A 115,343-nucleotide genomic window follows, 5' to 3' on the forward strand; every position below is an offset into this window, starting at 1 on the left:
GGGGGAGGGGGAGGGGCGAGCGGCTGCGGATGCCGGAGCGCAACACCCCGTAAGAAAAGGACAGTTGAAGGACTCACCCCTGCGGTGCAGGGCGTGCCCAGACCTCCCGCACCGGCCGCAAGGGATCACGCTCCACGCGCGGCCTGTCATCCCAGACCATCGTTTCCCGCCCCTCTTCGGTGTACGGGGGCCAGTGCGGCCCCGGGTTCAGATCACGTACGAACGCGACCCATGCGGCATGGACGGCATCGGCCAGGTGCTGCGGAGGGTTCTCGCCCAGGGCGGCGGTGACGCCCTGGGCGTCGAGCAGGTCGAAGGCGAACGGCAGGTCCGTGCAGTGGTACGCGAGACCGTCGACACCCGGAGCGGTGGCTGCTCGCCTGAACTCGTAGAGCCAGGTGGGCCGTTGGCGGTGCGCCCGCGCGTCGGCGATGGCCAGCGTGGGCGCGCGGAACACGGTGTCGGTGACCGCTTGGCCCCACAGGAGCGCGGGCCGGTCCGCTTGGACGGCATGGGTGTCGAGGAAGATCCGGGTGCGTCGCTCGTCCAGGCCGAACGGGGCGAGCAGCGCGGCCGGGTCGTCGTCTGCGCCGCCGGGAGACGGCGCGGCATTGAACTCGTGGGCCGTGAAGCCGGCCATCAACGGAATGTCCGCGCCCGTATCGCCCGAGGCGAGTGTCTCGGCCACGGGCTGCGGAACGAGGGCGCCGTCGGCGAAGGGCGCGAGGGCGAGCATCGGCAGCGGCCCGCGGTCGGGGCCCGGGGCGCCGAGTGCGTCCTGGAGGGCGAGGAGTTCGGCGTCCGTGGTGTCCCGCAGCGCGGCGGCGGTCGCGGGCACGCCGGTGCGGGCCGTGAACAGACGGCTCACGGCTTCGGCTGTGGAGCGGTCCTGAGGCTCCATCACCGCGCCGGACACCGATATGGCCGCCCGGAACAGGCCCTGCGCGCGGGGCGTGGCGAGCAGTGTCTGCACGGCTCCACCGCCCGCCGACTGTCCGGCGATCGTGACCTTGGCCGGGTCCCCGCCGAAGCAGGCGATGGTGTCACGCACCCACTCCAGGGCGGCGATCCAGTCGAGGACGCCCCGGTTGTCGGGCGCGTCGGCCAGGTGCAGGAAGCCCTCGATCCCGAGCCGGTAGCCGACGGAGACCAGGACCACGCCGTCGCGGTTGAAGGACCTGCCGTCGTACCAGGGACTCGCGGACGATCCTGCGACGAAGCCCCCGCCGTGGATCCATACCAGGACCGGCAGTTCGGCGGCCGGATACGGAGCGGGCGTGAAGACGTTGAGGTTGAGCGTGGACGCACCGGGGACGGTCGGCTCGGGAATGGTGGTGACGTCGGCGAACGGCCTGCGCTGGGCGGTCGGCCCGTACGAGGTCGCGTCAAGCGTGTCGGTCCAGGCCACGGGCGGCACGGGAGCGGCGAACCGGAGGTCGCCGACCGGCGGCTGCGCGTAGGGAATGCCGAGGAAGCGCACGCCGCTGGCCTGCCGTTCACCGCGTACGGGACCGCGCGGTGTGCGGACCGTCACGGCGGAGGTGGCGGGGGCTGCTGCGGGGGGTGTCATGGTGCGGTCGGGCATGCGGTTCTCCACGGTGGGTGGGCGGTTCAGGAGCGCGGGGCCTGGCGGGTGACGTACTGCTCGATACGGCTGAGTTCTCGCCCGCCGTCGGCGCGCACCCCGTAGGTGCGGTCGGCGGTGATCGGGGCGACCGTGATGTGGCCCCGATCGAGGAGCGTGGTGGAGTCGGCGTCCCGGACGGTCTCGGTGCACGGGTCACCAGGTCGGCCGGGGCACATGCCGAGGGTGATGTCGTAACTGTCGCTGCCGGCAGGCGACTTGGCCTCGTACGCGTGCCAGACGACCTGTCCGTGCCCCACGCTCGTCCACGCGGGCGCCTTGGCGCGCTGTCCGGCGCTCACGTCCGGGTAGTCGACCTTGAGGGCGAAGCGGTCGGTGAACAGGTTCCTTTCGCGCAGCCCCGAGACGAAGGCGGCGGCGAAGCGGGCGTGCGCCCGGTAGTTGGCGACGGGAAAGCGGGTCTGCGAGGCGTCGCCGGACGAGGACAGGGCGATGGCCGGCACACCCTGGTCGATGGCGGCGATCGCGGCGCCCACCGTGCCCGAGTCATTGACCTGCGCGCTGACGTTGGGACCGGAGTTGATGCCGGTGACCACCAGATCCGGGCCGTTCTTCCAGCCGGCCTTCGCGGCGAGTCCGGTGCGCAGGGCGAACTTGACGGTGTCGGACGGCGTGGCGCTGGGGGAGTCCGGGGCGCAGGGCCCGCTGGACAGACAGATGCCGTAGACGGGCGAGCCGGAACGGGTGCCGGCGCAGTCGTTCTCGTAGCCGGCGGGCAGCTGGGTGCGCCGTGCCAGGGTCAGGGTGCCGCCGTTGGTTACGGCGGTTCCCTTGCCCGACTGCACCTGCCAAGGGGCCATCACCACGACATCGGCGCCGGCGTCGCACAGCGCCTTGCGGATCTCGTACAGACCGAGCCCGTCGGCGTGGGAGGCCTTCGCGGCCTGCATGGAGTCGTCGTTGGACAGCAGCACCCGCAGACCGGTCAGGGGCTTGGTGGATTGGGGGGAGGGGCTGTGCTGTTCGGCGGCCACGGCGAGGGACGAGAAGGCGGCGCCCGTGGTACAGGCGACGACGAGGAGCGTGCGCAGGGTGCGCTGCATGAGGAGTCTCCTTGGTGCGCGGAGGGTGGGAGGAGGACACACCGGATACGGCCCCGGTGGCCGGAGGGGTGCCGGGCCAAGGGCCCGGCACTGGTCAGCGGTCCGGGCGGGTCACAGGTCCAGGCCGGCGCCGTACGAGAACAGCGGGTCCGCGGTGTCGTGCGGTACATCGGGGCGCGAGTTCTCGACCGCGGCCATTGAGCGCGGCAGTTCGAACGGAAGCCGTCCCTCGGCGCGGGCGCGGGCGAAGGCCACATCCAGCAACGCCGTGTCACTCGCTCCGTAGTCGGCGACGAGCGCCGCGCACCGCTCGGCGATCTCCGGGACGACGGCGGGGCGTTCGAGATGGAGGAACACGATGGTCGCCACCGTGTCGAGCAGGGTGAGGACCGGCTTGAGTTCCTCCTCGGTGAAGTCGAGCCGTCCGGAATGGAACAGCGCCTCGAAGCGGTTCTCGCGTAGCTCGTACGGGGTGTGCAGCCGCAGTACGGCCAGATCGGCCTCGGCCGGGTCGCCGACGACCTCCCCGTACTGTGCGGCGATGCCGGCGTCGATGCCGTCCACGTAGAGCTTCGGCCGCGGCGTCTTCACCGGCAGGGTCCGGTCGCGGTTGACCAGGACGGTCAGCGAACGGCGCTGGGCGGTGTCCCCGGCGCCGCGGAACTCGCTGCTGCCGACGATCTCTTCGGCCAACTCCGGGTCCACATAAGGATTGTCGAAGAGCCCGAGCACGAACTTCTCTCGCAGCAGGCGGCGTACCGACATATCGATGCGCTCCTCACCGATCCGGCCCGAGCGGACCAGCTCGACGACGACCTCGGGGCATTCCTCGCCGCCGAACTGGTCGGCGCCCGCGTCGAGGGCCTTCGCCGCACGCTCGGCGACCGTGAGGTGTTCGACGCCCCAGGCGCGCGCCTGATGCAGTTCACCGAAGATCTCGTGGTCGGTGAGCAGACCCCAGTCGGTGCAGACGATGCCCTCGAACCCGAGCCGTTCGCGCAACAGGCCCGTGACGACACCGCGGTTGAAGCCGAACCCGACCTCCTCCCAGTCGGTCCCGATGGGCTGTCCGTAATACGGCATCATCTGCGAGGCCCCGGCGGCGATGGCGGCCTTGAACGGCGCCAGGTGGTACTCGCGCATCCCGCCGGGATAGATCTGCTCCTTCCCGTGGGCGAAGTGCGGGTCCTCGCCGTCCTTTTGAGGTCCGCCGCCGGGGAAGTGCTTGACCATGGTGGCCACGCTGTCCGCGCCGAGTCGTTCCCCTTGGAAGCCGAGGATGTACGCCTGGACCAGTTCGCCCGTCAGCACGGCGTCGGCGCCGAACGTGGCGGACTGGCGCGACCAGCGCGGCTCGGTCGCCAGGTCGATCTGCGGGTGCAGGGCGACGCGCAGACCGACCGCGAGGTACTCCCGGCGGGCGATATCGGCGAAACGGCGCACCAGTTCGGGGTCGCGGACCGCTGCGAGGCCGGTCGGCTCCGGCCATGCGGAGAACGCGCCGGCGCTCATGGAGGCGCCGAGGTTCGTAGTGAAGGAGTGCCGCGGATCGGTCGACACCGTCACCGGGATGCCGAGCCGGGTACCGGCGGCGAACTCCTGGACGGTGTTGTGCCACTGCGCCATCTGCCGGGGCGCGGCCGTACCGAAGAGGTTGAAGTGGCTCATCAGCTTCGAGCGGATCGCGCCCGTGGTGTCCGCCGGAACGAATGCCTCGTCACCGAGCTGAACGGGGCGGCCGTCGGGATGCATCGGGAGCACGGTGTGGAAGAGCAGTCCGGCCTTCTCCTCCAGGGTCATCCGGGCGACGAGGTCGTCGACGCGCTCGTCGACGGAGCGGGCCGGATCCTGGTAGGGGTGACCGTCATTGCGTACAGCGGGGGGCATGTGTTTCTCCGGTGGCGAAGGTGGTGCGAGGGCACGAGGTGCTGTGGTGCGAGGGCACGGCAACGGCGGGCAGGGGTCAGCGCACGCCCCGGATCGGGAGGACCGAGAGGGCGCCCAGGACGGTGATCACGGCGCCGGTGATGAACAGCGCGGGATAGCCGCCGAGCGATCCGACGACGACCGAGGCCATGAACGGGGCGATGATCTGCGGGCCCGCGTTGGCGACGTTCAGGACGCCCATGTCGCGGGCGGCGTCGTCCGCGCTGGGCAGGACGAGCGTGACCAGGGCGGTGTCCACCGCCATGAAGCAGCCGAAGGACAGACCGGTCACCACACCGAAGACGAGCATGCCCGTCCAGGTCGGGCTGAGGACCGGGATCATCATGCCGATCGCGGTGAAGACGCAGGAGACGGCGATGAACGGCTTGCGGCGCCCCACGCGGTCCGACAGGACTCCTCCGACGACGGTCGACGCCAGGGTGCAGACCGCGCTGACGGGGGAGAGGATCGCCAGGGCGCCGGCCGGGGAGAGGCCGTCGGGCAGGTCGACGTGGTCCTGCAGGATGTACAGCTGGTAGAGCACGATGGACAAGTAGCCGAGCACCAGCAGGAATCGGCCGATGAAGGCCCAACGGAAGTCGTGCGTGCGCAGGGCCGAAACGAGCGCGGTGAGCTGACGCCCCACGGACTCCGGCTGGACGACCGGCTGCTTCGTCTCCCGTACGAGCGTGGTGAACAGGACGGCCGTCAGGGCGATGAGCGCGCCCAGCACGAGGTACCCCGTCCTGACGTCTTCGGACACGAAGGCCGAGGCGATCGTGACGCCGATGATCGTGCCGACGGGTGTCCCGATGCCGACCATGGCGGAGGCCAGGCCGCGGCGCTTCATCGGCACACGGTCGGGGACGACGGCGGTGATGGCCGCCTGGTAGACGTTCATCGTCGCCTGCACCAGACACCAGCCGATGGTGACGAACAGGACGCTGCGCACGGCGCCCAGCAGGGCGAGCGCTCCGAGCGCGGCGATTCCGCCGCCGAGTATCCAGGGGTTGCGCCGTCCCGAACGGTCGGAGAGCAGCCCGGCCAGCGGGTTGAACAGAGTCGCGAACACGGCCGAAACACCGGAGACGAGGCCGAGGTTGGCGACCTTGTTCGCGGGGTCGAGCGCCTCGATCTGCACGGGAAGCAGTACCTGGCCGACACCCATGTAGATCATGAACATCGCGGTGTTGCCGACGGCGAGCAGGCACAGCAGCGGGCCGAGTCGCCCGGCCTGCTGCGGAGTCATCTCCTCGCCGGCCGGGGCGGGTTGTGGCGCATCGGGCGTGGGGCGGGTTTCGGGACTGGCAGTGCTCATGTCCGACTCCTCAGGTGCGGCTGTACGGGGACGGGGCACAGAAGCGGCCTGTGTTGACACGTGTCAACACAGCTGACGCAGAGGGGGGATCGCCCATCGGGGCGAGCACAGAAAAGCACGAAACCCGAGTGGCCAGTAGGTTTTCGGAAAGTGATACAGGTCACTGCCGGCTCCGTACGAGGGCCGGGCTACGGTGATCCACATGGACCGGACGAACAGCCGCCACTCCCGCAACACGGCCAAGGCGCGCGGCCCGTACGCCGTGGGCGACGAGCGCCGCCGGCGCATCCTCGACGTGGCGGTCGAGCACTTCGCCCAATGGGGCTTCCACGCCTCCTCGTTGGCCCGCATTGCGAAGGAAGTCGGGGTCACCCAGGGCGGCTTGTTGCACCATTTCCGCAGCAAGGAGGACCTGCTCGTGTCCGTCCTCGAGCACAGCGAGGAACACGACATCGAGCAGTTCTTCACGGTGGACTTCGACTCGGCCGCGGACTGCTTCCTGCGCCTGACCGACCTCGTGGAGTACAACAGCCGCCGCCCCGGTCGCACGAGGATGTTCAACGTCCTGATCGGCGAATCCTGCGAGCCCGGACACCCCGCGCACGCCTTCTTCAAGCGGCGCTACGCCATGGTCCTCAGCCGGCTCACCGACACCCTGCGGGCCGCGGCCGACACGGGCGAACTCGCCGCGGACACCGACTGCACGGCCGTGGCCCAGGAGATCGTCGCCGTCATGGACGGGCACCAACTCCAGTGGGCCCTCACCCCGGACGAGGTCGACATGGCGGAACGACTGCGCGGCTACTTCGACAGGCTGTACGCGTCGATTTCCACCACGGGTGAGCCGCTGCCGCCGAAGGCGTAGCCGGCGCTGGCCCTCGGGTCGGCTGGCGAGGAGGCTGAGGTCCCGTGATCGAGCAGCAGATGTTCAACGACTACGCGAGATCATCGGTGGCCTGAAGCAGACCGTTGTCGGCCGGCGCGCGCGGAGATCGAAGAGCTCCGTGCGCTCGTCACTCGGCTCCCTCTGGGGAGCACTGTCCTCGTAGGTCAGCAACTAGCGGCTCTTGTGCAGAACGTGACCCAACTGCCCCAGGGCCGGGAGGACATCGGCTTGCCGCCCGGCCGAGGATTCAATGGGAGCGTTTCTTGCCGTTACGTCCCGGGGCGTTGCCCGTGGTCTGAGGCCCGACGAGTATGCGCACTGGCGCTTCCGTACCCCCGTGCACGGCGCCCTTCTTCTTGCGGCGGTGCACGGGACGTCTTTGCGGGGCGCTCTTCGCCTCGCTCCTGCCGGCCCCCTGAGGGCCGGCCTCAGGTACGTGGATCCAACGCTGCTCTGCCGACCGACACCCCTTGGGCTCCTGTGCCTTGGGCTCGGGGCAGGCCAGCAGGATGGAGTCCCACCCGTGAACACTCTTCACGCTGCCCGATTACGGCAGCACAGATCGCCCCGCCGCCTGACCGTTCTTGTTTCCGCAACGCTGCTCGCGTTGTCGGGGATGTTCGCACTGGCCGGCCCCGCCCAGGCCGCGGCACCCGCCAACGACAACTTCGCGAACGCCCAGAGCGAGCCCGTCACCTTCAGCGATGTCACCAGCAACGTCGAGGCCACCGTCGAGGCGGGCGAACCGGGCGCCTCTTGTGGCACGCCCGCGTACAAGACAGTTTGGTACTCGGTGACCACCACCGCCGCCGCCACTCTCACTGTTGATACCGCCGGGTCGAACTTCGACACCGTGCTGACCGCCTACACCGGCGCCACCCTCGGCACGCTGACCGAAGTCGCCTGCAACGATGACGGGCTCGGAGCCGGCGGGGCCTCGACCTTGACGTTCTCCGCCGGCGCCTCCACCACGTACTGGATTCGTGTCGACGGCTGGTGGGCCGGTTACGGTAACCCCCAGGGCACCGTAGTAATCAACTCGCAGGCCGTGCCGCCCTGCACCATCACCGGAACCGCCGGCAATGACACGCTCAACGGCACCACCGGGGCTGACGTGATCTGCGGTCTGGGCGGCAACGACACCATCAACGGCGGCAACGGAGCCGACACCATCTCCGGAGGGTCCGGCGACGACACCGTCGACGGCGGCAACAGCGACGACACCGTCTACGGCGACTACGGCAACGACGTCATGGGCGGCGGCAACGGAGCCGACACCCTGCTGGGCGGGCCCGGCAACGACACCAACTACGGCGAGACCCTCCTGGGCAGCCTGCTCTACCTGTTCGACAACGGCAACGACACAATCGACGGCGGCCCGGGCAACGACGACCTCGACGGCCAAAACGGCAACGACACCATCTACGACCACACCGGCACCGACACCATGAGCGGCGCCCTGGGCAACGACACCATCGACGTCCAGGACGGAACCGGCGGCGACACCGCCAACGGCGGCTTCGGCTCCGACACCTGCGCCACCGACGCAGGCGACACCACCAGCAGCTGCTGACACCCACCACGCGCAACTGCCCCCGTCCCCAACAGGGGCGGGGGCAGTACTGCGTGGCGTTGCCGCGCTGCGGAAACGCCAAAGTCTGCACGCTGCGACGAAAGCAGCGACCAGCACGTGCTTCTCTTCCTGCTCGGCCACCGCGCCTGACTGGTCAGAGAGCCGCCGTGACGATGTTCGATTCTGAGAGCAGCGCGGGCGCCTCCCGAACCGGTAAACGCTCGCTGCTCGTTCCCGTGAACAAAGCCCACTTGCAGCATGCGACGAGGCGACGTCACGGCTGTTGGTGGCTGGTAGCGCAGTTCGGCAATCATCGAGCCGTAGCCGGTGCAGACGGCTCCCGGGAAGAGCGTGGACGTCAGCAGTTCGACCAACTGCCCGGAGTCGATTCCGGCGCCTTCCGCGACACTGACGGCCTCGCCCATCGACTGGATTGCGCAGGCGATCGGGTAGTTCCCGAGGATCTTCACGATGTTGGCCTGCTCCGGCCGGTCGCCGATGCGCCAGGTCCGCGAGCCGATCGCGTCGAAGAACGGCTGCACCCGCTCGAGCAGCGGCTGCTCACCGGCCGCAAGGACGTTGAGTGCTCCGGCTTCTGCGACTGGAACACGGCCGAAGACCGGTGCCGCGACATAGCCGACACCGTGCTCGGCGTGTGCTGCGCCAGCCCGGGCGAGCCAGGTCGGCACTCACCGTGGCGAGGTTGACGTGAACAGTTCCGCTCGGCGTCTGAGCGAGGACGCCGGAGTCGATGAACGGGTGGCGCGGAGCGGTGCGTGGAGACACGCGGGTGGCGTAGGTCTGGGGCGTAGCCGCGGACCGACCGCAATAGGCTAGGGAGTTGAGTGCGGGATCGATCGGGAAGCGGGGCGTCGGGTAGGTGCCGGAGAGAACCCAGGAGTTCGGGAAATACGGTGCCCGTGGGGCCAAGGGCAGTGAGCTGGTGGGCCGCAAACTCGATGACCTCGCCGGCTATTTCGCCACCCCCGTCACCGCCCCCCGCGGTCTGATGGCACGCCTGCACTATCTGACCCGAACTGCCAACGCCCGCAATGCCGCCCGCGCCGCGGGCCTGACCGTCACCGACCGCACCCTTAAGGCTTGGCTGGACGGGAAACGCAGCCCCAGCGCTCGTAACCTGCAGAAGATCGAGGCCGTTTATCGCACGGTGCGCCGCCACAACGTCGCCGCGCATCTCCTCAAGCGCCTCAACCGTGCGGGGCGCGGCACGCGAGTGGAGATCCACCCGCTCAACCAGTCCGGCGTCAGTCGCCCCCAGCAGCGCGTTGTTCCGTTCCGCGACATGAACGTGCGGCGCTGGGACGCGATCGTCGCGGCGTGGGCGGCCGGCGACGCGGCAGGCCTGGATACGGCGTGGACGGACCACGTCCTGCCCGATCTGGGCAGCGAATACGGCGCGTACGAGTACTGCACCGCGATCGGCTTCGCCGCATAACGAGTCGCGAAATCACGCATGCCCGTGCCGGTCGCGGGCGATTGCCGCTCGCATCGACAAGCGTGGTTACGTCTTCCTCGCACTGCCACCGCCTCGGCCGGGGTCAGGCGCGCCACACCTCGGCCGCGGCGAGGAACGCCGATGACGACGGGCGGTCCGGAGTTCCTCCCCGACTGATCTCGCCAGGCTGGATACGGCCGTCGACGACTGCTCGGGCTCGTCCGCACGGGCCGAGCACCAGGCTCAGGCTGTGCTCCACGCCGCCCAGTGGGAACTGGTCGGTGGCGAAGGCGCGCCGGTCGAGCACCTCGGCCATGCGTACGTCGATGCCTCCGCCCCGAGCCTGCAACCCGGACGCGAGGTCGAGCCGAACCTGGACCGTGGACCGGTGGAATCGGGGGGACGGCCAGGGCAGGCCTTCGAGTTCGGGGAAGTGGCGGACGAAGTGATCGGCCAGCCAGAGCGCGAGGTGCGGGTCCTCCCCGACGACCCTCACTCCGTCCGGCCGCCAGAGCACTAGAGCGTTCCCCGCGCCATGGGTGGACCACTCCACCTGCCAGGTGGAGACGTAGGCCGTGCATGAGCCCGACGTGTCGAAGAGCTGGAGGCCGGGGTTGGCGCCGACCAGAATCGGCTTGCGCAGTGCGGGATTGCTGTCCGGAGCGTCGTCGGCTGCCGACGCCGGGGCAGCTGTGGCCAGGAGCCCCATCGCGCCGAGGGCCGTGCCAACGCGCATGATGCCGCGTCGGCTGACGGCGGCGGAAGGCCGGCTGAGGTCGGAGTTCATCGGGGTTCGGCGGGAGCTCAAGGCGCCTCCTCGGTCGTGGGGACACGGTCGCGGATCACCATGCGGTGGGGGCGGCAGTGGCTTCCATGCATTCGAGGCTCTTCGAATCCATCAGCCCGTCCCGGCGGCGATGGGACACTCCCGGGATGGCGATGAGGGTGCTGCTGGACGCACGGGCTTGGAGCAGATCGCGGTTTGCCACGTCCGCGGCCATGGAGGTTCTCGGCGTGCTGCGGCACCGCGGCCGGCACCCGGCCGCTCACGCTCGGGAGTGGCATGCGCGTGCCCGGCGGGCACTACCGCCGGGGCAGTGGGCGCTGTTGGAGGCTCTGGTGCCCGCCGATCACAGCTACGCCCCGGACTTCCTGACACCTGTGCCGCGCCACGGCGAGTCGATGCCGGACGTGGCTGCCCGTATCGCGGCGACCCCGGGCGAGGAGGTCGACTACCAGCTCGACATCGCGATACGTGGCCGGCATGTGTGGCCCCACGTCCTCGCGCTGCATGGGAGCGAGGCAACCTACGAGCGGTGGCGGCGACCGATGCCCCCGGCGCTTGCGCGGGTGGCACGCGACGGTGGTGCCGCTGTGGCGACTGCTGCCGCCGAAGCGATGGCGACCCTGTTCGAGTCCGTACTGGCACCGGACTGGCCACGGGTCCGAGCGGTACTGGATGCCGACATCAGCCACCGTGCCGACCGGATGGCCGCGCACGGCGCGGCGGCGGTACTCGACGATCTCGGCGAGCGGATGCGGTGGACAGGCACCGAACTCGTACTGGAGCGCACCTACTCCGGGATCATCGACTGGGCTGACGAAGGAGTGCTCTTCGTGCCGACCACGACGCACGTCGGCCCGGTGCTGTTCGCTGCCGAACGTCCGCACACGCCGGTGCTGTTCTATCGGGCGCGCGGCATCGGCGCTCTCGGGGAGCGCCCGGCGGGTGCGGAGGAGTCGGCACTGACGGGACTCGTGGGCGTGACCAGGGCCGCGTTGCTGACCACGCTCGACGTGCCCGCGTCCACGCTTGAGTTGAGCCGCAGGACCGGCTGGAGCAGCGCGACCGTGTCGTACCACCTCGGCATTCTGCTGCGGGCGGGACTGGTCGACCGCCACCGCCGAGGTCGCGTGGTCCGTTACGGAAGGACCGACCTCGGGACAGCGCTCGCAACAACATCGGCGCAAGAACAGACGTCCCGTGCCGCGCAGGCGCCTACTGCGATCCGGTGACCGCTGCGTTGCCAATGATCGAGGTCGACTATCTTCTGGCCTCGCTCACAGAAATCTATGTTGGCCAGAGTAGACATTGGGCGCCGATCCACGTATGGTTTCTCTCGTAGATGAGATCGAGCAAGCCCGGCAGGGACGAACTGCGGGGCAGTTGTACCCGCAGTTGCAGTACGCAGGACGGTTCGGTGGTGGAGTTTCGAAGCCAGGGTGGTTGTCGGACGGCGACGGGACTGACGACCGGACCGGGTGGCCCGCAGGGATCAGGGGCCGCCATAGGCAAGACCGCAGGTGGCAGTACCCGTAAGTGCAGTGCGCAGTACCCAGCAGTGAGTCAGTGAGCAGCACCTCGTGTGAAGGCGTCGGCTGCGGACGCGCGCACCGGGAAGTTCGGCAGTGGGGTTCCAAGCCAGAGCAGACGCAGGACGGGCAACGGGGCTGGCTGCCGAAGAGTGGCGCTACCGCAGGCCACTGAGCAGTACGTATCACCAGCAGTTCGCATCACCAGCAGTACGCAGGAAAGCAGTACCAGCAGTAGGCAAGTGATCGACCCCCAGAGGGAAGAAACGGAGGAGCCGAGCGCCATCAGGATCGCCCGGGTGGAAGCCTGAGCCCGGGTACCGCAGGACATCGATAGTGAGGTGGTCTCCGGTCAAGCAACCGCGATCCCAGCGCCCCCGAAGCCTTACAGGTCGGGTTGGCGGACGTAGATGGTCGGCGCAGTATCAGGGCCGACAGATGGTGTAGTAGTTCCTCCGGGGCCCGGGTGCCGTATGGCACCCGGGCCCCTCCGCGCGTTTGCATAGAGAGGTGCAAGTGACAGCTGACGACTCGTTCGAGCGGCTCGATGATGACGACTACCCCGCCTACACGATGGGCCGGGCCGCCGAGATGCTCGGCACCACGCAAGGTTTCCTGCGCGCCATCGGAGAGGCGCGCCTGATCACACCGCTGCGTTCCGCCGGCGGCCACCGGCGCTACTCCCGCTACCAGTTGCGCATCGCCGCCCGGGCCCGCGAACTCGTCGACCAGGGCACCCCCATCGAGGCCGCCTGCCGCATCATCATCCTCGAGGACCAGCTCGAAGAAGCGCAGCGCCTCAACGCCGAATACCGCCACGCCGCAGAATCGGGGCACCCGGCGGCCGCCGGCTGAATATCTATGACGGCGAGACGAGAGTTTGACGCGCCGCGCGGACAGCGTGTGTGCCGCAGCGAACTGAGTGGAATCAAAAGGCCGTACACGGGCTGCTACCGCATGCTACTGTCGATCTCAGGTTGCAGTCGTGGTTCCCAAAAAATTTAAACGCTGACATTGGCATTTTCTGCTGCGTAAAGCGTTTTGCATTTCCGGTCATCTTCCGGGCGGGGCATCATCGCGGCGACCCGGTATCCGCGGATCGCGGATACCGGCGTACTGCCCCAAGGGAGAGTTCGACATGGCGTCTGGCACCGTGAAGTGGTTCAACCCGGCCAAGGGCTTCGGCTTCATCGAGCAGGACGGCGGCGGACCCGACGTGTTCGCCCACTTCTCGAACATCGCCGCCCAGGGCTTCCGTGAGCTGCTCGAAGGCCAGAAGGTCACCTTCGACATCGTGCAGAACCAGAAGGGCTCGACGGCCGAGAACATCGTTCCGGTCTGACGCTCACACGCACTTCGTAGCTGGGGCCCGCATCCCTCGGGGTGCGGGCCCCAGCTGCGGACATTTCCTGCGGGTTTCTTTCACGTCGATACGACGTCGTATTTCATCGCCCCGCGATCACCCGCGCATTGAATTCACTGCAAGCCTATTTTGCTTCCGCATGCTATTCGGCCCGTTCTCGGATTCTCTGCGCTGTTGTTTCGCTGCGTGAATTCCTTGATACGTGAGGTCGAGTCCAGGCGCCGTATCAAGGAAAGGTTCTGAATGAACCCCGCACGTACGAACAGTCGCTCTTCCCGCAGCCGTTTCGGCTCGTCCACCCCGAGGCGCTCCGGGGGAGGGCAAGGCCGCCCCGGTGGGCAGGGCCGCAGGCCCGCGGCGGTGTCGGGTGAGTTCGCGCTGCCGAAGACGATCACTCCGGCGCTGCCCGCCGTCGAGGCGTTCGCCGACCTCGACATGCCCAAGCCGCTGCTGGCCGCGCTCACCGCGGAAGGGATGTCCGTCCCGTTCCCGATCCAGGGCGCGACCCTGCCGAACACCCTCGCGGGCCGTGACGTCCTCGGCCGGGGACGTACCGGGTCGGGCAAGACCCTCGCGTTCGGCCTGGCGCTGCTGGCCCGTACCGCCGGACAGCGCGCCGAGCCCGGCCAGCCGCTCGCCCTCGTCCTGGTGCCGACGCGCGAGCTGGCGCAGCAGGTGACCGACGCCCTTGCTCCCTACGCCCGTTCGGTCCGGCTGCGGCTGACCACCGTCGTCGGTGGAATGCCGATCCGCAGGCAGGTCAGCGCAATGCGCCGTGGCGTGGACGTCGTCGTCGCGACGCCGGGCCGCCTCAAGGACCTCATCGACCGGGGCGACTGCCGGCTGAACCAGGTCGCGATCACCGTCCTGGACGAGGCCGACCAGATGGCCGACATGGGCTTCATGCCCCAGGTCACCGCGCTCCTGAACCAGGTCCGTCCCGAAGGCCAGCGGATGCTGTTCTCGGCCACCCTCGACCGCAACGTCGACCTCCTGGTCCGCCGCTACCTCACCGACCCGGTCGTGCACTCCGTCGACCCGTCCGCCGGCGCGGTCACCACGATGGAGCACCACGTCCTGCACGTCCACGGCGCCGACAAGCACCGTACGACGACCGAGATCGCGGCCCGCGAAGGCCGGGTGATCATGTTCCTGGACACCAAGCACGCCGTCGACCGGCTGACACAGGACCTGCTGAACAGCGGGGTGCGGGCCGCCGCCCTGCACGGCGGGAAGTCGCAGCCGCAGCGCACCCGGACCCTGACCCAGTTCAAGTCCGGGCATGTCACCGTGCTCGTCGCGACGAACGTCGCCGCGCGCGGCATCCACGTCGACAATCTCGACCTCGTCGTCAACGTGGACCCGCCCACCGACCACAAGGACTACCTCCACCGTGGCGGCCGCACCGCACGGGCCGGCGAGTCCGGCAGCGTCGTCACCCTCGTCACGCCCGGCCAGCGTCGCGACATGACCCGCCTCATGGCCACCGCCGGCATCGTCCCGCAGACCACACAGGTCCGCTCCGGCGAAGCGGCCCTCAGCGAGATCACCGGCGCCCAGGCCCCGTCCGGCATCCCCGTCACGATCACCGCGCCGGTGGCCGAGCGGCGCCGGAGCAGCACGGCCTCCCGCGGCCGGCGCAGCCCCGCCTCGGCGGCCCGCCGCACGAGCACCCGGCGATCCTCCTTCGACGCGGCCGCCTGAGCACCGTTGCATCAGGAAGCCGGCCCATCTTCGCAGGAGGCACCATTGACGCTGGATCAGATGCAACCCCGCCCGGCGAGAGCCATCCCCGTACCCCGGACGGTGACCGACACGATGGAACCGGCCGGACCCCAGGTCTGTGACGACATGACCGTCGAGGTGGCCCTGTCCCTCATGGTCGGCGCCCGCACCGAACACCTGCTCATCTGCGACAACGACGGCCTGTGCACCGGACTGGTGACCCAGGCTCAACTCACCGCGGTCCGTGACAGTTCCGCGTACACGGACCGCATCCAGCTCCGCGACATCCTCGACGACCGCGGGCCGTTCGCTTCGCCCGTGACCACGATGGCCGAAGCCGAGCACTCCATGCGCGACCGCAGCCTCGCCGCCCTGCCCGTCGTCGATGAGTACGGCAGCGCCCTGGGCATCCTCGCCTTTGCCCGCTGATCCCCTCAGCGCGGCGCCACCATCCCCTTCTTCTCCCTGTGAGGCATCATGCGTTGCGTCATCGCCCGCTTCCCGTTCGAGCTCACCAGAAGCGGAGTCCTGGAATCCATGAAGGGCATCAAGCCCGAGGAGGTCATCGGCGAGTCCGTGATCATCGGCCGCCGTACCTACCCGCTCAAGCAGGTCGGGCAGGTCATCACGCGCCAGGACCGCCGCGATTTCAGCGCCGGTGAAGTCCTGCGGGCCATGACCCGACTCGGGTTCACCTGCCGCGGCCTTTCCCAAACCGTCGCGCCCACCCGTGCCCTGAGCCCGTTGCAGAACGCTTCCGCGCTGCTCGGCTCTCCGGCAGCCGTCTGACCGAACGGGCGGGCCCGAGCAGCTGGTTGTACGACGGTGAGGGTCCGACCGGTGGCGTGGGAGCCGACATGTGCCCCAAGCCCCGTGGCCCCGCGCGAGGTTCACGCGGGGTCCACGTGGTCACCTGCTTTGGAGCTCCACCGCGGTGACCGGCGTTCCCGCCAGGCCGCGGCGCCCTCTGCGGCGTCGTCGGTGCCGAGGAGTGCGAGATGGGCCTGAGTCTCTGCCCGTTCGACGGCGTCGGCGTCCAGGTCCGACCACAGCAGCCGTTTGCTGAGCGCGACCGAAGCGGGGTTGGCCTCGGCCGCCGTATCGCGGGCGAGCGCCAGTGCGGCGGGCAGCACGTCGGGGGCCGGCAGGGCGCGGCCGGCGATTCCGCGGTCGGCGGCCTCCCGGCCGGTCAGCGTCCGTCCGGTAAGGAGCAGCTCGGCGGCGACGGCGAGGCCGACCGCACGCCGCAGCGTGTAGTGGGACTGGCAGTCGCCGATCATGCCGCGCCGTACCTGCGGCACGGCCAGTTTGGCGTCCTCCGCGACGAACCTGACGTCGCACTGCAGCGCGACGGTGAGCCCGATGCCGATCGCGTGACCGTTCATCGCCGCGATCATCAGCTTGCGCACGCGCCAGGCCGGCGGCTGCACGGGAGACGCGGTGAAGTCGCCCTTGGGCGCATCGAAGGCGCCCGCCTGTGCGGAGAGGTCGGCACCGGCGCAGAAGGCACGGCCGGCACCGGTGAGGACGACGGCCCGTACGGCGTCGTCGGTGTCGCAGCGGCGATAGGCGGCGCCCAGGGCACGCAGGGTGGAGCCGGACAACGCGTTCAGGCGCGTTGGTCCGTCGAGCGTGATCACGGCGACGCCGGTCGAGTCGACGTCGACGCGGACTTCGGTCACGTCACCCACGTCACCCACGTCACCCACCTCCCGCACGGATCGCCGCCAAGAGCTCGCCCGTGGTGTCGGGCTGAGCGCTGTACGGCTGGTAGAACGCCAGCCGGGTGGCCACGCCCTGCCAACGCGCGTGGATCTCGGCGGCCACGTCCTTGGGTGAGCCGACCGCGGCCAGCGTGTGGAGCATGGTGTCGTCGATCGCTTCGGGCAGCTGATCCCAACGTCCGGCGCGGGTCAACTTCTGCAGTTCCGGCTGGAGTTCACCCCAGCCGTGGACATTGAGCACGGGCCGATACGCAGGCGTCGACGCGTAGAACGCGAGCAGTCGCCGTACCCCCGCCGTCGCCTGAGCCAGCTCCCGTTCGTCCCGTGCGCACCCCACGATGACCTCGCCCACCACCTCGAACGTGTCTCCCGCGGCACCGAGTCGAGGCCGTCCCGCTGCCGCGAGGCCCTCGGCGAGAGCGGGCAGGGTGCGCTCTCGTACGTGCTGTGCGCTGTTGAACGGCATCACCAGGAGTCCGTCGGCCACCTCCCCGGCGGCCGCGGTCATCCGCGGGCCGAGCGCCGCGAGCAGCACCGGCGGGACGGGGTGCGGCGAGGGCTCCGGCCGGAAGGTCGGTGGCATCAGGGTGTGGCTGGTGTACGTGCCCTCGTAGGCCAGGGGTTCGCCGCCTGCCCAGGAGTCCAGCACGGCCCTGGTCGCGCGGACCCACTCCCGCATGCGTCCGACCGGCGGGTCGAACCGGGAGCCGTACCTGCGGGTGACATGTGCCTTGACCTGGCTTCCGAGTCCCAGGCGGAAGCGGCCGCCGGACAGTTGCTGCAGATCCCAGGCCGCATGCGCGAGGTGGACCGGCGAACGGGGCAGCGCCACCGCGATGTTGGTCATCAGGTCGAGCCCGACGCCTTCCCGGGCGGCGGTCACGAGCGGGAAGAACACATCGTGGCCGCCCTCGAAGGTGAAGGCGCCGTCGAACCCCTGCTCCTTGAGCCGCCGTGCGGCGACGCCCTCCTCGCCGAGCGCGGCCACCAGCTGGGTGTCGACCGGCAGGTGACGCGTCACGACCTTCCTCCTTCCAGCCACTCGAGACCGCTCTCCACCATGGCGGGCAGATCTCCCGTCCCGCCTTCGGCGACCCATTGCTCGACCGCGATACGGAGGACGGCCAGCGCATGCGCGGCCAGGTAGCGCGGCCGCAGGTCGGTCGGCGCCAGCGGGCCGAAGCGGGGCGCGAGGAGCTGGGCGAGCGCGGTGGTGTAGGTCTCCTGGAACTCCAGGCCGCGGGAGCGAAGGGATGGCGAGGCGGCGACCATCCGGCCCTGGAGAAGATCGAACTCCCGTAGATCAGGGCTCTGTTGGAAGCCGCGTATCTGCGTACGTATGGCTTCCGCCATGGCCCGGCGCGGGTCGATGTCCTCGGGCTGCTCGGCGAGCGCGGCCAGGAGCGCGGCGAGACGGTTCTCGTAGAAGCCGATGACCACCGCCGACTCCTTGGAGTCGAAGTGCCGGAAGAACGTGGCCCGTCCGACCTGGGCGACTTCGGCGATGTCGGTCACGGTGACCTCGTCGATGCCGCGCTCGCGCACCAGGTCGGTGGCCGCCGCCACGATGCGCTCGCGCCGTCTCTGCTTCTTCAGCTCGCGCAGGCCGGAGGGTTCAACGCCCCTTGCCTCGTTGACTTTCTGATGCATAGTCAGGACTATACGGTGTCCCAACTGAGTCAGAGTCTCAGTTTGTTGAGCCGGCCGGAGAACAGTCAGATGTCGGCGCGGTCACCCGGAGGTCGCGATGCTCACCAAGTACGACGAACTGCTGTGCCACCAGAACACCACCACCTTCGACCATGTCGGGCAGAGCGATCTGCGCTGGACGGAGCGCGTCGTCCTGTACGGCTTCGACACCTCGAAGGGGGCCGGTTCGGGGGTCAACTTCATGACAGGCATGGCCCGTTACCCCAACCGGAACATCCTGGACGCGTACGGGATGGTCACCGTCGGCGACAAGAACGCGCACGTCGTCCGCGTGTCGGGCGAGCTGCGGCCCGAGACCGGCGTGCTGGCGTCGAACACCGTCGGCCCCTACACGTACGAAATCATCGAGCCCCTCCACAAGATCCGCGCCTCACTCGCGGAGAACGAGCACGACCTCAGCTTCCAGCTGGACTTCGACGCCACGTTCCCCGCCTACGAGCAGGCCCCGGCCTTCTTCCGCTCGCGCGGCCGAGTCCTCGAGGACGCCCGGCGCTTCTACCAGAACGGCCGGCTCAGCGGCTGGATCAAGGCTGGGGGCCAGGAGTACGAGATCGATCCCGCGACCTGGCGGGTGGGCCGCGACCACTCGTGGGGTGTACGGCGCGGGGGCGGGGGCGGCAGCGTGCCCGAAGGCGCGTTCCTCCAGCCCGCCGAAGTCCGCGACGGCGGCATCTACTTCATGGGCATCCTCGACTTCGGCGACCACCTCGTCCACTTCGCCCAGCGCGAGACCTCGGCGGGCGAGCGGTACCACTTCGAGGGCGGTGTGCACCCCGCGCTCGGCGGACCGGGGGACCAGCAGCCGGTGGTCTCCGTGGAGCACGACTTCCGTTTCCGGGACGGGACTCGGCTGATCGACTCCGGCGCCGTGAGCGTCGCCACCGCGGACGGCGCGACCCGCGAGATATCCCTCCGCGCCATGACCGACTTCTGGCCGGGACTCGCGGGTTACGACCACTACCGCGACTACATGTCCGGCATGTGGAAGGGCCCCTCCTTCATCGACGGCTTCACCGCCGACATCACCGACCCGGCCGTACGCGAACGCGTCAGCATGCTCACCGAGACCCTGTGTCAGGTCGAGTGCGACGGCCAAGTCGGCTACGGCCTGCTCGAGATGGTGTGCGTAGGAAACTACCCGCGCTACGGCTTCCGGGCCGCCACCGGACGCGCGTGAGGGGCCGGCGACGATGACGACATACACACCCGAGCTCCCGCCGCTCCCGGAGCTGACGAAGCGCCTGGCCGACTGGCTGCGCGAGCAGCTGCCCGAGCGGCACATCCTCACGGTGTCCGAACCGCAGCCGGCCGAGCGCGGCATGTCCACCGACACCCGCCACTTCACCCTGACCTGGCAGGAGAACGGCGAGCGCAGCTCCGAACGGCTCGTGCTGCGCTGCCCGCCCGCTTCGCCTCTGTTCCCCGACTACGACCTGGCCCGGCAGTTCGATGTCATGCGGGCCCTCGCCGGCACCCCGCTGCCCGTCCCCGGAACCCGCTGGCTGGAACCGGACCCGAGCGTCATCGGCCGCCCCTTCTACGTGATGGACGAGATCCCGGGCTGCGTCACCGCATCGGACTTCCCGACCTACCACGTCCACGGCACCTACTTCGAGGCGACGCCCGAGGGCCGAAAGACGATGTGGCGGCGCTGTGTGGAGACCCTCGCCGAGGTGCACGCGCTCGACTGGCAACAGCTCGGCCTGTCCTTCCTGGCCCGGCCCGACTACGGCGAAGGGGAGCTGAACCAGCAGATCAACTACCTCGAGCACTGCCTGCATTGGGCACTCTCGCAGGAGGGAGAACAGCCGCAACCGGTACTCGAGCAGGCCGTGGCCTGGCTCAGGGCCCACCGCTACACATCCGAGCGCATCACGCTTTGCTGGGGCGACGCCCGTATGAGCAACATCCTCTACGCACCGACCGCGGACTTCGAGGTCCGCGCCGTCCTCGACTGGGAGGTCGCCTTTCTCGGCGACCCCGAGAGCGATCTCGCCTGGATGCTGTTCCTCGACTGGATGAACACCACCGCGGGCGGGATAACTCCGGCCGCAGGAACCCCCACACGGGAGGAGACCGTCCGCCACTACGAGGACCTGACCGGCCTGCAGGTCCGCCACCTCCCCTACAACGAGGTCCTAGCCGCCCTCCTCCTGGCCGTCCCCCTCCTCGGCATCACCCGCCGGATGCGCGCGCAGGGCCAGATCCCACCCGAGGCAGATCCGGTACGCCACTGCTGTCAGCGCATCACCGAAGTGATCGGGACAGCAGGTCTGACCTGAGGCGTGGACGTCCGTGGCCGCAGATGGAGAAGGTCACAGAAGCAGGCGCGGTGGCGGGAGTTGAACTCCAGAGGCGAAGCTGGAGCTGTCGAAATCCGATCGCCACGGCGGGGCGGAGTCTTCTACCGTTCCGTCATGCAGATCGTCGTGACGCTGGACTGTGGTGACACCGAATCGCAGGCGGGATTCTGGCTTGCGGCGCTCGCCCCGCTGGACTACCGGCGCGGATTCGCTGGACCGCCCTATCTGAGCTTGGTCGGCCCAGCTTCCGCACCCACCCTTCTCCTGCAGCAGGTCCCGGAGACGAAGGAGGGCAAGAACCGGATGCACCTCGACCTCGACTTCGGTACCGAGGACCTGGACGCCGAGGTCGAGCGCCTCCAACTACTTGGTGCCCGGAGAATCTCTCGAGAGCAGAGCGAACATGGCTTTCGCTGGATCGTGGTTGCCGATCCGGAAGGCAACGAGTTCTGCGTATTCGTTCCCCCGGCCAAGGTGGCGGGTTCTCAACAGAGTCGACCCCATACGCGGTCTTGAGAACCGTGGTGGCGCAAGTGATGAGGTTGGCGGCTCGGGCTTGCCGTCTGAGGAAAGGGCAGTCCAAGGTCGTCCTGGTGTTGTCCGGGGATTACCGGCATCCGTTCGAGGGGGAGCGGATCCGGCGAACGGTGCGTCGATCAGTACGCATCGCAGAGGCCTTGGATTCGAGCCTGCCGGACGTCTGGATCTACGGGGCCGACTGCCACCGTCTCCCTGCGATCCAGAGCGGCGCTCTTGAGACGTGGATCGCGGACTGGGCAGTCCTGGCGAGGAGCCCCGTATTCGGCGAGATCACGGAGAGCGGCAATCCGCTGGCCCGTTCAGTGCGGAAGTACGGGTTGTTCAAAGGCGGCAGTGTCGCCGGAGCGATGGAGGTGCTGCGGAAGGAATATGAGACCTCCCGGGTGCCGGTCCTTGTGCTCTTCCACGTGGAGTCGATGGAGGGTGAGGACAGGAGTGTTGCCAGGCAGTTGGAGAAGGCGTCGGGCAAACCGCTGTTCTGGCAGTTCCTCGCCCAGTTGGACGGGACGTCCTATTCGGTGCTGAACCGGTTGGACGACGTGCGCCGGGAACGCCCGATGATCACGAACGCGCATTACAGCGACTCTTGGAACATGGACATATCGGCCGGGTTCGACACGTTCCAACAGTTTGCGATGATCAAGCCCTATGCGCGCTGGGCGAGGGAGTCCCGTCGATAAGTGGGCCTGGCAGGCTCGAAGCCATGTCCGAGCAGCTTGCCGGCGACGCAGCGCCGGACGATCCCCTGCGCGAGTACGTGCCGCTGTATCCCGAGGTGGTTCAGGCGGGTTCCTTGCAGAACGCGCTGCAGGCGGTGGCTGATCGCGTGGGTCACCAGCTCCCGATCGAGCTGACGTCCTCGCCAGGCCGTCGCGGCAATCCTCGCGGGCCTGCCCAACGACGCGGTACCACGACCTTGATCGTCATCAAGGTAACCAGGTGAGGCGTCTACCGGATCCGGTAGACGCCTCACCCTGCTTGAGGTGAAGGTCGTTCCAGCAGGGCGGGCCGTTCGGTCACGGGCGGCTCGTGCCCGCAGCGGTGGTGGGTGCGGACGGTGTGGTGAACGGCCGTCCGCACAGGCGGATCTTCGGTTGATTTAGTACTGCTCGGTTTCGATGAAACCGGTGTCTGCGTCGTCGGTGTGGGTGCCGTAGGTGTCGGGGCCGGGGTTGTAGGTGTCGGCTGCGGTGGTGGGGTCGAATCCGGGCGGGCTGTCCTTGAGGCCCATGCCCATGCCGGCCAGCTTGGCCTTGACCTCGTCGATGGACTTCGCACCGAAGTTGCGTACGTCGAGGAGGTCGGCTTCGGAGCGGGCGACGAGTTCGCCGACGGTGTGGATGCCTTCGCGCTTGAGGCAGTTGTAGGAGCGGACGCTGAGGTCCAGTTCCTCGATGGCCAGGGCGAGGTCGGCGGCGAGGGCGGTGTCGACGGGGGAGGGGCCCATGTCGATGCCCTCGGCGTCGATGTTCAACTCCCGCGCCAGACCGAACAGTTCCACGAGCGTCTTGCCGGCGGATGCCATGGCGTCGCGGGGGCGCATGGCCTGCTTGGTCTCGATGTCGACGATGAGCTTGTCGAAGTCGGTGCGCTGCTCGACTCGGGTCGCCTCGACCTTGTAGGTGACCTTGAGGACCGGGCTGTAGATGGAGTCGACCGGGATGCGGCCGATCTCCTGGCCGACCTGCTTGTTCTGCACGGCGGAGACATAGCCGCGACCGCGCTCGACGGTCAGCTCCATCTCCAGCTTGCCCTTGCCGTTCAGCGTCGCGAGCACCAGGTCGAGGTTGTGGACCTCGACGCCGGCGGGCGGGGCGATGTCCGCGGCGGTGACGACGCCGGGGCCTTGCTTGCGCAGGTAGAGCACGACCGGTTCGTCGTGCTCGGAGGACAGGTCGAGCTGCTTGATGTTCAAGATGAGGTCGGTGACGTCGTCCTTGACGCCCGGCACGGTGGTGAACTCGTGCAGCACGCCCTCGATACGCACGCTGGTGACCGCGGCGCCCGGGATCGAGGACAGCAGCGTACGGCGCAGAGAATTGCCGAGCGTGTAGCCGAAGCCCGGCTCGAGGGGCTCGATCACGAACCGGGAACGGAACTCGTCGACGACCTCTTCGGTCAGCGAAGGGCGCTGAGCGATCAGCATGCGGTGGTGCCTCCAGACTCCGGCGCCCCCTGATGCGACGCCATGGACACTGCACGCTACCGGCAATCCGACCCCACCCGACGCCGCACCGCCCACACACCCGGACACAGAACCGTCCCGAGCGACCAACCGTCGCGAGCGCTGTCCCGGCAGTTTGTACGGAGCCACTCACCGCGGCACGTGCGGGAGATGTGGACGCCTTCGCGGACGAGTAGGCGTTCATCTGTGGACCCTCCGCTGTACGCCGCCCTGCCCGCGGGGCCGCGCGAACTTGCGGGAAATGACCGGGACTTGGTGCCTTTTCACTGCTGTGTGGCAGCTCTTCATGGCCTTGTCGAGACGACTTGCAAGCACTGTCCGGCTCCGCCGGACGGCTATCGTCCACGTGCGCGCGTGGATTAAGGTCGTGGCGGGATCGGGGTGTTCATGCTCCCGATGGGGCGGACCACGCGGTTCAGTGGCGCCTACGGCCCAGGTTGAGCGAGAAGCGTGCGGGCCTCGCCCGGATCGGGGGACCGTGCCCAAGGACAACTCCGTCGCGCGCCACCGTCAGGCTCGCCTCTTCGCCGACTGCGTCGGCATCGGTTTCGCCGAGGCCCTGCGCCGCCTGGACGACGCCCGCACTGCGGCCCGCGACCACCGGCACGGGTCGCCGAACATGGCCTTCCTCACCCGTGAGCCCTACAGCGGCGGCCACACCGTGGACACCGACCTCGCCGCCCGCGTGGTCGGAGCCGCGGGGGACAGGTGCCGCCACTGCCAGATCATGTGGTCGGTCGAGGCCCTGGACCACCGGCCTACCGTGGCCGCCCTCGCCGGGAGCGTGTTCGGGTTCCTGCCCAAGGCCGGGAGGGTGCGGGACTCCACCGTGCGATGGGCCGTCCTGGCCCGGCGCGCACGCGCCGACCGGGGCGACTCCGCGGCCGCCTCGGCGGTGTGGGAGGCCGTCGAGGCGATGGAGGTCCCACAGGTGTACGGGCTGCTCGAGGACGGGCTCCGCGTGCGGACCATCAAGTGGCCTGTCGTCGTTCATCACAGCGACTTCGGCGATGCCTGGGACGGCGAACCCCGCTATCAAGTGACCGTGGCGTCCGCGGAGGATGGCAGTCCCCAGGTGCCCGCGCTCGGGCTCGGACACGAGGCCGGCCGGGCAGGGCTGGCCCACCTGCGCGAGGTAGGCCTGCCCAACTCGGACGGGGACCGTGAGCCCGTCATGGACCCCAGGTGGGAGGTGCGGGTCAGCCTCGGAGCCCGGGCGTTGAAGGCGATCGTCCGCGTCGACGACGAGGGGCGCGACGACCTCGTGCTGTGGGAGGCCGCCAAGCCCGTCCCGTTGACCGCCCGCTGGTGGGACCTGCTCGACCGTACACAGCACGTCGTGGTCTTCGGTCCTTACGCAGTGGGCGCCCCCGAGGCCCCCGAGCGTGTCGCCGTCGTCGCTCGGGTCAAGTTTTGGTGAGTCGTCGGAGTACGGCAAAAACCACTGCGGGACCGGGTGATTGGCCAATGGCGCGCTCCCCGTAGCCACCCGCGCTGATGTCCTGAGTGAGACTCTCCTCCCGCCCTTGTTGTGGCCTGGCCAATCCGGCCTCCGGACGACCAAGTAGCCTGTAGGGCCCGATCTGTGACGGATCATTCGGCGCGAGGGCCTGCACGTGGTTCGTGTGGCCTCTGTCCTCCACGTGAGGAAGTGCCTCGACGAACAGCGAAGTGTCAGCCGGTGCGGCATGGCCGCGTGGAGCGTGAGGAGGGCAGGGGGCGGGCCGATGAGGGTGCCGTGCCTCTGGGGGCGTATGACGCAATGGCGGACGTTGAGTGATGCCGAAGTGGTCGAATTCGCGGCGCGGTTGCGCTCGTTGGACTGCACATGGGAGTTGGGCGGCACGCCCATGGCGAGGCGGTCGGCGCAGTTCCCTCGTCAGGCGCTGATGATCCGGCCGCGCTGGGAGTTGCTCGACACCGGGTTCAAGAGGACCACACGCGCCGCCACCCGTAGGGGGAGTGCGCAGGACGGGCAGCTGGTGGAGCGCGTGCAGCTGCGCCTGACCGACTACACGGTCGAATGGGACCTGCCGCTGGACGCGTTCGTGAGGATGGCCGCCGCGCTGGGCACGTCGCTGGGCGCGCCGACGGACCGCAGGCCGGGTGCGGATGCCGAGATCCACTGGGCCGGTGCGGACACCACCGTGGTACTGCGTAAAGCGGGAAGCGCGGTGTACCTGGAGCTGGCGACCAACAACCGGCTGGCCCTCGACGAGGAACTTCGGCAGATGGACGCGTACGAAGAGGGGCTGCTGTGACGGGTTGGGACGGGTTCGGCGAGGCTCTCGCCGAGGAGCTGGCGTCGCTGTCCTCCGGTTCGGTGCTGATCATCAGAGAGGCCGGGCAGACAGGCAGGTACGCGCAGTTCCTGCAGAGTGACACCACGGTCGAGGCCGAACTGGTCGGCGACCATCACCTCGACCCCGCACTGCGCGCCGGGGAATCGGGCAGCAGGCTGATCGCCGATGCGGGCTGGAAGCCGCCTGAGGACACCGTCTACGGGCACAACTGGTGGGCGGAGCTGCCCTGGCCGTCGCCTTCGGCCGCGTACCGCGAACTCGCGGCGATGACCGTGACCGGGTTGGGCGACGGCCTGCGGATCACGGGACCGCAGGCGCTCGTCTACGAGGCATGGGACGGGCGCAGGGGCAATCGTTCTCTGAACTTGCCCCGCCTGGGCCTGACCCCGCAGACCTGACGAAGGGCGGCGAGCGGGGCCATGTCCGCACAGGACGCGAAGGTGCGACGGCTGGCGCGGCTCGCCGCACAGGTCGACTGGGCGAAGGTGGTCGATCCCTACAGCACCGAGCGGTACGGCCCACAGGTGCTGGATGAGCTCTGGTCGGCCGACCGCAACACGGCCGACGAGATGTGCACGAGTCTGTACTACGTGGCCGTCGGCGACGGCAGTTCGGTGCGGGCTGCGGCCGCCGAGATACTGCCGTTCCTCGTCGAGGCCGCCCGGGATCCGGCCGTGACGGTGCGCGCCGACATCCTGCAGACGATCGCCGAGATCGCCGAGACCGGCAACACCACCCCCACCGCGGAGGTCGCCCCGCTCCTCAAGGGCAAGTGGCGTCCGACCGTCGACCCGGCGTGGCCGCCCGCCTGGGAGCGCGCCGCCGACGGGCTGCTGCCGCTGCTCGACGAAGAGGACGGCCTCATCCGCGCAGGAGCGGTCCGCGCACTCGCACAGTCGGGCGCCCACGCGGACACCCTCATCCCCGTCCTGCAGGCGCGCTTCGAGAACGAACCGGACCTGTGGCCGGCCGAACGCTTCGTGCTGGCCGTCGGCGAGCTCGCCCGCTACGCCGTCCGGCAACGCGAAGAGGCCCTGGCATGGCTGCGGTCGCGTACGACCGACGAAGGCAAGGGCGAGGAGCCCGACTTCGACGAGGACATCGACGCCTGGATCGCGTGGGACGACGAAGTCCGCCACGACGTCCGGCTTCACGCCGTTCAGGCGCTGCGCCGCGCGCTGCCCGGCCATACCGACCCTTGCTACGCCCGCGTCACCACCGACGCACTGCTTGCCTCCGCCGGAGCCTCTGTCGATCTTCCCGCGCAGTACGTCGCGACGCGGATCGACGTCATCACCGAAGCCGACCGACGGCTCGGTGCGGACCTCCCCGGACGACTCGCCCTCGCCCACGTGCTGTTGGGACACGACCACGCGGCAACGCGCGCGGGCGGCCTGAGGGTCGCTGCCGCACTGATGTCCCGCTGGCGCTCCGCGGAACCCGATCTCGTGCCGGCCGTGGCGGGGCTCGTGGACGACACAGATGTGGACAACCGCCTGTTCGCATTGCGGGTGCTCGCCATGTGCGGCGCGGCTGCGCACCCGTGGGCCGACCGCATCGCCGCCCACCTCGCCGCGGCGGACGAGGCCCACGCATCGGTGCGGGAGCACGCCAGTTGGGCGCTGAGCCGTATCGGCGACGACCGCTGCGTGCCCTCCCTCGCTGAATTGCTCGCCGCCCGCGGAGAATTCACCAGCGGCCACGGCGGTTCGACCGAGCGAGGTTGGAAAGCCGGCGACCTGAGCCTCGCCGAGGCGCTCGCCCCCTTCGCCGCGCACACCGACGTACTCCTCGACCCGCTCCTGGCCCGCCTTGCGGCCTCGGCGCAGCACCCGCACTCGTACTACTCGATCCTGCGCCGATGGCACCGGGACGCAGGTCGGGTCGTCCCGCGGCTGATCGAACTCCTCGATGACGACGAGACGTTGATGGCCGCCGCGCACGCCCTGCTCCGGATGGACCGCGGTGCCGTCGCCGTCGCCCATCGTGACCGGTTGCGCCGGCGACTTAGGGACCCCGCGGCCTCGGAGTACCCGGACCTCGCCTCCATCAGTCCTTTCGAGTACCACGCCCTCACCGGGGACGACGAGCCCGTACGCGCCCTGCTGCGCTCGACCGACCCCAGCGGCTTCCCGAAACCCGGCCCCGAACTGCCTGAGCCCACCCTGCTCCGAGCCTGCGTCACTCTCGGCGGTTCGCTCGGGGTCTCGGCGGCAGACGGACTGCGCGAGTTGTTCCGCGAGGCGCTGAGCAGGAAGCCCGACCGCTGGTCCGATGCGCCGGAGGGCGCCGTGGAACGGGCCCGGGCGCTGTGGCGGGTCACCGGTGATCCGGAGGAAGTGCTGCCCGGACTGCAGGAGTTGACTGCGCGCAGCGCGTCCGATGTCTACCCGACCCCCGGCGGTGTAGAGGCCCTGCTGCTCTTCGCCGAGGTCGCCGCCATGCGTCCTCCCGTCGCGGCACCTGTCGCGCGGCAGCTGTCCGCCACCGCCAGGGCGCGGATCAGGCACGGCAACCGCTTCGACGCGATGAAGGCCGTCCGGAGCCTGTGGCAGCTCACCTCCGACCCCCAGCAGGTCGTCCAGGCTCTGATCGACCTCGTCGGCATCTGCCCGCCACCCGGCAGCGCCCGCCCCACCATCCTCGACCCCCTGCACCTCCTCGCCGAGGTCGCCGCCGTCGACCCGGCGTCCGTCACCCCGGCCCTACCTGTCCTGCACACCCTCCTCGAGACGGACGAACGTCCCGTACGCCATGACCAATGGGGCGCGGTCCGCGATGACGACGCCTTGTGCGCGGCGGTTCGGGCCGTACTGGATGCCGCTGCCGTGCGGGACGCCACCAACGCCGAGGACACCGCAGGACAGGAGAGCGTGCCGGGCGCCTGAGGGGACGCCGGGTTCCGCGGAGTGGATGCCTTGCGAGCGGTGCAGGTGGCAGGGTTGATCACCAGTGGAGTACGCGATGGCACGGGGGAGTTGTGGTGCAGGGGCGTTGGCTGGAGCCGTATGTCGTGGACGGGCAGTACGAGGTGTGGATGGTCCATGAGCAGGGAGGCATGGGCCTGGTCCACCGCGTGAAGCACCTCGAGTGGGGCGTCATGCTGGCCATGAAGTCGCCCCGCCCGGAGCTGCTCGCCGGTGCGGGTTTCCTCGACCGGTTCGTGGCCGAGGCCGAGACCTGGGTGTCCCTCGGGCTGCATCCGCATGTGTGCGGCTGCCATTACGTGCGCACGATCGACGGCGTACCGCGTGTCTTCTCCGAGTACGTCAGCGGCGGCAGCGTTGCCGACTGGATCGGTGACGGGCGGCTGCACGAGGGCCGGCCCGCCGAAGTCCTGGCCCGTATCGCCGACTTCGCCATCCAGGTCGCCTGGGGTCTCGACTACGCGCACAGCCGCGGTCTCGTGCACCAGGACGTCAAGCCCGGCAACGTACTCGTCGACCTCGACGACACGGTCAAGGTCACCGACTTCGGTCTCGCCCGGGCCCTTGCGAGCACCGCCGCGAGCACCCAGCCCGGAGGTGAGCAGGACGAGGGCTCCCTCCTCGTCACCCACGCCGGCCTCACCCTCGCCTACGCCTCGCCCGAACAGGCCGCCGGCGAACGCGTCAGCCGCCGCACCGATGTGTACAGCTTCGGCGTCCTGGTCCTCGAGATGTTCACCGGCGAGGTGACCTGGCTGGCCGGTCCCGCCGCGGGAGAGGCCCTGGCCGCGTACCGGGCCGACAACGAGGACGGGCCGCCGATGCCGTACGGCATCGGGGCTCTCCTCGCCCGCTGTCTGCGCCAGGACCCCGCCCGCCGGCCGGCCTCGCTGGCGGACGTGGCGGACGTACTGACCGGCCTGTACGAGGACATGACCGGTGCCCCCTACCCCCGTGCACGACCGGCCGGGGCCGATCTGCGCGCCGACGAGCTGAACAACCGTGCCCTGTCGCTCCTCGACCTCGGACGTTCCGCCGACGCGGAGGAGGCCTTCGCGGCCGCGCTCGCCGCGGACCCGCGTCATCTTGTCGCGACGTACAACCAGGGCCTGCATCAGTGGCGGCAGGGCAAGCTGCTCGACGACGAATTCGTCGCCGCACTGGAAAGCCTGCGTGCGGATACCGCTACCGACGCCTGGCAGGCCCGCCATCTCCTGGCCCAGGTCCACCTGGAGCGCGGCGATCACGGCAGCGTCGAGCCGCTCCTGGACGAAATGGACCGTGCCCGCCCCCGTACCGAGGAGGCCGCGGCGCTCCGTTCCGCGCTCGGCGCCGGCCAGGGCACCACGGACCGCTCCCAACCGCTGCCCTGGAAGGAAATCTGGACGGGCAGGCCCCGGCGCGTGCGGCTGTACCCGGACGGGAGTTGGGCGCTGGCCGGCGGACCCGGCGGCCAGGTTCAGCTCTGGCACCTGCCGACCGGCGAAGCCCACCGCACCCTCACCGGCCACGACACGGACATCGTCGCCGTCGACGCCACGTCCCGCCGAGCCGTCACCGCCGATGCCGGCGGCGTCGTACGGCAGTGGGATCTGCCCGAGGACCGCCGGCTCGGCGTCAAGCGGCTGCCGCAGGTCGGCGAGGTGCGCCTGACCCCCGACGCCCGCACCGTCGTGGCGCTGGCCGGCGAACGCCTCACCGCCTGGGACTTCCCCGACGGACAGCCTTACGTCATCACCTCGCAGGACGGCTTCACCGCATTCGACGTGAGCAACGACCGCGCCCTCACCCTCACCGGCGACGGCGTCGTTCAGGCCTGGGACCTCGCCTCACGCAGCCTCCTGTGGACCATGCCGCAGCACCGTCATCAGGTCGACACCGTCGCCCTCAGCCGCGACGGCCGACGTGCCGTCGTCGCCGCGATCAACAGCCCACGGCGACACGAGCTCAAGGTGTGGGACATCGACCAGGGCCGTGAGATTGCCACGATGACCGCCCCCGGCTGGACGGTCACGACGCTCGCCCTCAGCCCGGACGGCCGTTACGCGCTTTCCGGGGTCGAGGACGAGAGCCGCGTACGCCTGTGGGATCTGGACCGAGGCCGCTGTCTGCGCACCTTCGAAGGCCACAACACCCGCTTCGGGGAACTGCGGCTGCGACTCGGCGACCGCGAGGCGACGATCATGGACCTGGACGACGCGCGGTGGCTGCAGTGGGACCCCCCGGGCACGTTCACCGCCACCCCGGTGCTCGGCAGGCCCCGGCGCCAGGCCGACCTCGACCGCCACGGACGCTGGAGTGCCGCCCTCCTGGCCGGCGCCGAGAAGGCCCTTGCCGCAGGCCGGACTTCGGTGGCGGTGGATTTGGTGCAGCGCGCCAGGGCCGTGCCCGGGCACGCCAGTGATCCGCGGGCGATGGAACTGTGGCGGGTCCTCGGCACCAAGACGGTGCGCTCCGGGGTGCGGTCGGTGCGTGCGGCATGGGAGCTGACGGACATCCAGTCGGTGGGGTCGGTGGCGATCTCCCCGGACGGTGTGAAGGTGTGTGCGTCGGGCGGCGGGCAGGTCCGGCTGTGGGACACGACGACCGGGGTGCAGCTCGCGGCCTGGAAGGACGACGGCACGGGCACGGTCGCGCTCCTGTCGGACGGGCGTCGGGTGGTGGCCAGCGGGAATCGGCGGATCGTCATGCGGTCGGCTCCGCACGGCCACTGGCCCGTAGTGCTGAACACGGATCCGAGCGACGGCCTGCGGGGCCGTCGCGGTACGGGGGCGACGGGGGATCGCGGAACGGCGTCGGTGAGTGCGGACGGGTTGGTCCTGACGGCTTGCCTGGACGGCGAGTTGCGGCTGTGGGACCTGGCGGCCGGCGATTTGATACGGACGCTGCCGGGCGGTCAGTCCAACAGCGTGTGGCTCAGCGCCGATGCGCGGCGTGCGGTGTCCGCCGGCTTCGACGGCACGCTGCACATCTGGGACATGGAGTCCGGGACGGAAGTGACCGCCCCGCACCCAGGTGTCTGGGTGACGTCGGTGTGCCTGAGCGCCGACGGCCGGATCGTGCTGAGCTCCGGGCATCACGGGGACTGGACGCTGTGGGTGACCGACGCGACGACCGGAGCGTTCGTGCGGGGCCTGAGCAAGGAGCGGGACGACGAGGACGTGGTATGGACGGTGCGGCTCAGCTCGGACGGGCTGTTCGCGTTCTCGGGGGACGAGGAAGGCGATGTGCGGATCTGGGAGATCGCCACGGGACGGCACATCCGGACCCTGGAAGGTCATACGGGGCAGGTCAACGGCCTGGCGCTGACACCGGACGACCGCTACCTGCTGTCGGGCAGCGAGGACGGCAGCGTGCGGTTGTGGGAGCTGGACTGGGAGCTGACGGCCGCAAAGTGATGTTCAGCGGGCGGCGTTGGCGTGTGTGAATGGTGCGGGACGGGGGCGGGGCCCGATGGTCGCGTTCGGGATGGGGGATGAGGATCCGTTGGTCGCGGCAGATGGAGGTGCGCCATGAGCGGCGGCATGGGCGGGGACTCCGCCTACGCCGACAGTGTGCTGTTCGTGCTGGGCCGGGCGCTCGTCGAGGCGCGTTCCGGCCGGGCGCGCGAGGTCGAGCCGGACCACCTGCTGGTGGGGATAGGCACGTTGTGCCGTCCTGATCTGGCGGCGATCCTCGCGCGCGGTCAGCAGGAGCCGGCGGTACGGGAGTCGATCGAGGCCGATGCGCAGCGCGTCATGGAGTCCTTCGCCCGCGCCGGGATCAGTCCCCGCAGGCTGCGCCGGAGTCTGCGCGAGGCACTGGTCGTCGAGGGCGGACCCGGCGCGGGCGAGCGCCCGCTGAGCCGCGCCACCCGCCGGGCCTTGCGCCGAGCCACGGAACTGGCGGGCCCGGAGAAGGCCGGCGCCGTGCATCTGCTGCAAGCCGTGCTCGACGAACTCACGCCCGTGGGCCGTCACGTCCTCAAGACGTACGGGATCAGCAACGCCAGCGCGGCGTTCTTCCCCGAGGTGCCCGACACCCCGCATCTCGACCTCTACGGACGCGACTTGAGCGCCCTGGCCCGGGCCGGCAAGCTGCCCAGGCTCATCGGCCGCGGCACCGAGCTGCGTACCCTCGCCCGCATCCTCATCCGACAGCGCAAGGCGAACGCAGTTCTCGTCGGCCACGCAGGCACCGGCAAGACCGGCATCGTCGAAGGCCTCGCCCAGCGGCTCGTGTCGCCCGGCGCCCCCGCCGAGCTGGCCGGGGCGCGGATCGTGGAGCTGTCCATGTCGGCGCTGCTGGCGGGCGCGCAATACCGCGGCGAGTTCGAGGCGCGGATGCAAGCAGTCCTGGCCGAGGCGCGGGACGCGCCGGACGTGATCCTCTTCATCGACGAGCTGCACACCGTCCTGCGGGCCGGAGGACGCGGGGCGAGCGACGCCGCCAACGTCCTCAAACCCGCGCTGGCCCGGGGCGAGTTGCGGTGCATCGGGGCCACGACGCCCGGCGAATACCGCCGCGACATCGAGGACGATCCGGCGCTGCAGCGTCGCTTCGAGGTCGTCTGGGTCGACGAGCCCGACCGGGACGAGGCGGTGGCGATACTCAACGGCGTTGCCGCATCGTTCGCCGCGCACCACGGCGTACGGATCGAGCCGGAGGCGGTGGAGGCGGCCGTGGATCTGGCCATCCGTCATCTGCCCGATCAGCGACTGCCGGACAAGGCCATCGACGCCCTTGACCAGGCGTGCGCGGCGGCCCGTATCCGCACGCTGAGTCCGGACGCCGAGCCGGAGCCGGCGCAGCCGATCGGCCGGGACGAGGTGGCGGCGGTCGTCGCCGAACGGGCCAGGCTGCCGCTGCACCAGGTGGCGCGTGCGGAGGCGGACCGGCTGCTCGCGATGGAGGAGCATCTGCGCCGCCGCGTGGTCGGGCAGGACGAGGCCGTACGGGCCGTGGCCGAGGCGGTGCGCACCGGCCGGTCGGGTCTCGGCGATGCGCGGCGACCTGTGGGGGTGCTGCTCTTCGCGGGGCCGACCGGCACGGGGAAGACGGAACTGGCCAAGGCACTCGCTGAGTTCCTCTTCGCCGACGAGCGGCGGCTGGTGCGTATCGACCTGTCCGAGTACAAGGAACGGCACGCCGTTTCACGGCTGCTCGGTGCGCCACCGGGATACGTCGGGCATGACCGCGAGGGACAGCTGAGCGGTCCGCTCCGGGACCATCCGCACAGCGTGGTGCTCTTCGACGAGGTGGAGAAGGCGCATCCGGAAGTCCTGGACGTACTGCTGCAGATCTGCGACGAGGGTCGGTTGACGGATGCGCGCGGGCGGCGGGTGCCGTTCTCCGAGGCGGTCGTGATCCTTACGTCGAATCTGGGCACAGGGGTGGCCGCGCGGCCGACGGGCGGCTTCGGATTCGCGGGGCCGCCGCCGGTCGCCGTCGCGTCCCCGGCCGGAACGGGCGCGCCCGCAGACGGGGGCGGCCCGCGCGCCGACGGACCCGGTCACGAGGACCCCGCGCACCGGCCGGTTCTCGACGCCCTGCGCCGGCACCTGCGTCCCGAACTCCTGGGCCGGATCGCCCGGATCGTCGTGTTCTCCCCGCTGTCCGGCGCCGATCTGGAACCCGTGCTCGACAAGATCCTCGAGCGCGTCCACACGCGCCTGGCCGCCCGCGCCGTCACCCTGACCCTCACCCCCGCGGCCCGTGCCCTGCTTTTGCGCCACGGCAGCGACCGCCGGGCCGGCGCACGCTTCCTGGAACAGTCCGTCGACCGCCTTCTCGTCCAGCCCCTGGCCCGCGCCCTCCTGAGCGGCGACATCCCCGACGGAGCGCTGGTCCGTGCGGACGCCGCGGGCCAGGCACTGACCTTCGTAACGGAGCAGCCCTGATGACGCCGCCACCCGCCACCGTCAAGCTCACGGTCGTCAAGGGACGGCTCGATCCGGCCGAGTACGTCTACGACGGCCGCGCCACCTGCGTCATCGGCCGCGCCGCCGACTGCTCGCCGCAGCTGCCGAACGACGAGCACCATCGCACCGTCTCCCGCCACCATTGCCTCATCGACATCAACCCGCCCGACATCCGCATACGTGACTTCGGCAGCCTCAACGGGACCTACGTGAACGGCGAGAAGATCGGCCAACGCCGTGAAGGGCTCACCCCCGCCGAGGCCGCGGGCGACTCCTACCCCGAACACGATCTGGCCGACGGCGACGAGATCCGTATCGGCGAGACCGTGCTGCGTGTCGGTGTCACGCAAGCGCAGTCCACCCGGGTCCTGGGGGCCTGTGCCCGATGCGGCCGCGAGGTGGGCGGCGCCGGCCGGGACGGCGAAGTGCTGTGCGCCGTCTGCCAGTCGGAACCCGCCGCCGTGCTGAGGCAGCTGCTCGAGCAGGCGAAGGGCGGGCGCGCCGACCTGAAGGCCATCCACGGATACACGGTGCTGCGCGAGCTCGGCCGAGGCGGAATGGGCGCGGTGTATCTGGCGCGGCACGAGTCGACCGGCGAGCAGGTGGCGCTCAAGGTGATGCTGCCCAAGGTCGCGGCGAACGCCACGGCCCGGGCCCGCTTCCTGCGCGAGGTGGGGCTGACCCGGGCGCTGCGCCATCCGCATGTGGTGGCGCTGCACGACGCGGGCTTCGCAGGCGGCACCTTCTATCTGACCACCGAGTACTGCACCGGCGGCAGCCTCGACCACCTCCTGGCCAAACGCGGCGGCCGCCTCCCCGCAGACGCGGCCGTCCCACTGGCCCTCCAGGCCCTGCGCGGACTGGAGCACGCTCATGAACAGGGCGTCATCCACCGCGATCTCACGCCGTCCAACATTCTGCTGGACGGCTCCATGACGGCGAAGATCGCGGACTTCGGCATCGGCAAGGCCTTCGACCAGGCCGGCCTCAGCGGCCTCACCCGGACCGGTGCCACGGCGGGCAAGCCGATGTTCATGCCACGCCGGCAGGTCGTCAACTTCCGCAAGGCGCCGCCCGCGGTGGACGTCTGGGCTCTCGCCGCCTGCCTCTACCACGCGCTCACCGGGAAGACACCCCGCGAGTTCCCTCCGGGGAAGGACCCCTGGCAGGTCGTCCTGCAGGAGCCGGCCGTACCCATTCGCCGACGCGATCCCGGTGTTCCGGTGCCGCTCGCGGATGTCATCGATCAGGCACTGCGGGAACGCCCGGAGATCGGCTTCCGGAGTGCGGCGGACTTCCGGATCGCGCTGGAGCAGGCCACGTAATCCCCGGAGATCCCCACCCGGAAGCGGCAGCTGCGCGCACGCTCCTCAGAAATACGCATCCACGGCTGCGCTCAACTCATCCGTCCACTCAACGGATGCCGGAGGCTCATACCCCGCAGCCCGCACATGCGCGACGAACTCGACCGGGATCACCAGCGGCTGCTGCGTCAGATACTCGATGGAGTCCACGCGCCACAGCCACACTCCGTCCGAATGCAGCGAGGGACCGCCGGGGATGTGCCGGTCCTCCTCGAAGAAGTGCGGCTCGGCGGTCATCACGTCGAAGACACCGGGCCCGCGGCGCAGGTAACTCAACACGGCGTCCCGGTCGGGCAGTTCCTCCGTGGCCACCGAGTCGTAGAACGACGGCAGATGGTCGTGCCGGCCCCCGTACATCTCCCGGTACATCCCCACGGTCTTCAACTCCACGGCGCCGTCCCCCTCTTCCTGATCCACGCTACGCAGGCTACGGGTGCGGGTCCGGCCAGGTGTCGGCCAGGGCGCGGTCGTCCGGGAACCGGGGGCCGGGGACCGTGTCATGGACGGGTCGGCCGTTCAGCCAGCAGATGGTGAAGTGGTCGGATTCGGTGTCCAGCAGGCAGCACACCCCACCGCCGGCGGCGGTCAGGTCGGTGAACACGGCGCGCATGTTGGGGGAGCGCTCGAACATCCGGCTCATGGAGGAGGTGGCCGCGCAGAAGTTCAGTGAGGCGTATCCCGGGTGGAATTGCGACGCGAACGTGACCGTCAGGTAGACGTAGCCGACCTGAATGCGGCCGAGCTCGTCGGGTTCGGTGGGGCGGCCGCCACGATCCTCAAGGACGGCGTCGTCGGGGGCGACCATGATGCTGGTGTCGAGTTGGAGCGTGGCGGCAGTGGAGCAGTCGACCGGATCGCTCTTGAACTGCGAGGTGTAAGGGACCTCGAGTCCGATGCCGCCGGGCAACGTGAGGGAGAGCGGCGGTACGTGGCGCTCGGGCGGTGCCAGCTCGGTGAGCGTGGTCAGCGCGGTGGCGACGTTCCGCGCGGGCACGAAGATCTCGTAGCTGTAGTCAAGTCCCATGCCGCGCCCCCGAAGCCCCTGCCCTGCCCTTTGGCCGAGCAGCAGCATCGTGGCATGGGCCCTGCCGTATGCGCGCGGGCATTTTCCCCGTGAGACCTTTCCTCTTGAGGCCTTCATCAGGCTGTGAGGTGTGGGTCAGCGTGGGCGCAAGGGGTGCGGTCACGGGCTTGTCAGCGCCCGGTGTTAGCGTCGCCGCCATGGCTAATCGTTCGTATCTTTACGCCGCCGACTCGATGCCGAACGAGGCAGAGCTCCCTCAGCGGATTCGCTGCATATCCGAGCACAACTGGGACATCCCGCTCGCGCACAAGCTCATGGCGGGGCGCGGAACGACGATCGTCCCGTCCATGATCTGGAACCCACCGATCGGCATCGCCGCGGACTACGCCGGCGGGGCTTCCTTGCTCCGCGATCTCCTGCACACTGTCGGCGAGGGCCTGGGGGACGACGCCGAGTTCGCGGACTGCGTCGCCCGGACCACAGCCCACCTCGACAAGCAGGAGGCGAAGTACTTCGTCCTGGAGACCGGGGAGATCGTCTCGATGACGGGAGACGATCCGGCAGCGAGCGTGCGGCGTCTGGTGGCCGAGGACATTCCCGACGCCGTCGCCCAGGCCGAGGCAGCGATCGCCGGGGAGAACGACGACTGGCTGGTCTCGATTCGCACCGACTGGCAGCAGCATTTCGCGTCCTTCTACAGCGACGCGCTCTACTTTTCCTTCCCCACCTGAGGGGGCGGGGGGAGCGGTGGCGTCGAGCTGCTACGCCCTGCGGGGGCGCTCGAGGCCGAAGTCGTCCTGAAGCCTGTTCAGCTCCTCCTCGGCGGCCGACCGTACGTCGCCGGGGACGTCTCCGAGCTCCTTGACGAGCTCCTCGTAGATCGGCGCATCGGTGCTGGCGTTCACTGCGGTTTCCATTCCTTGGTTCACATGCTGGTGGCCGGCGCGCTGGGCGACGGACCCCGGGGAGTCTACGGCGGCGTCCGACCTGGGCCGCACCCGGTGTCCGCATCCATGACCGATACCGTCCGCTGGCCGGCAAATGGCGCTGTCGATCATCGGAGCGCAAACGCTGCACTCATGAAACTCGGAGCGCGATGGATGCTGCCGGATCACGATCCGCGCGCTGCCGGCCGTATCAGCTACCCGCAGAGCGGGATCCGGCCATGGAGTGCCGGACCGAGCACCGGGTCCGACGGCCCGCGGCTGCGCGGGTCTCGTCAGGATCACGCGAACGGTCACACGATTGAGCCCTCGTAAATAACATGACCCTGCCCGCCGCTGTGTGGTTCGGCGGTCGGGGTCAACGGTACCGAAGGGGTGGGTGTGCATCGTGAGTGTGCATCGGTACAAGGCAGTGGCTGTGCGGCAGTTGGCCGAGGTGGTGGAGAGGGTGGCGCCGAAGGACCCTGTGGCCTGGGAGGACCGCAAGCCGATCGCAGGCACGTTGGGGCTGCCGACGAAGGTCTCCCGAGCTCGGGCCCGGCAGTTGTGGATGGTGGTCGCCATGTGGGACCGCGCCTTGGAGCACAGTGAGTTTCCGGCCCGGGCGCGCCGGTCGGCAGCGGAGCTTTTCACGGCGCGTGCGCTGCGAAGGTTCTGGGAGCTTGCACAGACGGGGGAGCTGAGAACGCTCGCACCGGAGGCAGGGCGTGATCCGGTACTGCCCCTGGCGACGCTGCGTATCGTGCGGGATTGTCTGAAGATTCTTGCCCCTCTGGCCGCGCCCGCTCGCCGGGAGGTCTGGCTGCCGTCGGTGCAGCAGCCCGAACTCAAGACACCGGTACGTACGGAACCCTTGGCCACGCTGTACAGACGGCTGGCAGATCTGGCGGCGAAAGGGCCACTCGAACGAGACGGCATCAGGCTCTCGTACGAGGACCGGGCACGTCTGCTTGCGATGGTGGCGATCCTCCTCCATGCCGCACCCCGCTCCGGCGAACTCGCGGCGCTTCGGCTCTCCGATCTGGCACCCGAGGAGCGGGCCGTGGCGGTGCGCCGCCGGCAGCAGAAGGCATCGCCGAACCGAGCGGAGGAGATCGCCGAGGTGGCCGGTGTTTCACCGTCGACCGTGCGATCCGTGCTGTGGGGGCAGCACCGTCGGGTCTCCGAGGCCACGTATCGCCGCATCGTCTCGGCCCGGGACGCGCTCGCACCTCTGCCCGAAGTCGAGTGGTACGCAATGGGGGAGGGGGCGTGGGTGGCCGTGCGGCAGTGGCTCACGGTCCGAAAGGCGTTGATCGAATCCAGTTCTCTGGAGGGGGGCGAGCCCGGGCTGTGGGTGACCTTGGTGCCCACCAAGGCGGGGCCGCCGGGCATCACCTTGCGGGCTCAGGGCCTGACGCAGGCGTTCGCGCGCGGCATGAGAGCCCTGAACTGGGTGATGGCCGGACAGCGGGGGTGGGAGCCGATGCCCGTCCGCATGGAGCAGGTCCGCCGCGCGATATCCGTCGAGCCCATGGCCGGCTCCGTAGGCTCTGGTAAATAACATGACCCGGCGCGCGGTCCGCTCCGCAGACTCGCAGCGCCGTCGCTACGCGACGGATCAGCCATCACAGCACCGCTCCGCGGTGCCCTTTGAGGAGCGCTCCGCGCTCCGGAGCAGGGGAAGGCTCCGCCTTCCGAAAACGAGAACTGGAGCGCTCCGCGCTCCCGCCCGCTCCTTCGTGCTCGGGCGCTGCTCGCGCCTCCGCGTGTCTCAGCGTGTTCCAGGGGGCGGGGATCGGATCCGTACCGTGGGGAACGACCGGACCGTGGTGTGCGAGACGCCAGTGGATCAGTGGATCAGTGGACCACGCCCCCGGCCGCACGCTAGTGATGCTCGAGGGACATCGCTCAGGCTGTACGGGCGCGGCGCTACGGCCGGCATGACGCCCCGGGGGCCATGACTGATGGGTGAAGTCAGAACATCCGAGTCCGGACTGCCCATCGAGCCGCTCTACGGGCCGCAGGACCTTGAAAGCTGGGAGCCGGCCGAGAAGCTGGGGGAGCCGGGGGCGTATCCGTACACGCGTGGTGTGTATCGGTCGATGTACACCGGCCGTCCCTGGACGATGCGGCAGTACGCGGGGTTCGGTACGGCCGCGGAGTCCAATGCCCGGTACCGGCAGCTGATCGCCCACGGCACGACCGGTCTGTCGGTGGCCTTCGATCTGCCCACCCAGATGGGCCACGACTCGGACGCGGCGATCGCGCACGGTGAGGTCGGCAAGGTGGGGGTCGCCATCGACTCCATCGAGGACATGCGGGTGCTGTTCGACTCCATTCCGCTGGACCGGGTGTCGACGTCGATGACGATCAACGCGCCCGCCGCCTTGCTGCTGCTCCTGTACCAACTGGTCGCCGAGGAGCAGGGGGTGGGCGCGGATCAGCTGACGGGCACGATCCAGAACGACGTGCTGAAGGAGTACATCGCCCGGGGCACCTACATCTTCCCGCCCAAGCCGTCGCTGCGTCTGGTCGCGGACATCTTCCAGTACTGCCGGGCGGAGATTCCCAAGTGGAACACCATCTCCATCTCCGGCTACCACATGGCGGAGGCCGGGGCCTCGCCCGCGCAGGAGATCGCCTTCACGCTCGCCGACGGCATCGAATACGTGCGTACCGCCGTGGCCGCCGGTATGGATGTGGACGACTTCGCGCCTCGGCTTTCGTTCTTCTTCGTGGCGCGCACCACCCTCCTGGAGGAGGTGGCGAAGTTCCGTGCCGCGCGCCGGATCTGGGCGCGGGTGATGCGTGAAGAGTTCGGGGCGGTCAACCCGAAGTCGATGATGCTGCGGTTCCACACGCAGACGGCCGGCGTGCAACTGACCGCCCAGCAGCCCGAGGTGAACCTGGTCCGGGTCGCGGTGCAGGGACTGGCCGCGGTCCTCGGCGGCACGCAGTCGCTGCACACCAACTCCTTCGACGAGGCCATCGCCCTGCCCACGGACAAGTCGGCCCGTCTGGCCCTGCGCACGCAGCAGGTCCTCGCCTACGAGACGGACGTCACCGCGACCGTGGATCCCTTCGCCGGCTCCTACGTGGTGGAGAAGATGACCGATGACGTCGAGACGGCAGCCGTCGAACTGATGGCAAAGATCCAGGACTTGGGCGGTGCCGTCGCCGCCATCGAACGAGGTTTTCAGAAGGACGAGATCGAACGCAACGCCTACCGCATCGCTCTGGAGACCGACTCCGGCGAACGCGTCGTCGTCGGGGTCAACCGCTACCAGCTCGATGAAGAAGAGCCCTATGAGCCGCTGCGCGTCGACCCCGCCATCGAAGCCCAGCAGGCCGAACGCCTCGCCCGACTGCGCGCGCGACGCGACCAGTCCGCCGTCGACGAGGCCCTGACCGCGCTGCAGAAGGCCGCACAGGGGGCGGACAATCTCCTTTACCCGATGAAGGACGCCCTGCGCGCCCGGGCCACCGTCGGCGAGGTCTGCAATGCGCTGCGCGAGATCTGGGGCACCTACGTCCCCGGCGACACGTACTGAGCTCGTACTGAGCTCGTCCCGTATCCCGTCAATGCTTCGAGGATTCAGATGCCGACCGAGACCTCTGCCGTTCCGATCCGCGTGGTGGTCGCCAAGCCGGGCCTGGACGGGCACGACCGTGGCGCCAAAGTCATCGCCCGGGCGCTGCGGGACGCGGGCGTGGAGGTCATCTACACCGGCCTGCACCAGACACCACGGCAGATCGTGGACACGGCCATACAGGAGGACGTCGACGCCATCGGTCTTTCCGTGCTGTCGGGCGCGCATATGACACTGTTCGCCGATGTGCTGAGGCTGCTGGGGGAGGAAGGTGCCGAGGACATCACGGTGTTCGGCGGCGGCATCATTCCCGAGGCCGACATCGACGCACTGCACCGGATGGGGGTGGCCGCTCTGTTCACCCCCGGCACGCCCACTCATGTGGTGACGGAGTGGGTCCGGGACAGCATGCGGGTCTCGGGCCGTGCGTGAGCCGCGCGGCGGCCGTACCAGGTGGTGACTTCCTCCCCGGTACGGCCTGGACCGCCGTCGGCTAGGGGGCGGTTCGGGTCCAGGTGACCGGCAGGGCATGGACGCCGTAGATGTTCATGTTGGTCCGCAGGGGCACATCGTCCGCGGGGACGGCGAGGCGCAGGTCGGGGAATCGGCGCAGCAGGCCGGCGAAACCGGCGCGCATCTCGATCCGGGCCAGTTGCTGACCGAGGCACTGGTGGACGCCGTGGCCGAAGGAGAGATGGCCGCGGGCTGTGCGCCGGATGTCCAGGGCGTCCGGGTTCTCGAACCGCTCGGGGTCGCGGTTGGCCGCCAGCAGGGAGACCACGACCGTGCAGCCTTCCGGGATGGTGGTGCCTTCGAGCTCGATGTCCTGCGTGGCGTAGCGGTAGAAGATGTCGGCGACGGAGCAGTAGCGCAGGAGCTCCTCGACCGCGTCGGGGGCCAGCTCCGGGTGCTCGCGCAACTTGGCCAGCTGCGCGGGGTGTTCGAGGAGAGCGAAGGTGCCGAGCCCCAGCATGTTGGTGGTGGTCTCGTAGCCCGCCAGCAGCAACAAGAAGGCGACGCCGGTCACTTCGTCGAGGCCGAGGTCGTCGCGGCCGGCCAGGTCGGACAGGAGGTCGTCGGCGGGTTCGGCACGCTTGCGTGCGACCAGTTCGCCCAGAAACGTTGTCAGGCTCACGTATGCGGCGATCTTCTCCTCGATCACCACGTCCTTCTCCATGAACTTGGTGGTGTCGGCCTGGAACTTGTCCCGGTGCTCGAAGGGGACCCCGAGCATTTCGCAGATCACGAGCACGGGCACCGGCAGGGCGAACTCCTTGACCAGGTCCACCTCTCCCGTCATCTGTGCCATGTCCTCGAGGCGCCGCTCGACGATGTCGCCGATGTGCTCTTCGAGTTGCTTCATGCGCCGGGCGGTGAAAGCTCCCGTGAGCATCCGTCGCAGCCGGGTGTGGTCCGGCGGGTCCATGCTGATGAACAGGCCCGGCTCCTGCGGGGAGGGCTCGGTGACAGGCGGCATGCCCGGGATCTCGTACGGGATGTGGAGGGGGCCGAGGTCCTGGCGGGAGCTGAACCGGGTGTCGGCCAGGAGGGTGCGGGCCGCGCTGTATCCGGTGACCAGCCAGCCCTGGTGGCCGTCGGGGAAGGTCATCGGGCTGACGGGGCTGGTTCCGCGTAACCGTGTGATGGCTCGGGGCGGGTCGAAGGGTCCTGCGTCGCGGTCCATGGGCAGGCCGTGCGGGGGAGGGGGTGCCTGGTTCATGGTTCTTCCTTTCCGTACGCGTGGCGCCACTATGGCGCCGTTCGGTGTCAGTGTGGCACATCTCTGCTTCCGGTGTTGAGGTCAGCTTTTGGCGAGCGTCTCGTGTGGTGCGGCTGCCTGGCCTGTCGAATGCATGGCGGCTGCCGTGGAAATGGCGCCACCTGACGACTGTGTGGCGCCATGGCGGGGAGGGCTGCCCCCTGGCTGAACGGGAGGTGGAGTCCAACCAGCGTCGACGGAGGCTCGAGCCGGGACGAGCAAGGTGGGCACGTCCGCCTTGTCTGTCGGAAGGGATGCGTACCCATGGCTCAAGCCCCGTGGAACGTGCAGTTCGAGAAGATCCTGCGCCAGGTCCTGCCCGGCCTTGGTGGCGACGACCCGCTCGATGCGGCTGTCCCGATGCAGGCGTACGGGCTGGATTCCATGGCCCTCATCCAGATCGTCAGCGCCCTGGAGTCCGCCTGGGGGGTCAGCCTCGCCGGTCAGCTCGCCGTTCCCGTGCGCTCGCTGACCGCAGGACACTTGTGGGGGATCGTGGTCGCCGCGCAGCAGCCTGCGTGGGGATCGCAGCGACCGTCGACGGGTGGCGCCCCGCGGGTCCAGCCCCCGTGGATCATGGCCTGACGGCGTCCTTGCCGGCGGACAGCGCGAAGCCGCCTCGGTTCGTCGTGCGCATCCATGCCCCATCGGGCGGCCGCGGCGTCCCGGGGCAGGCTCGACGGTGCGGCCGAGGGTTACCCGACACAGAAGGAGCGCGCGCGGTGACACCAGAGAAGTCGAAGAGCGAGCAACGGTCCTCAACCGACCGGCGCCGGGGCCAGCTTGGGAGCCTTGAGGTGTGGGCGCGGTCCGCGCCGATCCGCCTCGCGGGATACGAGGACGACCTCGCGGAGCCGCACATTCTGCCGAGCGTCGACTGACGCCTCCCAACGGATCCGGAGACTCCAGCCACCGTTGACCGATGCCGGTCCCACTCATGTGGCCGGTGCATCCCTGGCGTCGAGGGAATCCGTACTGCTCGGCGGCACGCGCGAGCAAGGTCAGGTGGTGCGGACGCGCGGAGGCGGCCCGCCTGGAAGGGGGAGCCGGGCGGGCCGCACAAGGGGGCATCCGACCTGGTCGTGGAGCGGATGCTGCAGTGCCCAGCGTGACGGACGGCGCCCGAGCGACGCCACAGCCCGACTTGAGGAAAGCCGGGTCGACTTGTGCTCCAGCGCCGGTAGAGCCGCGCTTCCCATGCTGACAGGACAGCGCGGGACGACAGCGAGCAGGGCGAAGGAGGCGCGGGATGGCGCAGGGGGACAAGACACAGGCGGCTGCCGTACAGGAGGCGGTGCTCGCCGCGTGTGCTCCGGGTCGGTCCGTGGCCGTGCTGATCGAGGGAGCGCCGGGGCTCGGCAAGACCGCGTTGTTGGAGAAGGTCGCGCACCAGGCTGCCGTGACAGGCACCGTCTTGACCGCGGCCGCCGGCGAGCGGCAACGTCCCTTCGGCATGCTGGCCCGGCTCCTCGCCGGCAGCTCCGAGCCGGACTTGTCCGGTCTGCTGACCACCGACGACCGCTCCGCCACGGACATCGGCGCCGCCCTGTGCTCCCAGCTGCGCGACCTCGGCCGCCGAGGGAGCGTGACGGTGTGCGTGGACGATGTGCATCACTGCGATGTGCAGTCCCTGCAGGCCCTGCAGTATGTGCTGCGGACCGCGCAGCCGGCCCCGGTCACGGTGGTGGCAGCCACGGCAACCTTTGGCGACCGGTGGCGCGCCCTGCTTCCCGCGGACACCCTGCGCAGCCCGCAGGTGCACCGGATGCGACTCGCCCTGCTCGCCCCGGCGGAGACCGAGCGATTCGTGACCGCGCACGCCACCGCGACCGGCCGTATCCCCCCGCGCGCGGCGGCACGGCTGCACCGGCTCAGCGGCGGCAATCCGCTGCTGCTGCAGGCCCTGTTGGCCGAAGACGCCCTCACCTGCCATCCCGTACCCGAAGGGCCGTTCGTACAGGGCGTCGCCCGCCTGCTGCGCCACAGCGGTCCCGCCGCCCGTGCGACCGCCCACACCCTCGCCGTCCTCGGCGGACACCCCCTCGACCCGCCCTTGTTGGCCGAACTGATCGACGGCGGCGCGCCCGTGGTCGTCGGCGCCCTGGACGCGCTGCGTTCCTGCGGACTCCTCGACGGACTCGGCCGCCGGGAGCCGGCGGTCCTGGCCGGGGTGCTTGCGGACTGTGAGGCACCGGAGCTGACCCGGCTGCGGCTGCGGGTGGCGCACGCTCTGCATACGGCCAAGGCCCCGGCCACCGCGGTGGCCGCTCCGTTGCTCGCACTGATCGCCGATGGTGCGCGACCGGCCGCGGACGCCGCGGATCAGGCGCTGCTCGTGCAGACGGCCCGCGACCTCGCCGCGGCCGCGGCCACCCTGCGCACGCAAGGCCGCACGGACCAGGCCGACTCGCTGGAGCGGGCCGCACGCCAACTTCACGTGCAAGTAGATGACTTGGAGTCGAGCGAGGCCCTCTAGGCCTCATCTCCACTGACTGGACGCCCAGTCGGACCGCCGCCTCGCGAAGCGCACCAGACACGCTCAAGGAGCACTTGAGCCACGCTCGCGGCGCGGCAGACGGTGTGCGCGGCGGCGACCGACGCGCAGCTACCTGGGGCGCGGCGGGTCGCTCCTCAGTAGCTCGACAAAGCACCAGGTCACAGACTTCACAGAGCCCGCTGAGCGACTGAAGCGACCCACATCCCAGATATGTGCAGCCAATTCACTGGTGCGTAGCAGTTCCTGGCGTCACAGATGACAACGTTCAGTCGCTTCAGTCGCTGCTGCGCAGAAGTACCACCTGTGAGCTGCGCTTTCCCTGTGAACAGACGGGCTGGCGACCGACGAGCCCGGGTCGCTGCCCCGGCGTCGCGGGTCGCTGCGCCCGGATTGCCGTCACTCGAGGACTCGGGAAGGCTCTGGCACCACACCTCGTGCTCTGCGCTAGCTTCATCGCCGGGTCGCTTCGGTCGCTGATGGGGGGTACCAATGGCCGCTGAGCTGCGTGACTTTGCCGGCTACTCCATACCCGGGGCAGCCAACCTGCCGTCGCTCGCCATCGCGCGGTGGTCTGCCGCGCAGGGCTGGCCGGTGCATCCGCTGGCCCCGGGACGCAAGACGCCGTCGGGCAACTGCGCGGCCTGCCGCCGACCCGGACACTCGCACCGGGGATGCGGCTGCGCATCGGCCGGACGGTGGTGTCACGGCTTCTACGCGGCCACGCTCGACTCGGCGAGGATCGACCGCTGGTGGGGGGAGTACCCGGACCTGGGCGTGGGGGTCGCCTGTGGCGCGGCAGGTCTGCTCGTTGTCGACGTCGACGCTCACGTACGCGAAATCCCCGCACGGGAGCGGCTGTTGCCCGGTATCGGCATTGCCGACAGCGTGGATCTCACCGGACTGAGCAACGGATTCCACACCCTCGCGGTGCTGGCCGCGCTGCGCGGTGCGCCGAGTCCCGCCGAGGACACCACCACGTTGCGCGTACGCACCCCCTCCGGAGGCTTGCACGTCTGGTACCAAGTGCCTCGCGCCCGCCGCTGGCAATGCTCCACCGGCTCGGGTTCGGGGCGTTCACTGGCCTGGCAGGTCGACATCCGGGCCTGCGGGGGATACATCGTCGCCCCGGGAACTGTCACTCGCGCAGGCGCTTACGAGGTGGTCGGCCCCGGCACCCGGCCGGCGCCGCTGCCGGGCTGGCTGGCCCGGGAACTCGAGCGCACGGGGCATCTGCCGCAGGACACTCCCGCAGCGACCCGTCCGGTGCCACCGCGCGCCCGCGCCGCCGTGGCCGCGGCCGGCGGCGGCCACGCGGCGGCGCGGGCAGCTCTGGCCGCGGTACTGGCCGAGGTGGACGGCTGTGCCGCCGTACCCGAAGGTGCGAGCTTCTCCGAGAAACTCAACCGGGCCGCCTACACCGCAGGTGGTCTGGTGGCCGCGGGCCATCTGGACATGGGCGAGGTCCTGGACCTGCTCAACCAGGCTGCCGAGGCGGCTCGTCCCGGCCGGCTGCGACGCCACGCCGCGATCATCCGCGGCGGCCTGCAGGCCGGCACGCGCAGACCCTTAGTCCTTCGAGGCACCGGATGACGTCCGAGGAGAGCGCGCTCTTCGACTTCGACGCGGAGGCGGTCGCCGCCCAGATCCTTGCCCAGCGCGTACAAACCGCGCCGGTTCTCGGCCCGTTGGACGGTGGCAGTGCCGTGCCAGGCGGCGGGGCGGATACCACCGCCCGCGGACTGCTGCCCGACTCCCTGTCCGACCGCGGCAACGCCAAACTGTTCGTCAGCCTCTACGCCAGGGACTACCGGCACGTCCCCGGGCTCGGCTGGTGCCGTTGGGACGGCACGTGTTGGCAGATCGACGAGGACGACACCGTGCTGTGGGCCGCCGGTGACCTGGCCGAGGCCATTGCTCCGAGCGACCCGCGCGGAGTCCACAGCGCGTCCGCTCTGCAGCAGCACCGGCGCCGCGCCCTGAGCACCGCCGGGATCAACGCGATGCTGGCCCAGGCAAGGACCGCCCCGGGCATGGTGCTCAACGCGGCGCTCCTGGACGCCGATCCGTACGCGCTGTGCACTCCCGGAGGCATCGTCGACCTCCACAGCGGACTGGTCCGCCCTCCGGACCCCGACCGGGACTTCCACTCCCGCCGCACCGCCGCGGCTCCCGAGGCGATCCCTGTGCCCCGCTGGGACCGGTTTCTCACCGACACGTTCGGCGACGGCCCCGCAGGAGTGGAGATGATCGGCTTCCTGCAGCTGCTGCTCGGGTACTCCATCACCGGCGACGTCGGCGCGCAGGTCCTGCCGTTCCTCTTCGGCTCCGGCAAGAACGGCAAGTCCGTGCTCCTGGACGTGGTGATGCGACTCGTGGGGGACTACGCGGACGCCGCGCCGCCGGGTTTCCTGATGGCCCGTTCCTACGAAGGGCACCCCACCGACCTCGCCGAACTGCACGGCCGCCGGCTCATCGTGTGCAGCGAGGTCAGGCCCGGGGACCGTTTTGACGAGGCACGCATCAAGCATCTGACCGGTGGCGACCGCATCAAGGCACGTCGCATGCGGCAGGACTTCTTCAGCTTCCGGCCCACCCACAAGCTCTGGCTGCTCGGCAACCACCAGCCCGAAGTCGGGACCGGGGGCTTCGCGTTCTGGCGCCGGATGCGGCTCATCCCGTTCGAGCGCGTCGTCGCCGACCAGTACAAGGTCGACAATCTGGCGGACATTCTTGTCAGCGAGGAAGGACCCGGCATCCTCAACTGGTTGATCATGGGAGCACGCCGGTACCTGAGCGGTGACAAGGACCTGCACGGTCCCGAGCGCGTGCGCATCGCCACCACCGCGTACGCCGAGACCGAGGACCACATAGGTCGCTTCTTCGCGGAGTCGTGCCGCCTGGACCACGGCCTGCGGGCCGAACAGGCAGGTCTCTACGCGGCCTACGGCTCTTGGTGCCACAAGGAAGGCGCTCCGGCCGTCTCATCCCGGTCCTTCGCCGCCCGGGTCCGCGAGACACTCGGTCTGGAGTCACCGAAACAGATGATCCTTTCCAACCAGCGAAAGTACTACCCGGGTATCGGGCTGACTGCCGACGAGGAGACCGGGTGAGCGCCCTCATCGCGGACGACGAACTGGTGCACGAGGTCGAGCTGGTCTGGCTCGAGGACATCCATGGGCTCGATTACGTTCGCCAGAGCCTGGACCGGCTCCCGACACGCAAGGGCCGCCCCACCTACCATCGCGACGGCCGCATGGTCGGCTACGCGGTGCTCGGCACCGGAGCCAAGCCCTCACGGACCTCGGGTACGTTCCGGCGCCGCGTGTTCTGGCTGCTGCCGCACGACCGTGACGCGGTGCCCGACGGCCTGTACACCACCGGGGCGCCTGCGGAAGCGGTCGACCCGGGCACGCTGTCGCCCGGCAGCAAGGGACGCAAGACCGCGCGGTCGGAAGGCGGAGCGCACGCCGCGCGCCGGCGGGAGGCCGCACCTTCTCCCGATCTGTGACGTCCGCTGCCCCGGCCGGTCGCAGCCCGTTGCCGCACCAAGTACCCCAGGGCATATGCGCTTTGGGTATTCGACCCAAACTCCAGCGCCAGTCAAGGCCCGCGGGGGACCATGATGGCGCGGAGAGAAGCATCCGTGTCGCATGCCCGTGCGGTGTTGCTTTCCCTCTCACTCGTTGCAACGGGTGAGAGGGAAAGCACTGCGTTTGAATCCACTGATATCCCATTAAATCTCCCCAACTTCTTTGCGTATAGCGTTAGTTGAGGAGGAAAGTGTGGTTGTCAGTGGAGTGAATGCAACGTAGCGTTTTAGGGGCAGCAAATAGAGGGGTGCTGATCCTCTGACCCAGGTCACGGCAGCTCGACCCCGACCGTGTTCGAGCAGAGGGTTGGTCATGGTGAACTTGACCGTAGAAACGCTGGAGAGCGTCCACGGCCGCGGCGCCGTCGGCCTGCACGCGAGACTTGAGGCGCTCGTCGACCAGGAATGGGTCGTGCTCGATGCGCGCAAGACGGACGAGAGCGGCCGGATCGACGACTGGGACGACCACGGCAAGAGCCAAGGGCTCTACCAGATCGTGTTCGACGTCGACCGGTACTTCTCCGGGCTCGGCATGACACCCACCTGTCCCGAGGTCACCACCACGTTCCGCATCTCCGGCGAACCGGCGCGCTGCCGGGTGACTTTAAACTTCTCGCTCCACCATCACTTCGCCGCCTTCACCATCACCTGACGGGACCCACCCCGCCATCTCCCGCAGGCGGTCGAGGACATGTCCTGCGACCTCCGGGGGTATCGAGGCGATCAGCGCCTGCGCCTCCGCACGGCACTGCTCGGCGGCATCGGTGTCCGCGGCGGCCAGATGGGCCGCGTGCAACCGGCAGAGCGTTTTCGCCTCTTCGTCCGGCATGTTCACGAGCCGGAACAGCGCCAGCGCCCGCCGCAATCTGACGACTGCCTCCTTGGCGTCGCCGGCGGCGAGTGAGAGTTCCCCGAGGCTGACCAGGGTGTGACCCATGATCAGCCGCTCATGGTTCTCCTCCGCGCGCGCGAGGGCCTCCTGCAACACGTTCGCGGCTTCCTTGACGTCCCCGCGCAGCAGCAGTACCGAGCCGAGGCCGTGGAGGGCATACGCCTCACCGGTGTGATCGCCGATCAGACGGACGATGCGCAGGACTTGCTCGAACGCGTCCAGCGCGGCCTCGAGGTCGCCGCGCGCCAAATGTGTCTTGCCCAACCGGTGCAGCACCTGGGCCTCGACGCGCCGGCCGTTGCCCTGCCGGCTCAGGCGCAGCGCCTCGTCGAGCAGCCGGCCGGCCGCGGCGTCATCACCCTTGGTCAGCTGGATCTGCGCCAAGTGGTGCAGGCAGTAGGCCATGTCGACGGTCTCGCCGCGCTCGCGCAGGATCTTCAACGCGGCCTCGTAGTGTGCGGTGGCCTGATCGAGGCGGCCGTCGATCCGGGCCAAGAAGCCGAGTCCTCGCGCGGTCTGGGCGATACCGAGGTGGTTGCCCATTTCCTCCAACAGCGCTGTGGCCTTGCGGAAAAGTTCATCGGCCTGGGCGAAGTGCTGCCGGGTCACGGCAAGCCAGCCGAGCGACTGGAGCATGGCCGCCTCGCCGGTCCGGTCACCCGCCTTGCGGCTCGCGGCGAGCGCTGTCTCGTGCGTGCTGCGCCAGTCGTCCAGGCGCACTTGCGTCTCCAGGAACAGCACCGAGGTCATGGCAAGTCCCCAGCAGTGCTCGGTGAGTCCCATCATGCCGGCCCGCCGGACGTAGGCGGGCAGTGAAGAGCGTTCCCTGGCGAACCACTGCAGCGGCTCCGTGAGGATCCGGTCCACCAAAGGGGCGGGCAGCGGATACAGGAACACGTCATCGCTCTTGATCAGCGCGTCCCGGCCGTACTCGCGATCGCGCGCCTGCGCCAGCAGGAAGAGGAAGCAGCCCAGCACCCGCAGGACAGCGGCCTCCCGGTCGTGCGTGTTCTCTTCGGCGACCAGTTGCTCGCGGGCGAGGAGCACGATGAGGCTGTGCAGCCGGTACTGCCGGTTACGCCCGGTCGTCGCGCCGGCGGCGTCCAGGAGTTGGGAGTCCGTCAGCTCGTTGATCAAGTCGCGCACCGCTGCCTCGGGCTGGTCGAGCAGCGCCATCGCCGCCCACAGGGAGAACGGCCCTTCCTCCAGGAGCGCCAGCCGCCGAAACAGCCGCCGTCCGCCCTCGCTCAGGCCCTCGCACGCGAGACTGAGGACGGCCCGGATGCCGACATCGGCATATTTGATCTCGTCGAGTCTTCGGGTCTCGTCCTCGAAGCGTTCCACCAGTTCGGCGATCTCCCAGTGGGGCCGGGCGGCCAGCCGGGCACCGGCGATGCGCAGGGCGAGCGGAAGATGCCCGCACAGTTCGGCGAGGGCGGTCGTGGCCTGCCGCTCCGCCGCGGCGCGCTCCGCCCCTGCCATGCGGCCGAGGAGATCCGCGGACTCCCGCGGTGCGAAGGTCGTGACGTCGACCCGTACAGCGCCGGCAAGGCTGCCGATATGGCGACGGCTGGTCATGATCACTGCGGAGGTGGGTCTGCCGGGCAGCAGCGGTCTGATCTGGCTCTCCTCGGCGACGTTGTCGAGGATGATGAGCACCCGCCGCTGCGCGAGCAGCGCGCGGTACATCTCCGCCCGTTCGTCCAGGCCTTCGGGGATCGCCGTGCCCTGGACGCCGAGGGCGCGCAGGAACCGTTCGAGCACCTGGGCGGGCGACACGGGAGCGGACGTCGTGCCGTGCAGTTCGGCGTAGAGCCGGCCGTCGGGGAAGTCCGCGGCGACCTGGTGGCCCACGTGGATGGCCGTGGTGGTCTTGCCGATACCCGGCTTGCCGACGAGGGTGACCAGCGGCACTGCCAGCGGGGAGCTGTCGCGGGGCGCCACCACAAGTTCGCGGATGCGGGTGATGAGGCTGTCCCGCCCGGTGAAGTCGGCGAGGGCGGCGGGCAGCATCTCCGGAACGTCCGCCGCAACCGTCGACCCGCCGTCGTCGGCGGGAGGAAGCCGGCTGTCCGGGTGGTCGAGACGGGGGTCCGTGGTGAGAATCGAATGCTCGAGTTCACGGAGCCGGATGTCGGGTTCCACGCCCAGCTCGTCGAGCAGGAGTCGTCGGGTGTCGCGGTAGACGCTGAGCGCCTCCGCCTGGCGCCCGGAACGGTAGAGCGCCAGCATGAGCTGGCCTCGCAGCCGCTCGCGCAGGGGGAACTCCTCGATGAGGTCGAAGAGTTCGCTCACCAGGACGCTGTGCTGACCCAGAGCAAGTCTGAGGCGGAGGTGCTCCTCGGCGGCGGTGACGCGTTGCTCGGTGAGCCGGCGCGCCCCGGACTCGACCACCTCGCCCGGCAGCCCTTCCAACGGGGCGCCGCGCCACAGTGCGAGCGCTTCACGGTAGGCGGCCGCCGCCTGCTGATCCTGCCGCGCGTCCCGCAGTTCGCGCGCTGTGTCGACGAGCGAGTGGAAGCGCAGGGCGTCGAGGCCCGCCTCATCGGTCTGCAGCAGGTATCCGCTGGGATGGGTCCGGATGACGTCGTCGGCGCCGTGGGCCACGAACTGGCGCCGCAGACCCGACACGCTGATCTGGAGCTGGGCGCGTGCCGTCGGTGGCGGATTCTCCTCGTACACGGCGCGGATGAGCCGGTCGGTGCTCACCACTTGGTTGGGGTCGAGCAGAAGCGCGGCCAGTACAGTCCGCTGGCGCGTACCGCCGAGGTACAGGGGTGTGGAACCGACGCTCGCCTCGAGAGGCCCGAGAATGCGGAACGCGAGGCCCGATGAGCAGAACTCGCTGCCGTCCCCGGACATGGTCTGCTGCCCCACGTAGTTTCCCCCCCAAGGAACGTGCGCCGCTCGATGAACTCTAAAGATCCGCTGATGAGCCAGTCAACGCGTGAAACACGTGTATGTAACAGGGGTCGGGCGTCCATTCCCGTGCTCCGCCGACAAGAACTCCTGGTTCGAGAGGCTCGCACGCGGATCGGGCACCTCGGCCCCGAGGTTCGGGAGTTCCGGGATCGGCGAACGGTCTTGACGAGTCCTTAACGCCCTATCGCGCCGAGGTGCCATTCTGCGGGGAAGCGCTCCGTAAAGCGGCATACGGCTGGAATGGCCAAGTGAGGGCCCTCTGTATCAGCATTCTCGCGCTTATGGATCGGCGATTTTCGGCTATCACGGATCAATTTCGGCCACCTGTCTGGGGTGTTCACTGATCGGTGGCCTGTTACATGCTGCGCCGCTCCCGCCCGTGAACCCGCGCCGACCTGGAGTTTTCCCGGGCAGCAGGGCGTCGGCGAACCTCTGGACGGTCCCGGAGCATGGCCCGATGCGGCCTCTATCGTTCCTCTATCGTCACGGGCGGTTGGTCGATCGTGACGCGATGGCGCGACTTGCCAGCCTTTAGGCATCCTCAAGCGCCGCCACCAGGGCGGACTTCGTGAAACGGGAGCCAGCGCACATGATGAAGAACTGGTTGCTTCGTGCCTCTTGCGCCTTTTTCCTCGCTGCGGTCGTGGCAGGCACGACCTCGCAGTTGACCACCGCCGCCGACTCGGCGGCGCCGGCGGCGCCCGCGGTGACGTCCGCCGGACCGGCCGATGGCGAGCAGCCCGTCGAAGTCGAGCCCGACCCGAACAACCCCTGGGGCTGACGGGTCGAACGAGGCCCATCGGGCCCAGCCGCGCGCCGTCTGGTCGCGCGCTCGACGAACATTCCACAGACGACGGGAAGACAGCGTGGACATCGACGTACTCGGTGCACTGGCCGTACGGGAACAGGGTGTTTCGGTCACCCCCACGGCCCCCAAACCGCGACAAGTACTTGCTCTGCTCGCGCTCAACGCCGACCAAGTCCTCCCGGTTGCCACCGTGATCGAAGAACTCTGGGGCACCGAGCCCCCGCGCAGTGCGCGCCCCACTCTGCAGACGTACATCCTGCAATTGCGTGAACTGATCGAAGCGGCACTGCGCCAGGGCGATGAAACGTCGCGCGGTGCCAAGGACGTGCTGATGACCGTGCCCGGCGGTTATCTGCTCAATACCGGCGAAGGACGCAGCGACGTGCGGGACTTCGAGCGGATCGCAGGGGCCGGTTACCGGGCGATGGATGCAGAGGATTACCCGCAGGCAGCGAAGCGGCTGAACGAGGCACTGGCCCTGTGGACCGGACAAGCCCTGGCCGACATCCAGGCCGGACCCCATCTCAAGCCGCAGATCAAACGGTTGGAGGAGAGCCGGCTATGCGCACTCGACCAGCGCATCGACGCCGACCTCCGGCTGGGTCGGCACCGGGAACTCCTCGCGGAACTGACCGTGCTCATCAGCCGTTACCCCACCCACGAGAGCTTGTACGGACAGTTCATGGTGGCCCTGCATCGTTCCGGCCGCCGTGGCGAGGCGCTCAACGCCTACCAGCAGCTCCGTACGACACTGGTGCGCGACCTGGGCCTCGAACCCTCGGCCGCGCTCGTCAAGTTGCAGCGCTCCATCCTCGTCTCCGGCCCGCTCAGCGCCCCTGCCTCGGGCGGCACCGGCCTCAACGGGACGGCCGCCGACCGCGGCCTGACCCCGACCGGCTGAGCACCACTCACCCGGGAAACCGAAGAACGTGAACCGGGTCCTCCGTCCGGGCTCAAGTACCGCTCCAGGTGTGCCGTTCAGGCTCGGCGTATCTGCGCGGACTGGGAGGAGGCCCCGCTCATGTCGTCGCGGTCGGCACACTTCGTCGAGCACACGGTCTCTGTAGCCGCCCCCGCCTCGGCGGTCTTCGGCCTGTTGACCGACGCTCCACGATGGCCCTTGTTCCTCCCTTCATACATGCACGTGGAACGCATGGAGTTCGACGGCGTCGAGGAGCACCTGTGGGTGTGGGAACTCGTCGCCGGCCGGGTCCGTTCCACCCGGGTCAGGCGCGTGCTGCGGCCTGAGGACCGGTCGGTCGACTACGAGGAGTTCGCGGCGGGCGAGACCTCCTGGCCAGGCGCGGTGGCGTCCGGGACCTGGAGCGTCGCACCCGAGGACACAGCGCGCTCGAGCCTGACGCTGCGCTGCGAGTCCTCGACCCGGACACCCGGCGAACTCGACACGGATGTGTTGCTGCGCCTCGACGGGCTCCGGCGCATCGCCGAACAGTGGGACGCCTTCGACGAACTCTTGCTGTCCTTCCAGGACACCACCCGCATCGACGGCCCTCCCGAACTCGTCTACGACTTTCTCTACCGAGTCCAGGACTGGGCCGATCTCCTGCCGCACATCGATGCCGCGGAGGTCTGCGAGGAACGGCCCGGAGTTCAGATCGCCGTACTGGAAACCTGTGCCGCGCACACCGGTCTTTCGGTCACCGCACAGACCGTACGGCTGTGCTTTCCCGCCGCCGGGCGCATCGTCTACAAGGAGACGCTGCCCGTGGACCTCGTCGCTGCCCACACCGGTGAGTGGTCCATCGAACCCGGGGTGTCCGGAGTGACTCTGATCTCCACGCACCAGGTACTGCTGAGGCCGCAGGCCGTGGCGGATGTCCTGGGCCCCGACGCCCGCCTGGTCGATGCCCGCCACTACGTGCGGGAGTGGTTCGGCCGCGACGGCAGGGCGGCGCTCAGCCTTGCGAAGTGGCGTGCGGAGAGTCAGTTGAGCCGCCTGCGATGACGGCGAAGACAGCCAGGACAACGAACGCGACCGAGGGGCCTGGACACTCGGCCGGGGCGCGCGGCTACGCAGCCGTTCCCGTTCCTGTGGACGTGGCGCAGCGTGCGCTACGACTGGAGGCCTTGCTCGGAAACCCCGAAGACCCCGCAAACCCCTACGGCGCAGCCGCGCTCGCGGCCGCCGCAGGCATGAGCGGCACAGCGCCTCGTACAGCAGCCCCTGACGGCATCGGCGACGAGCCGGCCGCCTGGCCGGACGCGGCGCAATTCGTGCGCGGGCTCCGGCCGTTGCTCCGGCGCGACCTGGGCCTTGCCGAAGCCTGGGTGCTGCACCCGCTGCGTCACGAACCGGCTCAGGCACTCGCCTGTCTGCTGGGACCTGCGGCGCTGCTCGCAGCGACAGGTGGAGTGCTGCACACCACCGCCGCGATCGTGGACGGCCGGGCCCGGCATGACCCGGCGGCGCGGCAGTGGCTGCCCGTTCTCGCAGCCGTTTTCGCGGACCTGCTCGCCTGTGAGGCGCTGACCACGGTCGCGCTGCGCGGGCTCGCCCCTGCGGATGACGCCGGGGCGCTGCCGGTCGCCGCGACCGGCTACCTCATCCCGCATCTGGTCAGTGACCTGCTGGCGGATCTGGAGCTGGTCCTGCAGGAGAGCGGGTTCGGACCGGACCGCACCGAACGCCGGGTGCTCGCCGCGTTGGAGGGACACCGGACCACGGCAGGCGTCGATGGGCGGGCCGCTCTTGTGGCACAGCAGCAGCTGGTTCGTGCGCCGTCGATGCGAGCACAGCCGGCCGCGATGCCCGAACTGTTCCGCCTGGCGAGGCCGGCACCGGGCGTCGGCGCGACTCGGTGCACCGAGGCGCTCCTGGCCGTACTGCCGGAGGCGGCAGCTCACTGTTTCGGCACAGACGACGGTGATGGGATGGCGACCCAACTCGCCCAGCTGGGGCGCAGGCTGGCGACCGAGCAGCGCCATGCGCACCGCGCACTCCGGGCCGCGGCCGCCGCCGACCCGGACGGCGCGCCGGCGCGTGCCCTTGCCGACCGGTTCGCCCTGGTGCTCCAGGCGAGCGCGGTCCTCGGAGTGGCCCGTGCCGCCGCCCAATCGGGCGAGGGCTTCCTCGGCCGGCCCGAATGGGCGCTGCTCGCGTTGCGCCGCATCGGTCGGCGGCTCGGCCTGCCGTTGCCCGTCAGCACGGATTCTCCCGCCGGCGCGAGCCTTGCCGTCTGGACCGAACTGGCCGAGCGCGTACAACAGCGCGTCGACTGCGACCTGTACGCAACGCGGCTGCTGTGGTGAGCACGTAGGGCCGCACACCGAGAAAGCAACCAGGAGTGAACGCCCAGGGGCGGTCCTGGGAGGAAAGGTCGGGGAGTTGACCGTGCACCGGACCGTGGCAGAACCCATTCATGTGGCCGGACCCCAGCATCCGTGGGACCAGGTGGCCGAACGCGCCCAGACCACGGGGCACGTCGTGGTGCACACATCATGGGGCGAGTGGCTCACAGCCGCGCTCCTCGATCCTGAACTGCGCACCCTGCTCGGCCGGGACTGGCCGCGCTACCGGGAGGCGCCCACCCCGCCCAGCCGTTTTGTCTTCGCGGTCTCGCGGTTGGTCGTCAAGCACACCGCCGCGGCGGTCCTCGAGGTCGCCCCCGGGGACCTCGACATCGCCTACCAGCCCAGTGGCCGGCCCACGTTGCGCGGTTTCGGCGAGGAACTGCAGCTGAGCCTCGCCCACACCGAGGAACTCATCGTCGCCGCGGTCAGCCTGAACGGACCGATCGGAGTCGACGCCGAGGTGAGCACGCGAGAGATGTCGTACGACCTGCTGCGCCCCCAGGTCTGCACCGAGCGGGAGGCCAATGTGCTCGACGCACTGCCGGACGGCGAGCGCATGGCACGCCTCTTGCGTCTGTGGACCCTCAAGGAGGCCTACACCAAGGCCCTCGGGCAGGGCATGCGACGCCGGTTCAGCGCCGTGGGCTTCCACTGGGACGCCGACGGACACCCGGTGCTGGACGAGGAGGCCGAGCTCGTGGACGACTGGTCGTTCGCCACCCACTGCGTACACGGCCGGTATCTGGTGAGCCAGGCGCATCGCCGGACCCCGTTGGAGACCCGACCGCCGGCCGCGTCGGCAGTGCCCCCGTCACCGGATGCTGTCGTAGCGGAGCGCGGACGAGAAGAGCCGCTTCGCCAGGTTGTCGCATTCCCTGGGCGATCAGGCCGTTGAACCGCGCGAGCGGACGCGAGCGGCGCCGGGTGTGTCCGCGCGCCGGGTGTGTCCGCGGGTCGGGCCGTGGCCCGGGCAGTGCGCTCCAGCGGGACGAAAGCGTCCGTCGAGCGTGGTGGCGGAACGTGTCCAGGAGGCTCGAGGAGGAACCATGCCCGATACGAGTGAGGCGGAGCTCGGCGTACGCGTCGAACGAGGCCAGGCGAACGCCGATGAACTGGCCGCACTGACCGTCGCGTTGCTCGCTGTGCGCGCACGGGGTGAGTCCACGATCCGTCGCACATCGGGGGCACGCTCCGCGCGCTGGTGGCGTCCGTCGGGCGCATGAGACGGCGAGCAGTCCCAGCGCAACGACCCATAACCCAGGAGGCAGCAGCCATGACCGGCGTACCGCTGACCGATGGCCTTGCCGGCGTGATCCAGGCGCTTGCCGCCGTGCTGCGCACAGTGCCCGACCGGATCGATCCACAACAGAGCTTCCGGACGCTGGGCCTGGACTCGATCCATACCGCTGAACTGATGGCCGCGCTCAACGCCCGCTTCGGTGTCACAGTGGCGGCCGACGCCCTGTACGACCACCCGACCCCGGCCGCCCTCGCACGCCATGTCGAGGCTCAGAGCCACCCCGCGCCGCAGGCCGCAGACCAGTCCCCGGCCCAGGTGCGCGAGGCGCTGCGCGATCGGCTTGCGGGCATCGTGGGCTGCGACGCGGAACGGATCGACCCCGAGGCACCTTTCCACGCATTCGGCCTGGACTCCATCCGCGCGGCCGAGTTCATGGCCGCGATCAACGCCACGTACGGCCTGGCCGAACGGCCTGTCACGCTGTACGACCACCCTGACCTGGCCACCATGGCGGCCCATGTCACCGCTGTCGCCTACGGAGCGGGGACCGAACCGGCTCCGGTCCACGCCGAGGACGCCCTCGCCGGCCCTGAGATGAACCAGGACGAGGTGGGCGCGCTGTTGGATGCAGTGCGCGCCGACATGCTCACCGTCGACGAAGCCGCGGCCCTGCTGGCATTCCGGCCCGCCTGACCCGAGGACACGCATGGACACCAGGGAGATCCTGACCCGGTTCAAGGGCGGCACGATGGCCAGGGACCAGGCCGTGGCCCTGCTGACCGGGACGCCGTTCGACGCCCCGACCCCTCAGCCGGTGGTCGCCGACTCCACCGGGGCCACGGCGGATTCCACTCCGGTTGGGCGGAACCCGCACGAGCGGGCTGCGGCACCAGAGGCGATCGACGACTCGGGCGTCGACCGGTACGCCATCACGGCCCTGCACGCGTGCGCGCCGAGTGCCGACGGCCTCGACGTGTTCGATGCGGAGTTCTTCGGCCTCGACGCGGAGGACGCCGCACGACTCGGCGCGCAGGAACGCCTGTTGCTGGAGACCGTCTGGCAGATGATGGAGAAGGCCGGACAGGTCGGCGCCCGGCTCGATGCCCTCACCACGGCGCACGGATCCCCCCGCGCCGTGAGCGTTCACCTCGCCGGCGCGGTCGGCAGCGGCGGCGCGCTGGCCGGCAGGCTCTCCGCACTGATCGACCTGCGCGGGCCGAGCCACTGCGTGGACAGCGGCGCGACCTCCTTCCTGAGCGCTCTGCATCTTGCTCTGCGTACGCTGCGGGCCGGCGACTGCGCCGCGGCCGTGCTCGCAGAGGCCGGCAGCGGCGGGGGCAGCATCCTCGTCAAGCCGCTCACGGCAGCCCTGAGCAGCGGTGACCCCGTGCTCGCGGTCATCCGCGCCAGCGCCGCCGGGCACACCGGACGCGAGGGGCCGGCACACGCCGACGCCCGTCTCGCCGGGCAGGCGCGGGCAGCCGCGGACCTGGAGACCACCGATATCATCGTGGAAGAAGGCGAAGCGGGTGACGCCCAAGCCGCCCTCGGCTTCCCGGCGTTCGCGCGCACCGTCCGACAGCTGACCCCCGGCGCGCCGCCGCCCGGACGCGATGGCCACGGCGTAGCCCCGCCACAGCGGCGTGATCCACAGAGCAGCGAACCCGCGCGGACCGCCGCCCTTCGGGTACGTGATGCGAGCGGGACCAGCGGCTACGTGATCCTGGAAGAACATCTGCCGACAGGCCCCGCGACACCCGCCGCCGCACCGGACGCCGAGGACCGCGACGAACTGTTCCTGCTGTCGGCGCCCACCCCGCGGCATCTGACGGAGACCGCCCGGCTGATCGCAGGTCGGTTGACCGACCGGGCCGACGCGCCCCCGTCGCTGGCCGCCGTCGCCCATGAACTGCGCATCGGCCGCGCCGCCATGGCCTGCCGCCTCGCTGTGACCGTACGCCACCGCGGCGAACTCGCACGCCTGCTGGAGGGGTTCGCCGAGGGCGCGGAGGATCCCGCCGTGCGCCACGCCGATCTGCGCAAGCAGTCGGGCCGGCCCCCTCTCCTCGAGGAGCTCGAGGAGACCGGTGCCTATCTGGCAGCGCTGTGGCGAGGACGTCACCTGGAGGCGCTCACCCGGCTGTGGCTGGAAGGCGTCGACGTGAGCCGTGGTGAACAGCCCACGTCGCAGCAGCTGTTGGTGCTGCCCGGTACCGCCATGCTGCGCCGGCCGCAGAGCTGCGACGCATGAACGTGACCACAGCGCCGCGGGCGCACCGCACCGAGACCGCCTCGCCGCCGGAGCCGGTGAAGGTGTGGCTGTGCTCCAACGACGAGCTGCCGCCCGAGCTCGCGAGTGTACTGGCCGAACACTGGCTCGATGAGGAGGAACAGCAGACCGCGGACCGCTTCCTCTTCGAACGGGACCGGCGCCAATACCTCGTTGCCCACAACCTGGTCCGCCGTGCGCTCGCGCTGGAAGCCGGGCTCGTCGAGGCGGAACTGGGCATCTGGCGTTCCCCACGCGGGCGCCCCTTCCTGCGGCCCATGCCCGGCGGACTGCCCCGCGGCGGCGGTCACCTGGACTTCAACCTGTCGCACGCGAGCGGCTACAACCTGCTCGGCATCGTCCGCAGGCACCGCATCGGTGTGGACGTGGAAGTCCTCGACCGTGATGCCCAGGCCATCGAAACGATCACCTCCACCTTCGCCCCCGAGGAGCAGGAGTGGATCGCGCGCGTCGGGCAGGGCCCAGCGCGCGACCGGCGGGCGCTGCGCCTGTGGACGCTCAAGGAGGCCTATTCCAAGGCGCGTGGCCTCGGACTCGGGCTGCCCTTCGACGAGTTCGTCTTCACCTTGGCCGACGAGCGCGGCGTCCTGGCGTTCCGTCCACCGGCCCAGGATCCGTTCCCGCGGTGGCACTTCCTCGAACTGGAGCCGACGCCCGACGTGTTGGTCGCGATCGCCCTGCCGGTGGACGAGGCCACCGCGTCCCGCCCGCCCGAGTTGCAGCTCCACCTCGGCTTCCCCTGGGCGCGGGCGGTTCCGCGCCCCGTCACGCTGCCGGACCCGGTGGGCCTGCTCCAGCGGTGACATGTGCCGCAGCCCAGCGGCCTGCCTGATGTCCCGGGGCCGCCTGCGGCCGTGCGGCCCCTGACCTTCACCCGTCCACGGTGGGTGGCCTGCCCGCGGGACGCGGACCGCACGTCCTCCCTGCCAGGCGGGCCGCCCACCGTGCGGCCCTGTCCGACCGTCACTCAAGGCGAGGGCGCCCGTGCTGCGAACAGCTCGGGCACCTCACGGCCAGTCGAGGTCATCATCTCCGGGCGAGGCCCACCGAGCTGCTATCGCCTTGGCGCCGGCGCCCCAAGGCGTGGCACAGGGAATCGGGCTGTTCATGAACGACTCTGATTCTCGGGAGAGAGGGGGCAATTGACACACCTCGTCACTCATTGTCGGAGAACCTGACCTAAACACGGAGATCCTGCCCGTTCTCGCTGGACAAACACTCGAAGAAGTCGTGAGGACCGCACGAGAAACACACGAGAGCCGGCAAAGGCGCAGGCCGGCGTCCTGGCAAATGTTTGCCGAGCAGTTGCCGCCCTGTCTAACCTCGATGTGACCCCGCCGGTCCCCTTCCCGCCGGCAGCCAGAGCATTCCGCTTCTGTTCCTGCTCCTGGAACACAAGGGAACCCGGCGAAAGGCCTCCATGCTTCGACAACCCGCGTTCGGACAGCGCCTGAAGAAGATGCGTGCCGCCCAAGGGCTCTCCCAGACCGCGCTGGCCGGAGACGGCATGTCGACGGGTTATCTCTCCCGCCTGGAGTCCGGGGCACGCCAGCCGACCGATCGGGCGGTCGCCTATCTCGCCGAGCGGCTCGGTGTGCAGCCGGCGGACTTCGAGGCGCCCGCGGGCGGTTCGCTGGCCAACGCGCTCAGCCTCGCCGCCTCGACAGGCGCCGACGACGCGCTCGTCACCCTGCAGGAAGCCCTGTCCGCGGAAGGTCACGAGTCACCGGTGCTGCGCTGGCAGGCCGTCTGGCTCCTGGCCGAACACTGCCGCCGGCAGGTCGACTTCGAGGCCGAGCGGGTCCATCTCGAAGAGCTGATCCGGCTCGGGGACCAGGTGGGCCTTGTGCCGCTGAGGGTACGGGGCCTGAGCCGACTCTCGCGTTGTGTGCGCGCCCTGGGCGACATTCCCTACTCCCTGGAACTTGCCATGACGGCCCATCAGCTCTCGCGGGAGCACGCTCTGGGCGTCGACGACCTGGCCGGGGTGCTGCTCGCCCTGCTCTCGGCACAGAGCGAGGCGGGGCGGCTGACGGAGGCACAGGCGAACGCCGACGAGCTCATCACGCTGGTCGAGGGCCGCACGGACTCCCTCTGGGCGGAGTCCTTGTGGGGCGCGGCCGCCATCCGCGCGCGACAGGGCGACGACGCGGGCGCGGCACGTCTGCTGCAACAGGCACTCGACGGGTTCTCCAGCAAGGAGGACCTGGTGCTCTGGTTGCGCCTGCGGATTGCCGCCGGCCGCTCGTTCGTCGTGCAGACACCGCCCGACGCGCAGGCCGTGCAGGCGTGCATCACCGGCGCCGAGCAGGCCTTGGCCTTCGTCGGCACCGACGGTCTGCGCCAGCAGCTCAACTCGCTCAAGGTCGAGTACGCGTTCCTCACCAGCCGGTACGACGACGCCGGCGCCCTCCTTGACGAACTCGCCCAGGAGCAGCTGCGGATGAGCCATCGCGACCAGGTCCGGCTCGACATCTTCCGCAACCAGCTGCGGATCCGCAGCGGCGACCCGAGCGGAGTGGACGGGTTGCGTGCCCTCGCCGAGCAGGCGCACGCCGACGCGAATCTCGACCTTGCCGCGCACATCTGGCGTCTCCTGGCCAAGGCGCTCACGGAGATGCAGCAGGATGCCGCGGACGCGGTGCAGACCGCGGCGGCGCACGGCAGCTCCTGAACCGGCCCGCGACGATCCGCCGCTCTCACAAAAGCCCGCCCAGGCGGGCGGTGATGTGGTCGAGGCACGTTTCGTAGGAACTCTCGGCGTGGGTCCGGTGCCAGCCCGCGGGTGCGGCGAGCGTCGCGGGCCACAGCGCGTGATGGCCTTGAGGGTCGGCGAGGACGACGAAGGTGGCGAGCGTGTCGTCGAACGGGTCGTCACCCGCACCGCGGTCCAGCACACGCAGCGCACCGCCGGCATCCAGACGACCGGCACAACCGGTACGCCACATCCGGGCAGGAGCACCGTCCGGTGCGAACGGGTCGGGCAGGAACCGCTCACCGGTCGCGGCGGGCGCCCCCGCATAGCCCTGCGCCACGCCCGCGCCCGCGATGTACAGCGCTCCCTCTTCGCCGGGAGCCACCTGCCGCAGCTCGCCGTCGAGCAGGTAGACGCGGTATCCGGGGGCGGGCCTGACGGGGCTGTCGCCGGACTGCTCGACGACGAGGCGGCCCTCCGCCCAGCCACCGCTGACAGCAAGTTCGATGTCCTCGCCGCGGGCCAGCGCGAGCAACGCGCACAGGGTCTCGTCCGCGCCGCCGAGCACGGTGCGGGCCTTCATCTGCTGCAGCCAGCCGAGGACTTCCTGCGGTACGGCTTTGGTGAGCGCACCGTCCGGCACGTGCACGCGCGCGCCGCAGACCAGGGCGCCGAGCAGGCCGAGCGCGGTGTCCGCGTCCGGGTAGCCCTGGACCAGCCAGGCGGCGTCACCGGGCGGAGCCAGGGCCGCGGCGCCGATGGCGGCGGCACCGACCAGGACCGTCCCGTCGGCGGTGGGAGCGAGCAGCACCGGCGCACCTTCGGCGAGCGGACGGACGCGGTCGGCGTCGGTGACCGGCCATGGCGCCGACGCCGGGCCCGCCTCGCCCTGCACCAGGCGGGCCGCTCCAGGCACGGGCCCGAGTACCAGATCCGCCGTCTCATCCAGCAGCAGCACCGCAGGGCACACATCGGAGGTCAAGGCGGTGGAGGGGTCCACCGGCAACAGTGCCGCACCCGTTTTGAGGACGGCGAGCGCGGCCACCGCGAAGGCGACAGGTGAGGACAGTGCCGTCAGCACCGACGTACCCGGTCCCGCGCTGTGACCGATCAGCGCGCGCGCCAACAAGTCGGCGCGAGCGTCGAGTTCGCTGTACGTCACACCGGGCAGCGCCGGAGCGAGAGGGGCACGGGCCACCTGGGTGCGGAAGAGCGCGAGGACGTCATCGGTGCGGTCGACGGGCAGCGCGCTCCGCTCGCCCGCCCAGGGAGCGCACGCATCGGCTGACGGCGGCTGGGGGCCGAGCAGGCTCAGCGGGAGCTCCGGGCTGTCGAGCACCGCCGCGAGCACCGCGGCGAACTGCTCGGCGAGTTCCGCTGCCTCCTGGTCGATCAGCCCTTCTCGGTACGCGGCGCCGAGGACGATGCCCGCACAGCCGCCCTCCGCGGTCTGCCGTTCGGTCAGCGTGAGCACCAGATCGGCATCCGCCACGGGCAGTCGGGGCCGTTCGGGCTGCACGGTGAGCCCGGCCGCACCGAACTGCCATGGTTCTCCCCGCACTTCCTGGAGCACCGCCAGGGCGACACCTCCGGGTTCGGCGAGTTCGCCGGTGGGGCTCCCGAAGGCGGCCAGGTCCGCGCTGTGCACCCGGCGCAGCAGCTCTCCGAAGGCCGGGTCACCCGTGGTGTCCGCGGACAGAGCCAGCGTGCGCCCGTAGAAACCGACCGCACCGCGCAGGGCGTGGCTGTGCCGGGCCGGGACCTGCGCGGCCACCGTCACCCGTCCGCCGCCGGCGCCGAGCGAGCTCAGCAGGGTGACGAGCGCGGCGTGCGCCACCGTGAAGACGGTGGCGCCGTGCGCGGCGGCGAACGCGACGAGCCGTGTGTGCAGTTGCTCGTCCAGGTCGATCTGTACCTGGTCGTACGAGGCGTGCGCGCACGGGTCGTACGGCCGGGGCTCGCGCGGGGCACAGCCCGGCAGCGAGGTGGGTGCCGTGTCGCCGTTCAGCGCCCGGGGCGCGCAGTCCAGACCGGTGGGGGAGTGGTCCGGGGCGGCGCCGGTGGCGCGGGCCTCGTAGGCGCGGGCGAGTTCCGCGGCCAGCGGCAGGTGCGACCACAGGTCGACCGAGTCGGCGGGCAGGGTCAGTTCGAGGAGGTGGTCGTCGTCGGCGAACGCGCGCAGTCGCGTGCCGGCCGTTCCGATACGTGAGGAGCGCAGCGCCTCGTGCCGCCGGCCCAGATCGGTCAGGGCCCGGTCGAGGGCCCGACGGTCGAGCGGACCGAGCAGCCGCAGCGGCAGCACGGTGCTCTCCGTGCCCGCACGGACCGGCCCGCAGGCGGTGGCCGGGCCGTCGCCGAGCACGGCGGCGAACTCCGCGGGTGTCGATGCTTCGTACAGCGCCCGGACACCCGGATCGGTCCCCATAGTCGCGCGGACCCTGGACAGCAGCAGATCGGCGTCGGATGCGTCGCCACCGAGGGCGAAGAAGTCGGACCCGGCGTGCACTTGGCTGCGCGGCAGGCGCAACACCTCGGCGAACAGGTCGCGCATGATCTCCTGGATCGGGGAGCCGGGCTCGGTCCGGTCGGCCGCGGCTGCCTCCTCGTCGGTGGATGCGTCCTCGGTGTTCCTGTCCGCCGGGTCCCCGGCAGAGGTGGCCGGTGCCGCGTATACGCCGGTCAGTGGCCCGGCCGGGATCTGGTCCGGGTCGACGTACACGATGTCGAGCAGCCCGCGCCCCTGTCCCGACCAGGTCGGCAGCGCCAGATACCCCAGGAGTTCACCGGCCGCGCACAGCTCCTCCGGATCCGGGGCGAGCCGGCCGTGCGGCGCACGGGAGTCGGGCACGGCGGCCAGCCGCAGGGTCGCGGGACGTGCCGCCTCAAGGAGCGCGGTGGCGCCTGCGGGTGACCAGACATCGGTGCCCCAGCGCAGGACGGGTGCGGTGGCCAGGTCGGCGACCGGCTCAGCGGTGTGCAGGACGATGTCGTAGGAGTGACGGGTCCGCTCGTCGGGGTGGATGGTGCGTGGGATGCGCAGGTCCACCGCTCGTACTGCGGGCAGTTCATCGGCGAGCGAGGCGAACACGTCCGGATGCAGCGCCGGTTCACCATCGGTGGGCAGGTCGTCCCGGCCGGTGTTCACGTCGCCGAGGAACCGGGTGTTCACGTCGCCGAGGAACAACGCACCGCCCGGCGCAAGAAGCGGCAGGACGTGTTCGACGAGGCCGCGTACGGCGGCGGGGGAGGCGCAGCGGTGCACCGCCGTGCCGAGCACGATCGCGTCGAAGTGGTCCGTGGGGAGCCCCATGACGTCCTCGAGCTCCTGGCAGCGCAGCTGCGTCCGCCGGCTGAGCGCCGGGCCGCACTGCGCCCGGGCCGCGAGTGTGGCGAGGGTGCGTGCGCACGGGTCGGTGGCCCAGTATTCCTCGCACTCCGGGAGGCCGCCGAGGGCGCCGAAGCGTCCGGGCGCGCCGACGCCGATCTCCAGGACCCGGCGCCACGGGCGCAGTGTGGTGTCGAGGTCCGCGCCCCAAGGGTCCTGCGTACCAAGGGGGTTGGGCGATCCCGCTGTTGCCAGGAGCTCCCGGTGCGAGACCGCGATGCCCTGCGCGGTGCCTGCGGCCGGGTACCAGATGTACGCCGCTGCCTGGGCCGGCCCGCCGGGACGTGCGGTGAAGTCCGCCGCTTTGGTGGCCGGGGCTTCGGCGGCCGATGCTTCGATGCCGTCGAGATCCACGACCAGCGCGTCCAGGCCCCGGTAGTCGCCTTCGCCCTCACCCCGGGTCAGGACCACCCGGGCGAGACTGTCGCGCACGATCAGCCGGCGGCGGGCGGCCGGCGCGGACGGGTCGAGGGTGACGAGAGCGGCGCCGGCGCGCAAGACCGCGAGGAGCGCGACCACCGCGTCCGTACCTGTCGTCAGCGTGGTGGCGACACGGTCGCCGTCGCGCACACCGCGGGTACGGAGGTGGAGGGCGACACGGTCGGCGGCCGACCGAAGTCGGGGCGCGTCGGGCCGGGTTCGGATGTGCTGCTCGACAAGATCACAGACCGACAAGACCGACATCATTCGCTCCTCGGGGCGACGCCTTCCGGCTTGGAAACTTCTTGCCAACACTTTGGCAAGTACGTCTTGTGGCGCCGTCTCGTCTCGCTTGAGCGGCGCTGGATGCACAGTTCGGCAGGGGAGGGGCCGCGCGGTCGGCCGGGGCGGTCTTGGCAAAACCGTGGCGCCGATGACAGGCCGAAGCCCCCGCGGCGGCTCAAGGCCGGCGGGGGCTTCTCGGTGGCGCTGCGTCCGAGACCGAACCGCGCTCAGACGGCGAGCGAGACAGGGGAGGTCGGCAGACCCGGGTCGCCCTCGGTGGCGGGGGCGACGGGCAGGCCGGGGTCACCCTCGGGAGCGATGGGCAGACCCGGGTCACCTTCCGGGGCGACGGGCAGACCCGGGTCACCCTCGGCGGCGGGGGCGATCGGCAGGCCGGGGTCGCCGGCGGGGGAGGTCGGCAGGCCGGGGTCACCCTCCGGGGCGACGGGCAGACCCGGGTCACCCTCGGCGGCGGGGGCGACGGGCAGGCCCGGGTCGCCGACCGGCGTGCTCGGCAGACCCGGGTCGCCGGCCGTCTGCGTCACCGAGGACGCGGTGTCGGCGGCGTACGCGGCGGAGGAGCTGATGGCCACTCCGGCGAAGGCGGTGGCGGCGACGGCGGCGGCGGTGGTGGCGATCCGGGCGATGCGGTTCATGACTGGCTCCTTGGTTTGTCAGTTTGTGCTTCGGCGTTGGCAACCTTCTGCCAAGAAGCTTGGCAAGAGTTCCTTGTGTATCTCTCGTAAAACGGTCGAGATTTAATAGAGCCTTCCGGCAGATTCTCTCCAGGGCGTCGACCGCTTCCCGCATTTCTCCAGAAGCAGCGCTCTGACCTGCGTATACAGGGTTGTTGAAGAATTTGGCAGAAATCCGCGCCGCTTGGCAAAACTCGGCAACTTCCTGCCTGGCAACAAGGCAAAGAGCGGTCGCGGCGGGGGGAATGCGACATTTCCCCCGGATGAAATCGCTTACTAGATTCCCACTGGAATGCTTGTTGCCAAAATCTCCCGACGCCAGGCAATATCTTGCCAACAAGTTAGGCAGAAAGTTTCCAAGCGCCGAGGGGAGCCCCGGACATGAAGGCGACGTCTCACGGAGGTACACGGGTCCACCTGGACCCGGCCGGCCAGGGCCGGATGCCCGACGCCGCCCGTGCGGCGTTCACGCACTGGGCACGGCACGACGACCGATACGGCTCTTGCGAACTGGAGGAGTACGTCGAGGACGTGGTGCGGGACGAGCTCGCCCTCCGCCTGTCCACCGCTCTGCGGGCACCTGTGGGCGACACCGCCCTGTTCACGGGCGCGGCCGATGCGTTCGCGGCGTTCACGGAGCAGTTGCCGCTGGGCCCGGGCGACCGCGTCTGGACCACGCCGTACGAGGGTCACGAGCAGCTGACCGCGCTGTACGCGCTGCGCGACCGTACGCGCTGCGACCTGACCGTCGTCCCGCTGCGGGAGAACGGCGACCTGGACCTGGAGTGGATGGGCGCCCACCTCGACGACAGCGTCGCGCTCGTCTCGGTGACGCACGTCCCGGCCGGCTGCGGCATCGTCAACCCGGTCGAGGACATCGGCCGCATGCTGCAGGCCCACCGGGGCCTGTACGCGGTCGACGCCTCGTATTCCGTCGGGCAACTGCCGCTGGACGTCTCGCAGATCGGCTGCGACCTGCTCACCGCCGACGGCTGGCGTTACCTGGGCGGCCCGCAGGCCATCGGATTCGCCAGCTTCACACCGGAGTTGAAGGGCTACTACGAGCCTTCGGACGGAATGCGGCCGCGGCCGGAGCCGCACGGCGCCGCCGTCGTCGCACTGAACGCGGCGCTCGCCGAACTTCCCCAGGTCTTCCCGGACCAGGAGCTGGCCGATGCGGTGCGCGACATGGTCGTACGGGCCCCCGGGGTCGAAGTGATCGCCCCCGGCGGCGTCCAGTCAGCGATGCTGGCCTTCCGCCACGAACGGCTGTCCGCCGGGCGGATGCGCAAGGAGCTGGCGGACCGGGGTGTCGTCGTACGCAAGGTGGTCGGCCAGGAGACCCCGCTCTATCTGCCGGGGCGCGGCATCACGACCGCGGTACGCGTCTCGCTGAGCCACGACACCACCACGCAGGACATCGCGCGATTCGGCGAGGCGCTCGACGACGTACTGGCCGCGACCTACCGCAGCCCCGCGGCCGTCGCTCCCCGACGGCAGCACGAGGGCGCCACGATCCTGCGTTTCCCGGTGCGCCCAGCGGCCGGCGAGGAGACCGGGGCGCTCGGGCTGCCGCACGGCCGATAGCTTCCCAGGCGGGTCTTCAGCGCTCCTCGACCGAGAGCGCAGCGCTCGGTCCGGGCGGACGATGCTCTTGCCGGCAGGCCGCGTACACCGCGACGAAGGCGGCGAGTCCGCTCACCGCGCCGTCCGGTATGAGAGCCGTCACCGGGACGTTCTGCTTGAACCCGCGCGACAGCGCGCGGTGCGCCTCGAGTGCGGCGGCGACCAACTCCGCACGGTCGCCGTCCCCGCGGGTCATCGCCACCGCCTGTGCCCAGGCACGGGAGACGATCTCGTCCTTGCGCTGATGAACAGGCACGGATGCCTCCTTGTGGTCGCGCCGAAGGGGATTCACAGACCGCGTCCGAGGGCGGACGCCAGTGCGCGGGCCAGGCTGTCGGGAGCGGTTCCCGCCGCGTCGAGCACGACGGCGAGCGGCCGGTGGCCGTCGGCCGCGCTGAGAGCGGCGATGGCGCAGGCGGCCTCGCCGTCACCGGAGAAGGCGACCAGGGCCAGGCCCGCGCCGGAACGGCTACGGGCGCCGAGGGTGGCGTGCACGGCGCGTGTGGCGGTGTCCGCCGCGGGGCCGCCGGCCGGTACGGGCCCCAGCAGGAGAATTTCCTCCGGCCCGGTGTAGGCGTGCGCGAGCCGGCCGTAGAAGGCACGGGAGATGCCCGGCGCCTGCAGCAGACCGATCGTGCCGGCGCCGGCGCATGCCGGAAGGCGCAGCACGGCCTGCGGGACACTGTCCTCGGGGGCCTCGCTCGGTCTCGGCGCCTCGGCGGCCTTCGCGCGGGGCGGGGTTCCGATCCCCAGCCCGGAGAGCAACTCGAGCGCCTCGCCGACGGTGGTGAACTCTCCGGCACCTCTTGGCAGTTCGCGCAGCAGCAGCACCACATGGGCGAGCAGTTCCATGACCTCGCGGCGGTGTGCCCGGTCGTAGGTGGCGGTCAGGACCAGCCGGCCCTGCCGGTCGTGCTGGGCGATCAGGGTGACCGGGTAGGCGGTGTGCGCGCCGAGGCTCTGCGGCGGCTCCACCTCGACACCGAGTGCGCCGAGTTCGGTCTGCGAATCGGTGAGGATGCGCGGTGCCGCCTCGAAGGTGAGCAGGGTGTCGGCGGGCGGCTGCGTCCTGCCGGCCAGTTCGTGGATCTGCCCCACCGACATCCATTCGTACGCGGTCTGGTCGAGGAAACGGTCACGCAACGCGGCGATCAGTTCGGGCAGCGTGGCGTGCGGGTCCACGAGCACGGACTGCGGCAGCGGACCGGCCAGGGCGCCAGGGGTGAGCTCTGCCCCCTCGAACGGGACGGTGCGGCCGGTGGCGGTGGTGGCGAAACGCACCTGTGCCCGCCCCTCGGCCCGGCCGGCGCGGTACAGGAGCAGCGACCACACCGCCTGCAGGGCGATGAACTCGCCCGCGCCCCACCGCGCGGCCCAGCGCCTGAGCTCTGTTGTCTCCTGCTCGGTCAGGCGCAGCAGGGAGCGTCCGTCGCCGCGCCCGCCAGGGGTGAACAGAGGGGGGACACACAACGGTTCACCGGCTCGGAAGCCACTGGAAGCGGTGGAGTCACCCGAAGCAGTGGAGTCATCAGAAGCGGCGGAGTCACCGGAAGCCGCGAAAAAGCCGTCGGCGGGTGTGGTGCGCTGCGAGGCAAGCCAGGTCCCGTAGTCCGTCATGTCGGGACGGCGCTCTCCGCCGGGCAGCACTCCACCGGCGAGGTAGCCACGGTAGAACTCCCTGACAAGGAGCCGGATCGAGAAGCCGTCGAGCAGCGCGTGATGGTACGTGAGGAGAATCCGGGCCGGCTGCGCCCGTCCTCGCGGGCCGCCCCCCAGCAGGGTGATACGCAGGGGGGCCGGGCGGCGCGGGTCGATGCCGCGGCGCCGTTCGGCTTCGACGAGAGAGGGCCATTCGGTGCTGCCGTACGGCATGCGCAAGATCTGCGATTCGGCCTCCTCGTGAATGACAAGACCGGGTTCTGCCCAGCCGTCGAAGGCGGTGCGCAGCACGGACTCCCTGGCGAAGACCGAGTGCCAAGCCGCAGTGAACCGCGCCACGTCCAGCGGGCCGTGCCAGTCCCAGGCCACCTGCTCGACCTGGCGCCCGGAACCGGGGTGCGCGTCCGCGTCCGCGAGGAGTTCACGCTGCAGCGGCGTCGCGGTCAGGCGGCGGGTGCGCAGGGAACTGCGGCCGCCGCGGGTGAGGAGGTCGGCCAGCGCGCCCAGGGGCGGTTGCTCCCGGGCCGGGTGTGCGCTGCGGTTGAAGCGCAGTGTGTGCTGCCCGGGCCCGCGGCGGTGCAGGTCGGCCAGCCAGGCAGGAGTGCCCGGGCGGCGTGCCGAGAGGGCATCGAGTGCGGCTTTGACCCGGGTGGCCTCGATCGGCCCGCGCAACTCCACCACGGGAGCTTCGTCGGGACCGAGGCGCACGATGACAGCGATCGGCTCGTCCTGCGGACGAGCGAAGCGGCTAGTGGTCATCGGCTGTCCGGGGCGCGCCCAGGCGAAGGCCCCTCTCCTTTCCCGAGGTGCGCCGCTCGAGCATCTGCAAGGCCATCACCAAACCCCTGACAGAATCCTGACGTCCCGATCAACCGGCGCGGGCTGCACGGCAGTTCAGGCCAGGTCGTCACGGAGCACCCGGCGGTGCGCGATGCGCCACTCGCCGCGGCTGGGGACCAGGGCGTCCTCCATCACACAGACGTACAGCGACTTGCCGCCGCCCATGTGCAGGGCCTGGCTCTCGCTCTCGTCCGACGGTGCGTGTACCAGGGCCGAACAGCGGGTGCGCAGTGCATGATCGTGGCCGGGCAGCAGGTCGAGCCGGCCCACCCAGTGGGTGAGGCGATGGCCGGCCCGCCGCCGGCGCGCCGCACCGGCGCGGGGATAACGGGTCAGCCCGGTGCGCGCCGGCACCGGTTCGGGCAGAAAGGGCAGGTCGAGGGTTGCGTCCTCGGTGAACAGGCCACCCCACGCCGCGACATCGTGCGTATCGAGGATGCGCATCTGACGTGCGTAGAACTGCTCGGCCTGCCGGTGCAGCGCTGCGAATTCCTGGGCCCGGCCGAGGCGTTCGGTACGGGTGTCGATCAACTCGACGGTCATGGTCCCGGCCTCCGGATCCGTCCCGATATCAGTCCGGCCAGTGTCCGGGACTGTGATCGAGCATCAGTCGAAGCCGGCTCAAGCGTCGCTGGAGCACCCTCCGCTCGGCCCGCCACGCCTCGCTGAAGGCCACGGGCCGATCGACGTGATCAGGCCGCAAACAGGTTGAACGTCGAGGTGCGCCGCTCGCCCGACAGCACATCAAGCGTCGGATCGACAGCAAGGATCATCTGGTGCAGACGCTGCAACTGCGGCGAGGGCTCCACACCGAGTTCGTCGATGAGACGCTTGCGCAGCCTGCGGTAGACATCGAGTGCGGTCGCCTGGCGACCGGCACGGTACAGCGCGACCATCGCCTGCGCGTGCAGGCCCTCGTGCTGCGGATGGCGTGCGATCAGGTCCGCGAGTTCCGAGACGAGGTCGCCGTGCCGACCCAGGCGCAGATCGGCGTCGATCCGGCGCTCGAGCGTGACCAGACGGGACTCCCGCAGCCGGAGGATCTCGATGGAGAGGACCGTGCCGGCGGGGACATCGACGAGAGTGGGGCCTTTCCACATGGCGAGCGCGCTCTTGAAGTGCTCGGCCGCGTGGGCGTCCTCGCCGCTCTCGAAGGCGCGTTGGCCGTCGGCCACCAACTGCTCGTAGCGGTACACGTCCACGCAGTCGGCCGAGATCTGCAGGACATAGCCGCCGTGCCGGGTCGAGAGGATCTCCTTGGCATTGCCGGGGGCGTCGGGCCCCATGGCGGTGCCCAGCCGGCGGCGCAGCTGCAGCACGTACGTCTGCAGCGTGGTCATGGCGCTCTGCGGCAGGTGGGAAGACCAGAGCTCCTCCATGAGTGTGCCCACCGGGATGATCCGGCCCGGATGAAAGGCGAACAACGCAAGGAGCTGGCGAGGTTTGCTCGCGGTGGGCACGATCGAGACGCCGTCGAGGGTGGCGGTGAGCGGGCCCAGAACCTGAATCTCCACAGTTTCCTCCCCGTACGCAACGAGAGTTGGTCGTACCGGAGACCAGCCAGATCGGTCTGGGGGTCCGTGGAAAGATAGAACGGTTCGCGTCCTCTTCGTACGACGCTGTACCGGCGCTCGAGTCGGCCTGTACGCAGGCTCGTTCGGCCTGGAGACGTTCTCCAGAACGCGTCGAGCCTCACTTGAGCGGACGGCTGTCCGCCGGGCGCCGCGGCTATCGTCGACAAGCCCAGTCCTTCGTCCAGGGCCAGGCCATCCATCCGGACACGTGAGTGTCTTGTCCCGGGAGCCGCCATGCTAAAGGCCCTTGAGCCCCGGCTGCGTCTGTTCGTGTTCCATCACTCCGGTGGCTCGCATCTGATGTACCGCGACTGGCCGGCATGCTTCCCGGCGGACTGGGACGTGTACGTACCCGATGCCCCGGGCCGCGGTCCGCGCGACGAGCGGGCCGCCGTGAGCGACACCGGCGCGCTCCTCGATCACTTCGAGCATGAGTTGGACGACAGGCTGCGCGGCCGCTTCGCGTTCTTCGGGCACAGCATGGGCGGGCTCGTGGCGTACGAGCTGACCCGCCGGCTGCTGGCCGCCGGGCGGACCCCGCCCGTCTGGCTGGGGGTGTCCGCACGCAGCACGCTGCACCCCGACGGCGACCCCACACGCCGCCACCTGCTCTCGGACGCGGACCTGCGTGCGGAGCTCACGGCGATGGGCGGTACGTCGTCCTCGGTCATGGACCACGACGAGCTGTGGGAACTGTTCTCGCCGACCATCCGCGCGGACCTGCGGATCAGCGAGACCTGGCGTACCCCGCCGCTCACCGCCCCGCTGCCTGTACCTCTGTCCTTGTTCGGCGGCGCCCAGGACCATGTGGCCCCGCCGCAGCGCATGGCGGGCTGGGCCGGGGTGTCCGAGCGCTTCCTCGGCCACCACCTCTTCGAGGGTGGCCACTTCTACTTTCAGGGCAGCGGACTTGCTGAGGTGACGCAGCGGATCCACGACGACGTGAGCCGCGCGTTGCTGCCGGCCGAGGAGTCGCCCCAGGCAGTGCGATGACCGTCGAGCAACTCGCCGTACCGGCGGTGCGCGAGGCGACGGAGTTCCGGCTGCTCGGGCCCGTGATCGTGCACGATGTGCGGACAGGGGTCGGCTTCGCGCCCGCCAGCGCCAAGCAGAGGGCTCTGCTCGCAGCCCTGGTCATCCATGCCGGGGAGCGTCTTTCGGTGGACCGCCTGGTCGAGGAGCTGTGGGGAGACCGGCCCCCTGCCAACGCGCCCAACGCGCTGCAGGCCCATGTCTCACGGCTGCGCCGGCTGCTTCCGGAACGCGACCACGAGTGGATCAGCACGTTGCCCACCGGATACCTGCTGACCCTCGGTCATGCCTCGACCGATGTGGCCCGCTTCGCACGGCTGTCCGCGCAAGGGCGGACAGCCGTGCCCGAAGACCCGCGTTACGCGGTGGAACTCCTCTGCCAGGCCATTGAGTTGTGGCACGGGCCCGCCCTGCTGGACAGCTGTCACGGGCCCATCTGCACGGCCGAGGCGGACCGCCTCGAGGAACAGCGACTGACCACCCTGGAGGCTCTGTACGAGGCCCGTCTGAACACGGGCACCTATCTCGCTGTCATCCCCGACCTGGAGCGGCTCATCGCCGACCATCCGCTGCGAGAGCGTTTCTACGACCTGCTGATGGTCGCCCTGTATCGAGGGGGCCGCCAGAGCGAGGCACTCGGCGTCTACGAGAGCGCGCGCCGCCGTCTGATCGGCACGCTCGGCATCGAGCCGGGCCTTGCCCTGCGCTATCGGCTCGAGGCGATCCTCAACCACTCACCCGCCCTGACGTGCACGCGCCCGCACCCACCGAGCCTGGTGACCCAGGTCGCCGAGCTGCAGGCCCGTATCGACCGGCTCGAGCGGGCGCATGAGGACATGCTCAAAAGGTGCTGTGAGACCGACCGGCACTTGAAGTCATCGCTTTGAGGAACGGGTTGTCCCGCAGTGGCTCCACGACCTCCGGATCGGGGACGACGACCGTCCCGAACGCGTCGCCGGGGAACATCTGCAGGAGCACCGCGTGTGCGACTCTGCCGTCGATCACGCGAGCCGCGCCGACCCCGCTCTTCACGGCGTCGAGGCAGCCCGTCATCTTGGGCACCATGCCGCTGCTCAACTCCGGCAGGAGTTTCTCCAGTTCGCTGATCGTGAGCCGTTCCACGACCTTGTCGCTGTGCGGCCAGTCCTCGTACAGGCCCGCCACGTCGGTGAGCATGATGAGCTGCTGGGCGCCGAGGGCGGTGGCGAGCGCCGCCGCCACGGTGTCGGCGTTGACGTTGTAGACATGGCCGTCCTCGACACTGCGGGCCAGCGGAGAGATCACCGGTATCCGGCCGGCCGAGAGCAGGTCCTCGATGGCGTCGGTCCGTACTTCGACGATCTCTCCGACCCGGCCGATGTCCACCGGCTCCCCGTCGATCCACGGCTGGTGTTGCCTGGCGGTCAGGCTGTTCGCGTCCTCGCCGGTCATGCCGACGGCGAGCGGAGCGAACTGGTTGATCAGGCCGACCAGTTCGCGCTGGAGCCGGCCGGAGAGCGTCATCCGCACCACGTCCATCGCTAGCGGCGAGGTGATCCGCAGGCCGGCCTTGAACTCACGCGTCAGACCGTGCAGGGCGAGCTCGGCGTCGATCTGCGGGCCGCCCCCGTGCACCACCACGGGCCGCAGCCCGGCGCAGCGCAGAAAGACGATGTCGCGGGCGAACGCCGCCGTGAGGCTCTCGTCGACCATCGCGTGGCCGCCCAGCTTGATGACAAGTGTGTGGCCCTGGTGGCGGGCGAGCCAGGGCAGGGCGTCGTCGATGGCATTGGCTTTGAGCTGGGCGAGGTGTGTCAGGGATGTCATGAGAACCTCGCAGGAGGAGCGATGAGTTCACCGACCGGGACAAGGGCGCTCATGGGCACGATTCCTTCTGTGGAGGACCCGGACGCGCGCCGGGCCTGATCAGCAGGGAAGTTGTGTCAGTACGGTTCGGGGTACGCGTGGCCGGGTGTTCCTCGACCGCCTGAGAGCTCTGAGGAAAGTGACTCACTGTCCGCTCGACGAATCGTCGTGAACTGCTCGAGAACGGGTGCAGCGGAGGCACAGGGCGGCCCCGGCGCCGGAGGACGGCGCCAGGGCCTGCGGGCGGGGGCGGCTCAGACGGCCGAGTGCGCGAGCTGCGCATCGGCCAGCTCCGCCCGGGTGCGCCGCAGCACGATGGAGTCGGCGATCTCCCCGCTGCGCACCGCGATGTTCGACAACAGTGCCGAGGACAGCCCGTGGGTGTGCTCGGTGCCGCCCTGCAGATAGACCCCGCACGTCAGACCGGTCGCGGTGACGAGGCGGTAGTCGCGGGTCACCTGATGCCTGCCCGACTCGTCGCGCTTGAAGTTGCGGTCGAAGTCGTCGCCGAGCAGCCTCGCCGGGTCCAGGCCGTCGTAACCGGTGGCGAACACCAGCGCGTCGACGACGATGTGCTCCTGTGTGCCGTCGAGTACGGAGTGCAGGACGACCTTTGTCGCGTCGCCCAGGTGCTCGATCTCGGCGACCCGTGTGAGGTTGCGGAAGTGCAGCCGCTGGCTGCCGCGCACCTGCTCGTCGTACGAGCGCTGGTACAACGCGCGGATGACGTCCGCGTCGACCACCGAGTAGTTGGTGTTGCGGTGGTAGCGCCAGAAGGAGTCACGGGCGCGCTCGGTGCCGAAGTAGTACTCGTCGACCGCGTTGGGGTCGAAGATCTGGTTGGCGAAGGGGGTGTCGTCGGCGACGGAGTAGCCGTACGACGGAAGGATCGCCGAAACCTCGGCGTGCGGCAGGGAGTCGTAGAGGAACCGGGTGATCTCGGCCGCACTCTGGCCGGCGCCGACCACCGCCACGTTGCGCAGCTCATGCGGGGGCTGCTGCTGGTACCTGCTGAGGAACTCCGAGCTGTGCCAGACCCGCGCACCGGCCGACATGCCGTCCGGCAGTCGCGGCACCAGACCCGTGGAGATGGCCACGTTGCGCGCGGTGACGACGCTGGTCGTTCCGTCGGCGCCGCGCACTTCGACATCGAGGAGCCCCGGCTGACCGTCCGCGTCGGCGACGGGCCGGATGGCTGTGACCTCGGTCCCGTAGGTGACCCGGTCGCTCAGGCTCGACGCCGCCCACTCCAGATACTGATGGAATTCGTGGCGTGTCGGGTAGAAGTCCTGGTTGTTGACGAACTGAACAAGTCGGTCGGAGGCGTGCAGGAAGGAGATGAAGCTGTACCGCGAGACCGGGTTCCTGAAGGTCACCAGGTCCTTGAGGAACGAGATCTGCATCGTCGTCGACGGCAGCAGCATGTTCCGATGCCAGCCGAACATGAGCTGCCGCTCGAAGAAGTGCGACCTGATCGGCTGCTCGGGGGACGTGGCCTCGTGCTCCTCCAGGGCGATCGCGAGCGCCATGTTGGACGGGCCGAACCCGATACCGACGACGTCGTAGATCTCTTCGCTGGGCCTACCCGTTGTGTCCATAGAAAACTCTCCCGCTGGCGTGTGGAAAACTCGACCGGCTGGCTCGAGAGACCGTTTTGCAGTGTTCTCTTCCGGGCGTCGTGCGGGCAACCGAAATGAGCGTGGAATTGCCCCCGGCGTCGTCGAACGCCCCTGATTTCCTAGAAGGTTGTCCCGTCGCCAGGACGGCCAGTAGCGTGACCGGCGTTCTTCTGGATTCCCCTTGCCCTGCATCAGGGCCCCGTCCCCGACTCTATTCCCGAAAGGTGAATTCGGATGTTCGTACCCAGCTTCTATCGTGAGCCGGACGCGTCCTGGATGGTGGACCTGGTCCGTGGCAATCCGCTGGCGCTCGCGGTGACCAACGGCGACCCTCAGGAAGGGCCCTACGCCACGCACCTGCCGGTGATCTTCGATCCCGCGGCCGTCGGTGACCCGGAGGGCGGACTGCCCGGCGCCACGCTGCTCGGGCATCTGAACCGGGCCAACCCGCACTGGTCGGCGCTGCAGGACGGCCAGTTGCTGCTCCTGACGTTCACCGGCCCGCACTCGTATGTGTCGCCCACCGTGTACGAGACGACGCCGGCCGCCCCGACCTGGAACTTCACTTCCGTGCATGTACGCGGCGTGATCGAGAAGATCACGACCATCGAGGAGACGCTGGAGGTCGTGCGGGCCACCGTGAGCGCCTACGAGGGAGCGTTCGGCAACGGCTGGGACATGACCGCCTCGCTCGACTACTTCCGCAAGATCGTGCCCGCCGTGGGCGCCTTCCGCCTCACCGTCACCAAGGCCGAGGGCATGTTCAAGCTGAGCCAGGAGCAGCCCGGAGAAGTGCGCGAGCGGGTGCGGGAGTCGTTCGGGCAGAGCGGTTGCACCTATCAGCGCGAGACGGCGGCCCTGATGAGCAAGCTGGGAGGATGACGGGAGCGGCCCGGACGCGGGCGGTCAGGCCGTACGGTCAGGCATGCACGGCTGCCGCGGGCCGGGCCGACTGCTCGATGAGGTCCGCATCGGGCTCGCCGCTCTCCTCGTCCAGGGTGCTGTGCGCCGCACTGTCGAGCGTGCTGACCACCCACTGCTCGAAGTCCACGCCTCGTTGCCGTGCGGCTTGGTGCCACCGCTCGATCCGGTTGCCGGGCAGCTCCAGCTGACGGCTCGGTGCGGGCGGCACGCTCCGCTGCTGCTCGCCCTGGTGGACGGCGCGGATGGCATGGCGCAACTGCTTGGTGGTCCACCGGTGTTCCTCGGCGCGGTCGAGCCAGAGCTCCTGTTCCGGCACGGTCATGGACGCCAGTTCCGCATGATGCTGGAAGGTCAGGGCCGGTCTGCGCCGGCTGTGGTCGAAGCGCCGGGAGACCCAGGCGTAGTTGCGCAGCGTCTGGTACGAGAGCCCGACGGCCCGGATGCCGCGCTGGTAGCGGTCGGTGTAGTGGTCTTTCCCGTAGACCATCCAGTCCCCCTTCCACCAGGAGGACGAGTCGAGGACGTCGGCGAGCTGCCGTCCGGCGCGCTCCCATTCGTCGTAGGCCATCTTGGCCGGTATCTGCAGGCCGACCCGCGTCGTCAGGACTTGACCCCGGCGCGGCGCGTCCGGCGTGGCCCGCGGCTGCCGGGCCGGTGGCTGCGGGAGCGCGGGTGCCATGGAGCCGGCGAGCCCTGCGGTCTGTTCGGTCTGGTGCGCCATCACGCCTCCAGGGGAAGGATGCACTGAACCGACGTGAAGCCTCCCAGGGGCACCTCGGCCGTCACCTGAGGCCCGCTCGAACGCTTGCGCGCCGCCCGGCTGTTGACAGCCGGGCGGCGTCCGCGTTTGTCCTGTCGACGGGAACTGACGGAAAGCTGTCGATATGAGTCCGGCGTTCCGCTGCGGGAATTCTCCTCCAGGAAATGACGGCGTGAATGCCCGAGTTGTACGCGGGTCCGTTCTCGGCCGGCTGTCGTCCGCCGCCCGTCAGCCGACGGACTCCAGCCGATGGAAATGACCCGACGGAATTCAGCCGACGGAATTCAGCCGACGGATTTGAGCGCCGCGTGGAACCGGTCGAGAAACGCGTCCACCTCGTCCTCCGACACATTCAGTGGAGGTGCGAGCCGGATGACGTCCGGCACCGCCGCGTTCACCAACAGCCCCTGCTCCTGGGCCGCTTCCTGGACCCGCGCCGCGCGGGCACCGTCGAGGACGACGCCCCACAGCAGCCCGGCCCCCCTCACCTCGCGTACCAGCGGGTGGCCGAGGGCCTCGAGCCCCTGGCGCAGCCGTTGACCTGAGCGTCGTACGTGGGGGAGCAGACCGGTGTCCTCGATCGTGTCCAGGACGGCGAGGGCAGCCGCGCACACCACGGGGTTGCCGCTGAAGGTGGAGCCGTGCGTGCCTGGCGTCAGGAGCGCCGCGGCCGCGCCGAAAGCGAGGGTCGCCCCGATGGGCAGCCCGCCCCCCAGCCCCTTCGCCAGGGTGACGATGTCGGCCTCGACGCCCTCGGCCTGCGCCGCGAACCAGTGCCCGGTGCGCCCGATACCGGTCTGGATCTCGTCGAGGACCAGCAGCGTGCCGGTCGCCTCCGTGATCTCCCTGGCAGCTCGCAGATAACCGGCCGGGGGCACCACCACCCCGTTCTCGCCCTGCACCGGTTCAAGGACCACCAGCGCGGTTTCCTCGGTGACGGCGGCCCGCAGGGCCTCGGCGTCCCCGTACGGGACATGGTCGACCTCGCCCGGCAGCGGCACAAAGGGGCGCTGCTTGGCGGGCTGGCCGGTCAGCGCCAGGGCGCCCATGGTGCGCCCGTGGAAGCCGCCGGCGGCCGCCACCATATGGGTCCGGCCGGTAAGCCTGCCGATCTTGAACGCCGCCTCGTTCGCCTCCGCACCGGAGTTGGAGAAGTACACGCGGCCGTCGGTGCGGCCCGCCAGCCGCAGCAGGCGCTCCGCCAGACGTACGGGCGGTTCGGCGACGAACAGATTGGACACGTGGCCGAGCGTGTCGAACTGCCGCGTCAGAGCCAGCCGTATCGCGGGGTGGGCGTGCCCGAGCGCATTGACCGCGATGCCGCCGATGAAGTCCAGGTACTCCGTACCGTCCGCGGCCCAGACCCGCGTGCCGCGCCCCTTGACCAGAGGCAGCCGCGGCGTGCCGAAGTTGTCCATCATGACGCTGTTCCAGCGCTCGGTCAGTGTCGCGTCGGCCTCTGCTCCCGGCGCCGGGGGGGTTGTGTTCATGAGGAGTACTCGCTGTTCTCGTGGACGTAGGCCGCGGTCAGGTCGTTGGTCCACAGGATGGCGGACTGGGTGCCCGCGGACAGGTCCACGGTGATCCGCACGGCGCGGTCCGTCATGTCGACGAGCTCACGGTCCTCGCCGACGCCGCCGTTCTTGCAGACCCAGACGCCGTTGATGGCGACGTTCAGCTGGTTCGGATCGAACGCGGCCTTGGTCGTGCCGATCGCGGAGAGCACCCGGCCCCAGTTGGGGTCCTCGCCGTGGATCGCGCACTTGAGGAGGTTGTTGCGGGCGATGGACCGGCCGACCTCGACGGCGTCGTCCTCGCTCGCGGCGCCCACGACCTCGATCTCGATGTCCTTGCTGGCGCCCTCGGCGTCGCGGATCAGCTGCTGCCCGAGGTCGTCGCAGACCTCGCGCACGGCGGCGGCGAACTCCGCGTATTCGGGGGTGACTTCACTCGCCCCGGAGGCGAGCAGCAGCACGGTGTCGTTGGTCGACATGCAGCCGTCCGAATCGACCCGGTCGAAGGTCAGCCGGGTCGCGTCGCGCAACGCCTTGTCCAGTACGTCACTGTCGAGCGCCGCGTCCGTGGTGAGGACGACGAGCATGGTGGCGAGCCCGGGCGCGAGCATGCCGGCGCCCTTCGCCATCCCGCCGATGGTCCAGCCCTCTCTGGTGACCGAGGACGTCTTGGGCACCGAATCCGTGGTCATGATGGCGCGGGACGCGTCCTCGCCGCCCGCCGCGGACAGCCGGTCCATCGCCGTCTCGAGGCCGGTCAGAAGACGTCCGACGGGCAGCAGCACCCCGATCAGTCCGGTGGAGCAGATCGCCACGTCCTCGGTGTCGACGTCCAGCAGCCCGGCCGTCGTTTCGGCGGTGGCGTACGTGTCCTCGATCCCCTTGGGGCCTGTGCAGGCGTTGGCACCACCGGAGTTGATCACGACCGCACGGACCTTCCCGTCCGCGAGAACCTGCCGTGACCAGTGGACGGGTGCCGCCTGGACGCGGTTGGACGTGAAGACGCCTGCCGCGGCATGGCTCGGCCCGTGGTTGACGACGACGGCCAGGTCTTTGCCGCCGTTCTCCTTGATGCCCGCGGCGATGCCGGCCGCGGTGAAACCTCGCGCTGCGGTGACGCTCACGGTGCCACTCCGATCGTGGAAAGCCCCATGGGCTCGGGCAGGCCGAGGGCGGCATTCATGCTCTGCACGGCGCCTCCAGCGGTGCCCTTGGTCAGATTGTCGATGGCGCTGATCGCGACGAGCCGGCCGGTCGAGGTGTCGAGCGCCACCTGTATCTGGGCGCTGTTGGACCCGCACACGGCCGCGGTGTTCGGCCACTGGCCCTCGGGGAGCAGCCGTACGAACACCTCGTCGGCAAAGGCCTTCTCATACGCGGCGCGCACCTCGTCGGCCGTGGCGCCCGGGCGTGCCAAGGCCGAGCAGGTGGCGAGGATGCCGCGCGGCATGGGCGCCAGCGTCGGGGTGAAGGACACGGCGACGCGGTGGCCCGCGACGGCGCTGAGGTTCTGCACCATTTCGGGTGTGTGGCGGTGGCCGCCGCCCACTGCGTAGGGCCGCATGGAACCCATGACTTCGGAACCGAGCAGATCCGCCCGCGGGGTGCGGCCCGCGCCGGAGGTGCCGGACGCCGCGACGATCACCGCCTCGGGCTCGGCGAGGCCCGCGGCATAGGCGGGAAAGAGGGCGAGCGCCACGGCGGTCGGGTAGCAGCCCGGCACCGCGATCCGTCGGGTGCCCGCCAACTGGGCTCGGGCGCCGGGGAGTTCGGGCAGACCGTACGGCCAGGTACCGGCGTGCGCCGAGCCGTAGAACGTCTCCCAGTCGGCGGCGTCCGCGAGGCGGAAGTCGGCGCCGCAGTCCACGATGAGCGTCTCCTCGCCCAACTGGGCGGCCAGCTCGGCCGATTGCCCGTGCGGCAGGGCGAGGAAGACGACGTCGTGGCCCGCGAGGGCCGAAGCGGTGGTGGGTTCCACCACCCGGCCGGCCAGCTGGGCCAGATGCGGCTGCAGGCTGCCCAGCGCCTGTCCCGCGCTGGAGTGCCCGGTCAGGGCGCCGATCTCCACCTCGGGGTGGCCGAGGAGCAGGCGCAGGAGTTCACCTCCCGCGTAACCGGTGGCCCCGGCTACGGCTACCCGCATAGTCATAGAGCTCTCCTGATCAGAAGATGACGTGGTGGGGGCGCGTGGTCGACGCGCCCTGTGCCCGTCCTACCCGCAGCCGCTCGCGTCTCGCCTCAGTGGGTGGTGGAGGCGGGGCAGAACTCGGCGCTCATGGTGGCCAGGAGCTGGGAGAACTCCCAGTCGCCGTTGTAGTTGAAGGTGAGGGCGCGGCGGCCGTCCTCGGTGAAGGCGCTGACGGTCAGCGATCCCACCACGCCCCCGTCGTGGTACCAGATGTCCGTGCCGCAGCTCATCGTGAGCCGCTCGACACCCAGTCCGTACGACGAGGACGGGAAGTCGGGGTTGACGACCGTCGCCTTCAGTTCCGCCAACTGCTGCGCGGGCAGGAGCTTTCCGCCTATCAAGGCCCCGTAGAACCGGTTCAGGTCGGCCGCGCTGGAGATCATGTCGCCGTCGCCCCAGTTCTGCGAACCGTTGAGCGCGGTGACGTCGTCGATCCGGTCCGGCTGGGTGCCGTAGAAGAGTTTCGAGTAGTGGCGGCTGCTGGGCTTCGGCAGCGCGGTGCCGGTGCCCGGGTGGGACGTGGACGTCAGTCCGAGGGGCGCGATGACGCGACGGCGCACCTCTTCCTCGTACGTGCTGCCGACTGCCTCGACGACCAGGGCGGCCAGCAGGTCGTTGGTGTGCGAGAACGAGTGCCGCGACCCGGGCGGGAAGATCGGCGGGTGGGCGAAGGCCACCTGGAGGCGCTGCTGCGGCGTCAGGGTGTCGTAGCGGTGCTGCAGGAAGCCGTCGCCCAAGGTGTACGTCTCGTAGTACGTCGGGTCGGCGAGGTAGTCGTACAGGCCCGTGGTGTGGTTGAGCAGCTGCCGCACGGTGATCTTGCTGCCGTCGTTGCCGCCGCCCGTGACCACCCCGGGCAGATGGCGCTGCACCGTGTCGTCGAGGCCGAGCTTGCCCTCCGCCGCCATCTGCAGCAGGACCGTCGCCACAAAGGTGTTGGTGAGCCCGCCGATGCGGAACCGGTCGTTCAGGCTGCGTGCCTGGCCTGTCTGGCGGTTCCCCACACCGACGGCGGCCCGCCAGGTCCCGTTCCTGTCCCGAATCTCCGCGACGGCCCCCGGGACGCCGGCCTGCACGGCGGCCTGCAGCGCGCTCAGGGTGGCCTGGTGTCCGGGGGCCACATCGGACGTGCTGGACCCGGAAGCGCCGGCCACGGGAGTGTCCTGCGCGGCGTGCGCCGTCCCGGTCAGCGTCGCGGCCGTGAGCAGCAGCGCCGCCACGGCGCTCGCACCGGCTGTTGATCTGCGTATCGGCATCGTCATTGCCCCGCTCCTCAGCGTCAGCCGTACCTGGCTTGATCCGCACTTGTACGGTTCGTGGGCGGCAGAGTAGGCAGACGGTCTTGTGCGGGAACAGCGTGATCCGGCCATCGGACGTTGTCGGCGGTGTTCTCAACTCGCCGCTATTGCACGGCAGTTGACCGTTCCCTCAGGATCCGCAACGCCGTTTCCGCGTCCCGCTCGACGCTGCGCAGCAGCGGTTCGGGGTCGTCCAGGAAGTAGAAGTGGCCCCCGTTGAAGCTCCGCAGCCCCAGGAAGTGCTCGGCGTGCGATTCCCAGCCGGACATCAGCGGGGAGACCGCGAAGTCCTCGCGGCCCGCGTACGCCGACAGCGCCGTGGGCAGCGGCCCGGCGCCGGGCGTGGGACGCCAGCTCTCCACCACGCGCAGATCGGCCCGGATCACCGGCGCGTACAGCGCCCACAGGGACGGGTCGTCCAGGATCCCGGCCGGCGTACCGCCAAGCCCTTGGAGTCGGGTGCGCAGTGCGGCGTCCGGCAGCGCGTGCCATCCCGGCGACCGGCCCTGCGCGGGCGATGCGACGGGCGCCGGGCGGGCCGAGACCCCCAGCCACACCGGGACGGGCAGCCCCCTGTCCGTGGCCCGGCGGGCGATCTCGTACGCCACCAGGGCGCCCATGCTGTGCCCGAACAGGGCGTAGGGGACGGGCAGTTCGGGCTCGATCTCGCCCAGCAGGAAATCCGCGAGCCGGCCCGCGTCGTCGAGCGGCTGCGAGCCGATGCGCCGGCCGTGCCCCGGGGCGTCGAGCAGGGTCACGTCCCAGTGGCCGGGCAGGGCCGCCGGCCAGTGCCGGTAGGTCACATGGGAGCCGCCCGCATGGTGCAGGACGAACAGACGCAGGGCTTGTTGCGACGACACCATCGCTCTCCCTCGGTAGGGCGGCTCGGCCGCGACCCTCACCACGGCGGCTCGACAACGGCCCCTCGGGTACGGCCGGCCGCTCGGTGAACGCGGCATCGTGGCACACCACGAGGGGTGCGGTACAGAGAATCCGGGCCGCGGCGAGCACCACGGACGCCGGAAGAAGACCGCGCTTGGCACGCCGCCGGACCGCTTCCTACGGTGACGGGGCATCGCCGGGCCGCTACCGGCGCCGGATGTCCTGTCGACCGGACGGCCGCCGCCCCGGCGGCCCGCACCGGGGCGACAACGCGCCCGGCACGGCGATCGTGCAGTGCGAGTGACCCATGAGTGACCCATGACGGACAAGGACGGTGCCCCAGTTGAGCACGAACCCCTTTGACGACGCGGACGGTCGCTTCTACGTCGTGGTCAACGACGAGGAGCAGCACTCCCTGTGGCCGGTGTTCGCCGAGGTGCCCGCCGGCTGGCGCACCGTCTTCGGTGAGGCCTCCCGCGCCGAGTGCCTCGAGTACGTGGAGCAGAACTGGACCGATCTGCGTCCCAAGAGCCTGCGCGAGGCGATGGCGGCGGGCTGACACCACGGTCTTCGGCAAGGCGATCCGAGAGGCGGGTGAATCAGGTGACGGGCGCTGCGCGGACCACGGGCGCACACCGGGCGACGTCGGCGCGAGGCCCTGAGCCGGCGGCGCAGCACCAGATCATGCCCTCCCTCGCCGGGACGCCCGCCACGGTGCAGAAGTCGGGGATGACCTTTCCGCAGAACCTGCCGGAGCGGTCCTGGGAGCAGATCGGGGCCAACCTCCGTGAGCTGGCCAACTCCTCGGCCTGGTGGCTCGCGGACTGGCTGCTCTACGGCGAGGCCACCTACGGCTGGCGGCGCTACAAGGAGGCGATCGAGCGCACCGGGCTCGACTACCAGACCCTGCGCAACTACGCCTGGGTGGCACGGCGGTTCGAGCACCACCGCAGACACGACGCCCTGAGCTTCGCCCACCACGCCGAGGTGACCCGGCTGGCTCCACCGGAACAGGACTACTGGCTGCGCAAGGCCGCACAGCACAAGTGGTCGCGCAACGAACTGCGCCGGGCGGTCCGTGCCGCCCTCGCCGCACAGAGCGACGAGACCCAGGCGCTCCCCGAAGGCAAGCAACAGCAGGCTCCGGCGCCGGCCGAGCAGGAGCCGGCAGCCCAGATCACCGTCGAGCTCTCGGCCCGACAACTCGAGCACTGCTCGAAGGCCGCCGCCGCACACGGACTGCCCCTGGACAAGTGGGTGGCCCAGGTGCTCGAGACCTTCGAGACACCCGCGACCTAGGCCGCGCCCCCGAGGTGCCGGATGTGTCAACGCCGCGCTGTCCACCAGGACTCGGCGGTGCGTACCTGCCTGCCCGGGCCCGCACACCCGGCACGCACCGAGCACCACCTCTGACCGGCCGGCCCGCCCCACCTCCCCGGGGCGAGCCGGCGGCCCGCCCACCGGACCGTCTTTCACAACGGAGTCAGCTGATGATCCTTCAGGGAAAGCGGGTCGCCCTGCCCCCGAAGCCTGTCGTCCACCACCGGTTCGAGGCGAACGCGGCGGCGGCGCCCGATGCCGTCGCCGTCGTGTGGGCCGGCCGGCAGGTGACGTACGCGGAACTGGACGCGCGCGCGAACCAGTTCGCCCACTTCCTGACCGCGCGCGGGCACGGCCGCGGCGCCCTGGTCGGCATCTGCCTCGACTACTCCGTCGACCTGCTCGTCGCCATCCTCGGCACGATCAAGGCGGGCGCGGCCTATGTGCCGTTCGACCCTGCCTACCCGGCGGAGCGCCTCGCATTGCTCCTCGGCCAGGTCCCGGACCTCGCCCTGATCGTCGCCTCCCCGGCCACGGCGGACATGGTGGGCTCGGCGAACGCCGACCTCGTCGACCTGGATCAGCTCGCGGACGAACTGGCCGCCCTGCCGGCAACCGCCCCGGCCGTCGAGGTCACCGGCGACGACCTCTGCTACGCCGTCTTCACCTCCGGCTCCACCGGCACGCCGAAACTCACCGCCGTACGGCACGAGGGCTGGTTCAACCTCATGAACTGGCTGCAGCTCGAGTACGGCCTCGACAACGCCTCGCACAACCTGGTCGTCAGCGCCTTCGGCTTCGACCTGTCCCAACGCGCCCTGATGACACCGCTGTTCTGCGGCGCCACCCAGCACCTCCTCGCCAGCCGCAACTTCGACGCGATGATGGCCTACCGCGTCCTGAAGGACCACGACGTCCGGGTGGTGCACTGCGCCTCCAGCACCCTGTACGTCCTGGTGGACTGGGAGCGGGCCCGCGGCGGCGACGCGCTCTCCCGGCTCGACTACATCCTGTTCGGCGGCGAAGCACTGAAGGCCGAACGGCTCGCCGGCTGGGCACGACGCGAGGGCAACACCTGCACGCTGCTGCACCAGTACGGTGTCGCCGAGTGCACCGACGTCGCCACCTCCTACGACCTGGCCGACTACTGGCGCGCGGATCACGACATCCCGCCGGTCGGCCTGCCCGCGTACAACACGGACATCCACCTCCTCGACGAGGAACTGCGCCCGGTCGGGGCGGGGGAGCACGGAGAGATCTGCATCGCCGGGGCCGGCGTCGGCGCAGGCTACCTGGGCGCCGCGGGCCCCGAGAACGCGAAGTTCAAGACGGTCGAGGTCGACGGCGCGGCGGTGCGGCTGTACCGCACGGGCGACCGCGGCTTCGTGACCGAGTCCGGTGAACTGATCGTCGCCGGACGGATGGACGCGCAGGTGAAGGTGCGCGGTATGCGCATCGACCCCACCGACATCGAGCGCGCGCTCGGCCGGCTCGCCGGCATCCGCGAGGCCGCCGTCGCCGTCGTGCACACCCCCGCGGGAGAGGCCGAGCTCACCGCGTTCATCGTGCCCACGCGCGAGGAGCTCAGCGAGGACGAGGTACGCACCCGACTGCTGCGCACCCTGCCGCGGAACATGGTCCCCGCCCGGTTCGTGAACGTGCTGCGGCTCCCCTTGAGCCCGCACGGGAAAGTCGACCGCCCGGCGCTGGTCGCTGCCCTCGAGAAGTCCTACGCCCACAGCGGCACGGCCGCATAGCAGCCGGATCCGACGACGACCCCGAAAGGAAACCGATGACAGCCGACCGTGTGCGCGCCATCTGGTGCCGGGAACTGGGGCGCGACGACATCGCGCCCGACGACGACTTCTTCGCCCTGGGCGGCCAGTCCTTGATCATGGTGAAGATCCAGGGTGCCTTCATGGAGGAGCTGGACGTCGAGGTCCCGATGGACCAGATGTTCCTCCACCCGACAGTGGCGTCGATCTCCGCCTACATCGAATCCCTCTGCCCCACGGCCTGAAGTCCCACGGCCTGAAGTCCACGGCCTGAAGTCCACGGCCTCAAGGCCTTCGCCGCAGCCGCGCTGCGTCAAGAAACTACCTGGTTAGAGAGGCGCGCCATGTACGACGTCATTGTCATCGGTGCCCGTTGTGCGGGTTCGCCGACCGCCATGCTGTTCGCGCGGCAGGGCTATCGGGTCCTGCTCCTGGAGAAGGCGAAGTTCCCGCAGGACACCCTGTCCTCGCACTACATCCACATGCAGGGGATGTCCCTGCTCAGCCGCTGGGGCCTGCTCGACAAGCTCGAGCGCGCCGGCTGCCGCAAGATCACCAAGCAGAGTTACGAAGGTCCCGGCGTCCGCGTCGAAGGCTTCTCGCTGCCGCTGGAAGGCCTGAACTACACCTACGCGCCCCGCCGTTACGTACTCGACCCGCTGCTCGCCGAAGGAGCGGTCGAGGCCGGCGTGGACTTCCAGGAGAGCTCCGCCGTCAAGGACCTGCTGTGGGAGGACGACCGCGTCGTCGGCGTGAAGTACACGACGCCCGCGGGTACCGAGACCACCGCACGCGCGCGGCTCGTCGTCGGCGCCGACGGCATGCGCTCGCTGGTGGCCCGCAAGACCGGTGCGCAGAACGTCATCGAGCACCCCAGGGTGACCTGCACGTATTACAGCTACTGGGCGAACGTGCCCACGCACTTCGAGCTGTACGAGCGCCCCGGCCGCTGGATCGGCGTCATCCCCACCAACGACGACCTCACGCTGCTCATGACGTACTTCCCGCAGGACGAGTACAACGACGTGCGCAAGGGGGTCGAGCCCTTCTACCTGGAGACCTTCCGCTCCACGGCGCCCGAGCTCTTCGAGCGGATGCAGTCGGGCGAGCGCGTCGAGCAGCTGTACGGCACGGGCCACCAGGAGAACTACTTCCGCAAGGCGTACGGGCCCGGCTGGGTGCTCGTGGGTGACGCGGTCAACCACAAGGACTCGATCACGGCCCGCGGCATTACCGAGGCCTTCGTCCAGGCCCAGACGCTGACCGACAACATCGGCGACAAGCTGCACGAGGACGCCGCGCTCGCCTCCGCCCTGCGGGCCTACGAGAACAACCTGAGCGGCGAGGCACTCAGCCACTACCAGGGCGCGCTGAACGTGGCCGAGCTCAAGCCCCAGGGGCGCGTCGACATGCTGCAGAAGCTGGTCGGCCATCAGGAGCACATCGACCGCTACTTCTCCACGCTGTCGGGTGCCTGCTCCATCGACGACTTCTACAACGACGAGCTCCTCGACCTGCTCGACATGAACTGAAGCACGCCTCAGCCCCCAGGTTTTCGCCGATTTGGAGAAACAATGATCCCGTTGTCGTTCGCCCAGCGTCGGCTGTGGTTCGTGGACCGGTTCGAGGGCCCTTCGCCGACCTACAACGGCGCGTTCGCCCTGCGGCTGACCGGTGAACTCAACGTGGGGGCGCTTCAGGCGGCGCTGCGCGACGTCGTCGACCGGCACGAGGTGCTGCGCACGGTGATCGTCGAGGGCGAGGACGGCACCCCGTACCAGCGGGTGCTCGGCCCGGAGGAGCAGCCCTTCGAACTGCCCGTCGCCGATGTCGTGGCGGGGGAGCTGGCAGCGGCCGTGGAGGCGACCGCCACCCGGACCTTCGACCTGGCCGCGGACGCGCCCATCCGGGCCAGGCTGCTGCGGACCTCGCCCGCCGACCACACCCTGGTCGTCGTCGCCCACCACATCGCGGTGGACGGCGAGTCGTTCGGGCCGCTGTTCCGGGACCTGACGGAGGCGTACGCGGCACGCGGCGAGGGCCGGGCTCCGGCGTGGGAGCAACTGCCGGTGCAGTACGCGGACTACACGCTGTGGCAGCGGGACGTCCTGGGCGACGAGTCCGACCCCGAGAGCGTCTCGGCACGTCAACTGGCGTACTGGCGTGAAGCGTTGACGGGTCTGCCCCAGCCGCTTGCGTTGCCGACGGACCGCCCGCGCCCGCGGGTGATGAGCGCCGAGGGCGACCGTATCCCGTTCGCGATCACTCCCGAGCTGCTCAAGTGCGTGGAACAGCTCGCCGCCGAGCTGGAGACCACGGTCTCGATGGTCATGCATTCCGCGCTCGCGGTGCTCCTGCACCAGCTCGGCTGCGGCGAGGACGTGTCCATCGGCGCCCCGATCACCGACCGTACCGACGAGGACCTGCGCGACCTCGTCGGCTTCTTCGTCAACACCTGGGTGCTGCGCGTCGACCTGAGCGGACGCCCCGCCTTCCGGGAGCTCCTCGCCCAGGTGCGGGAGAAGTCCCTGGCCGCGTACGACAACCAGGACATGCCCTTCGAACGGCTCGTGGAGCTGCTCAACCCGGACCGCTCCACCGCGTACAACCCGTTCTTCCAGGTCATGCTCTCCTGGCAGCCGCCCGTGCCGCCGCTGTCGCTGCCCGGACTCGGCGTCGAAGTCCAGCGTCTGGAGACGCAGACCGCGAAGTTCGACCTGTTCTTCGACCTGGTCCCGCTCAGCGAAGGCGGCGCCCGCTGCCGCCTGGAGTACGCCTCCAGCCTGTTCGACCGGACCACCGCCACCGCGCTCGCCGACCGCTTCGTGCGCGTCCTCACCCAGGTCGTGGCAGACCCGCAGGTTGCGATCACCGCCGTCGACGTCCTCGACGACACCGAACGCGCCGAACTGGTGCACCGCTTCGACACCGGTGCGCCCGCCGAGGACGAGCCGACGATCCCGGAGGCCTTCGAACGCCAGGTCGCCGCCTCGCCGGACGCTCCCGCGCTCGAATGCGACGGCCGGGTGCTGACCTACCGCGAACTCGACGACCGGGCCAACGCCGTCGCCTGGGAGCTGATCCGGCGCGGCGCAGGACCCGAGGACCTCGTCGTGCTCGCCCTGCCGCGCACCGAGGACCTGGTGGCCGCACTCCTCGGCATCCTCAAGTCCGGTGCCGGATACGTTCCGTTGGACCCCCAGTACCTCGGCGGTCGCGCCCACAGCGTGCTGTCGGAGGCGGCGCCCCGGTTCGCCGTCACCGACACCGCGACCTGGCAGCAGACGCCCGACAACGACGTCGACTGCGTCCTGCTCGACCGGCGCGCCGACTGGCAGACACCCGCCGGAGTCCCGGACGACACCACCCGCACCGCGCCGCTCGGCCCGGACAACCTCGCGTACGTGATGTACACCTCCGGCTCCACCGGCAAGCCCAAGGGCGCCTCGATCACCCACCGCAACGTCGTGGGCGGCGTACGGGAGCTGACCCGCGTCCTCGACGTGCCGCCCGGCTGGCGCATGCTCGCCGCCACCTCGGTCAACTTCGACGTCTCCGTCTTCGAGCTGCTCACCACCCTCACCACCGGCGGCACCGCCGAGCTCGTGCCCAACGCGCTGGCGCTCGCCGAACGCGACGGCTGGGACGGCCAGATCCTCAGCGGCGTCCCCTCCGTGCTCGGCGAACTGGTCGGGCACCTGGACAAGGCACCGAACCTGCGCACCGTCGTCCTCGCCGGCGACGTGCTTCCGGGCCGCCTGGTGCGCCGCCTGCGCGAAGCCCTGCCGCAGGCACGGATCGTCAACTCGTACGGGCAGAGCGAGAGTTTCTACGCCACCACCTTCGCCCTCGGCGCCGGCGACGCCTTCGACGACGGTGACGTCGCCCCCATCGGCACCCCGCTCGGCAACATGCGCGCCTACGTCCTGGGCCCCGGGCTCGTACCGGTGCCGCGCGGAGTCGTCGGTGAGCTGTACGTGGCGGGCGGCTGCCTGGGCCGCGGCTACCACGGCCGCCCGGCCCTGACCGCCGAACGCTATGTGCCCAGCCCCTTCGGCCCGGCCGGTGAGCGGATGTACCGCACCGGCGACCTGGCCCGCTGGACCCCCGACGGCGAGCTGGAGTGCGTCGGCCGCGGCGACGGCCAGGTCAAGGTGCGCGGCTTCCGTATCGAGACCGCCGAGGTCGAGGCGGCCATCACCGCCCACCCCGGCATCAGCGAGGCCGTCGTGATCAGCCGCGAGGCGCCCTCGGGCGGCAAGCGGCTCGTCGCCTACGTGGTGCACACCGGCGAGGGAGCCGTCGGCGACGACGGCGCCGGCGGCATCGGCGACGTGGACGTGCTCGCCGGCGCGTCCTCCGCCGAACTGCGCAAGTACGTCGCCGCCCGCCTGCCCGACTACATGGTGCCGTCCGCCTTCGTGGCCCTCGGCAAACTGCCGCTCGGCCCCACCGGCAAGCTGGACCGCTCGGCCCTGCCCGAGCCGGAGTTCCACGGCGAGGCCTACCGGGAGCCGCGCACCGAAGCCGAGTTGATCATCACGGCGGCGTACGCGGACGTCCTCGGTGTGGACCGGGTCGGCGTCGACGACGACTTCTTCGCGGTGGGCGGCGACAGCCTGCGCTCCATCCAGGTGGTGGCCCGCACCCGCGCCCGGGGCCTCGAGGTCTCCACCCGGGAGATCTTCGAATGCCGCACGGCCGCCCGTCTCGCCGAGGTGGCCTCCGACCGCAAGGACCGCGCCCCGGTCCTCGCGGAGGACGAGAGCGGCGGCGTCGGCACGATGCCGCTCCAGCCCGTGGCGCAGCACGTCTTCGGGCAGGGCGGCGGCACGAACCGGTTCGCCATGTCGATGGTCCTCGAACTGCCCGCCGCCATCGACGCGGACGGCCTCGCCGCCACCCTGGACGCCGTCCTCGACCGGCACGACCTGCTCCGCTCCCGCCTCGTCCCCGGCGACGAACCCACCCTCCTCATAGCCGAACCCGGCAGCGTACGGGCCGCCGGCCTCATCACCCGGGTCGACTGCGACGGCCGCTGGGACGAGCCGTCCGCCCTCGCCCTGGCGAAGGCCGAGCTGTACGACGCGACCGGCCGCCTCGACCCCGAGGCCGGCACCATGGCCGACTTCGTCTGGTTCGCCCCGCCGACGGGCGCGGGCCGGCTGCTCGTGGTGCTGCACCACCTGGTGGTCGACGGCGTCTCCTGGCGCATCCTCATGTCGGACTTCGCCGAGGCCTGGCAGCAGGTCCGCGACGGGAAGACGCCCGAACTCGCCGCCGTCGGCACCTCCGCCCGCCGCTGGGCCGCCGCCCTCGAGGACGAGGCCCACAACCCCACACGCGAAGCCGAACTCACCTACTGGCGAGACCTGTTGGAGTCACCCGGCGCCGACGCCCCGCTCGGCGCCCGCGCCTTCGACCCCGCCCTCGACACCTGGTCCACCGTCGAGACCGTCCGGGTCCAGCTGCCCGCCGACGTCACCGAAGCGGTCCTGACCAAGCTGCCCGCCGCCTACAAGAGCACCGGCACCGACGTCCTGCTCGCCGCCCTGGCCATCGCGCTCGACTGGTGGCGCGGCACCGAGAGTGCCGCACTCGTCCGTCTCGAAGGACACGGCCGCGAGGAGGACGCCGTTCCCGGCGCCGATCTCTCCCGCACCGTCGGCTGGTTCACCACCATGTACCCGGCGCGCGTCGACGTGCGGGGCCTGTCGACGGCCGACGTGCTGGCCGGCGGCGCCGCGGCCGGCGAGGCGATCAAGCGGGTCAAGGAGCAGCTGCGCGAAGCCCCGGACAAGGGACTCGGTTACGGCCTCCTGCGCCACCTCAACGCCGACACCGCCGAACACATCGCCGAGCTGCCGGTGCCGCAGATCGGCTTCAACTACCTCGGCCGCATCTCCGACTCCGACGTGCCCGAGCATCTGCGCACCGACGGCTGGGGCCCCTCGCCCTGGTCCGCCGAACTCATCGCCGAACCCGACCCGGACCTGCCCGCGCTGTCCGCCCTCGAAGTCAACTCGGTGGCCACAGACACTCCCGAAGGCACCCGCCTGCAGGCCGCGTTCATGTGCGCGAGCGGAGTGCTGTCCCGCGAGCGGACCGCCGAACTCGCCGACCTGTGGATCGTGGTGCTGCGCGGCATGGCCGCGCACGCCACGAGCGGCCGGGCCGGCGGGCTCACCCCCTCGGACGCCCCCCTCGTCAGGGTGCGCCAGAGCGACATCGAGACGTGGGAGGAGCGCTACGGCCGCCTGGTCGAGGTGTGGCCGCAGGCACCGGGCCAGCTGGGCATCCAGTTCCAGGCCGCGCTCGCCGACGGCGCCTTCGACGTCTACCACATGCAGTTCGTGCTCCATCTGTCCGGCCCCGTCGTCCCCGAGCGTATGCGCGCGGCCGGCCAGGCCCTCCTCGAGCGGTACCCGAACCTGCGCTCCGCGTTCGTCACCACCGCCGACGGCGAACCGGTCCAGGTCGTTGCCGAGCACGTCGACCTGCCCTGGCGCCACCTCGACCTGACCGGACAGAACGCGGCCGACCAGGACGCCGCCCTTGACGCGGCCCTCGCCGCCGACCGCACCGACCAACTCGACCCCGTCCGGCCTCCGTTGCTCCGCCTCGCCCTGCTCACCTGCGGGCCGGACACGTCCAAGCTCATCCTCACCGCGCACCACACCCTCTTCGACGGCTGGTCCTCACCGCTGGTCATCAAGGACCTCATCAGCCTGTACGCGGAAGCCGGCGAACTCGCCCCGGTCCGCTCCTACGGCGACTACCTGGCCTGGCTGACCCGCCAGGACCGCGCGGCCTCGGCCGCCCGCTGGAAGGCCGAACTGGAAGGGTTCGACGAGCCGACCCTCGTGGCCGCGGGCCTGCCGTCGAAGGGCGAAGCCGCCTCGCTCGGCCGCGTCGAGGTCCCGCTGTCGATCGACAAGGGCCGCGAACTCGCCCGGCGCGCGGCCGAACTCGGCGTCACCCTCAACACTCTCCTTCAGGGCGCCTGGGCCATCGTGATCTCCAAGCTCACCGGGCAGCAGGACGTGGTGTTCGGCGCGGCCGTCAACGGCCGCCCGGCGGAGGTGACCGGCAGTGACGAGATGGTCGGCCTGTTCATCAACTCCCTGCCCACCAGGGCACGCTGCCTGCCCGCCAGCACACTGGCGGAGGTCGTCACCGACCTGCAGAACCGGCAGATCAGCCTGATCGACCACCACTACTACGGCCTGGCCGACATCCAGCGCGGCACCGGACTGCCCGCCCTGTTCGACACGATCGTCGTCTTCGAGAACTACCCGGTCGACCGCGAGGGCATCGTCGACGCCAACGACTCGGCCGGCATCTCCATCGACGCCATCCGCCCCTTCGCCGGCTCGCACTACCCCCTCACCCTCAACTCCTCCGACCCCTACCTGCGGCTCTCCCTCGACTACCAGAAGAACATCTACGACCACGAGGCGGCCGAGACCGTCGCGGGCCGGCTCGTCCGGGTCCTCGAGCAGATCCTCGAGGACCCGTCGGTCCCGGTCAGCTCGGTCGAGGTGCTGGGGGAGGAGGAACGCGACTGGTTGGTGCGCGGGGTGAATGACACCGTGCAGCCGGTGGAGGACGGCACGCTGCCGTCGGCGTTTGAGGCGCAGGTGGCGCGGACGCCGGATGCGCTTGCCCTGGTGGGTGAGCAGGAGCGGTTGTCGTACGGGGAGTTCAACCGGCGTGCGAACCAGTTGGCGCATTGGCTGGTCGAGCAGGGTGCGGGGCCTGAGTTGCTGGTGGCGGTGAAGATTCCGCGGTCGGTGGGTCTGCTGGTGGCCATCTATGCGGTGGTCAAGGCGGGTGCGGCGTATGTGCCGATCGATCCGGAGTTGCCCGAGGACCGTGTGCGGCACGTCCTCGCGAGCGCGAAGCCGCTGCTGGTGCTGGAGGAAGAACTCCCGGACGTGTCCGGGTATCCGGAGTCGAATCCGGTGCGTGAGCTGTCGCCGGACAATGCGGCGTACGCGATCTTCACGTCGGGTTCGACGGGTGGTCCGAAGGGTGTGCCGGTGGCGCACCGGGCGATCATGAACCGTCTGGCGTGGGGTCTTTCGCACTTCTCTGTCGGTGTCGAGGACCGGGTGCTGTTGAGCACGACGGCGAGTTTCGACGTATCGGTGCCGGAGATCTTCGCCCCGTTGCAGGTGGGTGCGGCCATTGTGATCGCGCGCCCGGACGGCCGACGCGACCCGGCGTATCTCGCGGAGCTGATCCAGCGCGAGGGAGTCACGGGCGCGGACTTCGTACCGTCCCTGCTCGAAGCATTCGTGGCAGAGCCCTCGGCAAAGGGATGCACCAGCCTGCGCTGGATCGAGGTCGCGGGCGAAGCCTTCCCGCCGCAACTCGCCAACCGTGTCAGCCAGTTGCTCCCCTCCTGCTCCGTCAACAACCTTTACGGGCCCACCGAGGCGGCGGTGGAGGTCACCGCCTGGGAGCACGTGCCGGGTGAGGACCGGGTGCCGATCGGTGCCCCGGTATGGAACACCCAGGTGTACGTACTCGACTCGGCGCTGCGACCGGTCGCACCCGGTGTGGCGGGGGAGTTGTACCTCGCCGGGGTCCAGCTGGCCCGCGGCTACCTCGGGCAGACCGGTCTCACGGCGGGCCGGTTCGTGGCCTCACCCTTCGGCGAGCCCGGCAGCCGCATGTACCGCACGGGCGACTTGGTGAAGTGGACCAAGGACGGCCAGGTCGAATACCTCGGCCGCACCGACTTCCAGGTCAAGGTCCGCGGCTTCCGTATCGAACTCGGCGAGATCGAACAGGTCCTGGCCAAACACCCACAGGTCGACAGCGCGGTCGCCGTGGTCCGCGAGGACCGCGCCGACGACCAGCGGATCGTCGCGTACGTGGTGCCCGGACCGGCCCTGGCCGGCCCCGCCGAGGTGGACGTCGCGGCGCTCACCGACTTGGCCCGCGAGCATCTGCCGGAGTACATGGTGCCCTCGGCGATCATGCCGCTCGCCGCGTTCCCGCAGACACCGAGCGGAAAGCTCGACCGGGGCGCGCTGCCCGCACCGGACCGCCCCGAGGCGGACACCGGGCGCGGCCCGCGCAACCACAACGAGGAAGTCCTGTGCCGGCTCTTCGCCGAGCTGCTCGGCGTGGACCGTATCGGTATCGACGCCGACTTCTTCGACAACGGCGGCCACTCGCTGCTGGCCACGCGGCTCGTCGGCCGCATCCGCAGCGAGCTGAAGGTCGACGTGAAGGTCACGACCGTGTTCCGCAGCCCGACCGTCGCCGACCTGGCGGCCCGGGTCGAGAAGTCGGGCAAGTCGAACCGCCTTCAGCTGAAGCAGATGAACGGATGAGGAGTAGCTCGATGATCCCGTTGTCCTTCGCTCAGCGCCGGTTGTGGTTCCTGGACCGTTTGGAGGGGCCGTCGGCGACGTACAACATCCCGTTCGCGCTGCGTCTCGAAGGGCCGCTGGACACCGGGGCGCTGGCCGCGGCGGTGGCGGACGTCGTCGGCCGGCACGAGAGCCTGCGCACGCTGCTCGTCGAGAGCGAGGACGGCACACCGCAACAGGTGATCGTGCCCGCCGCCGAGGCCGCTGTCCCGATGCCGGTGGTCGAGGTGAGCGCGGACGCGGTGGACGCGGCGCTGCGCGTCTTCGTGGCCGGGGGGTTCGAACTCGACAAGGATCTGCCGCTGCGTGCCACGGTGTTCCGCACGGCTCCGCAGGTGCATGTGGTGGTGTTCGTGTTCCATCACACGGCGGCCGACGGTGCGTCGATGGCGCCGTTCCTCACCGATCTGATCACCGCGTACGACGCCAGGCGCCAGGGTGACGCCCCCGATTACGTGCCGTTGGCGGTGCAGTACAAGGACTACTCGGTGTGGCAGCGCGACATGCTCGGTGACGAGGACGACCCGGACAGTGTGGCTGCCGAGCAATTGGCGTACTGGCGTGAGGAGTTGGCGGGGGTTCCGCAGCCGGTGCAGTTGCCGCTGGACCGGCCGCGGCCGACGTCGGCGAGCCATCGGGGCGGGTACGTCGACTTGGAGCTCGCACCGGAGCTGGTCAGCGGTATCGGCAAGCTCGCTTCCGCTCACGGTGCGACGGCGCCGATGGTTGCCCAGGCGGTCCTTGCGGTCCTGCTTCACCATCTCGGTGCGGGCAACGATCTGACGATCGGCAGTCCGATCGAGGGTCGTGCGGATGAGCAGCTGGAGGAGCTCGTCGGCTTCTTCGCCAATACGTGGGTGCTGCGGGTCGATCTGTCGAAGAACCCGACGTTCGACGAGCTCCTGGACCAGGTACGCGAGCGGGCACTGGGCGCGTACGACAACCAGGACGTGCCCTTCGAGCACCTGGTCGAGCTGCTCAGCCCGGACCGCACCACCGCCTACCAGCCCCTGTTCCAGGTGATGTTGGCGTGGCAGTTCGGCTGGTCGCCGATCGAGCTGTCAGGGCTGACGGTCACACCGCTGCCGTTGGGCACGGACACCGCGAAGTTCGATCTGTTCTTCAACATCGTGCCGGACGCGTCGGGTTGTGCGTACGGGCGTCTGGAGTACGCGACGGAGCTGTTCGACCACTCCACCGCGCAGGCCCTCGTCGACCGGTTCGTCCGCGTGCTGAGCCAGGTGGTCGCCGATCCGGGCAAGCGGATCGGCGGCGTGGATGTGCTCAGCGACGAGGAGCGAAGCCGGCTCGCGCTGCTCAACAACACGGCGGTGCCGGTCCAGGGGGTGACCGTGCCCGAGTTGGTGTCCGCGCAGGCCGCCCGAACGCCCGACGCGACAGCGGTCGTGTCGGGGCGGACCACGTTCTCGTACGGGGAGTTGGAGACCCGCGCCAGTCGTCTCGCGGCTGTGTTGCGTGAGCAGGGTGTCGGCCCGGACGTCTTGGTGGCGGTGGCCCTGCCCCGCACGGCCGACCTTCCCGTCGCGCTGCTCGCGGTGCTCAAGGCGGGCGGCGCTTATCTGCCGATCGACCCCGATTACCCGGCCGCCCGGGTGGATCTGCTGCTCAATGCGGCGAACCCGGCGCTCGTTCTCACCGACCTCGCGACGGCCCAGGCCGTCGACGGCTGCCGCCCGCCCGTGCTCCTCCTCGACGACCTGCAGCCGGACCTCGAACTCGACGGCCCGGGCGTCACGGGCGCGCCGGAAGGTCTCGATCCCGCTCATCTCGCCTACGTGATGTTCACGTCCGGGTCGACCGGGACGCCGAAGGGCGTCGCCCTCACCCACGCCGGCATCGTGAACGGCATCAAGGACCTGGCCACCCGCACCAGGGTCCGGGCGGGATCGCGGATGCTGGCGGCGACGTCGGTGAACTTCGACGTGTCCGTGTTCGAGATCTTCACCGCCCTGACCTCCGGCGCGAGTGTCGAGATCGCGCGTGACGTACTGGAGCTCACCGAGCGGGACAGCTGGTCGGGCGCCACGATCAGTGCCGTTCCCGCGGTGTTCACCGCACTCCTGGACCAGCTCGGCACGCAGGGCCGCCAGCTCGACGTGGACACCGTGGTCTTCGCGGGCGAGGCGCTCTCCTCGGACCTGGTCCGGAGGGTGCACAAGGAACTGCCCGGTACTCGCGTCATGAACGCGTACGGGCAGACCGAAAGTTTCTACGCCTCCACGTTCACGGCGCCGCACGACTGGACCGGCACGGGAGCCGTGCCGGTGGGCACGCCGCTTGCGAACATGCAGGCGTTCGTGCTGGGCCCGGAGCTGGCTCCGCTGCCGCCGGGTGTGGTCGGCGAACTGTACGTGGCGGGTCTGGTCGCGCGCGGTTACTACGGCAACAGCGCGGCCACGGCCGAACGCTTCGTGGCCAGCCCCTTCGGCCCGCCAGGTGCGCGCATGTACCGCACCGGTGACCTGGCCCGCTGGGATGCCGAGGGTCAGCTGGTCTATGAGGGCCGCGCGGACAACCAGGTCAAGGTGAACGGCATCCGGGTGGAGCCGACCGAGATCGAGGCCGTGCTCGCCCAGCACCCTGCGGTGAGCCGGGCGGTGGTCACCGTTGTCGAGGACCCCACCGGTACCAAGCGGCTCGTCGGCTACGTGGCACAGACCGCAGGGGACTCCGAGGGCGGCGGGGGAGACATCAACGCCGGCGCGACCGTGGCGGATCTGCGGCGGTTCGCGGCCAAGCGGCTGCCCCAGTACATGGTGCCCGCCCAGTTGATCACCCTGGACCGGCTGCCGCTGACGGCGAACGGCAAGCTGGACCGTGCCGCTCTGCCGGTGCCGGAGTTCACCGGGGGTGAGTACCGCGCGCCGCGCAACGACACCGAGCGGATCCTCGCCGAGGTGTACGCGGACGTGCTGGGCGCCGGTGAGATCGGTATCGAGGACGACTTCTTCACCAGCGGCGGGGACAGCATCCGTTCCATCCAGGTTGTGGCTCGCGCCAAGAGCCGCGGTGTCACTGTCACCACCCGGGAGATCTTCGAGCAGCGCACCGTGCTCCGTCTCGCCGAGCTCGTCGCCGAGCGGGCTGACGAGGAGCGGGTGGTCTTGGCCGAGCTGCCGGGCCGCGGTGTCGGTTGGGCTCCGTTGCCGCCGACCGCCGCACACGTGCTGCAACTGGGCGGCAGTATCGGCCGGTTCTGCATGTCCGCGCTGCTGACTCTGCCCGCAGACATCGACCGGCCCACTTTGGTCGCGACCCTGCAAGCTGTCCTGGACCGGCATGACGCGCTGCGTTCGAAGCTGGACCGGGTCAACCCCGGTCTGTGGATGCTGCCGCCGGGCAGCGTGCGCGCTGACGAGCTGCTGAGTGACGTGCCGTACGTCGCGGGAGAGGTGCAGCGGGAGCTGGACTCCGCCGCTGACCGCCTGGAGCCCGACGCGGGCGTGATGGCGCAGTTCGTACGCTTCACCGAAGCCGAGGACGGGCAGCCGGACCGGTTGTTGATCGTGCTGCATCACCTGGTCGTGGACGGTGTGTCCTGGCGCGTCCTGCTGCCGGATCTGGTCGATGTGTGGAAGCAGGCGGTAAGCGGCACCGAGGCAGACGAGTCGGCCCTCACCGGTACGTCGCTGCGCCGCTGGCTGCACGCGCTGGCCGAGCAGGCCGCCACCGAGCAGCGCGTCGCGGAACTTCCGGTGTGGCAGGAGATTCTCGCGGGTGATGAACCTGCACTGGGTGCACGGGAGTTGGACCCGGCGCTCGATGTGACGGCGACCGTGGACACGGTCCGCATCCAGATCCCCGCCGAGGTGACCGGTCCGCTCTTGAACAAGGTCCCCGCCGTCTTCCGGGGCGGGGTCGACGACGGCCTGCTCGCCGGCCTGGCCCTCGCGCTGGCCCGCTGGCACGCCAACCGCGGCAATGATGCCGCCTCCACTCTGGTCCGCCTGGAAGGCCACGGCCGCGAAGAGCATCTGATCCCGGGCGCGGACCTGTCCGGCACGATCGGTTGGTTCACCGCCATGTACCCGGTGCGTCTGGACGTGACCGGGATCGACCTCACCGACGCCTTCGCCGGCGGCGCGGCGGCCGGTCAGGCTGTCAAGGCGGTCAAGGAACAACTGCGGGCGATCCCCGACGCGGGCCTCGGTTACGGCTTGCTGCGGCACCTGAACGCGACGACGGGCCGGCAGCTCTCCGGTCTGGCCCGGCCGCAGATCGGCTTCAACTATCTGGGCAAGGCCTCTGCGGCCGATCTCCCCGAGGACCTGCGGAACCTGGGCTGGGCCCCGGACACCACCCACCAGGACCTGATCGCGGCAGCCGACGCGGACATGCCGGTGCTGTCCGCGCTGGAGATCAACGCGGTCGCCACCGACACCGGCGCCGGTGAGCAGTTGACCGCGTACTTCGGCTTCCCCACCGGCGTCCTCACGCGTCAAGAAGTCACCGAACTCGCCGACTTGTGGCTCCAGGCGTTGACCGCTCTGGCCCACCACGCCACCGCCCCCGAGGCCGGTGGCCTCACCCCCAGCGACGCCCCGCTCGTCTCGGTCGGCCAGAGCGAGATCGACGCCTGGCAGGAACGCTTCGGCAAGCTCACCGAGATCTGGCCGACCACCCCCGCCCAGTCCGGGATCCTCTTCCAGGCGAAGCTGGCCGGGGCGGACTTCGACCCGTACCACATCCAGCTCGTCTTCCATCTGTCCGGACGGGTCGACCCCGAGCGGATGCACCGCGCCGCACAGGCACTGCTCGACCGCTATCCCGCGCTGCGCGCCGCGTTCGTCGACCCGGCCGACGGCGCCCTCGTCCAGGTGATCCCGGAGGCGGTGAAGCTGCCGTGGCAGTACCTCGACCTGAGCGCCGTCGAGGAGCCGGAGCGCACCGAGCGGTTCGAAGCCTTCCTGAAGGACGACCAGAGGACCTACTTCGACGCGGAGCGCCCGCCGCTGATGCGGCTCGCCCTCGCCGTCCTCGACCCGGACCGGCCCGAACTCGTCCTGACCGCGCACCACGCGCTCTACGACGGCTGGTCCACGCCCCTGCTCATGCGGGACCTGCTGCTGCTCTACGCGTCCGACGGTGGCCTGAGCGCCTTGCCGCCCACCCGCGACTACGGCGAGTTCCTGTCCTGGCTCACCCGCCAGGACCAGGACGAGGCCGCCCGGGCGTGGGCGCAGGACCTCGAGGGGATCGAGGAGCCGGCGCTGCTGGCCGCCGAGTCCGCGGGCACCGACAACGGGCTGCGCGACCAGGTCGAGGCCCCGCTCCCGATCGAGCAGGCCCACGAACTCGTGCGCCGCGCGAGCGAGTTGGGCGTGACCGTCAACACTCTGGTGCAGGGCGCCTGGGCGCTGCTGCTCGGCCAGCTCACCGGCCGCCAGGACGTGGTGTTCGGTGCCACCGTCTCCGGCCGCCCGCCCGCCGTCGCGGACGTCGAGACGATGGTCGGGATGTTCATCAACACCCTGCCCGTACGCGTCACTTACGAGCCCGGTGAGACCGTCGCCGACTTCCTGGGCCGGCTGCAGAGCCGCCAGGCCGCCCTTGCGGACCACCACTACTACGGGCTCGCCGACATCCAGCAGGCCGCCGGAGTCCGCTCACTGTTCGACACCCTGGTCGTCTTCGAGTCGTACCCGGTCGACCGGGAGGGCATCGGCGCAGCCAGCGACGCCGCCGACGGCATCACCTTCACCGGCATGCGCCCCTTCGCCGGCAACCACTACCCGCTGTGCCTGACCGCGGCGGCCGACCCGCATCTGCAGCTCGTCATCCAGTACGCCCCGTCCGTCCTCGACCGGGCCACCGTCGAGCTGCACGCGGCCCGGCTCGTGAGCTTCCTGCGTCAACTGGCCACCAACCCCGACCTGTTGGTCGCGCAGATCGACTCCCTGGAGCCGGGCGAACGCGACCGGATGCTGGCCCGGTACGACGAGGCCGCCGCCCGGGCCCGGCACGTCACCCTCACCGAACTCGTCGAGGCACAGGTGGCGCGGACCCCGGACCGGGTCGCCGTCGTCTGCGGCGGCGCCTCCCTCACGTACGCCGAACTCGACGCCCGCGCCGAAGCGCTCGCCGCGGACCTCGCCGGTCGGGGAGTGGGCCCGGAGACCGTGGTGAGCGTGGTCCTTCCACGCGGCGTGAACGTGGTCGTGGCGCTGCTCGGCGTACTGAAGGCCGGCGGAGCGTATCTGCCCGTCGACCCCGCCTACGCCGCAGCACGCCTGCCGTACGTGCTGCCCACCGCACGGCCCCACCTGATCCTGGCCGACGCCGGGACCAGCCGCCTGGTGCCCGAGACGGACATCCCGGTCCGCCTGCTCGACGAGGTGGACCTGCACGCCACCGCCGAGGGTGCCGCGCTGCGACCGAAGGCCGGTCCGGACAATCTCGCCTACGTCATCTACACCTCGGGATCCACCGGCGTCCCCAAGGGCGTGGGCGTCACCCAGGCCACCGTCGTCAACGCCGTGGACACCATGGTCGAACAGGCCGGTGCACAGGACGGCCTGCGCATCCTGGTCGCCGCCTCGTTCGGATTCGACGTCGCCACCTTCGAGACGTTCGCCGCGCTCACCACCGGCGGCACCGCCGAGATCGTGCGCGACGTCCTGGAGCTGGCCGAGCGCGACAACTGGGACGTCGACGTCATCTGCTCGGTGCCCTCCGCCTTCGCCGAACTCGTCGACCAGCTCGCCGACCGCATCGATCCGACGGCCCTGAACATCTCCGGCGAGGTGCTCACCCCTGTCCTCGCCGAACGGGTGCGCAGCCGCTGGCCCAAGGCCCGCGTCATCAACAGCTACGGTCCCAGCGAGACGTTCTACGCCACTGCCCACCTGCTCGATCCGCAGCAGGCCTACGGCAACGGCGTGCCCATCGGCGCCCCCTTCCCCGGCGTACGGGCCTACATCCTCGGTCCCGGTCTGGGGCTGCTGCCCCCCGACACCCCCGGCGAGCTGTATCTGGCCGGGGCCGGCCGCGGCTACCACCGCCAGTCCCGCCTGACCGCCGACCACTTCGTCCCCGACCCGTACGGGCCGCCCGGCTCACGGATGTACCGCACCGGCGACCTCGCCCGCCTGACCCGGGACGGGGAACTTCTCCACCTGGGCCGGATCGACACCCAGGTGAAGATCCGCGGCTACCGCGTCGAACCCGCCGAGGTCGAGGCGGCCCTGACCACGCATCCGCAGATCGCGCAGGTCGCCGTCGTCACCCAGCACCCCGGCGACAAGGCCCCTTTCCTGGCCGCCTACCTCGTCCCCGCCGAGGGCGCCACCGTCCCGGACGCGGCCGAGATCCAGGAGCACCTGGCCGACCGGCTGCCCGAGTACATGGTCCCGGCCGCGTACGTACCACTGGAGCGGCTGCCTCTGTCGCCCAACGGCAAGCTGGACCTCAAGGCCCTGCCCGCCCCCGACCTCACGACCGGGACCCCCTACCGGGCGCCGAGCACCCCGCGCGAGGAGTCCTTGGCGAAGCTCTTCGCCGACATCCTCGGCCTGGAGCAGGTCGGCGTCGACGACGGCTTCTTCGAGCTCGGCGGACACTCCCTGCTCGCCACGCGGCTGATCACCCGGGCCCGCGCGGAGCTCGGCATGGAGATACCCATCCGCAAGATCTTCGACCTGCCCACGGTGGCCGAGCTCGCGGCGTGGTCGCAGGAATCGGCCGTACCCGTCCGCCCCGCCCTGCGCCGGATGATCACCGAGGAGTAAAGACCAGTGATTCCGCTTTCGTTCGCGCAACGCCGCATGTGGCTCACCCACCAGCTGGAAGGCGGGGCCGAGACCTACAACATCTCACCGGCGTTCCGGCTGACCGGGCCCCTGGACCGGGACGCACTCGCCGCGGCCCTGCACGATGTGGTCGCCCGCCACGAGACCCTGCGCACGCTGTTCCTGACCGACGACAACGACGAGCCGTACGCAAAGATCCTGCCGGCCGCCGAGGCCGAGGTCCCGCTGCCGGTCGTCGACGTCGCCGGCGGCGAACTGGGCGGCGCCGTCGACGCGTTCATCGCGCACCGCTTCGACCTGGCGGCCGAGACCCCGCTCAAGGCACGGCTGTTCCGCCTCGCGCCCGAGGAGCACGTCCTCGTACTGCTCATCCAGCACATCGCCTCCGACGGCGTCTCCGGCGGACCGCTGTCCCGGGACCTGATCGCCGCGTACACCGCCCGGCGGGACGGCCGCGCTCCCGTGTACGAGCCGCTGCCGGTGACGTACAAGGACTACGCGCTGTGGCAGCGCGAACTGCTCGGCGACGTGAACACCCCCGGCTCGCTCGCCGCGGCCCAGGCCGAGTACTGGCGCAAGCAACTGACCGGCGTACCGCAGCCGTTGAACCTGCCGCTGGACCGCCCGCGGCCCGCCCAGCGCTCGACGCAGGGCGGCTCGATCTCCCTCACGGTGGAGCCGGAGGTCACGGCGGGACTGCAGAAGCTGGCCGACGAACGCGGCATGACCATGGCGATGGTCCTGCAGGCAGCGCTCGGCGTACTCCTGAGCAAGCTCGGCGGCGGGGACGACCTCACGATCGGCGGACCGATCGCCGGACGCACCGACGAAGGCCTCGCCGATCTGGTCGGCCTCTTCGTCAACACCCAGGTGCTGCGGGTCGACCTGTCCGGCAACCCCTCCTTCGCCGCGCTGCTGCCGCAGGTGCGGGACAAGGCGCTGGCCGCCTACGAGCACCAGGACGTGCCGTTCGAAACCCTGGTCGAACTGATCAACCCCGAGCGCTCCACCGCGTACCAGCCGCTGTTCCAGGTGATGTTCGCCTGGCAGAGCTTCGAGAAGCACTCCGTCCAACTCCCCGACCTCAAGGTCGAGTTCGAGCAGTACCTCACCCAGACCTCCCTCACTGACCTGTTCATCGGCATGGCCGTGGACGGCGACGGGGCGCTGCGCGGCGACCTCATGTACGCGACCCAGCTCTTCGACCGTACGACCGCCGAGGCCATCGGCGCTCGCTTCGCGCGTGTCCTGCGGCAGGTGGTCGCCGACCCGAATGCTCCGATCAGCTCGATCGAGGTGCTGGAGCAGAAGGAACGCGACTGGCTGGTGCGGGGGATCAACGACACCGTGCAGCCGGTGGTCGCTGACACGTTGCCGTCGGCGTTTGAGGCGCAGGTGGCGCGGACGCCGGATGCGCTTGCCCTGGTGGGTGAGCAGGAGCGGTTGTCGTACGGGGAGTTCAACCGGCGTGCGAACCAGTTGGCGCATTGGCTGGTCGAGCAGGGTGCGGGGCCTGAGTTGCTGGTGGCGGTGAAGATTCCGCGGTCGGTGGGTCTGCTGGTGGCCATCTATGCGGTGGTCAAGGCGGGTGCGGCGTATGTGCCGATCGATCCGGAGTTGCCCGAGGACCGTGTGCGGCACGTCCTCGCGAGCGCGAAGCCGCTGCTGGTGCTGGAGGAAGAACTCCCGGACGTGTCCGGGTATCCGGAGTCGAATCCGGTGCGTGAGCTGTCGCCGGACAATGCGGCGTACGCGATCTTCACGTCGGGTTCGACGGGTGGTCCGAAGGGTGTGCCGGTGGCGCACCGGGCGATCATGAACCGTCTGGCGTGGGGTCTTTCGCACTTCTCTGTCGGTGTCGAGGACCGGGTGCTGTTGAGCACGACGGCGAGTTTCGACGTATCGGTGCCGGAGATCTTCGCCCCGTTGCAGGTGGGTGCGGCCATTGTGATCGCGCGCCCGGACGGCCGACGCGACCCGGCGTATCTCGCGGAGCTGATCCAGCGCGAGGGTGTGACGGGCGCGGACTTCGTACCGTCCCTGCTCGAAGCATTCGTGACCGAACCCACTGCCGGGCAGTGCACGAGCCTGCGGTGGATCGAGGTGGCGGGAGAGGCCTTCCCGCCGCAACTCGCCAACCGAGTCGCGGAGTTGTTGCCGAGCTGCTCCGTCAACAATCTCTACGGGCCCACCGAGGCGGCTGTGGAGGTCACCGCCTGGGAGCACGTGCCGGGTGAGGACCGGGTGCCGATCGGTGCCCCGGTATGGAACACGCAGGTGTACGTACTCGACTCGGCGCTGCGACCGGTCGCACCCGGCGTGGCAGGGGAGTTGTACCTCGCCGGCGTGCAGCTGGCCCGCGGTTACCTCGGGCAGACCGGTCTTACGGCGGGCCGGTTCGTGGCATCCCCGTTCGGCGAGCCGGGCAGCCGCATGTACCGCACGGGCGACTTGGTGAAGTGGACCAAGGACGGTCAGGTCGAGTACCTCGGCCGCACCGACTTCCAGGTCAAGGTCCGTGGCTTCCGTATCGAACTCGGCGAGATCGAACAGGCGTTGACCTCGCATCCCGCGGTGGCGCAGGCGGCCGTCGCCGTACGCGAGGACCAGAAGGGCGACCAGCGCCTCGTCGCCTACGTGGCACCCGACCCGGACGCCGTCACGGCCGACACCGCCGGTCAGCTGGCCGCGTGGCGCGAGACCTTCGACGACGCCTGGCACGACACCGAGCACGTGCCCTTCGGCGAGGACCTCCAGCAGTTCAAGGAGGCGGTGTACACCGGACAGCCGCTGAACGACGAGGACGTCGAGCAGTGGCGCGACGCGGCAGCCGCGCAGGTGCTGCGCTTCGCGCCGCGGCGCGTCCTGGAGATCGGCGTGGGCTCGGGACTGCTGATGTCCAAGGTCGTCGGCGAGGTCGAGGAGTACTGGGCCACCGATGTCTCCGAGTCCGTCGTGGAGCGGCTCACCGAGCAGGTGGAGGAGGCGGGCCACGGCGACCGCGTCCACCTGAGCGTCCAGGCTGCGGACGACCTTCTCGGCCTGCCCGGCGGCTCGTTCGACACCGTGGTCCTCAACTCGGTGACGCAGTTCTTCCCCGGTACGGACTATCTGGACCGGGTTCTCACCGGCGTCCTGGCTCTGCTCGCGCCGGGCGGAAGGCTGATCGTCGGGGATGTGCGCAACGCGGCCACCCAGCGCACCCTGGCCGCCGCCGAGGCCCGCGCCGAACAGCCCTACGCCTCGCACGAGGAGCTGCGGGCCTCGGTCGAGCAGACGCTGCTCGCCGAACGCGAACTGTTCGTCGCCCCGCAGTGGTTCACCGACTGGGCCGCCGAGAACGGCGCCGGTGTCGACATCCGGCTGAAGCCGGGCGCCGCGCACAACGCGCTGACCCGGCACCGCTTCGAGGTCGTCCTGCACAAGGACCGGGCCACCGCCCTCGACCTGACGACCGTGCCCACAACGCCCTGGAGCGGCGACCACAGCGCTCTGGCCGCCGTCGTGCGCCGGACCGGCGGACCACTGCGCGTGACGGGCATCCCCAACGCCCGCCTCGTCGAAGAGGCCGCCACGGCGACGTTCGCCGCGGTCGTGCACGAGGACACCCTGCCCGGCACGCCGGGCGACCCGCACCAGATCGCCGCCTGGGCCGCACAGCAAGGCCTGGACGCGGTGCTCACCTGGTCCGGCGCGCACCCGCACGCCTTCGACGCGGTGCTGCTGCCCCAGGGCCACACCACCGGGTCCGTGACGGGGACCTACGTACCCGGCGACACCGTCGGCCGGCCCCGGTCCAATGCCCCGGCTCTCGCCACGGCCCTGGAACCGCTGCTCGCCGAACTCCCCGACTACCTGCGCGGGCGCCTGCCCGACTACATGGTCCCGGCGGCGGTCGTTCCGCTGTCCCGGCTGCCGCTCACCGCATCCGGCAAGATCGACCGCAACGCGCTGCCGTCCGAGCACACCACCACCGTCAGCAGCGGAGAGCCGCGCAACTCGCACGAGGAGGAGCTCTGCGGCTTCTTCGCCGACCTGCTCGGCCTCGAACGCGTCGGCATCGACGACGACTTCTTCGCCCTCGGCGGGCACTCCCTGCTCGCGACCCGGCTCGGCGCCCGTATCCGCAAGCACTTCGGCGTCGACATGCCGCTGCGGACCATCATCCAGTACCCGACCGTCGCCGAGCTGGCCGCGCTGCTGCTCATCGGCTCCATCCCCGGCGAGCACGACGACTCGTTCGGTGTCGTCCTGCCGCTGAACCGCGACCCCGGCACCGGCAAGCCGCCGGTGTGGTTCGTGCACGGCGGCGGCGGCCTCGGCTGGGCGTACTTCACCTTCGCCCCCTGGACACCGGACCGGCCGTGCTACGCCCTGCAGTCCCGCGGCTCCAACGGCAAGGACCCGGTGGCCGGTTCGGTGCAGGAGATGGTCGACGACTACCTCGAGCAGATCCTCAAGGTCCAGCCGGAGGGCCCGTACAACCTCGTCGGCTGGTCCTACGGAGCGCCCATCGCGCACGCCATCGCGGTGCAGCTCGACCAGCTGGGCCACCGGATCGAGACCCTGGCCGTCCTCGACGCCCAGCCGGCGAGCCCCGACCCCGAGAACGGGTTCAACCAGGTGGCCGACCGGACCCCGGAGCTCTACCGGGAGGACGTCGAGGAGGTCTTCGGCCAGTTCATGAACACCGGCAACATGGACAGCTTCCTGGTGAACATGTCCCGCGTGGGGTCCAACAACCTGCAGAAGATGGGCGACTTCGACTCGCCCGTCTACCGCGGCGACCTTCTGTACTTCAACGCGACCGTGGACAAGGTCGACGGGCTGACCTCCTACGGGCCCGACTGGCGGCCGCACATCGAAGGCTCCATCGAGGAGTACGACGTCGACGCCTCGCACCACGACCTGCACATGCCCAAGCCCGCAGGCCAGATCATGCAGGTCATCGCGCGCAAGCTGGCCCAGTGACCGGCGCGGCGACCAGGAATCCGAAGCAACGAGCAGAGTTGGGGGTCGACCAGAATGAGTGAGACCGGCACGCCCGCGGACCAGGAGAACGAGATCGCGCTGCTGTGCGTCCCGTTCGCCGGAGCGGGTCCATCCTTCTTCCACCCGTGGCGGGAGCTGGCCGCAGGCCGCTGGCGCGTGGCGACGGTGGACCTGCCCGGCAGGGAGAAGCGGCTGCTCGAGGAGCCGTACGGCAGTGTCGTCGAGGCGGCCAAGGCGGAGATCGACCGTGTCGTCGCCGAACTCGGTGAGGGCACCAGGACCATCCTGTTCGGTCACAGCCTCGGCGCCGTACTCGCCTATGAACTGGCGCATCTGCTCGGCCGGCGCAACGTGCCCGTCGAGCGCCTGGTCGTCAGCGGCTCGCCCGGGCCCTGGACCCAGCGCGAACGGCGGGCGGCGGGCCTGAGCGGGGACGAATTCCTCGCCAGGGTCGAGGAGTTCGCGGGCTTCCGGCACGAGGCCCTCGACCACCCGGAGATGCGCGAGCTGATCCTGCCCGCTTTGCATGCCGACTGCTCGATGCACGAGGCTTATGTGCCGAGCACCGACGACCTGGTGACGGTGCCGGTCGTGTCGCTGCGCGGCGACCACGACGGTCTCGTCACCGCCGAGGAAGCCCGGCAGTGGAAGGATGCGACGACCGGCACGTTCACCTATGTGGAGTTCCCGGGCGACCACATGTACCTCGTCGACCACGGCGAGCAGATCCTGGATGTGATCGCGGCACAGACAGTGACGTGATCGCGGCACAGACTGTCCAGAGCCGGCCAAGGACCCATCGGACCGTCCGGGACGGGTGACGACCCCTCCTCCCGGACGGTCCGATGCTTTGCCGGACACCGGCGCCGAGCCAGATCCCTACCAGGGACGGCAATTCGCGAGATTGCAGCTGAGAAGGCTCCACAGCCGTGTCAGGTCCGTGGCAGCGCCCTGTCAGCACAGCACGGAACAGTGGCGGTATGACGAGTTCCGCGATTGCAGTCTCAGGGCTGCGCAAAGCGTACGGCGACAAAGTCGTGCTGGACGGCATCGACTTCGAGGTCGCGGCGGGGTCCATCTTCTCCATGCTCGGCCCCAACGGTGCGGGCAAGACGACCACGGTGAACATCCTGACGACGCTGCTGACCGCCGACGCCGGAACGGTGCGCGTCGCCGGGCACGACGTGGCGAAGGCGACGAAGCAAGTGCGCGCCTCCATCGGTGTGACCGGCCAGTTCGCCGCGGTGGACGATCTGCTGTCCGGCCGCGAGAACCTGCAGCTGATGGCGGACCTGAAGCGAGTGGGCTCCGGTGACCAGGTCGTCAAGTCCCTCCTCGAACGCTTCGACCTCGAGGAGTCGGCGGACAAGATGGCCGTCACGTACTCCGGCGGCATGCGCCGCAAACTCGATCTGGCGATGACCCTGGTCGGTGCCCCCAAGATCATCTTCCTGGACGAGCCGACGACGGGCCTCGACCCGCGCAGCCGGCGCACCATGTGGGGCATCGTCCGCGACCTGGTGGCCGAGGGCACGACCATTTTCCTCACCACCCAGTACCTGGAAGAGGCCGACCAGCTCGCCGACCGGATCGTGGTCCTCAACCAGGGCCGCCTCGTGGCCCAGGGCACGGCCGACGAGCTCAAGCGGCAGATCCCCGGCACGCATGTGCGCCTGCGGTTCGCCGACCCGCAGGAACTCGGCGCGGCCGCGCGCATCCTGCCCGCCGGCACACCCGACGAGGAGGAGCTGGTCCTGCGGGTGCCCAGCGACGGCCAGTCGAGGTCGCTGCGGGCCCTGCTCGACCGGCTCGACGAACACGCCCTCAACGCACAGGAGTTCTCCGTGCACTCGCCCGACCTCGACGACGTGTTCCTCGCGCTGACCGGGGACACCGCCGACGTCGTCGCCCAGCGCACGGACAAGGAGGCGATCGCGCGATGAGCACCGCCACGGCACCTCTGGCCGACTCCGCCATCATGCTGCGCCGCAACATGAAGCACACCTTGCGGAACCCCACCACCGTGTTCAACGCGGTCCTGTTCCCCATCGTGATCATGCTCATGTTCGTCAAGGTCTTCGGCGGCGCGTTCAGCGTCGGCGTCGACTACATCGACTACGCGACACCGGGCCTGTTGGTGATGGCCGTCAGCTACGGCCTCGGGGCCACGGCCACAGCCGTCAACGACGACATGACCAAGGGCATCATCAACCGGTTCAAGACCATGGACGTCTCCCGCGGCTCCGTCCTGACCGGACACGTCGTGGTGACCACCGTGCGCTGCCTCGCGGCCGAGGCGGCCCTCATCGGCGTCGCCTTCCTCATGGGCTTCGACCCGAAAGCCGGCGCCGTCGACTGGCTCGGCGCCATCGGGCTGCTCGTCCTGCTCAGCTTCGGCGCGGGCTGGCTCACCGTCGCGATGGGCCTGGCCGCCAAGTCCGTGGAAACAGCCGGGCTCGGCACCGTACCGCTGATCATGCTGCCGTTCCTGAGCAGCGCGTTCGTGCCCGCGGACTCGATGGGCGCCGGCGTGCGGCAGTTCGCCGAGTACCAGCCCTTCACCCCCATCATCGAGACGCTGCGCGGCCTGCTCGCCGGCAACGTGTCCGGCGGCGACGCCGTCGTGGCCGTCGCCTGGTGCGTCGGCTTCGCCGTCGTCGGCTACGTCTGGGCGGTCTCCACCTTCAAGAAGCGCGCCTGACCGCTGTCTTGCCACCGAATGTCTTGTCAACGGGACAGCGCAACGCGCACATCCGACGGCGCGAACCACGGGCAGCAGTTGCAAACCGTGAACTCGACGTATTCCACCCCGCACCGGCGTCAGGCCTGCGGGCGTTGACACCCTCGATACGTCACGGCAGAGAATGGAGATGCCAGGGACTTGGCGGCACGGTCGGGACAGAAGTTCTCCGCCGCCCTGAAGTCTCCCGCGTATCAGGCGCGTTGCCGCGCCGAATTCTCTGATCCGCGTGATCCGGCCGATTCATTCCTTCCGGTAACGGGCCACCGAAACCTGCAAAGGATCTGACGCATGACCACAGCCGTGAGCGAAAGCGTCCTCGAGAAGGCAGCGAGGGAATACGCAGAGCAGGGCTTCTCCATCATTCGCAACGTCATACCGAAGGAACTCATCCAGGAGCTGCAGGCGCACGTCGCGTGGCTCACGCAGAAGTACCCGGACCTGCGACCCGAGCACTTCCATCACCCGCTGATCCGCAACGACGCCTTCTGGGCCCGCGTCGTCTCCGACCGCCGGCTCGTGGACATCGCGGAGTTCTTCCTCGGACCCGACGTGGCCTCGTTCACCGCCCACTACATCTGCAAGCCCCCCTACGACGGGCAGCCGGTGCTCTGGCACCAGGACGGCGCGTACTGGCCGCTCAGCCCGATGGACGCGCTCACGGTGTGGCTGGCCGTCGACGAGTCCACCGTCGAGAACGGCTGCCTGCGCATGATCCCCGGCAGCCACGTGCTGCCGCTGCACACGCCGACCTCCCGCACCGACACCGACAACATGCTGTTCTCCTCCGCACGCGACGAGATCGTGCGCCAGTGGTCCGAGGAGCGCGGCGTCGTCTGCATCGAACTGCAGCCGGGCGACGTGTCGATCCACCACCCCAACCTGCTGCACTGCTCGGAGCCGAACACCTCCGCCAGGCGCCGCTGCGGCCTCGACATGGGCTACATCTCCACGGCCACCCGTATCCACGGCGACCGCGTCTACCTGGACCCGCTCCTGGTACGCGGATCCGACCGGAGCGGCGTCAACACCTACCGGCCGTTCCCGGCCTACCAGGAGGGCGAGAC

86 protein-coding genes and 1 pseudogene (1 of these 87 running past the window's edge) are annotated in these 115,343 nt (G+C 70.0%); 58 read left to right on the top strand and 29 right to left on the bottom strand.

Annotation, left to right across the window (positions count from 1 at the left end; translation table 11 throughout):
• Positions 1-73 precede the first annotated feature (73 nt).
• The 4 genes from G6045_RS01670 to G6045_RS01685 form a co-directional block, all read right to left on the bottom strand.
• Positions 74-1,585 carry a carboxylesterase/lipase family protein gene (locus G6045_RS01670; RefSeq protein ID WP_235967417.1) on the bottom strand — a complete coding sequence of 504 codons (1,512 nt, stop codon included), beginning with the start codon at positions 1,583-1,585 and terminating at the stop codon, positions 74-76.
• A 26-nt stretch (positions 1,586-1,611) separates the two neighbouring features.
• Positions 1,612-2,688, bottom strand: coding sequence for a 5'/3'-nucleotidase SurE (gene surE / locus G6045_RS01675; protein WP_165329923.1), 1,077 nt, complete (start codon positions 2,686-2,688; stop codon positions 1,612-1,614).
• A 111-nt stretch (positions 2,689-2,799) separates the two neighbouring features.
• Positions 2,800-4,575 (bottom strand): glycoside hydrolase family 3 protein, encoded by a 1,776-nt coding sequence (locus G6045_RS01680; protein ID WP_165329924.1) that lies wholly within the window; start codon positions 4,573-4,575, stop codon positions 2,800-2,802.
• A 76-nt stretch (positions 4,576-4,651) separates the two neighbouring features.
• Positions 4,652-5,932 carry an MFS transporter gene (locus G6045_RS01685; protein ID WP_235967419.1) on the bottom strand — a complete coding sequence of 427 codons (1,281 nt, stop codon included), beginning with the start codon at positions 5,930-5,932 and terminating at the stop codon, positions 4,652-4,654.
• Positions 5,933-6,134: 202 nt separating this feature from the next.
• On the opposite strand from G6045_RS01685, the gene G6045_RS01690 reads away from it, so the two are divergent.
• Positions 6,135-6,797: a TetR/AcrR family transcriptional regulator gene (locus G6045_RS01690; protein ID WP_165329925.1), complete on the top strand. Its 663-nt coding sequence runs from the start codon at positions 6,135-6,137 to the stop codon at positions 6,795-6,797.
• Between the two features lie 544 nt (positions 6,798-7,341).
• Positions 7,342-8,391 (top strand): calcium-binding protein, encoded by a 1,050-nt coding sequence (locus G6045_RS41110; protein ID WP_165329926.1) that lies wholly within the window; start codon positions 7,342-7,344, stop codon positions 8,389-8,391.
• A 563-nt stretch (positions 8,392-8,954) separates the two neighbouring features.
• On the opposite strand, the pseudogene G6045_RS42305 reads toward G6045_RS41110, so the two are convergent.
• A pseudogene (locus tag G6045_RS42305) lies at positions 8,955-9,080 on the bottom strand (NAD(P)-dependent oxidoreductase); the annotation flags it as partial.
• A gap of 191 nt (positions 9,081-9,271) precedes the next feature.
• Here G6045_RS42305 and G6045_RS01705 point away from each other — a divergent pair.
• The gene (locus G6045_RS01705) at positions 9,272-9,847 is read left to right on the top strand and encodes a transcriptional regulator (protein WP_165329927.1); all 576 of its coding nucleotides are present in this window, start codon (positions 9,272-9,274) and stop codon (positions 9,845-9,847) included.
• Positions 9,848-9,950: 103 nt separating this feature from the next.
• Here G6045_RS01705 and G6045_RS01710 read toward each other — a convergent pair whose 3' ends face one another.
• Positions 9,951-10,655, bottom strand: coding sequence for a hypothetical protein (locus G6045_RS01710; RefSeq protein WP_206343169.1), 705 nt, complete (start codon positions 10,653-10,655; stop codon positions 9,951-9,953).
• A 311-nt stretch (positions 10,656-10,966) separates the two neighbouring features.
• On the opposite strand from G6045_RS01710, the gene G6045_RS42105 reads away from it, so the two are divergent.
• The 6 genes from G6045_RS42105 to G6045_RS01740 all read left to right on the top strand — a co-directional run bounded on the left by G6045_RS42105 (position 10,967) and on the right by G6045_RS01740 (position 16,037).
• The gene (locus tag G6045_RS42105; protein WP_165329928.1) at positions 10,967-11,863 is read left to right on the top strand and encodes a winged helix-turn-helix domain-containing protein; all 897 of its coding nucleotides are present in this window, start codon (positions 10,967-10,969) and stop codon (positions 11,861-11,863) included.
• 813 nt (positions 11,864-12,676) lie between these two features.
• On the top strand, positions 12,677-13,015 hold the full coding sequence (locus G6045_RS01720; protein ID WP_165329929.1) for a MerR family transcriptional regulator: 339 nt from the start codon (positions 12,677-12,679) through the stop codon (positions 13,013-13,015).
• Positions 13,016-13,298: 283 nt separating this feature from the next.
• Positions 13,299-13,502: a cold-shock protein gene (locus G6045_RS01725; RefSeq protein ID WP_165329930.1), complete on the top strand. Its 204-nt coding sequence runs from the start codon at positions 13,299-13,301 to the stop codon at positions 13,500-13,502.
• 264 nt (positions 13,503-13,766) lie between these two features.
• On the top strand, positions 13,767-15,227 hold the full coding sequence (locus tag G6045_RS01730; RefSeq protein ID WP_165329931.1) for a DEAD/DEAH box helicase: 1,461 nt from the start codon (positions 13,767-13,769) through the stop codon (positions 15,225-15,227).
• Between the two features lie 45 nt (positions 15,228-15,272).
• A complete protein-coding gene (locus tag G6045_RS01735) occupies positions 15,273-15,677 on the top strand; it encodes a CBS domain-containing protein (RefSeq protein WP_165329932.1) in 405 nt (134 codons plus the stop codon).
• Positions 15,678-15,725: 48 nt separating this feature from the next.
• A complete protein-coding gene (locus G6045_RS01740) occupies positions 15,726-16,037 on the top strand; it encodes an SCO5918 family protein (RefSeq protein ID WP_165329933.1) in 312 nt (103 codons plus the stop codon).
• 101 nt (positions 16,038-16,138) lie between these two features.
• Here G6045_RS01740 and G6045_RS01745 read toward each other — a convergent pair whose 3' ends face one another.
• Genes G6045_RS01745 through G6045_RS01755 form a run of 3 tightly spaced genes read right to left on the bottom strand, consistent with a single transcriptional unit; the run spans position 16,139 to position 18,622 of the window.
• A complete protein-coding gene (locus tag G6045_RS01745) occupies positions 16,139-16,948 on the bottom strand; it encodes an enoyl-CoA hydratase/isomerase family protein (protein WP_328707622.1) in 810 nt (269 codons plus the stop codon).
• 1 nt (position 16,949) lies between these two features.
• Positions 16,950-17,993 (bottom strand): TIGR03617 family F420-dependent LLM class oxidoreductase, encoded by a 1,044-nt coding sequence (locus G6045_RS01750; protein ID WP_206343170.1) that lies wholly within the window; start codon positions 17,991-17,993, stop codon positions 16,950-16,952.
• Positions 17,990-18,622 carry a TetR/AcrR family transcriptional regulator gene (locus tag G6045_RS01755; protein ID WP_165329935.1) on the bottom strand — a complete coding sequence of 211 codons (633 nt, stop codon included), beginning with the start codon at positions 18,620-18,622 and terminating at the stop codon, positions 17,990-17,992. The genes G6045_RS01750 and G6045_RS01755 overlap by 4 nt, the downstream gene beginning before the upstream one ends.
• A 97-nt stretch (positions 18,623-18,719) precedes the next feature.
• Between G6045_RS01755 and G6045_RS01760 the strand changes: the two genes are divergently transcribed.
• The 5 genes from G6045_RS01760 (at position 18,720) to G6045_RS01780 (ending at position 22,468) form a co-directional block, all read left to right on the top strand.
• Positions 18,720-19,859, top strand: coding sequence for a DUF7065 domain-containing protein (locus G6045_RS01760; protein WP_165329936.1), 1,140 nt, complete (start codon positions 18,720-18,722; stop codon positions 19,857-19,859).
• Between the two features lie 13 nt (positions 19,860-19,872).
• Complete coding sequence (locus tag G6045_RS01765; RefSeq protein WP_165329937.1) at positions 19,873-20,964, top strand: phosphotransferase family protein; 1,092 nt, start codon at positions 19,873-19,875, stop codon at positions 20,962-20,964.
• Positions 20,965-21,099: 135 nt separating this feature from the next.
• Entirely contained in the window at positions 21,100-21,501 is a 402-nt protein-coding gene (locus G6045_RS01770; RefSeq protein WP_165329938.1) for a VOC family protein, read from the top strand.
• A gap of 5 nt (positions 21,502-21,506) precedes the next feature.
• Positions 21,507-22,205 (top strand): VWA domain-containing protein, encoded by a 699-nt coding sequence (locus G6045_RS01775; RefSeq protein WP_328707628.1) that lies wholly within the window; start codon positions 21,507-21,509, stop codon positions 22,203-22,205.
• A gap of 23 nt (positions 22,206-22,228) precedes the next feature.
• Complete coding sequence (locus tag G6045_RS01780) at positions 22,229-22,468, top strand: hypothetical protein (protein WP_165329940.1); 240 nt, start codon at positions 22,229-22,231, stop codon at positions 22,466-22,468.
• Between the two features lie 156 nt (positions 22,469-22,624).
• Here the strand turns inward: G6045_RS01780 and G6045_RS01785 are convergent, their stop codons facing one another.
• Positions 22,625-23,671 (bottom strand): DNA-directed RNA polymerase subunit alpha, encoded by a 1,047-nt coding sequence (locus tag G6045_RS01785; RefSeq protein WP_165329941.1) that lies wholly within the window; start codon positions 23,669-23,671, stop codon positions 22,625-22,627.
• 517 nt (positions 23,672-24,188) lie between these two features.
• Here G6045_RS01785 and G6045_RS01790 point away from each other — a divergent pair.
• From G6045_RS01790 to G6045_RS01820, 7 genes are all read left to right on the top strand, one after another.
• A complete protein-coding gene (locus G6045_RS01790; RefSeq protein WP_165329942.1) occupies positions 24,189-25,130 on the top strand; it encodes a hypothetical protein in 942 nt (313 codons plus the stop codon).
• 352 nt (positions 25,131-25,482) lie between these two features.
• On the top strand, positions 25,483-25,971 hold the full coding sequence (locus G6045_RS01795) for a DUF6301 family protein (protein ID WP_235967423.1): 489 nt from the start codon (positions 25,483-25,485) through the stop codon (positions 25,969-25,971).
• Entirely contained in the window at positions 25,968-26,411 is a 444-nt protein-coding gene (locus G6045_RS01800) for a TY-Chap domain-containing protein (RefSeq protein ID WP_165329944.1), read from the top strand. The genes G6045_RS01795 and G6045_RS01800 overlap by 4 nt, the downstream gene beginning before the upstream one ends.
• 21 nt (positions 26,412-26,432) lie before the next feature.
• Positions 26,433-28,901 (top strand): hypothetical protein, encoded by a 2,469-nt coding sequence (locus tag G6045_RS41125; RefSeq protein ID WP_235967425.1) that lies wholly within the window; start codon positions 26,433-26,435, stop codon positions 28,899-28,901.
• 95 nt (positions 28,902-28,996) lie between these two features.
• On the top strand, positions 28,997-32,338 hold the full coding sequence (locus G6045_RS01810; protein WP_165329945.1) for a WD40 repeat domain-containing serine/threonine protein kinase: 3,342 nt from the start codon (positions 28,997-28,999) through the stop codon (positions 32,336-32,338).
• Between the two features lie 114 nt (positions 32,339-32,452).
• On the top strand, positions 32,453-34,819 hold the full coding sequence (locus tag G6045_RS01815) for an AAA family ATPase (protein ID WP_165329946.1): 2,367 nt from the start codon (positions 32,453-32,455) through the stop codon (positions 34,817-34,819).
• Positions 34,819-36,165 (top strand): protein kinase domain-containing protein, encoded by a 1,347-nt coding sequence (locus tag G6045_RS01820; protein ID WP_165329947.1) that lies wholly within the window; start codon positions 34,819-34,821, stop codon positions 36,163-36,165. Before G6045_RS01815 ends, G6045_RS01820 begins: the two co-directional genes overlap by 1 nt.
• 45 nt (positions 36,166-36,210) lie before the next feature.
• Here the strand turns inward: G6045_RS01820 and G6045_RS01825 are convergent, their stop codons facing one another.
• Positions 36,211-36,621: a hypothetical protein gene (locus G6045_RS01825; protein WP_206343171.1), complete on the bottom strand. Its 411-nt coding sequence runs from the start codon at positions 36,619-36,621 to the stop codon at positions 36,211-36,213.
• Between the two features lie 10 nt (positions 36,622-36,631).
• Positions 36,632-37,228, bottom strand: a complete 597-nt coding sequence (locus G6045_RS01830; protein WP_165329948.1) for a hypothetical protein — start codon at positions 37,226-37,228, stop codon at positions 36,632-36,634.
• A gap of 197 nt (positions 37,229-37,425) precedes the next feature.
• On the opposite strand from G6045_RS01830, the gene G6045_RS01835 reads away from it, so the two are divergent.
• Complete coding sequence (locus G6045_RS01835; protein WP_165329949.1) at positions 37,426-37,959, top strand: DUF7822 domain-containing protein; 534 nt, start codon at positions 37,426-37,428, stop codon at positions 37,957-37,959.
• A 30-nt stretch (positions 37,960-37,989) separates the two neighbouring features.
• On the opposite strand, the gene G6045_RS01840 is transcribed toward G6045_RS01835, so the two are convergent.
• Entirely contained in the window at positions 37,990-38,133 is a 144-nt protein-coding gene (locus tag G6045_RS01840) for a hypothetical protein (RefSeq protein WP_165329922.1), read from the bottom strand.
• Between the two features lie 427 nt (positions 38,134-38,560).
• Between G6045_RS01840 and G6045_RS01845 the strand changes: the two genes are divergently transcribed.
• The 3 genes from G6045_RS01845 (at position 38,561) to G6045_RS01855 (ending at position 42,176) form a co-directional block, all read left to right on the top strand.
• A complete protein-coding gene (locus tag G6045_RS01845) occupies positions 38,561-39,715 on the top strand; it encodes a helix-turn-helix domain-containing protein (RefSeq protein WP_165329950.1) in 1,155 nt (384 codons plus the stop codon).
• Between the two features lie 403 nt (positions 39,716-40,118).
• Positions 40,119-41,705: an acyl-CoA mutase large subunit family protein gene (locus G6045_RS01850; RefSeq protein WP_165329951.1), complete on the top strand. Its 1,587-nt coding sequence runs from the start codon at positions 40,119-40,121 to the stop codon at positions 41,703-41,705.
• 48 nt (positions 41,706-41,753) lie between these two features.
• Entirely contained in the window at positions 41,754-42,176 is a 423-nt protein-coding gene (locus tag G6045_RS01855) for a cobalamin B12-binding domain-containing protein (protein ID WP_165329952.1), read from the top strand.
• Between the two features lie 61 nt (positions 42,177-42,237).
• Here the strand turns inward: G6045_RS01855 and G6045_RS01860 are convergent, their stop codons facing one another.
• Positions 42,238-43,464, bottom strand: a complete 1,227-nt coding sequence (locus tag G6045_RS01860; RefSeq protein ID WP_165329953.1) for a cytochrome P450 — start codon at positions 43,462-43,464, stop codon at positions 42,238-42,240.
• A 303-nt stretch (positions 43,465-43,767) separates the two neighbouring features.
• Between G6045_RS01860 and G6045_RS01865 the strand changes: the two genes are divergently transcribed.
• The 7 genes from G6045_RS01865 (at position 43,768) to G6045_RS01895 (ending at position 50,241) form a co-directional block, all read left to right on the top strand.
• Complete coding sequence (locus G6045_RS01865) at positions 43,768-44,088, top strand: acyl carrier protein (protein WP_165329954.1); 321 nt, start codon at positions 43,768-43,770, stop codon at positions 44,086-44,088.
• A gap of 137 nt (positions 44,089-44,225) precedes the next feature.
• Positions 44,226-44,384 (top strand): hypothetical protein, encoded by a 159-nt coding sequence (locus tag G6045_RS01870; RefSeq protein WP_165329955.1) that lies wholly within the window; start codon positions 44,226-44,228, stop codon positions 44,382-44,384.
• Between the two features lie 368 nt (positions 44,385-44,752).
• The gene (locus G6045_RS01875; RefSeq protein WP_165329956.1) at positions 44,753-45,979 is read left to right on the top strand and encodes an AAA family ATPase; all 1,227 of its coding nucleotides are present in this window, start codon (positions 44,753-44,755) and stop codon (positions 45,977-45,979) included.
• 510 nt (positions 45,980-46,489) lie between these two features.
• A complete protein-coding gene (locus tag G6045_RS01880) occupies positions 46,490-47,590 on the top strand; it encodes a bifunctional DNA primase/polymerase (protein ID WP_165329957.1) in 1,101 nt (366 codons plus the stop codon).
• On the top strand, positions 47,587-49,110 hold the full coding sequence (locus G6045_RS01885; protein WP_165329958.1) for a DNA primase family protein: 1,524 nt from the start codon (positions 47,587-47,589) through the stop codon (positions 49,108-49,110). The genes G6045_RS01880 and G6045_RS01885 overlap by 4 nt, the downstream gene beginning before the upstream one ends.
• Positions 49,107-49,508 (top strand): DUF6009 family protein, encoded by a 402-nt coding sequence (locus G6045_RS01890; RefSeq protein ID WP_165329959.1) that lies wholly within the window; start codon positions 49,107-49,109, stop codon positions 49,506-49,508. The genes G6045_RS01885 and G6045_RS01890 overlap by 4 nt, the downstream gene beginning before the upstream one ends.
• A gap of 394 nt (positions 49,509-49,902) precedes the next feature.
• On the top strand, positions 49,903-50,241 hold the full coding sequence (locus G6045_RS01895) for a hydroxyisourate hydrolase (protein ID WP_165329960.1): 339 nt from the start codon (positions 49,903-49,905) through the stop codon (positions 50,239-50,241).
• On the opposite strand, the gene G6045_RS01900 is transcribed toward G6045_RS01895, so the two are convergent.
• The gene (locus G6045_RS01900) at positions 50,194-53,358 is read right to left on the bottom strand and encodes an AfsR/SARP family transcriptional regulator (protein ID WP_165329961.1); all 3,165 of its coding nucleotides are present in this window, start codon (positions 53,356-53,358) and stop codon (positions 50,194-50,196) included. The genes G6045_RS01895 and G6045_RS01900 overlap by 48 nt on opposite strands.
• Positions 53,359-54,046: 688 nt before the next feature.
• Between G6045_RS01900 and G6045_RS01905 the strand changes: the two genes are divergently transcribed.
• From G6045_RS01905 to G6045_RS01950, 10 genes are all read left to right on the top strand, one after another.
• On the top strand, positions 54,047-54,184 hold the full coding sequence (locus tag G6045_RS01905; protein WP_165329962.1) for a hypothetical protein: 138 nt from the start codon (positions 54,047-54,049) through the stop codon (positions 54,182-54,184).
• Positions 54,185-54,269: 85 nt separating this feature from the next.
• A complete protein-coding gene (locus G6045_RS01910) occupies positions 54,270-55,112 on the top strand; it encodes an AfsR/SARP family transcriptional regulator (RefSeq protein ID WP_165329963.1) in 843 nt (280 codons plus the stop codon).
• Positions 55,113-55,232: 120 nt separating this feature from the next.
• Positions 55,233-56,177 carry an SRPBCC family protein gene (locus G6045_RS01915; protein WP_165329964.1) on the top strand — a complete coding sequence of 315 codons (945 nt, stop codon included), beginning with the start codon at positions 55,233-55,235 and terminating at the stop codon, positions 56,175-56,177.
• A 188-nt stretch (positions 56,178-56,365) separates the two neighbouring features.
• Complete coding sequence (locus G6045_RS41130) at positions 56,366-57,481, top strand: hypothetical protein (protein WP_165329965.1); 1,116 nt, start codon at positions 56,366-56,368, stop codon at positions 57,479-57,481.
• 94 nt (positions 57,482-57,575) lie between these two features.
• On the top strand, positions 57,576-58,418 hold the full coding sequence (locus tag G6045_RS42110; RefSeq protein ID WP_328707623.1) for a 4'-phosphopantetheinyl transferase family protein: 843 nt from the start codon (positions 57,576-57,578) through the stop codon (positions 58,416-58,418).
• 151 nt (positions 58,419-58,569) lie between these two features.
• The gene (locus G6045_RS01930) at positions 58,570-58,746 is read left to right on the top strand and encodes an acyl-CoA carboxylase epsilon subunit (RefSeq protein WP_165329966.1); all 177 of its coding nucleotides are present in this window, start codon (positions 58,570-58,572) and stop codon (positions 58,744-58,746) included.
• A 50-nt stretch (positions 58,747-58,796) separates the two neighbouring features.
• Positions 58,797-59,456 carry a phosphopantetheine-binding protein gene (locus tag G6045_RS01935; protein WP_165329967.1) on the top strand — a complete coding sequence of 220 codons (660 nt, stop codon included), beginning with the start codon at positions 58,797-58,799 and terminating at the stop codon, positions 59,454-59,456.
• 13 nt (positions 59,457-59,469) lie between these two features.
• Positions 59,470-61,014: a beta-ketoacyl synthase N-terminal-like domain-containing protein gene (locus G6045_RS01940; protein WP_165329968.1), complete on the top strand. Its 1,545-nt coding sequence runs from the start codon at positions 59,470-59,472 to the stop codon at positions 61,012-61,014.
• Complete coding sequence (locus G6045_RS01945) at positions 61,011-61,856, top strand: 4'-phosphopantetheinyl transferase family protein (protein ID WP_165329969.1); 846 nt, start codon at positions 61,011-61,013, stop codon at positions 61,854-61,856. Before G6045_RS01940 ends, G6045_RS01945 begins: the two co-directional genes overlap by 4 nt.
• A gap of 617 nt (positions 61,857-62,473) precedes the next feature.
• Positions 62,474-63,727, top strand: a complete 1,254-nt coding sequence (locus G6045_RS01950; protein ID WP_165329970.1) for a helix-turn-helix domain-containing protein — start codon at positions 62,474-62,476, stop codon at positions 63,725-63,727.
• A gap of 25 nt (positions 63,728-63,752) precedes the next feature.
• On the opposite strand, the gene G6045_RS01955 is transcribed toward G6045_RS01950, so the two are convergent.
• Both G6045_RS01955 and G6045_RS41925 read right to left on the bottom strand, forming a co-directional pair.
• On the bottom strand, positions 63,753-67,817 hold the full coding sequence (locus G6045_RS01955) for an AMP-binding protein (protein ID WP_165329971.1): 4,065 nt from the start codon (positions 67,815-67,817) through the stop codon (positions 63,753-63,755).
• Between the two features lie 248 nt (positions 67,818-68,065).
• Entirely contained in the window at positions 68,066-68,494 is a 429-nt protein-coding gene (locus G6045_RS41925) for a hypothetical protein (RefSeq protein ID WP_165329972.1), read from the bottom strand.
• A gap of 420 nt (positions 68,495-68,914) precedes the next feature.
• Between G6045_RS41925 and G6045_RS01965 the strand changes: the two genes are divergently transcribed.
• A complete protein-coding gene (locus tag G6045_RS01965) occupies positions 68,915-70,120 on the top strand; it encodes an aminotransferase class V-fold PLP-dependent enzyme (RefSeq protein WP_165329973.1) in 1,206 nt (401 codons plus the stop codon).
• Between the two features lie 16 nt (positions 70,121-70,136).
• On the opposite strand, the gene G6045_RS01970 is transcribed toward G6045_RS01965, so the two are convergent.
• From G6045_RS01970 to G6045_RS01985, 4 genes are all read right to left on the bottom strand, one after another.
• The gene (locus tag G6045_RS01970; protein ID WP_165329974.1) at positions 70,137-70,415 is read right to left on the bottom strand and encodes a hypothetical protein; all 279 of its coding nucleotides are present in this window, start codon (positions 70,413-70,415) and stop codon (positions 70,137-70,139) included.
• Positions 70,416-70,447: 32 nt separating this feature from the next.
• The gene (locus tag G6045_RS01975) at positions 70,448-72,577 is read right to left on the bottom strand and encodes a condensation domain-containing protein (RefSeq protein WP_165329975.1); all 2,130 of its coding nucleotides are present in this window, start codon (positions 72,575-72,577) and stop codon (positions 70,448-70,450) included.
• 135 nt (positions 72,578-72,712) lie between these two features.
• Positions 72,713-73,201, bottom strand: a complete 489-nt coding sequence (locus G6045_RS01980) for a nuclear transport factor 2 family protein (RefSeq protein WP_165329976.1) — start codon at positions 73,199-73,201, stop codon at positions 72,713-72,715.
• 149 nt (positions 73,202-73,350) lie between these two features.
• Complete coding sequence (locus tag G6045_RS01985; protein ID WP_165329977.1) at positions 73,351-74,172, bottom strand: AfsR/SARP family transcriptional regulator; 822 nt, start codon at positions 74,170-74,172, stop codon at positions 73,351-73,353.
• 294 nt (positions 74,173-74,466) lie between these two features.
• Here G6045_RS01985 and G6045_RS01990 point away from each other — a divergent pair, with 294 nt between their 5' ends.
• Both G6045_RS01990 and G6045_RS01995 read left to right on the top strand, forming a co-directional pair.
• A complete protein-coding gene (locus G6045_RS01990) occupies positions 74,467-75,225 on the top strand; it encodes a thioesterase II family protein (protein WP_165329978.1) in 759 nt (252 codons plus the stop codon).
• Positions 75,222-76,151, top strand: a complete 930-nt coding sequence (locus tag G6045_RS01995) for an AfsR/SARP family transcriptional regulator (RefSeq protein ID WP_165329979.1) — start codon at positions 75,222-75,224, stop codon at positions 76,149-76,151. Before G6045_RS01990 ends, G6045_RS01995 begins: the two co-directional genes overlap by 4 nt.
• On the opposite strand, the gene argB is transcribed toward G6045_RS01995, so the two are convergent.
• Positions 76,105-77,070, bottom strand: coding sequence for an acetylglutamate kinase (argB, locus tag G6045_RS02000; protein WP_165329980.1), 966 nt, complete (start codon positions 77,068-77,070; stop codon positions 76,105-76,107). The genes G6045_RS01995 and argB overlap by 47 nt on opposite strands.
• Before the next feature lie 293 nt (positions 77,071-77,363).
• Positions 77,364-78,707: a lysine N(6)-hydroxylase/L-ornithine N(5)-oxygenase family protein gene (locus G6045_RS02005; RefSeq protein WP_165329981.1), complete on the bottom strand. Its 1,344-nt coding sequence runs from the start codon at positions 78,705-78,707 to the stop codon at positions 77,364-77,366.
• A gap of 255 nt (positions 78,708-78,962) precedes the next feature.
• Between G6045_RS02005 and G6045_RS02010 the strand changes: the two genes are divergently transcribed.
• Entirely contained in the window at positions 78,963-79,610 is a 648-nt protein-coding gene (locus tag G6045_RS02010; RefSeq protein ID WP_165329982.1) for an FMN-binding negative transcriptional regulator, read from the top strand.
• A 37-nt stretch (positions 79,611-79,647) separates the two neighbouring features.
• Here the strand turns inward: G6045_RS02010 and G6045_RS02015 are convergent, their stop codons facing one another.
• The 6 genes from G6045_RS02015 to G6045_RS02040 all read right to left on the bottom strand — a co-directional run bounded on the left by G6045_RS02015 (position 79,648) and on the right by G6045_RS02040 (position 86,275).
• On the bottom strand, positions 79,648-80,373 hold the full coding sequence (locus G6045_RS02015) for an LmbU family transcriptional regulator (RefSeq protein WP_235967429.1): 726 nt from the start codon (positions 80,371-80,373) through the stop codon (positions 79,648-79,650).
• Between the two features lie 323 nt (positions 80,374-80,696).
• A complete protein-coding gene (locus G6045_RS02020) occupies positions 80,697-81,902 on the bottom strand; it encodes an acetylornithine transaminase (RefSeq protein WP_165329983.1) in 1,206 nt (401 codons plus the stop codon).
• Positions 81,899-83,050 carry a bifunctional glutamate N-acetyltransferase/amino-acid acetyltransferase ArgJ gene (gene argJ, locus G6045_RS02025; RefSeq protein ID WP_165329984.1) on the bottom strand — a complete coding sequence of 384 codons (1,152 nt, stop codon included), beginning with the start codon at positions 83,048-83,050 and terminating at the stop codon, positions 81,899-81,901. The genes G6045_RS02020 and argJ overlap by 4 nt, the downstream gene beginning before the upstream one ends.
• Complete coding sequence (argC, locus tag G6045_RS02030; RefSeq protein ID WP_165329985.1) at positions 83,047-84,075, bottom strand: N-acetyl-gamma-glutamyl-phosphate reductase; 1,029 nt, start codon at positions 84,073-84,075, stop codon at positions 83,047-83,049. The genes argJ and argC overlap by 4 nt, the downstream gene beginning before the upstream one ends.
• Before the next feature lie 89 nt (positions 84,076-84,164).
• Positions 84,165-85,376, bottom strand: a complete 1,212-nt coding sequence (locus G6045_RS02035; RefSeq protein ID WP_235967430.1) for a serine hydrolase domain-containing protein — start codon at positions 85,374-85,376, stop codon at positions 84,165-84,167.
• 140 nt (positions 85,377-85,516) lie between these two features.
• A complete protein-coding gene (locus G6045_RS02040; protein WP_165329986.1) occupies positions 85,517-86,275 on the bottom strand; it encodes a thioesterase II family protein in 759 nt (252 codons plus the stop codon).
• A 362-nt stretch (positions 86,276-86,637) separates the two neighbouring features.
• Between G6045_RS02040 and G6045_RS02045 the strand changes: the two genes are divergently transcribed.
• The 12 genes from G6045_RS02045 to G6045_RS02100 form a co-directional block, all read left to right on the top strand.
• Positions 86,638-86,853, top strand: coding sequence for an MbtH family protein (locus G6045_RS02045; protein ID WP_165329987.1), 216 nt, complete (start codon positions 86,638-86,640; stop codon positions 86,851-86,853).
• 125 nt (positions 86,854-86,978) lie between these two features.
• Positions 86,979-87,593 carry an LmbU family transcriptional regulator gene (locus tag G6045_RS02050; protein WP_165329988.1) on the top strand — a complete coding sequence of 205 codons (615 nt, stop codon included), beginning with the start codon at positions 86,979-86,981 and terminating at the stop codon, positions 87,591-87,593.
• A gap of 191 nt (positions 87,594-87,784) precedes the next feature.
• On the top strand, positions 87,785-89,371 hold the full coding sequence (locus G6045_RS02055; protein WP_165329989.1) for an amino acid adenylation domain-containing protein: 1,587 nt from the start codon (positions 87,785-87,787) through the stop codon (positions 89,369-89,371).
• A 35-nt stretch (positions 89,372-89,406) separates the two neighbouring features.
• Positions 89,407-89,634, top strand: a complete 228-nt coding sequence (locus tag G6045_RS02060) for an acyl carrier protein (protein WP_165329990.1) — start codon at positions 89,407-89,409, stop codon at positions 89,632-89,634.
• 99 nt (positions 89,635-89,733) lie between these two features.
• Positions 89,734-90,921, top strand: coding sequence for an NAD(P)/FAD-dependent oxidoreductase (locus tag G6045_RS02065; RefSeq protein WP_165329991.1), 1,188 nt, complete (start codon positions 89,734-89,736; stop codon positions 90,919-90,921).
• Between the two features lie 42 nt (positions 90,922-90,963).
• Positions 90,964-98,736 carry a non-ribosomal peptide synthetase gene (locus G6045_RS02070; RefSeq protein WP_165329992.1) on the top strand — a complete coding sequence of 2,591 codons (7,773 nt, stop codon included), beginning with the start codon at positions 90,964-90,966 and terminating at the stop codon, positions 98,734-98,736.
• An 11-nt stretch (positions 98,737-98,747) separates the two neighbouring features.
• Positions 98,748-106,523, top strand: coding sequence for a non-ribosomal peptide synthetase (locus G6045_RS02075; RefSeq protein WP_165329993.1), 7,776 nt, complete (start codon positions 98,748-98,750; stop codon positions 106,521-106,523).
• 6 nt (positions 106,524-106,529) lie between these two features.
• Positions 106,530-111,515 (top strand): non-ribosomal peptide synthetase, encoded by a 4,986-nt coding sequence (locus tag G6045_RS42115; protein WP_165329994.1) that lies wholly within the window; start codon positions 106,530-106,532, stop codon positions 111,513-111,515.
• 54 nt (positions 111,516-111,569) lie between these two features.
• Positions 111,570-112,298 (top strand): thioesterase II family protein, encoded by a 729-nt coding sequence (locus G6045_RS02085; protein ID WP_165329995.1) that lies wholly within the window; start codon positions 111,570-111,572, stop codon positions 112,296-112,298.
• A gap of 218 nt (positions 112,299-112,516) precedes the next feature.
• Positions 112,517-113,479 carry an ATP-binding cassette domain-containing protein gene (locus G6045_RS02090; protein WP_165329996.1) on the top strand — a complete coding sequence of 321 codons (963 nt, stop codon included), beginning with the start codon at positions 112,517-112,519 and terminating at the stop codon, positions 113,477-113,479.
• Entirely contained in the window at positions 113,476-114,237 is a 762-nt protein-coding gene (locus G6045_RS02095; RefSeq protein ID WP_165329997.1) for an ABC transporter permease, read from the top strand. The genes G6045_RS02090 and G6045_RS02095 overlap by 4 nt, the downstream gene beginning before the upstream one ends.
• Positions 114,238-114,567: 330 nt before the next feature.
• Positions 114,568-115,343 carry the 5' portion of a phytanoyl-CoA dioxygenase family protein gene (locus G6045_RS02100; protein WP_165329998.1) on the top strand. Its footprint extends 154 nt past the window's final position, so 776 of the gene's 930 nt are visible here — the first part of the coding sequence; the start codon lies at positions 114,568-114,570; the stop codon falls past the right edge of the window.

The organism is Streptomyces mesophilus (assembly GCF_011044995.1).
Lineage (GTDB): Bacteria > Actinomycetota > Actinomycetes > Streptomycetales > Streptomycetaceae > Streptomyces > Streptomyces mesophilus.

Excerpts from the sequence above, each read along its gene's own strand:
- G6045_RS01670 (WP_235967417.1), bottom strand. The coding sequence starts at position 1,585 with ATGCCCGACCGCACCATGACACCCCCCGCAGCAGCCCCCGCCACCTCC.
- surE (WP_165329923.1), bottom strand. The coding sequence starts at position 2,688 with ATGCAGCGCACCCTGCGCACGCTCCTCGTCGTCGCCTGTACCACGGGC.
- G6045_RS01680 (WP_165329924.1), bottom strand. The coding sequence starts at position 4,575 with ATGCCCCCCGCTGTACGCAATGACGGTCACCCCTACCAGGATCCGGCC.
- G6045_RS01685 (WP_235967419.1), bottom strand. The coding sequence starts at position 5,932 with ATGAGCACTGCCAGTCCCGAAACCCGCCCCACGCCCGATGCGCCACAA.
- G6045_RS01690 (WP_165329925.1), top strand. The coding sequence starts at position 6,135 with ATGGACCGGACGAACAGCCGCCACTCCCGCAACACGGCCAAGGCGCGC.
- G6045_RS01725 (WP_165329930.1), top strand. The coding sequence starts at position 13,299 with ATGGCGTCTGGCACCGTGAAGTGGTTCAACCCGGCCAAGGGCTTCGGC.
- G6045_RS01730 (WP_165329931.1), top strand. The coding sequence starts at position 13,767 with ATGAACCCCGCACGTACGAACAGTCGCTCTTCCCGCAGCCGTTTCGGC.
- G6045_RS01740 (WP_165329933.1), top strand. The coding sequence starts at position 15,726 with ATGCGTTGCGTCATCGCCCGCTTCCCGTTCGAGCTCACCAGAAGCGGA.
- G6045_RS01755 (WP_165329935.1), bottom strand. The coding sequence starts at position 18,622 with ATGCATCAGAAAGTCAACGAGGCAAGGGGCGTTGAACCCTCCGGCCTG.
- G6045_RS01760 (WP_165329936.1), top strand. The coding sequence starts at position 18,720 with ATGCTCACCAAGTACGACGAACTGCTGTGCCACCAGAACACCACCACC.
- G6045_RS01765 (WP_165329937.1), top strand. The coding sequence starts at position 19,873 with ATGACGACATACACACCCGAGCTCCCGCCGCTCCCGGAGCTGACGAAG.
- G6045_RS01770 (WP_165329938.1), top strand. The coding sequence starts at position 21,100 with ATGCAGATCGTCGTGACGCTGGACTGTGGTGACACCGAATCGCAGGCG.
- G6045_RS01780 (WP_165329940.1), top strand. The coding sequence starts at position 22,229 with ATGTCCGAGCAGCTTGCCGGCGACGCAGCGCCGGACGATCCCCTGCGC.
- G6045_RS01785 (WP_165329941.1), bottom strand. The coding sequence starts at position 23,671 with ATGCTGATCGCTCAGCGCCCTTCGCTGACCGAAGAGGTCGTCGACGAG.
- G6045_RS41125 (WP_235967425.1), top strand. The coding sequence starts at position 26,433 with ATGTCCGCACAGGACGCGAAGGTGCGACGGCTGGCGCGGCTCGCCGCA.
- G6045_RS01815 (WP_165329946.1), top strand. The coding sequence starts at position 32,453 with ATGAGCGGCGGCATGGGCGGGGACTCCGCCTACGCCGACAGTGTGCTG.
- G6045_RS01820 (WP_165329947.1), top strand. The coding sequence starts at position 34,819 with ATGACGCCGCCACCCGCCACCGTCAAGCTCACGGTCGTCAAGGGACGG.
- G6045_RS01830 (WP_165329948.1), bottom strand. The coding sequence starts at position 37,228 with ATGGGACTTGACTACAGCTACGAGATCTTCGTGCCCGCGCGGAACGTC.
- G6045_RS01835 (WP_165329949.1), top strand. The coding sequence starts at position 37,426 with ATGGCTAATCGTTCGTATCTTTACGCCGCCGACTCGATGCCGAACGAG.
- G6045_RS01850 (WP_165329951.1), top strand. The coding sequence starts at position 40,119 with ATGGGTGAAGTCAGAACATCCGAGTCCGGACTGCCCATCGAGCCGCTC.
- G6045_RS01855 (WP_165329952.1), top strand. The coding sequence starts at position 41,754 with ATGCCGACCGAGACCTCTGCCGTTCCGATCCGCGTGGTGGTCGCCAAG.
- G6045_RS01860 (WP_165329953.1), bottom strand. The coding sequence starts at position 43,464 with ATGAACCAGGCACCCCCTCCCCCGCACGGCCTGCCCATGGACCGCGAC.
- G6045_RS01865 (WP_165329954.1), top strand. The coding sequence starts at position 43,768 with ATGGCTCAAGCCCCGTGGAACGTGCAGTTCGAGAAGATCCTGCGCCAG.
- G6045_RS01875 (WP_165329956.1), top strand. The coding sequence starts at position 44,753 with ATGGCGCAGGGGGACAAGACACAGGCGGCTGCCGTACAGGAGGCGGTG.
- G6045_RS01880 (WP_165329957.1), top strand. The coding sequence starts at position 46,490 with ATGGCCGCTGAGCTGCGTGACTTTGCCGGCTACTCCATACCCGGGGCA.
- G6045_RS01885 (WP_165329958.1), top strand. The coding sequence starts at position 47,587 with ATGACGTCCGAGGAGAGCGCGCTCTTCGACTTCGACGCGGAGGCGGTC.
- G6045_RS01895 (WP_165329960.1), top strand. The coding sequence starts at position 49,903 with ATGGTGAACTTGACCGTAGAAACGCTGGAGAGCGTCCACGGCCGCGGC.
- G6045_RS01915 (WP_165329964.1), top strand. The coding sequence starts at position 55,233 with ATGTCGTCGCGGTCGGCACACTTCGTCGAGCACACGGTCTCTGTAGCC.
- G6045_RS41130 (WP_165329965.1), top strand. The coding sequence starts at position 56,366 with ATGAGCGGCACAGCGCCTCGTACAGCAGCCCCTGACGGCATCGGCGAC.
- G6045_RS01930 (WP_165329966.1), top strand. The coding sequence starts at position 58,570 with ATGCCCGATACGAGTGAGGCGGAGCTCGGCGTACGCGTCGAACGAGGC.
- G6045_RS01935 (WP_165329967.1), top strand. The coding sequence starts at position 58,797 with ATGACCGGCGTACCGCTGACCGATGGCCTTGCCGGCGTGATCCAGGCG.
- G6045_RS01940 (WP_165329968.1), top strand. The coding sequence starts at position 59,470 with ATGGACACCAGGGAGATCCTGACCCGGTTCAAGGGCGGCACGATGGCC.
- G6045_RS01945 (WP_165329969.1), top strand. The coding sequence starts at position 61,011 with ATGAACGTGACCACAGCGCCGCGGGCGCACCGCACCGAGACCGCCTCG.
- G6045_RS01950 (WP_165329970.1), top strand. The coding sequence starts at position 62,474 with ATGCTTCGACAACCCGCGTTCGGACAGCGCCTGAAGAAGATGCGTGCC.
- G6045_RS01955 (WP_165329971.1), bottom strand. The coding sequence starts at position 67,817 with ATGTCGGTCTTGTCGGTCTGTGATCTTGTCGAGCAGCACATCCGAACC.
- G6045_RS41925 (WP_165329972.1), bottom strand. The coding sequence starts at position 68,494 with ATGAACCGCATCGCCCGGATCGCCACCACCGCCGCCGCCGTCGCCGCC.
- G6045_RS01965 (WP_165329973.1), top strand. The coding sequence starts at position 68,915 with ATGAAGGCGACGTCTCACGGAGGTACACGGGTCCACCTGGACCCGGCC.
- G6045_RS01975 (WP_165329975.1), bottom strand. The coding sequence starts at position 72,577 with ATGACCACTAGCCGCTTCGCTCGTCCGCAGGACGAGCCGATCGCTGTC.
- G6045_RS01980 (WP_165329976.1), bottom strand. The coding sequence starts at position 73,201 with ATGACCGTCGAGTTGATCGACACCCGTACCGAACGCCTCGGCCGGGCC.
- G6045_RS01990 (WP_165329978.1), top strand. The coding sequence starts at position 74,467 with ATGCTAAAGGCCCTTGAGCCCCGGCTGCGTCTGTTCGTGTTCCATCAC.
- G6045_RS01995 (WP_165329979.1), top strand. The coding sequence starts at position 75,222 with ATGACCGTCGAGCAACTCGCCGTACCGGCGGTGCGCGAGGCGACGGAG.
- argB (WP_165329980.1), bottom strand. The coding sequence starts at position 77,070 with ATGACATCCCTGACACACCTCGCCCAGCTCAAAGCCAATGCCATCGAC.
- G6045_RS02005 (WP_165329981.1), bottom strand. The coding sequence starts at position 78,707 with ATGGACACAACGGGTAGGCCCAGCGAAGAGATCTACGACGTCGTCGGT.
- G6045_RS02010 (WP_165329982.1), top strand. The coding sequence starts at position 78,963 with ATGTTCGTACCCAGCTTCTATCGTGAGCCGGACGCGTCCTGGATGGTG.
- G6045_RS02015 (WP_235967429.1), bottom strand. The coding sequence starts at position 80,373 with ATGGCGCACCAGACCGAACAGACCGCAGGGCTCGCCGGCTCCATGGCA.
- G6045_RS02020 (WP_165329983.1), bottom strand. The coding sequence starts at position 81,902 with ATGAACACAACCCCCCCGGCGCCGGGAGCAGAGGCCGACGCGACACTG.
- argC (WP_165329985.1), bottom strand. The coding sequence starts at position 84,075 with ATGACTATGCGGGTAGCCGTAGCCGGGGCCACCGGTTACGCGGGAGGT.
- G6045_RS02035 (WP_235967430.1), bottom strand. The coding sequence starts at position 85,376 with ATGACGATGCCGATACGCAGATCAACAGCCGGTGCGAGCGCCGTGGCG.
- G6045_RS02040 (WP_165329986.1), bottom strand. The coding sequence starts at position 86,275 with ATGGTGTCGTCGCAACAAGCCCTGCGTCTGTTCGTCCTGCACCATGCG.
- G6045_RS02050 (WP_165329988.1), top strand. The coding sequence starts at position 86,979 with ATGCCCTCCCTCGCCGGGACGCCCGCCACGGTGCAGAAGTCGGGGATG.
- G6045_RS02055 (WP_165329989.1), top strand. The coding sequence starts at position 87,785 with ATGATCCTTCAGGGAAAGCGGGTCGCCCTGCCCCCGAAGCCTGTCGTC.
- G6045_RS02060 (WP_165329990.1), top strand. The coding sequence starts at position 89,407 with ATGACAGCCGACCGTGTGCGCGCCATCTGGTGCCGGGAACTGGGGCGC.
- G6045_RS02065 (WP_165329991.1), top strand. The coding sequence starts at position 89,734 with ATGTACGACGTCATTGTCATCGGTGCCCGTTGTGCGGGTTCGCCGACC.
- G6045_RS02070 (WP_165329992.1), top strand. The coding sequence starts at position 90,964 with ATGATCCCGTTGTCGTTCGCCCAGCGTCGGCTGTGGTTCGTGGACCGG.
- G6045_RS02075 (WP_165329993.1), top strand. The coding sequence starts at position 98,748 with ATGATCCCGTTGTCCTTCGCTCAGCGCCGGTTGTGGTTCCTGGACCGT.
- G6045_RS02085 (WP_165329995.1), top strand. The coding sequence starts at position 111,570 with ATGAGTGAGACCGGCACGCCCGCGGACCAGGAGAACGAGATCGCGCTG.
- G6045_RS02090 (WP_165329996.1), top strand. The coding sequence starts at position 112,517 with ATGACGAGTTCCGCGATTGCAGTCTCAGGGCTGCGCAAAGCGTACGGC.
- G6045_RS02095 (WP_165329997.1), top strand. The coding sequence starts at position 113,476 with ATGAGCACCGCCACGGCACCTCTGGCCGACTCCGCCATCATGCTGCGC.